The organism is Sandaracinaceae bacterium, assembly GCA_020633055.1.
GTDB lineage: Bacteria > Myxococcota_A > Polyangia > Polyangiales > Houyiibacteriaceae > JADJJE01.
The window spans coordinates 1-115,343 of sequence record JACKEJ010000011.1 but is presented as its reverse complement, the minus strand read 5'-3'; the positions used below and the strand labels follow the sequence as shown (position 1 = coordinate 115,343).

Sequence of the window (115,343 nt, the reverse complement as noted above, 5' to 3'; positions counted from 1 at the left end):
TGCGGTAGCCGTGGTCGAGCAGCGGCGTCAGGCGGAACGTGCTGCAGAGCGGGTGCGCCGCGCCGTCGGGGCCGAGCAGCTGACGCACGGTGTGCCCAGGGTCCGCGCCGCCGTGGAAGTCGCTGTCGTCGCGCGCGAGCTCGGCCTCGTAGAACGCCTGCTGACTCTCCGGGGAGAGCAGCTGCGCGCCCTCGGTGCGCTCGGCGAGTGTGCGGGCTCGCTGGGACTTGCCGGAGCCGTTGGGGCCGGTGATGAGGTACAGACCGGGCTGCATGGGCGCGAGTGTGCGAGCTGCGCCTTCGGCGTCAACCGCGCTCATCCGTGGTCCTTGCGCGCGGCCAGACGCGTGGCCTCGGCGACGTCCATCAGGTTGCCCAGGCGTGCGCCCGCGCGCCCTCGCAGCGTGGTCACGTCGCGCGCCGGTTGTCGATGCGCCGGCGAGGCCACCGCCAGCTCGTCGCGCGCCACCACGGCGAGGGCGTCGAGGGAGCGCAAGGAGCCGTGCTCGTCCAGCGGGCCATGCTCGCGGAGGACGGGCTTCAGCAGCCGCATGCGGTGCGGGAGGCCCGTCGCGTCGTGCAGCACGCTCGGGGTGCTGCGGTTCCATGCGAGGCCTGTGTCCCCTGGCCGCGTGAACGCCCGCAGCGCGTCCGCGAGCTCGCTCGGCGCGATGGCGTCGTCGAAGTCGCGCGCGTGTAGGCCCAGGGTGGCGAGCTCCGACTCGGGGGGGAGGCCTTCGACGGGGAGGATCATCCGCTCGAACGTCTCGCCCGTGGCGAAGCGGAGCGCGACCAGCTGCAGCAGCGGCCCGGGCTTCCCGGGGCCGGGCTCGGTGGGCGGGAGCGCCTCTGCGTAGAAGCCCACCAGCCGCTCGGCGTCCTCGGCCAGCCAGCGGGGGACGCCGCGGTACGCGCGCTCACGGCGCACGCGCTTCTGACGCTTCGGCCGGCCCTCGGCGCGCGCCCGCTGGTGGTGTTCGATCTGGGTGTCCACCAGCGCGTCGAACGCGCGTAGCAGCCCGTCGAAGCCCTGCGTCTCTGGCTCGAGGATGCGCAGCGCCAGCAGCGTGGACTCGAGCGTCGAGACGAACTCCGGCCGTGGCTCGCGGCGGATGCGGTAGCGGCTGGGCGCGTCCGGCGAGAGCTGGACGTGCGGCAGCCGCAGGAGCCAGGGGTTCGCCCGGTACAGCCCGCGGGCCTGGCTCCACGTCCCGTCCAGCACCAGGAGGTGCCGCGGGCGCTCGGCGGGGGGGAGCTGCTCGAGGTCGCGGGCGTGCGGGCCCGGGTAGAGCAGGGCCGTGCCCTCTGGCAGCGGGAGCGGCTTGTGCAGGTCGCGCTCGCCCGAGAACGCCACCACCACCTCCGAGTTCAGCAGCCCCAGCTCGACGAAGCGCGCGGTGCCCAGCGCGTGCCCGTGCTCGCGCGGGTGCTGCAGCACCGAGACGCCCACGCGATTGTGCACGGGGTCGATCAGCGCGCAGACGCACGTGACCCTTGGCTTCCAGCAGCGGAAGCAGGTCTCGCGGTGGGCTCGCTCACGTGGTGTTTCGCTCTGGGCGCGCGCGGCGCTCTCGACCTGGGCGCGCGCGGCGCTCTCGACGTCGTGTTCGGCGGTGGGGGGCATCGGGCGAAAGGTCTGTACCGGATGAGGCGCTCTTTCGCTACGATCGGGGCCATGATCACCCACGTCGTGCTCTTCAAGCTCAAGGACCGCAGCGAGGCCGCCGTCGAGACCACCCGTGAGGTGCTGCTCGCCATGCGCGGGCGCATCCCCGAGCTGCTGGAGATCGAGGTCGGCGCAGACCAGCTCCACAGCGAGCGCTCCTACGACATCGCGCTCATCACCAAGCACGACTCTTGGGACGCCCTCGACGCCTACCAGGTGCACCCCGTGCACCAGGGGGTGGGCGTTCACATGAAGCAGGTCGTCGAGCGCGCGGTGGCGGTCGACTACGAGAGCTGAGCCGCGCGCGCCGCTCGGCGCTGGTCAGCGCAGTCCGGCCAGCTCGGCGCGCGTGCTCACGTCCAGCTTGCGGTACACGGCCACCAGGTGGTTGCGCACCGTGTTCTCGGAGCTGCCCACGAGGCCCGCGATCTCACGGTTCGTGAGGCCACGCGCGACGAGGCGCGCGACCTCGCGCTGGCGGGCGGTGAGCACGTCGAACGCCGCTGGTTCCGGCTCGTGCGCCTCGCGTCGGGCGCGCCAGGCGAGATCGCCCAGGGACAGCACGGGGGCGAGCGCCTCGGCCACCTGACGCTCCTTGCGACCGAAGGCGCGCGCCGTGGGCGTGGCGCGCACCAGCGTGATGACGGACAGCGGCGTGGCCTGCGCGTGCAGCGAGAACGCGAGCACGAAGCGCTCGCCATAGGGCATGCCGTGCTCGGCGAACACGCGCAGCCACGTGTCCTCTCGCGTCAGCTGCAGCACGTCGCGTGAGCGAGCCGCGCGCGTTCGCAGGACGGGGTAGTCCTCGAGGTACTCGCGGGCGGTGAGGCGCGCGTTCTCGAACCGAGTCGGGTCCACGTGGCGCGAGGCGAGGGTGGACAGCGGGCCGGGCTCGACCGTGTCGTCCAGCACCATTGCGGTGTCGAAGCCCAGGGGCGCCAGCGTGTCCAGCCACGCGTCGTGCAGCTCGCGCCGAGAGCGGGCGGTCAGCGCGCCTTCGCACAGGTCGGCGGTCAGACGCGCGAGGTGGAGGGCGGGCCGAGGCATGACCGAGGGTAGTGCACGATCCAGGATCGGTGGAAGCCCGGGCTCGTTCGGAGGCCCCCAGGCGGCGTTGGTCACCTTGCGGCGCGTGGATAGTGCCGCCGCGCGCCTCGGGAGGTCCGGCTTCTCGGCGTGACCACGACGGGTCGCGCGACCGAACACGGTCTGGTGCGCCGTGGCACCCGCTGGCGTCAAGCGGCCAACGTGAGCAGCGGCCCGCCGATGCCTGCGGCGAACGCCAGCGCGGCGGCTCCGAGGCGCTGCACCGGCGTGAACGCCGTCCACAGCGTCTCCTCGTGGTCCGTCCCGATGCGGCGAAAGCGGCCCGGCTTGAACCCCACGAGCGCGCAGAAGAGCGTCATGCCGGCGCAGAGCCCGGCGATAGGCGTGAGGATGTGGAACGCGCCGTCGAACGCCACGTAGAGCGCCGCGGTGGCGGCTGCACTCCACAGCAGACCGAGCCCGACCATGGCGGCCTGCCAGGCGAGGGGACGTTCGACGGGTTCGGGGAGGGCGCTGTGTGTGTCGGACATGGGCGAGACGTAGCCCGTGTGGACGACCCGTAAATGGTACGAACGCACCATGGTGTGATGTCGGCGCAGGTGGGACAATCCGCCCCGTGTCCGGCGAGACCTGTCCAGCCTGCGGGCGAGAGCGCGAACGCGACGACCTCCCCAGCGTGTTTGCGGCCAACCGGACGGTGCGCGTCGAGCTCCGTGAGACCACGGACGCACACGGACACTGGACGACGTACGAGGACCATGTGGAGGTGCTCTCGCCGCTCGGTCGCAAGCTCGAGCCGCCGCACGCGCCCGTGCTGGCTTCCCACCCCGCCCTGCGCTTCCGCTTTGCGTCCGGGGTCGCGCTGCTGGTCGTCACCGTCCTGGTGGCGACCTGTGCGCCGTTCTTGTTCACGGCGACGCTCTTCTGGCCCGAGGCGTGGCTCCCCAGTGCGTGGCTCGGGCTCTCACCGCGCGTCGTGCTCGCGTTGACGCTGTTGCTCCTCGGTGGGACCTCCGTCGCCGGGGTGCTGGCTGCGCTCGCCATGGTGATGCGGCGTCGCTACCACGCGGCGGCCGCGAGGCACGCCGTCGAGAGCGCCACCCACGAGCGGGCCGTGCGTGCCCACGCTGCCGCGCGTGCGTTCTGGGAGGGGCTGCGTTTCTGCGCTTGTGAGGAGGTCGTTTGGGACCCACGTACGCGGGAGCGCTTCGCCGCGGACATGCTGCAGCGGCGTGTGCGAGACGTAGGCGAGCGCGCCGTGAGCGGGCGGGCCTGACACGCGACGCCCAGGCTCAGACGATGGGCACGTCGAAGCGGATGCGCCGCTTCACGTCCCACAGCAGCAGGTTGTATGGGAACAGCCGCGCCTGGCGCGGGAGGCGCTCGTAGAGGGCGGCCACGCGCCGCATGTGCCGGTCGAAGTACCGCTGGTCTTCCGCGCTGAAGGTCACGCCCAGGTGCTCGCGGAACTCTGGCGGCAGGAAGCCGATGTTCATCCGCCGGAAGTGGGCACCGACGGCCTGGGACACGCGCCCGGACGTGAGCCGCCCGGTCCACAGCACCCGTCGCAGGTAGAGCTTGAGGTCCGGGGCCATGGGCTTGCTGCAGATCTCCTGCACCATGTCCTGCCAGTAGGCTTCGAACGCGGCGCGGTCCGCGGGCCACAGCTCGCGGCGCAGCTGCAGGGTGGTCCCGAAGCACGCGCCGTACTGGTAGAACGCCTCGGCGGTGTCCGCGTCCATCGGGCCGTGCAGGGCGATCTGGATGTCCTCGGAGCCCTTGTACAGGCAGGCCGCGACCCACAGCTGCAGCCGCTGATCGAAGGCGTTGTACTTCACGGGGCTGTTCGTGTCCGAGCGCACCTGCCGATGCTGCCCGTCCACGGCCTTCCGGAAGGCCTCGCGCGTGGCTTCGTCGCCCAGCTGCGCGACGGCCAGGTAGCTGAGCGTGGTGCGCCCGCGCTTGACGGGGTGCTTGAGGATGTTGCCGCTGTCCACCTTGCTCTCGAGCACGCCGCGCCCCACCGGGGGGTAGGACAGCTGCATGCACACGTTGGCGAGCGCGGCGTACACGCTGGGCATGCCGTCGAAGTGCGCGGCGGGGTCGAACGCGCGTGCGGTGAGCTCCGCGGGGGGAGTGGCGCGACGGGGGGACGTTCTGCTGCGGGTGGCGTGCATGCTCGGACGTTGACATTGACAATGGTGGTTGTCAATATTCCCGGATGGTCGCCTCGCGGCATGTCACCACACGCTCCTGGCGGGGCATGAGCGCCGACGAGCGCAAGGCCGAGCGCCGCGCGCTGCTGCTCGAGGCGGGGCTCGAGGTGATCGGCACGCGCGGGTGGAGCCAGACCACGGTGCGCGACGTCTGCCAGCAGGCAGGCCTGACCGAGCGCTACTTCTACGAGGCGTTCGACGACCGTGCCGGGCTGCTGCACGAGGTCTACGGGCAGGTGCGCGCGGAGACCGTGGCGGCCGTCTTGTCGGCCTTCGGAGCCACCCCGGGTGGCCCACGCAGGAAGGCGCGGGCCGCCATCGCCGCCGCGTTCACCGTGCTGGCGGACGACCCCCGCAAGGGTCGCGTGCTCATCCTCGAAGGGCAGAACGACGAGCGCCTGCAGCAGCGCCGCCAGGAGGACATGATCGCCAACGCCGACTTGCTCGCGCGTCTCGCGGTCGACTACCTGGGCGAGACTGCCTTCGACGCGGACGACGCGGCCCTGACGTCGCTCGCGCTCGTGGGCGCGGTCAGCGAGGTGGGCACGGCCTTCCTCGCAGGGCGCCTGCCCGTGTCGCGCGAGCGGGTCATCGACCACCTGACGGACCACTTCCTCTCCGTCCTCCCGAGGCCCCACTCATGATCCCAGCTCTCCGCGAGTCCCCTGCGTCGCGACGCGTGCGCGCCTCTCTCCCGGGGGAGCCTGGCCTCCCCGTCGTGGGCATCGCCCCGTCCATGCTGCGCGATCCGATCGGCACGGCCGCGCGCTTGAACGCCAAGCACGGCGCGGTCTGCTGGACGCGCAGCCTGGGCGTCCTGTGCGTCATGGCCATCGGCCCGGAGGCCAACCAGGCCATCTTCCGCAACACCGATCAGGCCTTCGCCAACTCGGCCTGGAACTACTACATCGGGCCCTTCTTCCACCGTGGCCTGATGCTGCTCGACTTCGACGAGCACCGCGCCCACCGCAGCGTCATGCAGGCAGCGTTCAAGCGACCGCTGATGGAGCGCTACTTCGAGAACATGCAGCCCACCATCGCGCGCGGCGTCACCCAGTGGCCCGTTGGGCGCACCGTGCGCCTCGGTCCGCGGCTGAAGCAGCTGACGCTGGACGTCGCCACGGAGGTGTTCATGGGCGAGCGTCTGAGGCGCGAGGCCGAGCGCGTCAACCGCGCCTTCATCGACGCCGTGCGCGGGGGCAGCGCCCTGGTGCGCTACTCGGTGCCGCTCGGGCGCTGGCGTCGCGGCCTCGAGGGGCGCGCGCTGCTGGAGCGCTTCTTCCGCGCGCGCATCGCCGGGAAGCGCGCGAACCCTGGCGAGGACCTCTTCTCGCGCCTGTGCGAGGCGACGGACGACGAGGGCAACCGCTACACGGACGACGACATCGTCAACCACATGATCTTCCTGATGATGGCCGCGCACGACACGTCCACCATCACGCTCACCTCGCTGCTCTACCACCTGGCCAAGTATCCCACGTGGCAGGACCTGATCCGCGCGGAGCTGCTTGGGGCGGGTGCCGGGCCCGTCGCGCTCAACGACTTCAACCAGATGCCCAACCTCGACCGCGCGATGAAGGAAGCGCTGCGGCTCGTCACCCCTGTCCCGGCCCTGGCGCGCGAGACCGTGAAGGACGTCGAGCTGCTGGGGCACACCATCCCCGCCGGCACGTACGTGATCGTCTGCCCCCAGGCGACGCACCGGCTCGACGGGCTGTGGAAGCGCCCGGCCGTGTTCGACCCCGGCCGCTTCGCGCCGGGGCGCGAGGAGCACCGCCAGCACCCGTTCGCGTTCGTCCCCTTCGGAGGCGGCGCGCACAAGTGCATCGGGATGCACTTCGGCGAGATGGAGATCAAGGCCGTCGTGCACCACCTGCTGACGCGCTATCGCCTGCACGTCGAGCCCGGCTACGAGATGCCCATCGACTGGACCTCGCTGCCCGTCGCGAAGGACGGGCTGCGGGTGCGGCTCGAGCGCCTGAGGTAGCGTCGACCGCGGACGGGCGTCACGCGAGGCGGGCGACGGCGGCGCGCATCTGGTCGCGCTTCTCCGCCAACTCGGCCGCGTCGCGCTTGGTCTGCTCCACCACCTCGGGCGGCGCGTTGCTGACGAACTTGTCGTTGGCCAGCTTCTTCTCGAGGGTGCTCAGCTCCTTGTCCAGCTTGGCGAGCTGGCGGTTCAAGCGCTCCTGCTCCTTCACGGGGTCGATCACGCCCGGGACCACGCCGCGCAGGCCAGGCAGCACGAACGCGGCGGCGAGCTTGAAGTGCTCGTGCGGGTTGTCCACCTTGTCGGCCGGCTCCTGGTGCAGCGTGGCGCCCGCCAGGGCCTCGATGAGCGCGCGCGCGCCCTCGATGGTGGCGGCGCGCGCGGCGTCGTCCGAGCACCAGTGGATGGCGATGCCCTGCTTGCGTGGCAGGTCGTACTCGGCGCGGATGGAGCGCGCCGCCACGACGAACTCCTGCACGATGGCGAGCTCGGTCTCGGCGGCCTCGTCGCGCAGCGCGTCCACGTCGGCCTGCGGGAAGCGGGCCAACATGATGGTCTCGCCGGCCGCGGCCCCGGCGCGCGGGATGCGCTGCCAGATCTCTTCCGTGATGAACGGCATCATTGGGTGCAGCGCGCGCAGCGTGGTCTCGAGCACGTGCAGCAGCACGCCCGCCGTCTCCTCGGCCAGCGCGCGGTCGTCACCGTCCAGCAGCGGCTTGCTGAGCTCCAGGTACCAGTCGCACAGCTCGTCCCACACGAAGTGGTAGAGGGCCTGGCTGCCCTCGTCCAAGCGGTACGCGCTGATGCCCGCGTCGGCGGCCGCGAGGGCCACCTGCAGCCGCGAGAGGACCCACCGGTTGGGCAGGGCCGTGATGGTCGGCCGCTCTCCCAGGGCGCGCGCCTCGGGGTGCGGACCGGCTTCACCGTCTTGTCCCACCAGGCGGCCCAGCACGTAGCGCGCCGCGTTCCACAGCTTGTTCGCGAAGTTGCGGTACCCCTCGATGCGCTTGATGGACAGCGCGATGCGCCGCGACTGGGGCGAGTAGCTCAGCAGGGTCATGCGCAGCGCGTCTGCGCCGTAGGCGTCGAAGCCGTCGGGGTAGGTCGTGCGCAGGTACTCGACGCCGTCGGCGGCGGCCCCGGCCTTCTCGGCCTTCTCGAGCAGGTGCGCGCCCGTGGCCCCGTGGATGACGTCCAGCGGGTCGATGACGTTGCCCTTCACCTTGCTCATCTTCTGGCCGCGCTCGTCGGTCACGAGGCCCGCCAGGAGCACGCGCGAGAAGGGCACCTCACCCATGAAGTGCAGGCCCATCATGATCATGCGCGCCACCCAGAAGAACAGGATGTCGTAGCCGGTCTCCATGTCCTGCGTGGGGTAGAAGCGCGCGAGGTCCGGTGTCTGGTGGGGCCAGCCCAGCGTGGAGAAGGGCCACAGGGCCGAGCTGAACCACGTGTCCAGAACGTCCGGGTCCTGCTCGAGGTTCGCGCTGCCACACTTCTCGCAGGCGGTGACGTCGGTGCGGCTGACGCTCATGTGCTCGCAGTCGCCGCAGTACCAAGCAGGGATGCCGTGCCCCCACCACAGCTGGCGCGAGATGCACCAGTCTTGGATGTTGCGCAGCCAGTGGAAGTAGGTCTTGGTCCAGTCCTCGGGCAGGATCTTCACCCGGCCGTCCTCGACCGCGGCGATGGCCGGCCCGGCCAGCGGCTCCATCTTCACGAACCACTGGGTGGAGATCATGGGCTCCACGATGCTGCCACTGCGCTGCGAGCGCGGCAGCGACATGACGTGCTTGCGCTTGCCCCGCACGAGCCCCAGCTCCTCCAGCTTGGCCTTGACGGCCTTGCGCGCCGCGAAGCGCTCCAGCCCCGCGAACGGTCCGCCGTTCTCGTTGAGCGTTCCGTCCTTGTTCAGGATGCTGATCTCTTCGAGCCCGTGGCGCTTGCCCGTGGCGAAGTCGTTCGGGTCGTGCGCGGGGGTGACCTTGACGACGCCCGTGCCGAACTCGGGGTCCACCAGCTCGGCGTCGCACACGATGGGGATGCGCCTGTCCACGAAGGGATGCGTGACGAAGCGCCCGTGCAGCGCCTTGTAGCGCTCGTCCTCCGGGTGCACGGCCAGCGCCGTGTCGCCCAGCATCGTCTCGGGGCGCGTGGTGGAGACGATGATCTCGGCCACGCCCGTGGCCGCGGCGTCCTCCGCGTCCAGGCGATACGCGAAGTCGAACAGCTCGCAGACGCCGAACTCCTCGGTGTACTTCACGTTCTCCTCGGTCTCGACCTCGAGGTCCGAGAGCACGGTCTGCGAGACCACGTCCCAGTTGACCAGGCGCGTGCCGCGGTAGATCAGCCCCTCTTCGTACAGGCGCACGAAGGCCTCGCGCACGGCGTGCGAGAGGTCCGGGTCCATCGTGAACTTGGTGCGCGACCAGTCGCACGAGGCGCCCATCTTGCGCAGCTGGCCGAGGATGGTGTCGCCCGACTCCTTGCGCCACTCCCACACGCGCTCGATGAACTTCTCCCGGCCGAGGTCGTGCCGGGTGAGGCCCTCGGCCTTGAGCTTGCGCTCCACCACCACTTGCGTGGCGATGCCCGCGTGGTCCGTGCCGGGGACCCACAGCGCGTTCTTGCCCTTCATGCGCTCGTAGCGCACCAGCACGTCCTCGAACGTGGTGCGGCAGGCGTGGCCCATGTGCAGCGTGCCCGTGACGTTGGGGGGCGGGATGGCCACCGTGTACGTCTCGCGGGTGTCCTGCTCTGCGTTGCTGGCGCGGAAGAAGCCCTGCTTCTCCCACCAGGCATACCAGCGGTCCTCCGCGCTCGCGGGGACGTACAGCTTGGGCATCTCGGCGTCACTCATGGCGTGTCTTGTGCGATGGATGCCGCCCCTCGTCAACGGGCTCGAAAACGGAAAAGAGGCCGGTGCGCGCGGCGCCGGCCTCTTGCGGTGGGCTGCCCGGGCGAGCGCCCGCGCGCCCGGGGGGCGGGGTCGTTCAGTCGGCGGTGAGCCGCTGGATCTCTTCCTTGATGAGCGCCTCCGCGAGCTCGGGCACCACCTCCCAGACGACCTGCTCGATGACCTCGCGCGAGAGGGCGAGCACCCCGGCGACCTGGTCCGCGCTGAGGCCGAGGCCAGCCAGCTTGGAGGAGAGTTCTCCGTTCGGGGCGGTGACGCGCGCCGCAGGCGGTGCCGGCATGGCCGCGATGGTGGTGGAGGACGGCGAGCGGGCGGGCGCCGCAGCGGCCGGACCATCGAACGCGGCGGTGCTGCGCGGACCGCGCACGGCGGACGCTGCCGGCGCGGCCGCAGCGGGCTTGGCGGCGGGCGTCGCAGGGGTCGCTGGAGCCGTTGGCTTGGCCGGGGCCGCAGGGGCCGCCGCCGGAGCTGCGACTGGGGTCGGCGGAGCGACGCGGGCGGCCGCCGGAGCCACGGGGGCTGATGCGGCGACAGGGGCTGGCGCGGCGACAGGGGCTGGCGCGGCGACAGGGGCGGGGGGCGCGACGGGCGCAGGCGCGGCGACAGGGGCTGGCGCGGAAGCCGCGGACGCGCGGCGACTGGCCGCGACCGTGTTTGCCTTCTCGATGACCACCTTGCTGTCGAACGGCTTCAGGATGTGATCGTCCACGCCGCACGCCTTCGCCTTCGCGTCGTCGTAGGGGTGGTGTTGGCTCGCCATCACGATCACGGCGGTGCCGGCCAGCGACGCCTCCGCGCGAATCGCGCGTGCTACCTCGTAGCCGTCGACGCCGCTCATCGAGGCGTCCGCGAACACGAGGTCGGGGACGGCGGCCTTGGCTTTCGCGATGGCGTCGTCCCCGTTCGTCACGGTGAGCACCTCTGCGTCTTCCCCCGCAAAGGTCATCTTCATGATGGTGCGCATCGTCGCGCTATCGTCGACCGCCAAGATCTTCAGAGCCACTGTTGCTCTCCTAACGCCCCGTATTTCGAGGTGAAATTACGTCCCCCTTGGTATCGCGAGATGCGTGCCGAGGTCAAGAAAGCTGAGGAAACAAATGTCAGCCCCCTCGGAGCCCGGTCTCAGGGCACGGTGATGCCGAGGTCGCGGGCCGCCCGGTCCACCGCACCACGTGCGTCTCGCAAGAGGCGTGTCTCGGCGTGGGCGCGGGCCAGGACGGCTTGGGCGCGGTCCTGCTGGCCGGCCTGGACCAGCAGACGAGCCAGCGACGCCGCGGTCTCCCCGTCGCGGGGGTCGTAGCGCAGCGTGTGCGCGAAGTGGCGCATCGCGAGGCCGAGGTTGAGGCCCTCCTGGGCGTCCCGCGCGAGGCCGCGCTCGTACGCGGCGGCACGCATGCGGCCAGCGACCACGTGCTCCTGCAGCGTGCGGATGCGGGCCTCGGGGACAGCCCCCTGCGCACACAGGAGCGCCCGGAACGCAGCCTCGGGGTCGTCCAGCGCGTGCTCGTCGGCCTCGACCGCCAGCAGGAGGGACGGGCAGCCTCCCTCGACGAATGCGCGGACGGCGGTCTCGAGCGCGTCGTCGTCCACGTCGTCGAGCTGCTCGGCGGCTCGCAGCGGGGCGCGGCACAGCGCGGGGTCGCCCACGGCCAGGCACGCGGACATGGCGTGCGCGGCGTTGTACGGGAGCGCCTGGCGCGTCGCGACGTGTTCCAGCAGGGCGCGGTCGAAGCCCTCCACGTGCCGCAGGTAGTCCAGCCGGTCGGCTGCGTCTCGGCTCTCGCTCGCAGCGTAGGCGCGCAGCGCGTGGCTGAGGTCGCCGCGCAGCTCTGCGAGCGTGCCCTCCAGCATCAAGCGGTCGGAGCGCGGCAGCGCCGTCGCGTCCATGGCCTGCTCGACGCGAGTGAGGGCGCGGCGCCGGTTGCGTACGTGCTCCGCGCGAAAGAGAAACGCGTCGGGTCGCAGGCTGTCGGGGAGGGCGTCCAACGTCGTCCGCGTGAGCCACGGGATGGCCGTCAGCGCCTGGTCCAGCGCCAGCTCGTCCAGGTCGGCGTAGAACTCGAGTTGGGCCAGCGCGAACTCCAGCGTGGGTCGGTCGTCGTGGATGACGGGTGCGTCCCCCGCGAACGCGCGCGCGCCCTCGGTGTCCAGCTCGACCACGCTCACCAGCTCGACCAGCGTGCCCAGCTCCACCGCTTCGAGTGTGCGGCGCAGCGCGTGGTTCGCCTCGAGGCGGTCGATGGTCGCCTCGGAGAACGCGATGGGCGCGTCGCCCGCGACCATGATGAAGCTGGAGTCCTCGGCCACGTAGCACTGCACGTGCGCGAACACGGAGAGCAGCGTCGCCACCACGCTGCGCAGGCTGGGGATGTCCATGCGGAACAGGTTGACCCACTGCACCAGCACGCCGCCGGGGCGCAGGCTGTGCTGCACCTCCCGGAAGAACTCGGCCGTGTAGAGCGCGCTCGATCCCGCGAGCCAGGGGTGGCTGGGCTGTGACACGACCGCGTCGTACGTGGCGGGCGGGGCCAGCAGCAGCTGCGCCCGTGCGTCGTCGAACACCAGGTGCGTGCGCTCGGTGTCGTCGAGCGGGAACGGCTTGTCGAGCGTGTTGTGCATCAGCCGCGCCGCATCGATGACCGCTTCTTCCAGCTCCACCACGTCCACGCGTGTGAACGGCCCCTTCAACAGCATGCTGGTCGTGTGCCCGCCGCCGAAGCCGATGGCCATCGCGCGCTCGGGGGTGGCCGCCAGCAGCGAGGGGAGCGCGCCGAGCAGCGCGAGCTCGCGACCGAAGCCAGGCTCTCCCGGGGAGAAGCCCGACTCGGGGCGTCCGTCGTTGAACAGGCGGTAGCTGGTTCCGTCGCGCGACAGCAGCGTGACGGTGGTGTTGCGTCCTTCGCGGAGGAAGCGGACCGTGTCGTTGCAGCGTCCTTCGATGCATACCGCCGCCCCACCGCAGTCGCCGTCCGACGGGCAGGGGTCGCTGTCCTCGGGGCCACTGATCACCGTGCGGTGCGCGTCGTGCCAAGCGTCCAGCAACCACGCCAAGCGCAGGGATGGGCGCAGCGCCACGATGCACGTGAGCGCAAGGACTGGGAGCAGCACGCCCACCAGCCGACGCGGAGGGCTCGTGCCGGCCAGGGCCCAGGCGAACGCAGCCATGAGCACATGCAGGGTGATTACGCCATACAGAGCCAGCTGGAGGCCCACCGCGGGGACCAGCACGAAGCCCGCGAGGAGGGAGCCGAGCAGCCCGCCGAGCGTGTTGGACGCGAGCACACGTCCGGCCTGTCGCGCGGCGTGCTCGCCGTCGTCGCGCACCATCTGCCATGCGAGCGGGATGCTCGTGCCCAGCACCACCGAGAGCGGCAGCAGGAGCAGCGACGAGACGGCCATGAGCACCCATGGCTCATGCGGGATGGTGGACGCCGTGCCCTGCATCAAGACGATCAGTCGCGGCAGCTGCGGCACGGCGCCGATGGAGAAAGCCGTCATGAGCGCCAAGAGCAACTGGCAGGCGCCGAAGACGCGCAGCGGCGAGCGACCGCGCACGACGCGGTCGGCGAGCAGGGCCCCCAGCCCAATTCCGAGCAGGTAATTCACCAGCATGGCCGCGAAGGCCTGTGTGGTGCCCTGCACGATGGTGCGCAGAACGCGGGTCCACAGCACCTCGCCCGCCAGCGAGGCCGACCCGGCGCCGGCCGCCAGCCCCGCCGCGCACGCGCCCCGCACGCGCAGCGAGAGCGCGAGCGAGCCGTCGGTCACGATCTCTCGCGCCAGCGCCTTTTGGCGTGTGTCGCGTCGCGCGGGGCGCATGGACCACCCCGGCGCAGCGAGTCGTTGGGACACCACGACGATGACGGCGGCCAGCAGGCTGGTCGCCGCAGCCACGATCAGCGAGACGCGCGCGCCCTGCTCTGGGAGCAGGTAGAACCCGCTGACGCCCGCACCGAACACCGCGCCCAGCGTGTTCGTGGCGTAAAGCCACGTAGCCTCCGAGCCCCAGCCGGCGTCGTCGGCGGCGCTCGCCGGCAAAGCGCGACGCCACTCACTGGTGGCCCGCACCAAGACTGGCAACGTCGCGCCCATGGCGATGGTCGGCGGCAGGAGCACCGGGAGGCACAACGCGAAGCGGATGGCGGTCAGCGCGCCGAAGCTGCGCCCCGCGCCGAGTGCCGCGTAGGCACGGTGTAGCTCGGGTAGCGCGACCAGCGATCCCAGCGCCCACAGGGCGATGCCGACCTCCAGCGCGGCGTAGGCCACGGTGGGCGAACGCACGCGCTGGGCCCAGCGCCCGCCGAGCCCGGAGCCGACGCCCAGGCCGAGGAAGAAGCACGCCAATACGGTGGCGACGGCGAGGTCGCCCACCCCGAACACCCGGTGCAGCATGCGGCCCCAGACGGACTCGTACAGGAGCGCGGCGGCGCCGGAGCAGAACAGGGCGGGGTAGAGGGCGAGGCGGACGCTCACGGACCGGGCACGATGGCCGCCGGGCAGCGGCTCTGTCAAACGTCTCGTGTCGGGGTCGCGGCGCCGCGGTGCGCGGGGCGCCGGACTCGTGCCCCGGTTGCTGCTACGACGGCCCGCGATGAGTACCCCGCCCCCTCGCCGCTACGACGACCTCGCGCCGCGCGCCCCCGACGGGGAGTTCGCGCTGGACTCCTTGCTGCCCGGTGCGGGGCCGCTGGAGCTGGACATCGGCTTCGGGCGCGGCGCCAGCGTGTACGAGCGCGCGCAGCTGGCGCCCGGCTCGCGCATCTTGGCCTTCGAGATCAAGTCCAAGTGGTCGTACAAGGTGGCGGAGCGCTGCGCCCAGCGTGGGCACCAGCACGTGCGCGTGCTGTGCGGCGACGTGCGCGCGATCCTTTTGCGCACCACGGACCACGCGGTGGTGCAGCAGGTCTCCGTCCACTTTCCGGATCCGTGGTGGAAGCGTCGCCACACCAAGCGGCGTGTCGTGGGGGACGAGCTGCTGGACGCCCTGGCGCGGCTGATGGTCGACGACGGCGAGTTCTTCGTGCAGACCGACGTGCCCGACCGGGCCGACATCTACACGGACACCCTGCGGGCGCACCCGGCCTTCGCGCTGGTGGGCGAGGACGGGCGCATCGAGCACAACCCGTTCGGCGCGCGCTCGAACCGTGAGCTGCGCGCCGTCGAGGACGGCCTGCCCATCTACCGCGTCATGGCCCGACGCGTGCCGCGCGGCGTCTGAGCGCGGGTCGGCGCCCCACGTGCGCTGGGCGGCGAGGCGCGTGCCGTCCGTCGTACGCGCCCGCGGTCCGTCCTAGAAGGGCGTCGCACCCGCCTGGTCTGTCGTCGAGCGTCACACGGCAGCGCTACGCTCTGGGCATGATCCACACGCTGGCCATCTCCAACTACCGCTCCATCCTCGAGATCGTGGTGGGGCTCGGCCAGCTGAACGTGGTCTCCGGACCAAACGGGGCTGGCAAGTCCAACCTCTATCGCGCGCTGCGGCTCCTCGCGCAGACCGCGCGTGGCGGTGTGGTCGGGGCGCTTGCGCGCGAAGGGGGGCTCGACTCGGCGTTCTGGGCCGGCCCGGAGGTGATCTCGCGCGGGATGACGCGGGGCACCGTCGCCGTGCAGGGCGCGGTCCGTGACGAGCCCCAGCGGCTGCGCCTGGGCTTCGCGTCGGACGACTTCGGCTACAGCATCTCTTTGGGTCAGCCCGTGGCCGGGCTCACGTCGTGGTTCGCGCACGACCCCGAGATCAAGCGTGAGTGCATCTGGGCGGGGCCGTTCTACCGTCGCGCTGCCGCGCTCGTGGATCGGGAGGGGACCGCCGTGCGGCACCGTCGTGGTCGGGCCTGGGAGGCCGCCCCCGTGCCGGTCCCCAGCTCGGAGAGCCTCTTCGCACACCTCGCCGACCCGCGCAGCGCGCCCGAGGTGTTCCACCTGCGGGACCGCATCCAGCGTTTCCGGTTCTACGACCACTTCCGCACGGACCGCGATGCGCCCGCGCGCAGGCCGCAGCTCGGCACCCGCACGCCCGTCATGCACCACGACGGGCGAGACGTGGCCGCCGCCTTGCGTACCATCGAAGAGGTGGGCGACGTCGACGCGTTGCGGGAGACCATCGAGGACGCCTTCCCGGGCGCTTCGTTGCGTGCCGACATGGTCGGGGATGGGTCGTTCGACCTGGCGTTCACGCAGCATGGGCTCCTGCGCCCCTTGGCGGCCGCCGAGCTGAGCGACGGAACGTTGCGCTACATCCTCTGGGTGGTTGCCCTGCTCACCCCGCGCCCGCCCGAGGTGATGGTGCTGAACGAGCCCGAGACCAGCCTGCACCCAGACCTCATCCCGGCCCTGGGGAGGCTCATCCGTCACGCCGCCGAGCACTCCCAGGTGTGGGTCATCACGCACTCCGCGGCCCTCATGCACGCGCTGGACGACGCCGAGGACGTACGCCACATCGGCCTGCAGAAGACGCTGGGGCAGACTGAGGTGCGCGGGCAGGGCTTGCTCGACACCCCGGCTTGGTACTGGCCGGACGCCTAGCCGTCCGTTGAAGAACCCTCCCTTCCTCTCGCTGGCAGCCCGAGGCCCACTTGCCCCCCGCTTCGGTCGCAGAACCATCGAGGTTCTGCTCCCTCAGCGTGCGGCAATTGAGCCTTGGTTGCTGGCGCGATAGAAGGGGCAGTTCTTCAACGGACTGCTAGCTGCGGGCCGACGGGGCGGAGCGCGCGGGAGGCTGCGATCAGCGTCGGCGGTAGGCCCGATTGCGGGCGTCGACCTCCCCCACCAGCTCCCACGCAGGACGCGTGGTGAGCTCTCGGTCCCAGGCGCTCCCCGTCCGAACGACGGCCCAGTCGGCGTGGGCGTCGTCCAGCTGCGGGCCCACGAGCCCGCCAAGCGCGGGGTTCAGGTAGCGCACTCGGTTGCTGAAGGCGTCGTTCCAGAGCGCGGAGGGGAATAGATACGCGCCGTCGTAAGCGAGCACGCTGCCCGCGGTCTGCTCTCGCTCGCGTGCGCGCGCCACGTCGGGCGCCGGCGAGGTCTGATTCATGGGGAACACCGCGCGCTCGTGTGCAGGGAGCGTGGCGAACAGGCGCGCGCGCTCCCACGTGATGTCCCACGCGGGCAGGGACCAGGACAGCGTGATGAGCGAACCGATCAGCAGGGCGCCGAGGACGCCGTCGGCGATGTGACGCCGGCGGACGTCGCCGAGGACCCACCCACCCGCGAGCAGCGCCGCCACCAGCACGTGGAGGTGCAGGCGCGCGCACCACCAGCCCGCTGGGGACAGCGCGAGCGAAGGGACGGCGGCGGCGCACGACACCAGCAGCAGCCCGTGGGCGCTCCCGAGGCGTCGCTGCGCGGCGTCGCGTGCCAGCTCGACGAGGGCCGCGAGCAGGAGCCATGGCCACACGAAGGGGAGCACGTTGCCGTAGCCGTTGTCGCGCGTGTCCCGCAGCTGCGGCGTGCGCGGCGGGCTGAACAGCTCGTCCCACGCCTGGGGGCGCTCGTTGTGGAACTGTTGCGGCCCGTCGAAGTGGAGCCCGAGTTCGGGCACCTCGTGCGCGATGGGCCACACCGGGTTGCCGGTGCGCTGCCAATTGCGTGCGTAGCCCGGGACGCTGAGCCCCACCGCCACCAGCCCGGCCAGCAGCAGCGCGGAGACCACGCGACGCGCGCCCAGCCGACGTCGGCCCCCGAACGCGCGTGCGTACACCACCGCCGCGAGCACGGGCGCCACCACGACGCCCGTGACCTTCATGGACGCCATCAACCCCGTCAGCACGAGGCCGAGCGCCAGGTCCGTCAGGCGTGCCCCAGGCCGCGTGACGAAGTGCGTCGCGAGGACGAACACGGCGGCGAAGCACACGTCGGTCAGGGTGCTGCGCAGCTGCAGCGCGACGGCCGGGGTGAGCACCAGCGCGCACGCCAGGCCCAGCGCGTGGACGCGGCTGGTCATGATGCGGCGTGCGAGCCCGTACATCCCCAGCAGGAGGATCAAGGCCATCCCGCTCTCGACCACCTCGATCAGGCTGCGGCCCGAGAAGATGACGCACCACAAGCTCAGTAGCTCGCTGCTCTTGGGGTAGCCGTTGACGTACTCGAGCCCCCCGGGCACGTCGACCCACGCGAAGCCCCGCTCTTGGATGGCGAACCCGACGATGGACTCGTGGTACCAGACGCCATCCCAGCTGCAGGACGGCGCGAGGTACGCGTACACCGCGGTGAAGGAGCACATCCCGAGCACCGCCACGAGCGCCACGCCGACCAGCGGCGACGCGCGCCACGCGATGACCAGCGCCTGGTGAGGGAAGGTGAGCAGCTCGCGGAAGGCGCGTCGTGCGAACGCCGCCGAGGAGGGCTCGGCGCCTCGCAAGGCGAGCCCGCCCACGAACGACGCGAGCAGTCCGCTGCCGAGCCCGAGGCGCGGCGCGTCGAGCTGCCCCAGCCACCCGAGCGTGTGGATCGGCACGACCACCGACAGCAGCGCGAGCGCCGAGGCCGCCAGCCACGCATCGACGCGGCTCTGCGGGTACATCCGCCGCGCCGCCAGCAGCGAGGCGACGCCGACGAGCCCACTGAGGCAGGCGAGCGTGACGTATCCCATGAACGTTCCCGCCCGCCGCGCCGGCTAGTCGCGGCTGGCCACCGCCTGGCAGCGGCGGCCGGTCTCCTCACGCAAGGCCGCCTGCCGTCGCTCGAGCCACGCGGGGTCGGGCTCGATGGACGGGGTGAACTCCTCCGGGCTCGCGTCGCCGCGGTAGCGGAAGAAGACGCTCGGGTCCGAGACGAAGTCGTAGAGCTCTTCTCCGCTCGCCGCGAGCTCGCAGTTGCGCTGCCGCAGGCCCGCCAGGATGCGCGGCAGCCCGTCCACGCTCCAGCCGTGCGTGTCGTGCATCAGCACGATGCCGCCGTACTCGCCCTTCTCGCGCTCCTGCCGGCGCAGCACGCGCAGGAACGTGCTGGCCACCTCGTCGCCGGTGCGCACCATCGTGTCGCCTGTCGAGAGGTTCCAGAGCATGGGCGTGTAGCCCAGCTGCGCGATGGTGCGCGCCACGCGCGGGGAGAACGCGCCGTAGGGCGGACGCACGAGCACCGGACGCCCACCCGTGATGGCGAAGATGAACTCTTCGTTCTTGTGCAGCTCGTCGCGGATCTGATCGTTGTCGAGGTCCGTCAGCGGCGGGTGGTGGTAGGTGTGGTTGCCCAAGAAGTGTCCGCGCCGGAGGATCTCCTGCAGCAGCTCCCGCTGGGCGCGTTCGCGCGGGTGGTCGCTGTCGAAGCGCGTCGCGTTCACGAAGAAGACGGCCTTGATGCCGTACTCGTCGAGCGTGTCCAGCACCGTCGGGGTGGTGCGGATCTCCGGGCCGTCGTCGAAGGTCAGCAGCAGCAGGCGATGCGGTGTGGCGCCAGTCATCACCATCCCGTCGCGCAGGTGATCGCCGAACGGGTCCGGCCTGGGGGGGAGCACGCCCATGGGGAGCGCGTCCGTGTCCTCGGCGCTGGGGCTCTGGCCGATGGTCGGTCGCGCGGGAGAGGGGGCCCGCGTGCTGCTCAGGAGGGGCGCCACGTGGGTCTGCAGACCACGTCCATGCTGGGCATCGGCATGCGTCAGGTGCGCGAGGCCTGCGCCGCTGCCTACGGCGGTCGCGCAGGCCAGAGCCTGGCCGATTCGACGGACGACGGAACGCTTCGACATGCCGCCCACGCTAGCCCGCGCCGTTTCTCTGTGTAAAGAAAACGACTACATGTAGGACAAGGTGGTCAGTGGGGCGTGATGGCCAGGCGCATCTGGGTCTGCACGGGGAGGCTGCCTCCGGGCCGTGGGAAGACCCAGGCCCGCGCCTTGGCCGTGAGGCACGCGCGCAGCGGCAGGCTCGCGCCCGGACCGCTGAGGACGACGTCGCTGACCGACCCCTCGGGCGTGATGGTGAGCCGCAGGGTGGCCTCGTCAAGGGGGCGACCCGCCATGCGGACGGCTCGCGACACGCAGAAGTCGAGGTCGCCTCGGTGCTGGCGCACGACGGACGACAGCACGCTCGCTGGGAGGTGCCCGCGGACCAGGCGCGAGGGAACCGGGACCTCCACCGTGGACCCCTCGGCTACGGGGCGCGTATGGACCTCGGTCGCGCGGCCTCGGGCGTCGTAGAAGGTCAGGTGCAGCGACGCGCCCTCGCGCACGGTCAGCACGACATCGGCGGTGGCGTCCCAGATGACGCTGTCGGCCTCGAAGCTGACGAACGGAGAGCGCTCTGGCGAGGGGACGTGCAGCGCGACGCCACCTTCGGGGCTCCACACGCGTGGCTCGGGGGCGAACGCCTCGCCGCTGGCGGAGCTCCAGCTGTCGCCCGGGCCGAGGATGACCAGCAGCTCGTCGCCGCGCATGACCGCGACCGAGCCTTCCACCACGCGCGCGGAGACGGCGCCGTCGTCGCGGCGAGCCACCGAGAAGCGCGTGCCGCGGACCTCGAACGCGAAGGGGGGCGCGAGCACGCGATAGGGCGTGCCCGTGGCCACCAACGAGCTGAGCGCGCCTCTCTCTACGGAGAGCACGATGCCGTCCTCTCGGGCGCGCTCCACGGTCGCTCGCCCTTCTTCGCTGAGCGCGAACCCCGAGCCCTCGCCCACGCTGAAGTGGGCGCTGTCGTGAGCGCCGGTCTCGCAGTGCTGCCCCTCCTCGACGCGCGTCCCCAGGCGCAACGGCTCGTCGTCGCTGCGTGGGGTGCCGCTCATCGCGCGGACGTGTACGTCCAAGGCGGCGGCCTCCGGGGCTGGCGGCGGCGGCTCCGCCTGCGCCGCGGGGCTCGGTGCTCGGTGTGCGACCGAGTTCGTGGGGGCGGCGCCACCAAACAGCTGGGTCGCGAGGGCGAAGCAGGCCGCCGCCGCGAGCGCTGACGCGAGCACCCAACCCTGGTCGGCGCGCTCTCGGGCGCGACGGGCGAGCACCCGGTCGGCGAGCTCGAGGGGTATGGGCGGGGCAGGGGTCAGGCGGATCTCGGTGCTGATGCGCTCGTAGGCCGTGGCCACGTCCTCCGCGACCTCGTCACCACGTGAGCCGTCCGCTGCGCCGTGGCCGTGGGCTTCGGCTGCGCCGTGGGCGTCCTGTGCGATGGCCTGTGACAGCCGCGTCCACGCGTCCCCCGCCAGCGCGGGGGCTGGGGCAGCGGCCTCACGCCGCACCCCGTCGTACACCCGCAACGCGGCCTCCGCGCGCCGGCACACGTCGCACGCGAGCAAGTGCGCACGGATGCGTCGCTGTCCGTCGCTCGAGAGCGCGCCCTGCGCCAGCGCGTGCAGCGCGTTCCACTTCGGATGGTGCGCGCTCATGGCTCACCCCCCGCTTCGCCATTGCCTTGTCCACGGAGCGCCCCGCCGAGCTCGCCCAGCAGCACCGCGAGCGTAGGCTCCTCCTCGAACATCGCGTACAGGTCGCGGCGCGCGTAGAAGAGGCGTGTGCGGACGGTCATGATGGGCGCCTCGACCACCTCGGCGATCTCGGCGGCGGCCATGCCCTCCAGGTCGTGCAGCACGAGCACCATGCGCTTCTTTTCGGACAGGCGCTCCAGCAGGCGATACAGGGCGCGGATGCGCAGCTGCCGCGCGAGCGCGTCGTCCGGTGCCTCTGGGGGCTCGGCGTTGCGCGGGAGGTCGGGGACCTCCACGTCCACCACCCTCGGCCGCGACGCCTTGCGGCGCAGGTGCATCTTCGTGATGTTGGCCGTGAGGCGGTAGAGCCAGGTGGTGAAGCGCGCGTCGCCCCGGAAGCGCGGAAGGCTGCGGTGCACGTGCAGGAACACCTCCTGCACCACGTCGTCCACTTCGGAGCTGTGGCCCAGGAAGCGAAACACGATGGAGGCCACGCGGTCCTTGTGCTGCGCGAAGAGCTCACGGAACGCGGCGGCGTCGCCCTCTTGGGCGCGTTGCACCAGCGGGTCCACACCGACCGGTCGTTCGGTGGCGCGGAACTCCACCGAGGGCACGGTGGGCGCGAGCTCCGGGTATGTGGGCGTGATGCGCATGACGTCGCGGCTTCGTTGCATCACAGGGTGCCCCAGTTCAGGGCGCGAGGAAACGGTCGAGGCCGGTCCGGCGCGTACATCACCTCACACATGCACGGTGCGGCGGCGCGTATCCCGCGGACGAGTGCCTGGGTATACGCCTACATGACTCCCAATACCCCGCTCTCTGTCGTCGTCTCCACGCTGTTGTTCGCGGGTATCGTCCTCTCTGGCTGCAAGAGTTCAGGGGAACGAGCATGTGACGTGTCGGACCCGCAGTGCGGGAACGGGCTCGTCTGCCTGGCGCTCGACGGCGCCGATGCCACGTGCACCGAGACCTGCGACCCATCGGACGAGGACGCGTGTGCAGACGGCGCGGTCTGCGACCCGCTGGCGTCGGGCGAGCACGCATGCTTCGCCCCTGTCTTCATCGACGGCACGATCACGCGCGCGGAGGACGGTGCGCCGCTCCCGGGGGCGCGGGTGCTCGCCGCGGACGACGCGGGCTCGGTCGTCACGCAGGTGGCCGTGACCGACGCGGCCGGACGGTATCGGCTGGCCGTCCCCGTGGTGCGTGACGCGATGGGGGTCCCCGTCGCGGGGACCTTCACCCTGCGCGTGTCCGCGCAAGACTACCTGCCGTTCCCGAGCGGGTTCAGGCCCGCGTTGCCCATCGACGCGACCGACGCCGCCGCGGTAGTCGACGTCGGCTACGTGGCCGAGAACGGCAGCACGAGCGTGGTGTTGATCGGCGTGCCCGATGATCAGGTCGGGCTCCCCAGCATCCAGGGTGTCGTGGGAGGCACCGAGCCCGCGGGCACGCTGGTGGTGGCCGAGTGCAGCGCGCCGCCGTGTCCCTTCGGGTACGCCGACGCGGACGGCAGCTACGTGATCTACGGCGTCGCCGATGGGAGCTACAGCGTGCGTGGTTATCGCGCCGACAGCGCGCTCGTCGGCATGGACGTGACCGTCGAGGGCGTCGCGCTGGCTGGGGTGGACCTCGCCGCGAGCACCGACGCGCTGGCGACCATCTCGGGCCAGGTCCAGATCGTCAACGCCCCGGGTGGCAGCAGGACGAGCGTGGTGCTGATCCCCGCGTCGACCTTCCAACAGATCACCGATACGTTCGTACGCGGTGAGGTCGCGCCCGGGCTACGGGCGCCCGAGCCTGGCGCCGCCCCGAGCATCTCGGGCGGGTACACCATCCCTGGTGTCCCGCCTGGGCGCTACGCGGTGCTGGCAGCCTTCGAGAACGACCTCTTGGTGAGGGATCCCGACCCAGGGATCGCGGGGACGCAGATCGTCTTCGTGGACGTCGCTGGGGCCGACCTGACAGTGAGCGAGAGCTTCAAGGTGACCGAGGCGCTTCGCGTCATCGAGCCCGGTGCCGATCGACCCACCGAGGTGGCCAGCGATGCGACCGTGACGCTGGCGTGGGACGACGACTCCGGTGAGCAGTCGTACGACGTGCGGGTCTACGACGTGTTCGGTACCGAGGTGTGGCAGAGCACCGAGCCGGCCTTCATGGGCTCGGGTCACCCGAGCGTCACGTACGGCGGGCCGCTCGAACCGGGGATGTACTACCAGTGGCGCGTCGAGGCGCGCGACGGCTCCGACGATCCGCAGGCCGTGAGCGAGGATCTGCTGGGCGTGTTCTACGTTGCGCCGCTCGTCGTCGCACCCTGACCTCTGCGCGTTGCGCTGGGCCGGCGGAGTCGACGAGCCGGTCGTGCGTCGCGAAGGAGTCTCCGGCGTGCTGTCGCGGTGGAGCGTCGGGGGCGCCGTCTCGGTCCGGGGGCCTTGATGTCGTAGGGCGTCTGGAGTAGACGCCCGTCTGCTGCTGGAATCAGCGCGCGCGAGAGCTGTTCCTGTCGCGGATGGCACTTCGGGGTGCTCACCCGGTGAGCCCCCCAGTGGAGACCTACGACACGTGATCGAAGTCCAAGAACTAACGAAACGGTACGGCTCGACCACCGCGGTCGACGCCATCAGTTTCAACGTGCCGAGCGGCGAGATCGTCGGCTTCCTGGGGCCCAACGGCGCGGGCAAGAGCACCACGCTGCGCATGATCACGGGCTACCTGGCCCCGACCTCCGGGCGCGTGCGCGTCGGAGGCATCGACGTGCACGACAACCCGCGCGAGGCGCGGCGCCTGATCGGGTACATGCCCGAGGGGGTCCCGATGTACCGCGACATGCGCGTGCTCGAGTACCTCCGCTTCCGGGCGGAGCTGAAAGAGATGGGGCGGCGCGAGGTGAGCGGTGCGGTGGAGCGGGCCCTCGCCCAGGCGGACGTCACCGACGCGGCCGACAAGGTCATCGGTCGGCTGTCGAAGGGCTACCGCCAGCGCGTGGGTCTGGCGGACGCGCTGCTGACGGACCCGCCGCTGCTCATCCTGGACGAGCCCAGCAGCGGCCTCGACCCCAACCAGAACCGGCACGTGCGCGAGCTGCTGCGCGGCTTCGAGGGGCACAAGACGGTCTTCCTCTCGACGCACATCCTGCCGCAGGTGGAGAACACCTGCGGGCGCGTCATCATCATCCGCAAGGGCAAGCTCATGGCGCAGGGCAAGGCCAGTGAGCTGCGCGCCAACCCGGCAGGCACGCGCGCGGTCACCCTCGGTGGTCCGGCTTCCGCCGAGGCCTACGAGCGGGCGCTCGCGGGGGTGACGGGCGTGCGCAGCGTCGAGCGTCTTGGCGCGACGGACGGTGGACACGCCGTGCGGCTGACCGCGGTTCCCGGCGACGAGGTGCTCGAGGCGGTCTTCCAGGCGGTCGTGGCCGCGGGTCTCAGCCTGCACCGCTTGGTGCCGGAGTCTGCGTCGCTCGAGTCCGTGTTCGCGGACCTCACGACCACCGACCCGGCGGGACCTACGGACGACGCGACCGGCGAAGCGCCCGCCGACGAAGGTGTCGACGAAGCCGATGGTGCGGGCGGCGCCGACGACGAGCCCACCGACCGCGGTGCGGACGAGGGAGACAGCGCGTCATGAAGAGCATGTGGGCCATCGCGAAGCGCGACGTGCGCTCGTTCTTCGTCTCCCCGCTGGCGTGGGTGGTGCTCACCATCTGGATGCTGGTGTGCGGCGGGCAGTTCTACATCATGTGCGGCTGGTTCGCGCAGAACCCCTCGGGCGGCGGCAGCGACAACCCCGTGGCGTTCTTCTACGGCGGCACTGTGCTGTTCTTCATCGCGCTGCTGGTGTTCGTGCCCGTCCTCACCATGCGCCTCCTGGCGGAAGAGCGGCAGTCCGGCATCGACGAAGCCATGCTCACCACACCGGTCACCCCGCTGGCCATGGTCATGGGCAAGTACCTCGCGGCCATGACCTACTGGGCGGCGATGTGGGTGCCCACGCTCATGTACGTGTGGATCTGCAAGAACTTCGGCTACGCGGACTGGGGGGCCACGGGAGCCATCTTCGTCGGCGTGTTCGGCATCGGCCTGCACTACATGGCCATCGGCCTGCTCTCGAGCGCCATCGCGTCCAGTCAGCTGGTGGCCGCCGTCATCGCGTTCTTCGTGCTCAGCACGCTCTTCGTGCTCGGCATCGCCAGCAGCGTCCTGCCCGACTGGGCCGAGGTCCTCAACTACATCAGCGTCATGGAGCACATGCGGGCCTACTCGCGCGGCATCGTGGACAGCCGCTACCTGGCGTTCGACGTGCTGACCGCGGCGCTCGCCTTGTTCCTCAGCGTGCGCGTCGTGGACGCCCGGAGGTACCAGTGACCGCCCCTTCGAACGAGCCCGCCGCGTCCAGCGTGGCCGAGGCCGTGCCCAGCGAGGACCGCTTCCTCGCACACCGTACACGCGGCGTCGTCGGCAGCATCCTCACCGTGTGGATCCTGCTCATGCTCGCGTACCTCTCGTTCCGCCACTTCGAGCGCTGGGACTGGACCAGCGAGGCGCGCTACACGCTCTCGGGCGAGAGCCTGCGCGTGCTGGCCGAGCTCGATCAAGACGTGGAGATCTACCTGTTCGTGCCCGAGGGGCAGCACGATCTCGAGGACTTCGAGGAGCTGGTCGCGAACTATCAGGCCGCGTCGCCGCGCATCACCGTGCGGCGCATCAGCCCAGACCGTCAGGCAGGCGAGTTCCGGCTGCTGGCGCAGCGCTTCCAGCTCAACCAGGGCAGCGTCAACGGCTCGACCATCGCGGACGTCGCGGCCGTGGTGGTGGCGGGCCAGCGGCACTGGAAGGTGGACTACGAGGACCTGCGCGCCCCCGACATGTCGAGCTTCGACGACGAGGACGGCCCCAAGATCGATGTGCGCGCGGAGGAGAGCTTCACCGGAGCCATCGTGGAGGTCACGTCGGGGACACCGACGCGTGTGTGCGTCCTCTCGGGGCACGGGGAGCTGGGCGTGGCCAACGGGCCGCGCTCCATCTCCGGTCTTCGCGACCGTCTCGACCGCATGAACGTCGATGTGGAGCAGCTGGCCCCGCGGGCCGACATCCCCGACCACTGCGCGGCCCTGTTCGTGCTCGGCCCCGAGACGCCGGTGCCGGCCGAGGACGTGCGGCGCGTCCAGGAGTACCTCGAGCGCGGCGGAAACGTGTTCTTGGCGCTCGACCCGGTCCTCAGCCAGGGCGAGCGGCTGCTGCCGACCGGCTTCGAGGCCTTCGCACGCAGCCACGGCATCCTCATCGGCAACGACCTGGTGCTGGAGCTGGACCCGCAGCGCCTCGGCGCGGGCGACCCGCTCAACGCGTTCTTCGTGTTCGACCAGGCGCAGCACGAGCTGCTCGAGCCCATCATCGGGTTACCCATCGCCATGATGCAGGCCCGCAGCGTGCGCGCCGTGGAGGGTAGCGGGGCGCAAGAGCTGCTCTACACGTCCGACACCAGCTACGCCGAGCAGGACCTGAGCGGCTTGCGCACCCTCGAGCCCAACGGCGACGACCTCCGCGGACCCGTGCCCCTGGCCGCGCTGGTCACGGTCGAGACGACGGCGGCGCCGCGGGCTGCGGGAGAGCCGACCGAGCCCGAGGTCGACGAAGGTGCGCCGAACGGCGGGCGCCTGGTGGTGGTGGGGGACGCGGACTTCATGGTCCCCGAGCTCATGGGGCGGCCCGAGTTCGCCAACGCCACCTTCGCGTCCGCCGTCACCGGCTGGCTCACGCAGCGCAGCGCCCTCATCGCCGTGCCGCCACGGCAGGCCAACGCTCGCCCCATGTCCATCACGGAGGGTGACATGAGCGGCATCGGCTTCCGTGTGTTGTTCTTGCTCCCCGCCGCCATGGGCTTCCTGGGCCTGTCCGTGTGGTGGTCGAGGCGTCCATGAAGACATCCACCGTCTCAGTCCTCGCGGCCATCGCGGTCGCCCTGTTCGCCTACATCATCCTGGTCGAACGACATCAGCTCACCGACATCGAGCTGGCGGGGCGTGGCTCCCGGCTCATCGAGCGGTTCTCGCAGCGGCGCGTCGAGAGCGTCGTCATCGAGCGTGAGGGCGAGCGCATCGAGCTCGTGGCGCGCAACCGTCCGGGTGACGACGACGCCGAAGAGGAGCGCGCTTGGGATCTGCGCTCGCCGCTCGAGGCCCGCGCCGACACCGAGGCCGTCGCGGCGCTGCTGGGGGCGCTCGAGTGGGCCGAGCCTCGGCGCCGGGTCGAGGGCATCGAGCCCGGGGAGCTCGCGGGCTATGGTCTCGTGGACCCGGCGGTGCGCGTGACCCTGCGCATCGCTGGCGAGACCGTGACGCTCTCCATCGGTCAGCCGGACGCCACCGAGGCGGGTCGCTACGCCATGCTGGACGACCAGAGCGTGCTGTACGTGGTGGGCGACGACGTGTTCGAGGCCGCCGACCACGACGCGGTGCACTTCCGCAACAGGGAGCTGTTCCCCGACCTGATGCTGGAGATGAACGAGATCACGCTGCGGGCTGGCGACGCCGTCACGCGTGTCGAGAAGGACGCCGAGGCCTCCGACGAGACCTGGTACCTACGCGAGCCCATCGCCATGATGGCGTCGGCCCAGCGTGTGCGGGACATCAAGCGTGCCATCAGCAGCCTGCGGGCCACGCGCTTCGCGGACGCTGGGGAGCAGTTGGGCGACGCCTACCTGCGCTTCGAGTCCCAGGCCAAGGTGAGCGACGACGCGCCCTACGCGCCCGTGACGTTGGTGGTCGGGGCCGCGTGCGGGGAGCACGAGGGGCAGCGCTATGCCCGCGCCGGGGAGGACGGACCGCTCGTGTGCGTGAACGAGCGCGACCTCGCGCCCTTGTTGCGGTCCGCGTCCGAGCTGCGCGAGCTGCGACCCATCACGCTGCCCGACACCGACATCGAGGCCATCGACCTGGTGGCGGGTGCCGACTCGCTGCACATCGAGGACGAAGACGGAGAGTGGAGCTACCGCCTGGTGCGCGGTGGCGCGGCTCCCGTCACGGGCGAGGTCGACCCCGACGCGTTCAGCGAGTGGCTCAGCGGCATTCGCTCGCTCGAGACCATCGAGGCCGAGAGCGTGGACGAGGCCGAGCTGGGTCGGCGGGGGCTGAGCGCGCCGCGCGTGACGCTCACCATGCACGGTCGCGGTTCGGCGCCGGACCACACGCTCGCCATGGGCGGGAGCGACATGCGCGGCGTGTTCCTGCGCCGCGACGAGGAGCTGGTGGCGCTGGTGGTGCCGACGGACGTCGAGCAGCAGCTCGCCGTCAGCGTGGTGCACTTCTTGCCGCGGCGGCTGCTGCGTGAGCGCGCCGAGGCGCTCGTGCAGGTGGCGACCACGGGCGCCATCGCGCAGACCCTCGAGCGCGACGGAGACGGTGACTTCGAGCTGAGCGCCCCCGTGGTGGCGCCCGCCGACGGTGCCGCCGCCCGAGACCTGGCACGTCGCCTGGCCACCCTGGAGGCCGCGCGCTTCGTGGCCGAGGCGCCCGCGCCCGAGCACGGCCTCGCGACGCCGCGGCTGACGGCACGCTTCCGCTTCGAGGGGGCGCTCGAGGACGACCAAGACGACGCGGACGAAGACGCCCATGGGGAGCACGACGGACACGACCACGGCGAGACGCCGAGCGGTCCGAGCGCGCCCCCGCGCACCCACGTGCTGAAGCTGGGCGCCGACACGGAGGGCGGCGCGTTCGCGCAGCTGGACGAGCGGCGCGAGGTGTTCGTGCTGCCCGGCGCCGTCGTCGAGCTGCTGCTCCGGGCGCTGGTGTCGAACGATCTCCTACGGACCTCGCGCGTCGACCTCGAGGGCGTGCGCCTCGAGCAGGAGGGCGTGACCATCGACGTCACGCACGACGGCGCGTTCTTCGTGGCCCGCGGCCAGCGCATCCCGGAGGAGCGCTTCGAGCCCGTGCTCATGGCGCTGGAGCGGATGCGGGCCGAGAGCGGCCGTTACGGTGTCAGCTTCGACCCCGCGCTCACCGTGGGCGTCACGCGAGACGAAAGGGCCAACGCACCTCAGCGCTACACGCTGCGGGTGGGTCCAGCGGGCGCCACGCACACGGACGTCCAGCGGGCCGACCTGAACGTCACCTTCCGGGTACCCAACGATCAGGTGGCGCCGCTGCGCGACTTCCAGCCCTGAGGTGCCGCGACCCCCGTTGCGCGCGACGCGAGGGCGCGCGCCTGGTGGACTACCGACGACCAGCGCACGTGCGTCTCGCGCGGGGTAGTCTTGCGTTCGTTGCGGCGCTCGCGTAGCACGAAGGAGGGTCTATGGAGAAGCAACACGCGACGTCGCTCACCAGAGAGCAGCGGGGCTGGCTGTGGGGGCTGGTGGTGGGTGCGTTGCTCGTGGTGCTCCCCATCGGGTATCTCGCGGTGCGCGGGCTCCACAACGAGCGGCGTCTCTCCCATGAAGCGGCACGCGCGTGTGCCCAGGTGACCGACCAGCGCATGATGGCCAGCGCGCGCCGACGGGTGTTCGAGCTGCAGTACGTCTTCTCGGTGGCCAACACGCGCTACACGCACTCGGACGAGACGGGGCGCAGCGGGCTGTGGGCGGACGTGCCCCAGCGCGAGTGGGAGCAGGCGCAGGGCGGCGAGTGTATCGAGGTGATCTACCTACCGGACGACCCCGCGGTGAACCGGCCGGCGCGTGCGACGCTCGTGAACGACCCGGTGGGCAACAAGGTGGCTGCGCTGCTGCTCTGCGCGCTGACCCTCGGGCTCTGCGGCGCTGGTGTGGTCGGGACGCTGCGCGTGGCGCGGGCGGAGCTGCACGGCTTCGAGCTCGTGGGCCCCGACGAGTGGATCCTGCGCAGCGTGCGTGGGGAGCGTCGCGTGCCGACCAGCAGCATCAAGCGGGCGGTGCTCATCATGCTGCCGCCTGCACGCGCGCACCCTCCGTGGCGCTTCGACACGGACGTGCTGAAGCTCAAGCTCGATGGGGGCGAAGAGGTGCTCATCGAGGCCCCGCCGGGGCCCATCACGAGCGCGGCGACGAGCGCGCTCGAGGCTACCGGCGACCTCTCGTGGCGCGGGCGGCGCCGCAGACGCCGCTGAGGGCGCGAAAGTTTTTTTGAGCCGCTTTCGCACGCGTCGGCATCAAGAGGGGGTCAGGCCGGTCTCGGGGACCGGCGCCTCTCCGCGCACGTCGCCGTCGTGGCCTGCGTGCGCCTTCCACCCGACGAAAGTAGGCAGAGCATGGATGACGGACGCAGCTTCTTCTATGTGGGACTCATTCGCGTGCTGGCCGCGAAGCGCGGCGGCATCCTGGCGCGGGCGATGACGTACCTCCTAGGTCAGGACACGGACGACCGGAGCGTGTGACGCGCCGACGACGGGGCACCGTCGACGCAGGCGAGGAGCCGTGTGGTGAGCAGGTACGCACGAGCGATCGCGGGTGATGTCCTGGATGCGCTCAGAGGTCGACGTGGAGCGCGAGGTCGGGAGAGCGCAGCAGATCCAGCAGGGGGTGGCTCCCTGCCCAGCGTGCGAGCTGGGTGGGGAGGGCACCCTCGCTCGCCTGCAACGTCACAGTGCCTGCCTCGGGCTGGAAGGCGAGGTCGATGACGTAGCGCTCGTGGATGGGCAGGCCCTCGTGTGGCTCCTCGTCGTCTTCGCCACCGGCCTCCATCACCTCGCGGGTGTAGTCGTGCTCGCGCGGTAGGCGCACGCAGCGCGGCGCGCCGTCCACGGCGCCACACAGCACGGTGGACGTGTCGGACGTGAACTCGGCCTCGTTGATGCCAATGTCCGCGTCGCTGCGGTTGTGGCTGATGTCCACACGCAGGGCCGAGGGGCCGCCCGGGACGAGCGCGGTGAACTCGAGCTCGCCGACCTCCCCCTCTTCGGAGATGCCGAACGCGCCGGGGTTGTAGACGTAGAGGACGGTGCCCGCGGCGTGCCATCCGTCGCGGCCACGCAGCGCGAGCTCGAGGTAGGTCTCGGAGCCCAAGTCTCCCGTGACGACGCGGACGAGCGCCGCTTCGCTGAGCTCGGCGGAGCCCCCAGACACCTGCTGCTCGACCTCGACGTCGCACGTCCCGCCTTCCTCGTCCGCGTCCGAGGCTCCACAGCGGACCTCGCGCAGTCGCGCGACCAGCGCATCCAGGGAGGCCGTCCCCGAGGCGCGTGCGGCGGGAGCAGCGGCGGCCGCGCCGAGGCCCTCGAGACGCTCCCGCACGATCCGGTTCTCGCGCAGCATGAGGGACGTGCGGTAGCGCTCGCGCGCTTCGTCGGCGTGGGCGCGATCCTCGGCCACGCGCCCAGCGTTGTACAGGCACATGGCGAACGGCACGCGCATCGCCTCCGCCACTTGCTGAGGGTTGCCGAAGCGCTCCAGCGCCTTTCCGACCAAGAGCGCGGCCCGGTCCAGGTCGCCAGCGCGATACGCCACGAAGCCCGTCTCGCACAGCAGGCGCTCGTCGGAGGGGGCCAGCGCGAGGGCCTGCTCGAAGTGGGGGAGCGCTGCTTGGTGCTGCCCTGCCTGCGCGGCCGCGCGGCCGGCGCGGAGGGCGGTGCGCACCTGACGGCTGCGTTCGCGAGCCTCCGGGTGCTGGCGCGCCGCGGCCGCTGCGGCGCGGTCGACGGCAGCCCCGACGCGCGTGCTGCTGGGAGCGCCGGAGCTGGGCGGCTGGCCGCTCGGCTCGGCCGGAGCCGTTGGGGCCGTCGCCGTCGGCGCGGCGGGCGCACTCGGCGTCGGTGCTGCGGGGGCAGCAGCGTCACCCGAGCCGCAGGCTGCGAGCAGGGCGAACATGGAAAGGGACCAGGGCTTGGACACGCTTCTCATGGCCGCGATGCTACGCGCGGCGCGGCGGGTGGTCGAGGCCGTGCCGCCACGCGCGCCCGCCCGGTGGTCGACGCCGTGCCGCTACGCGAACGCGGTGGGTGTTCGAGGCCGTGCCGCTACCCCAACGCGTCGGTGGGGGTGCGACGCCGTGCCGCTGCCCCAACGCGTCGGTGGGGGTGCGACGCCGTGCCGCTACCCCAACGCGTCGGTGGGGGTGCGACGCTGGATGGCGGTCCACCAGGCGAACCCGTTGCCGGCCAAGACGAGGGCGGCGCCGGCCCACTGGCCGAGGGCGGGCGGGTTGTTCAGCACGAAGGTGTCCAGCACCATCGTGACGGGGATGGCGAGGTAGTAGAGCACGCCCGAGGTGGCGGGGCGCACGGCGGTGGTGACCTCGATCCACAGGTTGTGCGCGACGAAGGTGCACAGCACGCCCAGCACGGTGAGGGCCACCCACGAGCGGGTATCGAGGGCCCACGGCTGCGCGCTGGCGACGGGCACGAACACGAGCCACGCGAAGAAGAACTGCGCCGTGCTGCGGGTGGGCAGCGAGAGCCCCTGTGCGCGCTGGTGCAGCAAGGGCAGCGCTGCGTAGAACACGGCGCTGAGCATCCCCAGCACGAAGCCCAGGAACGCGTGGCCGCTGGGGTCGTAGGGAGGGGCCGCCACCCAGGCGCCCGCTGCGGAGCACAGCACGGCGACCCAGTCGCGCCCGGTGGTGGGCCGCGACGAGAACACCGCGCCCATCCACGTCACGTGCACGCCGTAGGTGCTGAGCGCGAGGATCCCCAAGCTGGCGCTGCTGAGCTGGATGGACTCGAAGTACAGGAACCAGTGCGCCCCGAAGAACAGCCCGATGATGGGCAGCACGTAGGCGGGCACGTTCGCGTCCTTGCTGCCGCGCACGATGGCGCGGAAGTCGATGCGCCGGCGCATGAAGAGCAGGGTCAGCGCGAGGCCCCACGTCAGGCGCACGGCCCCGATCTCGGCCGGGCTGCCCTGCACCATGCGGATCCACATGGGGATGGAGCCCATGAGCACGATGGTCACCAAGATCTTGGCCGGCAGCATGGGGCGCACTGTGCGGCACCGCCGAGCCGCGGTCGAACGCCGTCGGCGCCGTCGAGTGCGCGTCGCGCCCGCTCGCGAGCGTGTTGCGCGGCTGCTCGGATTGGTTGATGGTCCGCCGATGCCGAACGCTCAGTCACACACCCCCCGCAACGTCCTCGTCACCGGGGGCGCGGGGTTCATCGGGTCGCACGTGGTGCGCGTGGCGCTCTCGGAGGGCGCGAAGGTGCGCGTCCTGATCGAGCCGGGGTCTCCCGTGCAGAACCTCGAGGGGCTGGACGTGGAGCGCGTCTACGGGGACCTGATGGACCCGCCGTCCCTCGCGCGCGCCGTCGCCGGCTGCGACACGGTCTTTCACCTGGCGGCCATCTTCGACTACTGGCTGCCGCGCGCCGAGCGCATGTTCGAGGTGAACGTGGAGGGCACCGTCCACCTCATGGAGGCCGCCAAGGGTGCCGGTGTGCAGCGCGTGATCAAGACCAGCTCCATCGCCGCCGTGGGCGTGCGCCCGGGAGAGGAGCCCGCCGACGAGACCACGCAGTACAACAGCTGGGCCACCGCCGACGACTACATCCACAGCAAGTACATCGCCGAGCTGGAGGCGATGCGCTTCAACATGGAGGGCCTGCCCGTGGTGGCGTGCCTGCCCACGTTCCCCATCGGTGACGCCGACATCCGGCCCACGCCCACGGGCGAGATGGTGCGCGTGTGGGTGGACGAGGAGAACCCGGCGTACTTTGGCGGCGGGGCCAACTTCGTGAACGTGAAGGACCTGGCCCGCGGTCACTGGCTGGCCGCGCTCCACGGGCGCCCCGGTCAGCGCTACATCCTGGGCGGCCCCGAGAACATCACGTTCCAGGACCTGTCCGCGCGCATCGCCCGCGCCACGGGTGGCACCCCGGCCAAGCACGCCATCACCGGCCGCACCAAGGGGGTCATGGCGACGATGGGCCGGCTCAACGAGGCCCTCTCGAGCGTCACCAAGCAGAAGCCCGTCTTCGTCGAGCGGGGCATCAAGTTCATGGTCGACAACTACATCTACTTCGACATCACCAAGGCGCGTGAGGAGCTGGGCTACGCGCCGACCTCCATCGACGATGGCATCGCCGACGCGGTGGCGTGGTTCCAGGCCGGGCGCTCGCTCGCGAAGCGCAAGAAACGCTGACCGGCGCCCTCCGCGGGTCGACCCAGGTCTGCCGCGATGGCTGCCCGTCCGGCCCGCCGAGCACGGGAGACCACGACGAAGGGCGTGACGCCTCGAGGGTCCCGGGTGTAGCGTCGAGCGCATGACGCACAAGAGCTGCTGGGGTTCGTCGAGGTGGGCGTGGGGGTGGCTGCTGCTCGGCGCGGCGGGCGTGGGGTGCGGAGGCTCCGCTGCGTCCGGGTCCACGCCACCCATCGCCGCGGAGGTCAGCGAGGGGGCCGGTGGAGACACTGTGGCGGCCCCGGGGCGCATCGCCTGGGTGCATCAGGCGTCGGCGACGTCCTACCCCGAGAGCCTCGCGGGCTTCCGGCTGGAGCGCACCCACTGCTACGACGGAGAGCAGCTGGACTGCAGCGCGAACTACGTCGACGCGACGGGCTCCAACATCACGATGTACGTGTATCCGGTCGCGGGTCGGCACCCTGGGGCGGTCGACTCGCTACGCGCGGAGTTCGACGACGCGGCGCGCGCCATCGACCTGAGCGCCGCACCCACGACGGGGCAGGGCACGTGGCGAACCACCGCCGGCGAGTTCCCGAGCCTCGTGCTGGAGGGAGAGACGCTGCTCCAGGTGGGCGAGGCGTCCAGCATGACGGAGGCCATGTTCATGCTCAGCAGCGGCCCGGGTGAAGCCGGCGACGCGCGCATCTTGGCGATGGGGCCCGACCGCTTCGTGGTGGCGGTGGCGCGCTCGACGTACCTGGTCGTCACGCAGGTGGGCCCCTGGTACGTGAAGTGGCGCTACACCCGGCGCGGCCAAGTCGGCCCGGACCAGGGCGAGCTGGGCGCGTTCATCCGCGGCGCGCCCGTGCCCGGCGTGCGTTGAGCGCGTGCGGCCGCGCCTCTCGGACGGCGAGGCGCGCACCAGGGCGTCAGTCCGCGCCCGCCGTGGGGGCCGAAGCCAGCGGCACGTCGGGGCGCGGTGCTGGCAAGCTGCGATACGCGAACACGCAGTAGGCCGCGCCGAGCAGGGCGCCTGGCACCCACCAATACAGCGCGGTGACCAGCGCGTCCGCGTGGTTCGCGGCCGCGTGCACGGTCAGCCCCCGCGCCGCCTCGCGGGCCGGGAGCACATACGGGAAGATGGCGTAGGCCGCGCTCGCCAGGAGGGCCGTGATGAACGCCGCCGACGCGCGGAACGCTCGCCGGAAGCGCCCTTTGCGAATCGCCGCGGCGAGCATGCCCAGGGCGCCCAGTCCACCCAGCGGCGCGACGAGCCCGATGGGGCGCGCGCTCAGGTTGTGCAGCAGGTTGGGCTGCACATACAGCGTCGCTCCCGTCAGCAGCGTGACCAGCAGGCCCGCGGCGCGCAGCAGCTTGGGGGCGTCGGCCCGCGCTCGCTCCCCAACGACCCCGTCCACGCGGTGCGCGAGCCACAGCGCCCCGTGCAGCGCGAGCACCGCCACCGCGCTCAGTCCGCACAGCGCCGTGTACGCGTCGACCACGCCCACCTGCCCTTCGGTGCCAGGCGCCGGCCACCACACGCTCGTCCACAACGGGGCGAAGAACTGACCCTCCGAGTCCAGCGAGACCCCTCGCACCACGTTGCCCAGGGCTGCCCCCAGCGCGAAGGTCAGGAGCCCGCTCGCGCCCGCGAACGACGCGTCCCAGAGCGCGCTGAAGAGCGGATGGGGCAGCAAGTGCCGCAGCTCGATGCCGAGGGCGCGGAAGGTGAGCAGCCACAGCACCAAGGTGAGCGGCAGGTAGAAGCCGCTGAAGGCGACGCCGAACACCACGGGGAACGCGAGGTACAGCGTGGCCCCGGCGACCACCAGCCAGACCTCGTTGCCGTCCCACACCGGCCCGATGGAGCGCAGCACGGCGCGTCGCTCGTCGTCCGTGCGTGCGACGCGGTGGTGCAGCATGCCCACGCCCAGGTCGAAGCCATCCAGGACCGTGTAGGCGATCAGCGGGAGCGCAGTCAGCGCGAACCAGGTGAGCTCCAGCATCAGTGCGCCTCCTCCGTGGGCGACGGGCCCTGCTGCACGATGCGCTGCAGCGTGAGGACGAACACCAGCGACAGCAGCGCGTAGAGCCCCATGAAGCCCAGCAGCGTGAAGAGCACGTTGCCCTCCGAGACCGCGAGCGAGGTTCCGTCGCGCGTGTGCATGAGCCCATGCAGCAGCCACGGCTGCCGACCCAGCTCGGCGGTCATCCAGCCCGCGGTGTTCGCGATGAAGGGGAAGGGGGTCGCCAGCATCAGCGCGGTCAGCACGGGCCGCGTCTCGCTCAGCCGGCGGCGCCAGAGGAGGAACGCCGCGCCGCCCATGAGCGCCATGAACAGCGTCCCCAGCCCCACCATCACGTGGTACGCGTAGTAGAGCAGGGGGACGTTGTCGGGCCACTCCTCGCGCGGGTACTCGCGCAGGCCCTCGATGCGCGCGCTCCACCGCTGATGCGTCATGATGGACAGCACGCGGGGCAGCACGATGGGGTTGTCGAGGTGCAGCGTGTCCATGTTGGGCTGCCCGACCAGCACCAGCCCCGCGCCATCCTCGGTCTCGAAGTGCCCCTCCATGGCCGCAAAGCTGATGGGCTTGTGCTCGGCCACCAGCCGCGCCTGCAGGTCGCCCGTCGGCATGGCGCTCGCCACGGAAGCGACGACCCCGGCGATGACGCCCACGCGGAGGAAGAGCGCCGCGTGCTCGCGGTGCTGGTCCATGAGGGTGTAGTAGGCGCCCACGCCGCTCATCACGAAGGCCGCGGTGATGACCGACCCGACCATGGTGTGGGCGTACTGGACGAAGGCCCACGGGTTGGTCAGGTACGCGGTCAGGCTCGCGAGGCGCAGCGACCCGTCGGGGAGCAGCTCGTAGCCCACCGGGTGCTGCATGAACGCGTTGGTCACGACGATGAACCAGCCGCTCAGCCACGTACCCACGCACACCATCAGCGCGGCGACGAAGTGACCGCGCGGGCCCAGGCGCTGCTCCCCGTACACCAGGAGGCCCAGGAAGGCGGACTCCAGCACGAACGCGAAGATGCCCTCCATGGCCAGCGTCTGCGAGATGACCCCGCCGGCCGCCGTGCTGAAGCGCGCCCAGTTGGTGCCGAACTGGAACTCGAGGGGGATGCCCGTGACCACACCCATCACGAAGGTGAGCGCGAAGACCCGGATCCAGAAGCGCGCGGCCTCGTTGGCCAAGGTCGCGCGGGGGCCCGCCCCGCTGCGCAGCCCGATGGCCTTCAGCACCACCACCAGCAGCGCAAGGCCCATGGTGAGCTGCGGGAACAGGTAGTGGTACGTGACGGTGAACGCGAACTGGAAGCGGTGGGCGGCGAGCGCGTCCATGCCGAGAGCTTGGGGGCGGCTGGTCTCGAAAGCCAGCCCGACGATGTCAGTTGCAGGCGTCGTCGTGCGCGGTGGACTCGGCGTCGCAGGCGTCGAGGTCCTCGGGCACGGCGTACGTGGTCCCGTCGAACGTCGTGCACTCGTAGGACTGGTTCTCGACGCATGCCTGCCAGGCGAGGAAGGCCGTCTCACATGCCGTGCCCGCGTCGACCGTGATGCCGTAGGCGCTGCACAGGGTGCGGCAGGTCTCGTCGTCGGCCGCAGGGCAGGCCGCAACGCTCGCGTCGCAGGCCGCCTCGCAGGCGCTCTCGGCGGCCTGGTTCACGCCGCGCAGGTCCTCGTCGCCGCATCCAGGGACAGCGGCCAGGACGGCGAGCGCCGTGAGCGCCGCCGCGGCGGTGGCGAAGGCTCGACGAAGGAGAGAGGGGAGGGTGTCGTTTGTGTTCATGCGGAGCACGCTAGCGGCGGCGCCCCCCCGCGGAAATGGACCTCAACATTTGTTGAGGGGGCGCCGAGGCCCACGATCAGCCGCCGAACAGGAGGCCCGCGTGGCAAGGGCGCTCAGCGGGGCTCGGCCTCGATCAGCCCCGCGCCGTAGGCGTAGCGCACGAGGTCCGCGATGCTCTGCACGCCGAGCTTGCCGCGGATCTTCGCGAAGTGGTTGCTCACCGTGCAGGAGTGCACGTTCAGCTCCGCCGCGATCTCGGCGACGGTCGCCCCGGCCAGCAGCCGCATGAACACCTGGTGCTCGCGCGGGGTCAGCTCGTCGTGTGGCGCGCTCCCGCGTGCCACGTCGCTCGCGGCGTGCTGCATGAGCTCGTAGCGTGGCGTCGACACCGCGCGGCGGATGGCCTCCACCAGCGCCTCGGGCGGCTTCTCCTTGCTGACGTAGGCCACGGCCCCAGCCGCGATGCTTCGCTTCCCGAGCTGCTCCTCGGGGTACATGGAGTGGACCACGATGGGGAGCTGCGGCCGCCGTGCGTGCAGGCGCCGCAGGACCTCCGTGCCCGTCACGCGCGGCAGCGAGAGGTCCAGCACCACCACGTCGCACGTGTCCACGAGCGGGCTGTTGAGCACCTCGCGTCCGTTGCTGGCCTCGCCGACCACCTCGAAGCCGCCCAGCTCGTGCAGCACTTGGCGCATACCCATGCGCACCATGGCGTGATCGTCGGCGATGAAGACACGGATCATGACATAGCCTCGCTCTCGTACGGGACGCGCACCAGCACCTTCAGCCCACCGCCCGGCTCCGCGTCCAGGCGCAGCTCGCCGTTCAGCTCGTGGACCCGCTCCCGCAGACCCTTGATGCCGAACCCGAGCGTGTCCGCCTGCGCGTCGTAGCCGCGCCCGTCGTCCGTGACGGCCAGAGTCACGTCGTCACTCGTGAGCGCGAGCGCGACGTGGATGGACGTGGCGCCGCTGTGCTTGAGCGCGTTGTTGGTGGTCTCCTGGAGCGCGCGGAACATGGTGAGCGCGACCTGCGGGGCCAGGCTCTCGAAGCTGTGCCCCGCCGCGGCGCGCGACTCCAGCACGCAGGGCACCCCCGTGTTCTCCGTGACGCGCTCACACAGCCACTCGGCGGCGGCCTCGAGCCCGTGGTCTTCCAGGATGCGCGGGCTCAGGCTGGCCACCACGGTGCGCAGCGACTGCGTCGACCCGTCCAAGAGCGCTGCCAGGTCCGCCAGCAAGAGGTCGAGGGGCTCGCCGCTGTTGCGCTGCGCACGAGCCGAGAGGCGTGAGAGCGCGTAGCGCATGGCCGTCATGCTCTGCCCCAGGTCGTCGTGCAGGTCGCGCGCGATGCGCCGCAGCGTGGACTCCTGCACGGACGAGAGGTGCTGCGCCAGGGCCTGCAGTTCGCTCGTACGCTCGCGCACCAGGTCGCTCAGGGAGTCCGTCATGGCGGCCAGCTCGGCGTTCGCGCGCTGCGTCGCCAGCTGCTGGAAGAACGCGTGACGCGTGACGCGTAGCCACAGCTCTCCCACGGCGATGGACAGCAGCACGGCGAACACCTGGAAGCTCACCTGGCTCGCGAAACCCGGGGTCGAGAGGGTATCCGCGTTGGACAGGACGTACCCGCCCACGAGCGTGCCGCTGACCAGGCTCGACGCGACGACCCGGGCCCGCAGGCGCAGCGGGATGAACGCGACAGGGATGATCGCGATGGCAGCGTTGGCGAACCACTGGAGCCCCTCGGGCCCGGCCGCTCCGAGGGAGTAGCCGATGGCGCCCGAGAAGGCCGCGTACGTCACGGTCGCCGCCAGCAGCGCGGCGTCTCCGGCGGGCTTCGCGACGCCGAAGACGAGCACCCCGGTGAGGACGACGAAGAGCGCGCGCCAGCGCAGCGCGGCGAACACAGGTACGTGCTCGGCCCTCGGAATGACCACCAGATCCAGCGGCCACCAGGCCAGCGTGAAGAAGACCATCACGGCGCAGGCCATGAGCCCCAGCTGGCGCGCCAGTGTCGCGGCGTAGTCGTCGAAGGTGGCCTCGTCCTGCGCGGACTGCGGCGGGACGGGGCGAAACAGCGGCGGGACGAGGGAATCGAGGCGCGAGCTCACAGTGGCCCGGCGAGCGTACCGCGGATTGCGCGGTTCGTTGATCAGCTGTCGCACCAGAGGTCGTAGACCGTGGCAGCTGAGCCGAAGAGCGAGCGCGGGATGCTGCAGAACAACAGCTTCGCGGTGGCGTACGCGGGGTTCCCACCTGCGCCGCTCTGTTCGACGAGCTCGTTGATGATGATCGACATCTGCTGCACCACCGCGTCGCGGTCGTAGTCGTCGAGGCCGTACTCGTCGAGGGCGTTCTCCGCGCAGTGCGAGTCCTGGAAGTCCTCGTGGTCGCCCTCCCAGCAGATCAGCAGGGCCGCGCCCCCCACCAGCTGGAGCCCGTCCACGTAGTTGCTCTCACACAGGCGCCCCTCGAACGAGCGCAGCGAGAACACGCCGTCCGCCAGATCCCCGCGGCGGCACAGGTACATCTCGAGCGCGGAGGTGTCGGCGCTGATCGCGTCGATCTCCCCCACGAGCTCGTCTTGGATGTGGTGCTGGATGTCGGACGCCTCCTGTTCGGGGTCCTCCTCGGCCTCACAGGCCGCGAGGGGGTAGAGCGCGAAGAGGGCGAGGAGGGGCAGCAGGCGGTGGTCCATGGGGGCAGCCTGACAGGCGCGTCAGGCCTTCCTCAATGGCTCCAAACCAATGTTTGGGTCCGACTCGTGAGGTCAGGGGGAGCGGGTCTGCCCCAGCCAGCGGAGCGCGCTGGACCAGAAGCGTCGCAGGTCGTCCGCCAGCATGTTCCACTGGCTGTCGAACATCACCCACTCGTCGGCGAACAGGTACACGCGCCCAAGGTCGACTTCGTTCACGCCGATCAGCGCGCGGTTGGCGGTGTCACTCCCCACGATCAGCGCCGTCGGGGAGGTCGTGACCACGGGGAAACCCCCGATCACGGGCACGGTGCGCACGCGCTCGACCGCTGGGTGGTCTTCGAAGCGCGTGGCGTCGCTGTTGATGACCGGCAGCTGGAACACGAACGCGAGGCCGAGGTTGGTCAGCAAGGAGTTGGCGCGGTCCACCGTCGGCGGCTGGTTGTAGTGCCCGGTGACGGCCATCAAGCCTCCACCCGCGCGCACCCACGCCTCCAGCACCGCCGCCTCGTCCGCGCCGTAGGTGCGCTGCAGCTGGTCCAGGATGATGATGTCTGCGTCAGCGATCACCTCCGCGGTGAGCACCTGCGCCGCGTCCGTCAGCACGCGACGGCTGCTCGCGCCGTTCGTGCGGATCCACTGCTCGAACGTGCCCGACACCTGCGAGCCCGAGCGCCCCAGCAAGACGATGTTCAGGCAGTCCGGGACGCCGTCTGCGCCCCGGTCGATCACGTCGATGGTTCCGTCGCAGTCGTCGTCGAGCCCATTGCACACCTCCTCCTGGGGGGGCAATGGGGTGCACTCGGCGGGTAGGGCGACGTCGCAGCTCTCGCCCTGGGCGACGCACAGGCCAACGCCGCACGTCACCTGCTCGACCACCTCGTCGATGGTTCCATCGCAGTCTTCGTCGACGCCGGTGCCGCATCGCTCGAGCCCAGCAGGGAGAGGGACGCACTGCGCGGGGGTGCTCTCGTCGCAGCTCTCCGCGCTCCGTACGCACTGGCCGAGCCCGCAGGCGATCCGTTCGACCACCTCGTCGACAGAGCCATCACAGTCCTCGTCGACGAGGGTCCCGCACACCTCGGGAGATGGCATGCACGCGGGGCCGGTGTCGACGTCGGCGCCCATGTCGGTGCCAACGTCTCGCGTGCCCATGTCCTGCGTGCCCACGTCCTGCGCGCCCACGTCCGCCGCGGCAGCGTCCCGGGGGCCAGCGTCTGGCACGTCGGCGTCACGCACCTGGGCGTCCAGGGGTACGTCGGCGTCTTCGGTCGACGCATCTGGCGCGCTCGCGTCGGCGTCGGGCGTGGCCCCGTCGCTGGGGCCCTCCGTCCCGTGGTCGTCGAGGACGGACGCATCGCTCTCGGCCTCGACGACGTGGTGTTGGTAGCAGCCCACCGACAGAGCACCGAGGTGGAACGTCACCCACGTCACGGCGAGGGCATCGAGGACACGGGGGGGACGCGGCATGGCGCGCATTGTACGTGGTGCACGGGTGATTGCCGAATCAGTGACGAGCTCGGCCCGCGGGCGAGCAGCAGAGCGCGCGCGACCGACCCGCTCGAGGGCGCTTGCGCCGTGGGATCACCGGCCAGGTACGGGCACCCGCACCGGCACACGCGGCGGGACCTCGACGCGCGCGGGTGTGGGGGGAGGCGACGGGTCGAGCGTGATCACGGGGAGGTCCACGGACTCCACCCTCACGGGCGGCTCGTCGACGGGCGGCGGTGTGTAGGATCCGATGCCTCCCTGGACGACCTCCATCGGCATGGTCCCCATCACCTCGCACGGCTCACCCATCGTGGCGGTCGAGTAGGCGCCCACACCAGCCGCGGCGCTGACGGTCAGGGTGGCGGCCACCGCGAGCCGCTTCAACCGCCGCTTCCCGCTCCCCGTCGGGCAGTCCGAGGTCATGACCGTTCCGTCGGCGCGCCGGTAGAAGCGGACGCACAGCTCGCCCTCCCGCTCGCGCAAGAGAGCCTCTGCCTGGTGGGGCTCCAGCGCCGAGAGGTTGTACACGTTCTTGTCGCACTTGCCGCAGTGCCGGACGCGGTCGTCCCCCTGCATCCCCTCCCACGACTCGCGGCACGGGCTGGCCACGCGCAGCTGGCTCAGCAGCGGCAACGCACGACGCACGCGCGCGTGATCCAGCTGCGGCCCCAGCGCCTCGAGCTCGCGACGGATGCGGGCGGAGCGCGCGACGTGTGCGTCGTGGGCGGCCAGCTGGGCGTCGAGCGTCTCGAGTTCACGTTGCAGCGCGCGTTCGCGGGCGGCCAGGACGGGGAGGGCGTCGCGGTAGGACATGGCGCACAGACCCGGGTCCTTCCGCGTTCCTTGGCTGGTGGCGCAGCCCCGTGCATTCCACGTGACTTCTTGCGTGAGAGGTGCCTCCTTTGCTGCGCCCGTGTGGTACAGAGGGGCGGCGTCGGGCGGTGGTCCCGCGTCGTGGAGGTGCCCATGGAAGAGCGAATGATCACTGCCCTGCTCGTGGCCAAGGTCCTGGTGGCGGACGGCATCATGGCGGACACCGAGAAGGCGCGACTGCTCCAGATCATGGAGGAGCTGCGGCTCGACGTCGCCGAGAGCGAGCAGGTGCTGCTGCTGGACGGAATGGACGCTGCCGTCGAGGCGGCGCGAGGGCTCCCCGCGGAGACGCGCGCCGCGCTGATGGACAGGCTGGCGGAGGTTGCGCTGGTGGACGGAAGGCTGAGCCCGCACGAGCTGCGTGAGATCCAGGAGCTCGCGGCCGCGCTCGACGTCTGAGGTCCACGACGTCCCGAGCGGCCCGGCGCCGCTCGGGAGGGTGCCCGTGTCGGCCACGTGTAGGGGCTGCGCAGCTCAGCGCAACACGAAGGCCTCGACCGCGTCGACCTCGATCCCCGCCGTGATCCCCGTGCAGCGCATCGTCTCGGCGTCGAGGTGGGTGTCGGCGACGCCCCGTAGGGCCCGCTCCAAGATCGGCAGCAGCGACGCGTCGCCCGTGCCGCCCCCGTCCGCGATGGCCTGCACCACCAGGGCCTGGATGTCCTCCACGGGCACCACGCCGCCCAGCATGCCCGTCGCGCTGCCATCCTCGCGCAGCGTGAAGCGCCCCTGCACTTCGGTGAGTCGCACGTCACCGCGGGTCATCGCGAAGCGCAGCGGGAGGGTCAAGCTGGGCAGCGGACCGAAGCGCAGCACGCCGCGCTCGATGGCTCCCGAACCCACCGACACGTCCGTGTCGCTGCGCACGTCGAACGACTGCCCCGGCTCGGCGAAGCCGTCGGTGCCGATGGCCACGGGGCCGTCGCCCCGGAAGGCGCGCACCGTGACGCGCGGGTCGTCGTCGAGGCTGTGGAGGTCGTCCAGCTCGACCAGGACGCTCAAGCCCCCGTCGTTGATGGTCTGCTGCAGCGTCGCGTTGATGTCTCCGAAGCCGAACAGCTGGATCACGCCGCCGAGCACGACGAGCTGCGCGTCCACACCGGTCTCGCCCATGGTCCCGACGACGTCCGTGTGCGCACACCCCGAGCCATCCGCTGGCGCCGTGCCGTCGGAGTCGATTCCGTCCAGGTCGAGCCCGGCCGTGCCCATGGGACCTGCTTCGAGGGCGATGGTGGCCCGTGTCACCAGCCACGCGCGCGGCGGGAGCGGGGCTTCTGCGGCGTCACATGAGAGCAGCGCACCGCAGAGCGCGCCCCAAGTCAGCGCGCTGCGACGTACGCGCCCTGCGGCGCACGCTCGCGGTGCGCCCGCCGGGGGCGTCACGGGGCCGCCGCCGCTGCGCTGCACGCCTCGGCGATGCTCTCGATGACCTCGCGTCCCCGCGCCGTCTCCGTGCCCGAGAGCAGATTCTCGCGGTAGAAGGCTGCCGCCGTCGCTGGGGTCGGATACGCGGAGGCGCGCCGTGGCGCAGTCGCAGTGCGTCGCACGTACAGGGGACACGCCCGCAGCGTCGGTGCAGCCCTGGATGCAGTGATGCCGAAAGCCCGCGTAGAGCATGGCTCCGCCACCGCAGGCCAGGTCCGCGCGCTCGATCATCCGCTGCAGCTCGGGGGACAGCGCGCAGAGGAGGGCGTGGGGGCGAGCGGTCGAGGTCATGTCGAGGACTCCCTGCCGAGGCGGTGTGCCCGCGGTCCGAGCCACAGCGTATCTCGGATCGTGGCGACGCGGTCCACGGTGAAGACCGACGCTGCGCCGCTTCGCGCTCAGCGGCCGCGGGCGGCGCGTCGAGGCGGAGGTGCGATGGCGCGTTGGATGTCCACGTTCAGGCGGCGCAGCTGCTCGTGCGCCGCCTGCAGGGCGAGCAACGCCGGCTGCAGCGCGGCCTGCGTGGCGGGGTCGCTCGCGTCGCGGGTGGCGGAGAACTCGCCGAGGCGCTGGGCGAACGTATCGAGCGTGGCGGGCAACGCTTCCAAGGCGCCCATCTGCCGGTCCTCGTACTGACCCAGGAGGAAGTAGTAGTCCCGACCCTCCTCTTCGTCCGACAAGCGGCGCAGCTCCCTGCGCCCCTCGCGGATGTCGTCTTCCTGCTGAATGGCCTGCCACAGGTGCTCCGTGGCCCGCGAGCAGGACGCCGCTGCGGCACGACCGGGCGTCCGCACGGCGTCGGGGCACGTGGCCCACGACGTGCGCGCCGCCTCGCACAGGGCGTCGATGCTGACCAGCATGTTCTCGGCGCGCGTCCAAGGGCGCGGGGTGCGCTGGCGCGCGAGCCGCGCGGTGTTCAGGCGCAGGGCCGCGAGGGCGTCCTCGCTCGGGCTGCAGGCGCTCGGGGGCGGCTCGGCCGGCAGCGCGGGGCCCGCGTTACGTCGCTGGGCTCCGTCCGTCCCCGGCTCCATGGGATTCACGGGGCGCTCGCCGAGGGCGTGGGGCACCCCCGTGACGATCGCCAGAGCCAGCGAGAGCGCCATGACGGACAGCACGCGAAAAACTGACCGGGGGGTGCGCAAGCGACGCATGGGTCTGCCGAAGATAGCGGCTCCCGAGGCCCCTTGCCCAACGGAGAACGTCACACCGTGAAACGCCCACAGCGCCACACACCGGCCCTGGCCACCCTGGTTCCGTCACAGGCCCGTGCTACCTCTCCACCCATGCTCACGTGCGTGCGTGTTCGGAACTTCGCCATCATCGACGAGCTCGAGGTCGAGCTCGGGTCCGGCCTGAACGTCTTCACCGGCGAGACGGGGGCCGGCAAGTCCATCCTCGTCAGCGCCTTGCAGCTGGTGCTCGGGGGCAAGGCACGGCCGGACGTGGTGCGCACCGGGGCCGAGCAGGCCGAGGTGGAGGCCCTGTTCGACATCTCGCGTGACCCAGCGGCGCGCGCGCGCATGGTGGAGGCGGGCATCGAGGTGGAGGACGACGAGCCCGAGCTGGTCATCCGTCGCGTCATCCAGGCCAACGGCCGCACGCGCGCGTTCGTCAACGGGCAGATGGCCACCGCCAGCCAGCTCGCCCAGGTCACCAGCGGCCTCGCGGACATCTCCTCGCAGCACCAGTACCACACGCTGGTCGACGCGCGGACCCACCTCGGCTACCTCGACGCGTTCGCGGGGCTCGAGGCGGACCTCGAGTCCATCACGGAGGCCCACCGCGCCTTCGCCGACGCGGACGCCCGCGTGCAGGACCTCGTCGCGCGTCATCGCGACCGTGGGCAGCGGGAGGACTTGCTGCGCTTCCAGCTGAAGGAGATCGACGACCTCGCGCCGCGCGCGGACGAAGAGGAGGAGCTGCTGGCCGAGCGCGGCGTGCTGCGTCACGCCGAGAAGCTGTCGGGCGTCGCCGGCGGCGCGGAGCACGTGCTGTACTCGGCGGACAAGGCCGTGTGCGAGAAGGTGGCCCGTGTCGTCTCGGACCTGCGCGGCGGCGCGGTCTACGACGCGCGGCTGAACGCCATCGCCGATCAGGTGGAGGCCGCTCAGACCCAGCTGGAGGACGCTGCCTCCGAGCTGGGTCGCTACGCGCGGGGCATCAACGTCGACCCCGCGCGTCTCGCGCAGGTGGAAGAGCGGGCGGACCGCCTGGCGCGCCTCAAGCGCAAGTACGGGGGCACGTTGGCGGACGTCATCGCCCTGCGCGCCAAGGTCGCGGTGGAGCTGGCCGACCTGGACGACTTCGAGGCCGCGCTCAGCACGGCCGAGCACGCCCGCGAGGTGGCGCGCGAGGCAGCCGCGAAGATCGCGCTGCGCCTGCGCGAGGGCCGGAAAAAGGCCGCCTCCAAGCTCAGCGCGTCCATCAGCGCGGAGCTGGCCTCGCTCGGCATGGGCGACGCGGCGGTCGAGGTGGACGTGCAGCCCCTCGAGGGCCGCGGCGGCGAGCTCGAGATCGAAGGCGCGCGGCTGTCGCCTACGGGCATCGACCGGGCCGAGTTCCTCATCGCACCCAACCGCGGCGAGGCGGCGCGCCCGCTGGCCAAGGTCGCGAGCGGCGGCGAGCTCTCGCGCGCCATGCTCGCCATCAAGCGCGTGCTGGCGGGCGTGGGCCCGGCGGGCCTCTACGTGTTCGACGAGGTGGACTCGGGCGTGGGCGGCGCGGTGGCCGAGGTCATCGGCCAGAAGTTGGGGGACGTGGCCGCGCACAGCCAGGTGCTGTGCATCACGCACCTCGCGCAGATCGCGGTCTATGGCGACACGCACTTCCGCGTGCACAAGGAGGTGGTCGGCGAGCGCACCCACAGCCGCGTGTCCAAGCTGGCCGAGGGCGAGCGCCTGGAAGAGGTGGCCCGCATGCTCGGCGGGCTCACCGTCACGGCCGCCACGCGCGCGGCGGCCGAGGACATGATGCGTGGCGCGGTCCGGCCGGGCGCAGGTGGCGAAGGCGCGCCCACCGACAAGCCCGAGAAGAGCCCCAAGGCTGGCAAGTCGTCCGCCAAGAGCGGCAAGGGTAAGTCCGCCGCCTGAGGCCGGCGCGCTCCGTGTCGTGACGAGGCGTTCGATGGCTCCGGAGTCGTTCTCGCCGAACGGCGGGTGCGTTCGGCGGGGCCTCCGTCCGTCGTGGGTCCCCGTCGAGCGCCTCGCGGCACGGGGTCAGAAGTCGACGACGTTGGTCGCGTGGTCTGGATCGTTCACCAGCAGGTCCAGCCACTCGTAGCCGTTCATCGTCGCGCCTGCGTCGTTCGGGCCCGACTCGCGCATCCCCCCCAGGATGAAGCGCGAGATGTCGCTCGAGGTGACGTCCGGGCCGGTGAAGATGAGCGGGCCGAACACGTAGAGCACGGGCTCTTGCAGCCAAGCGGGGGCGTAGTCCACGTCAAGCAGGTACGTGTGCTCCGTGCCCGCGGTGATGAAGCGGTAGGCGCGGCCAGGCCACGCGTCGACGAGCTCGCCGGTCTCACGCAGCACGGCGGCTTGGTGCTGGTCTGCGGTGCCGCCCATGAAGAACTCGCCGATGACGAAGTCGCGGCTGTGCCCCATGTAGGCCACGGTGAGGCGTGGGTCGCGCTCGAGGGCCCAGTGCACCACCCCGGTCACGTGGCCGTCGTCGATGCAGCCCGGACATGACGCAGGGATGTACTGGCGCGCGTTCACCTCCCGCAGGATGCGGTCCACGAAGCCGGGGTCGCGGTCCGTCAGCACGGGCGCGCCCGAGTCCACCACCGCCAGCAGGTCCGTGCCTGGGTAGTAGTGACGCGCCAGCGCGATGGCCGCCACGCTGCCGTAGGAGCCGCCGCTCGAGCCAGCCACCACGACGCGGCTGGGGTTGGGGAAGCGCGCCTTGGCGGCCTCGAGCGCTGCGGTCAGGTTCAGCAGGCCGCGCTGGTACGCCATGTCGCGTGGGCCGTTGCGGTCGTCCCCGTCGCTAAGCACGCGGTCGACGTCGCCCATGAAGATGGACCCGTCGCAGTAGGGCACGTGCACCAGGTCCCAGTCCGCCAGCGGGTTGCGACGGTCCGACTTGTCGAGGATGCCGCCGAGGCCGATCAGGTCGCCCGTGGTGAGCAGCCGCAGGTTCAGCGCTGGCGAGACGGTCGCGGCGCACACCTCGGTGGTGCACACGCCGCCCGCCTGCAGGTAGATGACCAGCGCGTCGGAGTCCCCCTCGCGGGTCTCCACGAAGAACTCGTCCCCGCGCATGCACAGCGGACCGCCGACGGCGGGGTCCGTGCTGTAGCGGTTGACCTCGACGCCCGCGTAGAGCCACGCGTTGTCCACCTGCGCGGGCTGCACGGCGCGGGTCCCGACGTACTGGGTGAGGCCTGCGTCGTACACCTCCTGGTAGGGCGAGGGGGTCGTGCTGCCGCCGCCATCGTCGGGGTTCAGGCAGCTCGCCGACTCGAGCAGCGGGCAGCCGCCGAGCAGCAGCGCGAAGGTGCCGAGAGGCGCGAGGAGGCTTCGAAAGGTCATGGTTCGCTCCTGACCGCGTACGCAGACGCGTCGTGTGGTGTGGCGCGAACCTACAGAGGTGTTCCTTGGACTACATTGACCCACGACGGCCATTGATTGACCGTTCGGACCATCACCGACCGGGAGCCCGCTGGGGCGGACTGCCTAACGAGGCCGCTCGTGGGCACCTTCAGCGGGTCACGACGGGCTCACTCGCAGACGAGGATGTCCGGGTTCGCGGCGGCGCCCACGTCGGGGTCGTCGCAGCCGGCTGGCGTGGAGGTGTCGTGCGTGTAGCAGCTGCCGGGGTTCTCGTCGCAGTACGCCTCGCAGCGCTCCGCGTTGCAGCCGCCCCAGTTCAGCGTGTGGAAGCCCGTGTCGAGGTCGCGGCCCCAGCTGAAGCTCTGGCAACCGTGACGCAGGATGGGCCCGCAGTGCCCCTGGCAGCGCATCACGCCGTCTTCCGCGATGGCGCGCTCCGACACGAACGCGTCGATCACGTCGGCGCATGTCTGTCCGCCGCCTTCGCCCTGGGCGTTCTCTCCGCAGCGCTGGAACGAGTCGTGGGCGCCGTGCTCCTGGTCGTGGTCGGCCTCGGAGTTGGCGCACTCGTGGCAGGCGGTGCACTCGACCATGGGCGGCAGGCCAGCGGGCGGGCACTCCACCCAGCCCTCTTCACAGGCGCGCCTGCGCCAGTAGTTGATGCGCGCCAGGCAGCTGGTGCCCTCGGTCTTCCACACGGCGCGGGTGGTGTTGTAGGGCCCGCACTCCCACGTGCACGCTTGGTCGAGGGGTTGCACCACGCATGGACACACGCTGGCGTAGCGCTCCCCGAAGCAGTTCGCGTTGCCCGGGTCGACGTTGCAGCTGACCTGAGTTTCGTCGGGGAAGTAGCACGACCGCGTGCCGTCTTCGTCGGTCGCGATGGACACCAGGTACATCCCCTCGCCGGGCGCGACGCTGTCCCAGCAGCCCCCCGGACGACACGCGAAGCCGAGTGACTCGGCCACGGGGGCAAAGGCCTGTTGGTCCGGGAACTCGACTGTGCGCCCCTCGTCGCAGGTGTTGTAGGCGCAGTTGGACCCCAGCGCGTCGCGGCAGACCGCGGTGCAGGAGGGGCCGTTGACGTTGCCGGCCTCACGCATGACCCACACCACGTCTGGATCTTCGCCGCGCGCGCAGCGGTAGCCGGGGGCGCACTCCCACCCGCCTTCGATGGTGGTGGGCTGGCCTATGTCCACGCTACCCGTTCCAGCGTCACCTCCCGGCGATCCGCCGTGGCTGCAGGCCGCGAGGAGGACGCTGAGTCCCAGAGGGAGGGGCGTGAGCGCGACACGAGTCATGATGTCATCCAGGGTCGCACGTCCTGTACGTGCGCGTCGACGACCCCAGACGGTGATGTCGCGTCGTGCAAGTTGGGGACAGTTATTGGTTGACGGGTGGTGTCTTTGCGAATATACACCGAAACTGTGTCTGGAGGGGCCCTATGAGGTTCGTCCATGCCATATCTCCCCCGCCTGTCTTCTTGGGCCATCGCCATCTCGCTCGGCCTGCTCCACACCCTCGCGCCAGCTGGCGTCCACGCCCAGTGCGGCGACACGGTGGTGTCGGGGATGGAGACCTGCGACGACGGCAACATGATGTCGGGCGACGGGTGTGACGCGTCCTGCGACCTCGAGGCTGGCTACGCGTGCTTCACCAGCACCACGCCGTACCTGGACGTGAACATGTCGGGCATGTTCGACGCGGGCGACACGGACCTGACGGGGGTATCCACGACGCTTCGCAATCGGACCGTGTTCTTCGACGGTCCCGGGCCGCTCGCCATCTTCATGGACAGCATCGACGACGGCTTGGACCTGACAGTCAACGGGGTGCTCGTGGCGGACACCAGCACGGTGCACGCGGCGCCAGGCAACCCGGCGTTCCTCGAGGGCGACCTCGTGCAGTCCTGGCTGCCCAACACCAACGGGCTGCCGCGCCTGGTGGTCGTCGTCTCCGCGACGGGGCTGCGCTTCTACGGCACGCCGGGCCTGAACGACACCGTGGTCATCGAGCTCACCCCGGACCCGGCCATGGTGGCGCTGATGCCCTTCACGCTGGGGGCCGGGCAGAACAGCGTGCTCTACCAGATCGACAACGACGCGGGCGGACCCACCAGCGTGAACCTCTCGCACGCGAACGCGGGCCAGACCTGCCTTCCGTCGTGCGGCAGCGGGACGCTGGACTCCGGTGAGACCTGCGACGATGGAAACACCATGAGCGGCGACGGCTGCACGGCCAGCTGCGACGTCGAGCCGGGCTACACGTGCCCGACGCCCAACGTGAGCTGCGACGACATCGACGAGTGCATGACCGGCGCCGACAACTGCGACGCGAACGCCACCTGCATGAACACGCCCGGGAGCTTCACCTGCACCTGCAACATGGGCTTCGTGGGCGACGGCGTGACCTGTGTCGAGTGCATGGGGGACGGCGACTGTGGCGGCGGGACGGTCTGCGACACCGTGACCAACACCTGCGTGCTGTGCTTGGACACCGCCATGGGGGCGGGGCAGGACAACGGCTGTCCGGGCGCGGCGCCCATCTGTGATGGCGCGGGCACGTCGTCCGCTGTGTGCACCGCGTGCGTGGACGACACGTCCGGGATGCAGGACACGGGCTGCGGTGTGGCCACGCCAGCGTGTGTCGGCAGCGGCGCGATGCGCATGTGCGTGGAGTGCGCGAGCACGAGCGAGTGCAGCGGTGGCGAGGTGTGCGACACCGGCAGCAACACGTGTGTGCTCTGCTTGGACACGGCGGCGGGCGCGGGGCAGGACAGCGGCTGCGGCGCGGCGACGCCCATCTGCCAGGGCGCGGGCACGGCGGGGGCGACCTGCGTCGCTTGCGTGGACGACACGTCGGGCATGCAGGACACGGGCTGCAACGGGGCCGCGCCGGTGTGTGACCCGTCGCTCGGCGCCGGGACGTGCGTGACCTGCGAGGACAGCGCCATGAGCGGCACGGACAACGGCTGCAGCGCGGCCACTCCGGCTTGCTCGGGCAGCGGCGTCGGCAGCATGTGCGTCGAGTGCGAGGGCACGGGCGACTGCGGCGGCGGCGAGGTGTGCGACACGGGCAGCAACACGTGCGTGGCCTGCTTGGACACGGCGGCGGGCGCGGGCCAAGACAGCGGCTGCGGCGCGGCGACGCCCATCTGCCAGGGCGCCGGGACGGCCGGGGCCTCGTGTGTGGCGTGCGTGGACGACACCGTGGGCATGCAGGACACGGGCTGCAGCGGAGCGGTCCCCGTGTGCGACCCGTCGGTCGGGGCGGGCGTGTGCGTGGTCTGTGAAGACACCACGATGAGCGGCACCGACAACGGCTGCAGCGCCGCGGCACCCGCGTGTGTGGGCAGCGGCGTGGGCAGGATGTGCCTCGAGTGTGCGACCGACACGGACTGCAGCGGCGGCGAGGTCTGCAACACCAGCACGAACCTGTGCGGGACGTGCACGGACACCGCGCCCGGTGCGGGGCAGGACAGCGGCTGCGGCGTGGCCACGCCCATCTGCCTGGGCGCCGGGACCGGCAGCGCGGCGTGCGTCGCGTGCGTGGACGACACCTCGGGCATGTTGGACACGGGCTGCAGCGCGTCGGCGCCAGCGTGTGACCCGTCGGTCGGCGGGGGCACGTGCGTGAGCTGCGAGGACACCGTCGTGACCGGCACCGACAACGGCTGCAGCGCGGGCAGCCCGGCGTGTGTGGGCAGCGGCGTGGGCAGCATGTGCGTCGAGTGCGAGAGCACGAACGACTGCGCCGGCGGGGCTGTGTGCGACACGGGCAGCAACGCGTGCGTCGTGTGCTTGGACACGGCGACGGGCGCGGGGCAGGACAGCGGCTGTGGGAACACCACGCCCATCTGTGAGGGCGCGGGCACCGCGGGCGCGACCTGTGTGGCCTGCGTGGACGACACCACGGGCATGCAGGACACGGGCTGCGCCTCGGCCGCGCCCGTCTGCGACGCGTCGAGCGGCGCGCCGGTGTGCGTGAGCTGTGAGGACAGCGTCATGACCGGGACGGACAATGGCTGCAGCGCGGGTGTGCCCGCGTGCGTGGGCACGGGCGCCGGGAGCATGTGCGTCGAGTGCACGGCGGACACCGACTGCAGCGGCGGCGAGGTCTGCAACACCAGCACGAACCTGTGCGGGACCTGCACCGACACCGAGCCCGGCGTCGGTCAGGACAGTGGCTGCGGGGCCGCGACCCCGATGTGTGTGACGGCCATGGGCGGCGGGCAGCAGTGTGTCGCCTGCATCGACGACACGATGGGCATGCAGGACCTGGGCTGCGGTGCGGCGGCACCCGCGTGTGACGTCAGCGGCGCCGTGCCGGTGTGCGTGCAGTGCGAGCAGGACAGCGAGTGCCCGGGTGGCCTGTGCAACATGACCACCAACACCTGCGTCGAGTGTCAGAGCGACAGCGACTGCTCGGGGGCGACCCCGGGCTGCAACCTGCTGACCGAGACGTGCGTGGAGTGCACCGCGACGAACGTCACGCAGTGTTCCTCGTTCGAGGTGTGCGACACGATCAGCAGCACGTGCACGCTCACCCCGCGTGACAGCGACGGCGACGGCGTGCCGGACAGCGAGGATCCGGACGACGACGACGACGGCGTGCTCGACGTCGACGAGAACGGCGGGGTGGACTACTCCGGCGACAGCAACGGCAACGGCATCCCCGACTACATCGACCCGAGCCTCCCCGGCTACGTGGACGCAGACGCGAACGATGTGCGGGACGACATCGACCCGGACGGCGACGGCGTCCCGAACAGCCTCGACCTGGACAGCGACGCGGACGGCATCACCGACCTGGGCGAGTCGAGCGCGCCCGAGCTGGACGTGGACGGCGATGGACGAGTCGACGGAGCGGACAGCGACATGGACGGTGTGCGCGACGAGGCGGACTCCGCCCCGAGCGACCCTGGCGTGAGCGGCTCCCTGGTGAGCGGCCTCGACACGGACCGCGACCTGCGCCCGGACGCCTACGACGAAGACGCCGACGGCGACGGGGTGCTCGACGCGACGGAAGGTCACGACGCGAACATGGACGGCGTCGCGGATCGCGACCCGCTGGGCGTGGACGCCGACGGTGACGGCCTGGACGACGCGTTCGACCCCGATCAGGGTGGCGTGCGCGCGCCGGTGCAGGACACCGACATGGACACGAAGCCGGACTTCCAGGACGTGGACGACGACGAGGACGGCATCGACACCATCGACGAGGAGCCCAACCCGGACATGGACCCGGACACGGACGACGCCGTGGACAGCGACATGGATGGGACGCCCGACTACCTGGACCCCGACCCCCGACCCTGCACGCAGGACGCGGACTGCGGCGTGCTGGCGTGCGACACGACGGCTGGCGTGTGCGTCGAGTGCACTGCGACCAACGACAGCCTGTGCGACGGCGACGAGGTGTGCGACGTGGTGGCCCACAGCTGCGACCCGACGGACGCCGACGGCGACGGCAGCCCGGACCGCGAGGATCCGGACGACGACAACGACGGCATCCCCGACGTGGACGAGGGCGGCGGCGTGGACTACTCGGCGGACAGCAACGGGAACGGCATCCGCGATCACCTGGACCCGAGCCTGCCCGGCTACACCGACGCGAACATGGACGGCGTGCGCGACGACCTCGACCCGGATGGGGACGGCATCCCGTCGTTCCTGGACCTGGACAGCGACGGCGACGGAATCACGGACATCGCGGAGTCGAGCGATCCGACGCTGGACACCGACGGAGACGGCCGCGTGGACGGCGCCGACAGCGACGGCGACGGCCTACGCGACGCAGCGGACACCGCGCCGAACGACGCGAACGTGTTCAGCTCGACGGTGACGCAGCGCGACACGGACGACGACCAGACCCCCGACGCGCTCGACCTGGACGCGGATGGCGACGGACGCCCCGACGCGACCGAGGGTCACGACGCGAACCACGACGGACGGCCGGACACCGTGCCGAGCGGCGCGGACAGCAACGGCGACGGACTGGACGACGCGTTCGACCCGAGCCTCGGCGGCACCCGCGCGCCGGTGCAGGACACGGACACGGACGGCGAGCCCGACTTCCAGGACGTGGACGACGACGGGGACTTGATCCCCACGCTGCAAGAGGGCGACGAGACGGTGGACGGCGATGGCGACGGAACGCCCGACTACCTGGACCCCGACCAGGGCACGAGCACGTTCGGCACGGGCGGTGTCTCGGGCGGCGCGCTGTGCGCGACGCGGCCCGGGAGCGGCAGCGGTGCCTGGCTGTGGGTCGGCCTCGGGTTGGTGCTGCTCGGCCGGCGTCGGCGCCGCTGAGGGCGATGGGGAGTCGCCGCTGCTGTGTGCCGACGCAGTGGCGGTGATCTCTCTGGGTGGGAGGGCGGGGACGCGTGCTGTCGCGAGGACGTGCACACTCACGAGGACGCGGACGAGGACGTGCACACTCACGATGACGCGCACGCGCACGCGCACGACCACGAGAACGAGAACGAGAACGAGAACGAGAACGAGTGCGGGTGCGGGTGGGACGACGGGTGCGAGTTGGGCCTCTCGTGGGCGCTGATGGGTGTATCATCGGCTGATGATCCCGTGGCTGGACACCACCTACGAACCGCTGTTGGTCCAGCTCTTCCCGGCGTCCTACACGTACGAAGAGATCGACGCCGGGTTCACGCGCTTCGAGCAGTACTGCCTCGAGCGGCGGCGCACGGAGCCGAACCTACGCATCGCGGTCATCTCGGACCTGAGCTTGCTGAAGAAGAGCAACGCGCGGAACCGGAGCCGGCTCACCCAGGCGTACCAGACCCTCGGCGAACCGATGGAGGCGGCCACCATCTGCCAGGCCCTGATCCTGCCGCGTGCCGTGTTGCGCCACGCAGCCACCGCCGTGTTCTGGGTGCGCCGGCCGCGCTGGCCCATCAAGGCGTTTGCGAAACAGGAGGACGCGCTCGCGTGGATCGCGAGTCTGTTCGAGGCCGAGGGCACGACGATGCCCATGCCTGCGCCGTGGTGGCTCGGTCATGACCGCTCCGACTACGAGGAGCCTGGCGAGCTGTGAGCTCCGTGTCCTTCGGGCTCCGGCTGGGCGGCTGCGGCGCTGAGCCAGTGGCTATGCGGCCAGCACCGCGCTGACGCGCGCGATCCACGGGGCCTGCGACTCGACCACCTCGAGGTCCTTCCCGGTGGCCTTGCGCGCGGCGCGAACGGCGAGGACGACGCTCGGGGCGGTGGCGGCGACCATGACCTGCGCCATCTGGTTGCGGACCTCCACCGACCACCGTGTGAGTCGCAGCTGCGCGCCCATGGCGTAGCCTGTGGCAGCGGTCCAGTCGTGGTACGCGCGGGCCTCACCCGGGCGCTGCGCGATGGCCACGTCGACGCCAGCTGCGAGCGCGTCCGCGAGCGTGGCGCTCATGCGTCCGTGCAGGCGGCTGATGGCGAGTCCCTCGCCAGGGAGCCACAGCTCGAGCACCGCGCCTGCGTCTTCGTGGCGCCGGTCCGAGGGGCCGAGCCGGGCGGCGAGCACGTCGAGGACGTCGAGCGCGGGCGTCACGCGGCGGCCTCCTCGGGTGCCCACCCGAGGCGCGCGCGCTGGGTGTGGTCGTCCAGCCGGGCGAGCAGCTCCTCGCGACTGGGGACCACGAGCTCGCTCATCAGCCCCACGCGCTCCAGCCCTCGCGCGATCAGGTAGAGCACGTCGATCTGTCCGGGCAGCAGCCCCGACCGCACGGAGCTCGGGAACGCGTGGTGCCCGTTGTGCCACCCCTCGCCGAACGTCAGGAGCGCCAGCACCGGGTTGTCGCGGCTGGAGTCCCCACTCTTCCAGGTCTGTCGACCGACCAGGTGCAGCAGCGAGTTCACAGCGTCGCCGAGCACGAAGTACGTGAGCTGCTGCAGGTAGAGCAGCGGCAGGGCCCACACGCCGAAGCAGGCGTAGGCGACCAGCCAGCTGAGGAAGACGTGACCGAGCACCAGCACAGCGTATGGGGTCGGTCGGCTCACCGCGGCGTAGAACGGGACGCGCGCGATGTCGCGGGCGAAGCGCACGTGTTCTTGGTTGGAGCGTGGCCGCCAGAACGCGTCGAACACCATGCGCAGCGGGCCCCCGAGACTGTAGAGCGCGCACAGCCACGGCTCGGTTCGGCCGATGTACCAGCCTGCGTGCGCCACCCAGAAGCCGTGCCGCACGGGCGAGTGTGCGTCTGCGTCGGTGTCGGTCGCGGCGTGATGGTGGCGGTGGTTTCCGACCCACTGCACCGGGGTGCCGGCCGGCAGCACGAACGCGACCAGTGGGTAGGCCAGGGCAGGGTGCATCTTGGCGGCGCGGTGTACCAGGACGCGGTGGTAGACGAGCCCCACGCCGACACCGATGCCGAGGTACTGCACCAGCGCCAGCAGCGCGAACCAGCCGCGCGCGACGCCGAAGCCCGCTGCGCTCGAGAAGCCCGGCGCCGCGTGCAACCACCTGAGCGCGAGGAAAGTGGCAACGAGGTAGAGCCCGAACACGAGGAGCGGGCCGCGGAGGGAGGGGCGTGGGTCGCGGGGTGTCATGGTGGTCCTCAAGAGCGCTGCGCGGCGAAGTCCCACCGCAGGTCGAATTGCACGCGGTCGCTGTGTCCGAAGCCGCGCAGCGGGCCGGGCTCGCGGCCCTCGTGGTACAGGAGGTACCCGAGGCGCAGGCGCAGCGCGTCGGTGGGGCGATAGCTCACGAAGGCGCGCCCCAAGAGGCCGCCCTCGCCGCGGTCGCCGAACACCACCAGCGCGAGCTCCAGCTCGACGCGGTCGCGCGCGAGCCGGTGCTGGTAGCGCAGGGCCGTGGCGGAGAGCGTGAAAGGCAAGAGCGGGCGCAGTGCGTCGCCGTTGCTCTCGGCGCGGTCGTTCGGGGCGTAGGTAGCCCGCCGGTGCTCGGCGCTCAGCACCACCCCCGGGAGGCCTTCGTAGCGCAGCCCGAGCACGGCGCCGAACAGGTCACGCCGCTCGGCGAGCACGACCGGGGCGGGGACGCTCGGGTCCGCGACCGCGATGGGCTTGCCGACCTCGGCCAGCGCCTCGAAGGACAGCACCCACGCACCCACCGCGCCCTGCGCCGCCACGCCGAGCTGGTCGTAGAAAGGGTGCGCGAGCGGCAGGTCCACGCGGGGGTTCGCGAGCGCTTCCATCTCGGGGAAGCGCAGGAGGCCCAGGCGGTCGCGCAGCCGCGCGTAGATCACCTCGGCGCTGACGGGGCCGAGCTCGAAGCGCGCGCGGGCGAACGGCTGCTGGGCGCGCCGGCTCACGCCGCGCACGTCGTCCTGGTAGCGGAGGTCGCGCGTGGCGAGCAGGACGTGGAGCTCGGTGCCGGCCACGCCAGGGGCGTTCAGCAGCAGGTCGCGCACGGGGCTGAACTCGCCCAACGGAGCAGGCCGGAGGCCGTAGTGCGCCTCGTGAAGGACGCCCACCTCGAGGCGGTGTGGACCGAAGAACAAGCTGAGTCGCGAGGAGAACGTCGGTAGTCGCGTCGCGGCGGGGTCCGTCAGGCCCGGCTCGCGCAGGTCCCGAGGGGCGACCACGTCGACCACGCCCAGGAGGTCGGCGGTGCCCATGGCGTGCACCAGCGCGCCCGTGGCCAGCTCCGCGTGGGCGCCGCTCAGCGCGAGGTAGCTCTCGTCGATGCGCACGAGCCGCTCGTAGGCGTCGCGGTCTACCGCGGGCTCGTTGTCCAGGTACGCGAGGTCATAGGCTGCGTGTCCCCCAACCTGCGCACGGAACAGCCCGCGCCGATAGCGCAGCGTGAGCGTCGTCCAGGCGCGCGCCTTCGCGAGCACCCCACGGCCCGCGGGGGGGGGACGCAGCGCCAGCTCCGTCGCCAGCGTGCCGCGCAGGGAGAGCGCGTGCCTGTTCGATCCGACACCCTCGGCGTCGTCTCCGCCTGTCGCGGTGACCTCGCCGTGCGCGTCGACGGCACCAAAGCCCACGGCGTCGCCGAACCCCACGACGTCCGCCCCGTCGGTGCCGCTCACGTCGGCGTCGCCCACCTCGGCGTCGCCCGCGTCACCCGACCCACCTCGACCCGATGGGGTCGCGTCCGTGGCGCTCGGGGCCGTCACCGGACCGAAGCCGACGGCGTCCGCCGCGGCCGAGCCCTGTGCCCGCGCTACGCCAGACAGCCCGCCCAGCTGCGCGACCGTCACGCACACGAGGGCCGCCGCGGCGCGCGTGACGGGCCCGTGGCCGGCGCGGAGTCGAAGGACCCTCACGGACGTGCTCCTCAGAGGCCCCGCTCGAGGCGCGCGGGCGTGAACAGTCTCTCGTTCACCGAGCTGTCGCCCACGTTGACGCTGACCTGCTCCAGCACGGTCTCGGACAGCAGTGTCTCACCACGCAGCGTGCGCGCGACCACCTGCTGCGGCATCCACACACCGCTCACCTGGCGGACCCCCGCGACCTGCACGTACTTCACCACGCCGCTGCGGGACGTGTAGGCCTTCGTCCGCAGCGCCAAGAGGCTGCGCTGTCCGATCCACAGCTCCATGCGGGTGTAGCCCGTTTCGCGCTGCGTGCGCGCCTCGCGCGGCGTGAGCTCGATGTGCCACGTTCGCTCGTCGCCCACCTGCTCGCCACTTCGCACGAGGCGCGCGTCGTAGCGTTCCGGGTCAGGCAGGGTGAAGTCCGCGAAGCTGAAGTCGGAGCCCGCGAACGCGCCGGACCGCGAGGCCGTGGAGATGCGCGTCGTGCGGCGCATGGCTGGCATGTAGAGCCACTGCTCGTCGTCGCGGGTGGCGTCGAAGTGGTCCACCGTCAGCAGGCCCATCTCACGAATGTCGGCCGGCGACTCGAACACCGCGAGGGTGCGCACGCCGCCTTCGAAGCGCAGCGCCCATGTCCGCATCGTCCGCACGCGCTCGGCCGCGCCCGCCTCACGGATGGTCATCCGCATCTGCGCCGAGACGCGCTGCCCACTGTCGCGGTCCCGAGCGGCGCGCAGGATGCGCTGAGGGTCCGTAGTGTCGGCTGGGAGCTGGGCGACCGCTGGCGTCAGCGCGATCAAGAGACCGCAGAAGGCGAGGGCGCCGACGAACGGCGTGCGACGTGAGGGCCGCAGCACCGTGGCATGCGCGTGGCGCGAGGTGCGTCGCGCGGCAGGGGACACGGGGCGCGGGCTCGGGGGCGTGTGGGTGGGATGCATGATTCGCTTCAGTCGAGGACGGGGGCCAGGGGTTCAGGCGCGCGTCGCGCCAAGCGGAAAGGAGTCGGACGGGGGGAGCGCGTCGTCCGCGGGCTCGCCGTCGGCCGGCGTAGCCACGGACACGTCTGTCGGGTCGTGGCTCGCGAACTGCGCGTCGGCGTCGAGCGGGACCGGCAGCGGCATGACCGCCAGGAGCGCGGGCGTGAACACCAGGTCGCAGAGCAGCGCCAGCGCGATCAGCGTACCTCCCAGCAAGCCCATCATCTGGTTCATGTTGAAGTCGGAGAGCATCAAGATGAAGAAGCCGCACGCCAGCACCACGCTCGAGCTGACGAGCGCAGAGCGCAGCTCGAGCACCGCCTGGACCACCGCCTCCTGCGCCAAGAGCCCGCGCGCGCGCAGCGTGCGGTAGCCCGCCAAGAGGTGCACCGTGTCGTCCACCGACATGCCGATGCCGATGCAGAACGCGATGCCTGGGAGGGGATCGATGACCGCGCCGCTGAGCGAGTACAGCGCCAGCGTGACGGCGACGGGCAGCGCGTTGGGCAGGATGGACGCGAGCGCGACCCGACCGCTGCGGAACACCACGCCGATGGCCAGGACCACGAAGAACAGCGCCACGGCCACCGACTGCACCAGCTCTTGGCTGAGGCGGTTCATGCCCTGGTATGCGACCGGCGCTTCCCCGGTCATGCGGATCTGCACGCCCGTCCCTTCGAACAGGCGCGCCGCTTCAGCTTCCACGGCGGTCTGCATGGCGACGATGTAGCGGGCGCCGCCGTCGCGTGTGGAGCTGCGCAGGCGCGTGTGGCTCCGGTCGGCGTTCACCAGCTGGTCCACGATGCGGTCTGGGCTCGCCTCGGCCATGAACAGCAGCTGCGACACGGTGGTCTCGTCGTCGGCCACCTCGTCCTCGCCGCCCAGCTCGGTCGAGAGCTGCCGCACGACGGAAGCGAGCGAGATGGGGCGCGCGACCTCGTAGTGCGACTCGATGTAGCGCCCGAGGGCGTCGACGCGTCGCAAGATGGCAGGGTCGTCCATCTGCCCGGGGGCGCCCAGCAGCGACACCTCCACGGGGACGATGCCGGCCATGTGCTCGTCGAGCATGCGGTTGCCCACCGAGATGGGGTGATCCGCGTAGACGTTGTCCGAGATGCGGTAGTCGTAGACGATGCCAGACGCCGCGGCGAGGAGGCCCACGAGCAGCAGCGACCCGAGGACGCTGGTCGCGATGGCCACGGGCCGACGGGTGATCACGCGCAGGAAGCGCTCCAGCGCGCGGCCCGCCGCACCCATCGGAGCCGTCCCCGGGGCGCTCGCGTCGTTCTCCACCACGCGCACCATGCGGTCACCGAGCAGGCTCAGGCACGCAGGGAGCACGCTCGACACGACGACGAAGCTCATCATGACGCCAGCCGCCAGGTAGAGACCGAAGCCGCGCAGCACGTGCATCTCGGCCGCGTACAGGCTCGCGAACCCGATGGCGGTGGTGAGGCTGGTGAGGAACGAGGCGCGCGTGACGTGCAGCGTGGTCTCGTGCACGGCCTCAGCCTGTGCGAGCCCGCCCTCGCGCTCCACGCGGTAGCGCTGCAGGAAGTGCACGGCGTTCGCGACCACCACGACCATGAGGAGGATCGGGTAGATGAACGTGATCTGGTTCAGGTCGTCGCCAGCCAGGCCGATCACGCCGGCGGTCAGCACCGTGCTCACGGTGATGCACAGCAGCGACACCAGCATCCCCAGGAAGCGCCGCAGGAAGACCAGCAACAACACGGCCAGGACGGCGGTGCACAGCGGCGCCAGGAAGAGTAGGTCTCCCTGCATGGTGGAGATGGCCCCGAGGCGCGTGAAGGGGATGCCCGCCCACGACACCGAGACGGGCAGGTCGGCCGCGTCCAGCTCGCGTTGCACCAGCGCCTGGAACTCCTCCGCCGGTCCGACGAGGGTCTCGTACGTGTCGATCTCGGGCCGCAGCTCGGCGGCGACGAGGAACACGCGCCCGTCGGAGCTCACCAGGCGGTTCCCGCCGAGCAGGCTGCGGTCGACGGTGCGCAGGCGCTCTTCGAACGTGCCCTCGAAGGGCGAGCCCTCGCCGAAGGCGGGCGCGATCACGAGCGCGTCGTCGGCGTCGCGCCACTGCACCGAGGTCTCGGTGACGGAGTACACGCGGGTGACGTTCTCGTCCGCCAAGAGCGCCTGGCCGATGCGCTCGACCACGGGCACCAGCCGCGCGTCCATCGCCTGCTCGGACTCGAGCACCGCCACGAGCACTCCGTCGTCGGCGCCGAACTGCTGCCGGTACGTCTCTCGGAAGTCGCTGGCCGCGCCGTCGGTGGCGAAGAGCTGCGCGAAGTTGTTGTCCACGCGCACGTTCCGCGCGAGGAAGCCGGCGAGCAGCATGCTGCCCACGACGAGCAGCAAGGTGGCCCGCGGGCGCAGGGTGACGAACTGAGTGAAGCGCTTGATCATGGCTGGGACTCGGACAGGGCCGCCTGCGCGGCTCGGTGACGGAGGAGCTGGTGATACGCGTACTCGTGCACGAGCATGTGCCAGTGCAGGTCCCGCGCGGGGTCGAAGGTGGGGCTTCCGAGCCAGGTGGGGAACTTCACCGGCGTCCAGCTGCGGAAGGTGTCGTCGCCCGTCAGGTTGGCGAGCGTGGTGAGCAGGGACTCGTCGAACTGGAAGCTGTTGATGGCCCGCTCCAGCACGGGCTCGTCGGCGCAGAAGGCGATCCAGAAGCACGAGACGTAGAGCGTCGTGTACGTGTCCAGCGACAGCAGGCGGCGCGCGTCGGGCAGCGTGTCGATGGGAGGCATGGCGAGCATGCCGAAGTCCAGCTGCGCGAGCGGGACGCGCGCGTGCACGTCCGCCACCTCGGACTCGCCCAAGTCGATGACCAAGTTGAAGACGTTCACGTCGTGGCGGATGGTCGCGTTCATGCCGTCCCAGTGCCCGAGGTGCTCGGGGCGCGTGGGCAGCAGGTCCACCTCCGCGACGTCACCGCGACCCGCGTTGCGCGCGATGAAGTTCACGATCTGCGTCTCGATCACGAAGTGGCGCAGGATGAACTCGGCCGCCTCGGGCGACGCGAACCAGCGCCCGAAGAAGACGCTGCCCCAGCTGAGCAGGCGCTGTGACGACAGCTGCACGGGCAGCACGCGCTTGACGATCAGCACCAGCCGCAGCGCGACCAGCACCAGGACCTTCACCGTGGGGAAGAGGTAGCGGCGCGTCCAGCGCTGGGCATCACGCACTTGAGACGCCACGCTCGCCGGGTCCATCGGCAGGGTGGGGTCGACGGAGAGGGCATGAAAGAGCCCCGGGTTGTCCCGGTCACGAGGCTGCGCCTTGCGCGCGACGGGTGCGAGGTCGGTCGCGGGCAGGGACAGCCCCGGGTAGGATGCGCCGCCACTCGGCATCAGACGTTCCCGAGCTCTTCGAGCTGCAGGCAGTAGAGGCGCCCGACGGTGCGGGCCGTCTTGACGATGCGCTCGGCGACGGGCCCCGTGATGAACGGCGCGCTCAGGATGGTGCGCAGCTTCTCGTAGTGGTCGTCGTCGTTCTCGCCGTGGTAGGCGAGGAAGCTCACCGCGTCGTCGCCGAGCCCGGTGTGCTCCTTGATCTGCTCGGCCCAGCGACCGGCCTTGGCCTGGCCCAGCCCCTCGATGATGAACATCGCGCCGAACATGTTGAGTGGGTTGGGCTGCAGCGCGTTGTGGAACATGTAGGCGGAGAAGGCCTCGGAGCCCACGTTCTTTGGCGCGCTGACGATCTCTTCGAGCTTGCCGCCGGCCGCGACGTAGTTGCGCTCCAGCATCTGGTAGTCGCGGTGCTCCTCCGCCGCGTGGCGGATCATGGTCGAGCGCACCAGGAACAGCTCCTGGCCCATGGAGGCCGCGATGTGCGCGATCCAGCGACCGCCCTCGATGACCTGCTGGCGCAGGTTGAGCAGCAGCTGCCGGTAGTCTTCGACGGTGACCTCGCCGCTCTCGATCGCACGCACGACGGGCACCTGGGCGAGGCGCTCGCAGAACTGCTGCCACACGAAGGCGAGCTCGGTCGCGAGGTAGCGCTGCACCTCGCCCGGATGGTTGGCGAAGGACAGACCGAGCGGCGAGCGCTCGAGCGCGTTCTGCAGGTCGAGCTCGGTGCGGGGGAGGCGAGAGGCGTATGGGGCGACGGTGGTCATCTTCGGTTCCGGGGCTGTGGGTGACTTGGGAGCGGGCGTTGCGAGGACGGACTGCGTGGAAGCGCCAGGCAGCGGTTGGGCGTGGGCGGCGATGGGTGTGCTCGGGGGACGCCACGCGGCGGCCGCGGTCGTCACGCTGCCCGTGGTCCGCGCCGACGCGAGCGAGGCTTCGTTGCCGTCGGCGTCGAGGTCCTCCGGGCCGACCACCGTCAGGTGGCCGTAGCAGGCGGTCATGCGACCCGACTCGGGCACCATGATCAGGATGCGCTGACCGCGCTTCAGCATCCCGGAGCGGACCGCCTCCTCCAGCATGATGAAGATGCTGGCGGAGCCCGTGTTGCCCTTCGTGCGCAGGTTCGTCCACACGGACTCGGGGTTCAGGCCGCTGTCCTTCAGCCAGCCGCGCAGCTTCTCCACCATGAAGTAGGAGCTGACGTGCGGCATGAACCAGTCGATGTGCGCGGGGTCGATGCGGCCCTCGAGGGCCAGGCGCTTGAACTCGCGCGGGACGATGTCGAGGATGCCTTGCTCCAGCAGCTTGGTGTCCTGGCGGATCAAGAACATGCCCTCGCGGTCCGCCGCGGTCGCCGTCTTCTGGCTCAGCCAGGTGCTGCCGACGCGAGGGTTCGACGGGTCGTTCTGTCCCATGTACATGCACGTCGCGTACTCGTTCGCGAACGAGCGCAGCGTCAGCCAGTCGACGCGCAGCGACAGGCCGTCCGGGCGCGGCTTGCCCTCCACCACCACCGCGCCCGCACCGTCGGAGAGCATCCAGCGCAGGAAGTCGGCGTTGAAGTACTGGTAGGAGCCCGCGGGGTCTTCACGCTCGGGCGCCAGCTGGCTCTCTTCGGCGAAGCGGTCCCCACGCAACACAGGCGAGGGGAGCTCGCTGCCGCCCGCGACGGCCACGGCGTGCTCGCCGAGGCGCACGGCGTTCACCGCGTGCCGCAGCGCGGCCAGGCTCGAGGCGCACACGCCGGAGGACGACAGCGTCTCGAGCGGGGCGCCGCCGAGACGACCGTGCACCATCGACGCGAAGCCGGGCATGAGCACGTCCGGGATCGTGGTGCCGAGGCTGAGCATGCCCACGCGCTCGAGCGCGTAGCTGCGGTCTCGGAGGGCATCGCGCACGGCGTGCGCGGCCAGCTCCTCGTTGAGGTGCGTCTGGCGGCCCTCGGGGTCGATGGCGTAGTGTCGCGACGCGATGCCGTTGTTGCGCAGGATGCGCTTGCGGTAGCGGCTGGGCGCGCCAGCCACGAGGCCCAGGCGCTCTTCCATCGTGTCGTTGTCGACTGGCGCACCGGGGAGGTAGGCGCCGACGGCGGTGATATAGGCAGGTGCTGTCATGGTGGAGTCGAGGAGTGGACGCAGCCGTGCCTTCGTCGGCCAGGTGGACTCCGGCCGGACCGGCACGGGGCCGGAGCTGCGGGTGGTAGCGGGGACGTGGGCGCCAAAATGACGCGCCGCGTCGTACACACGCATACCTGGACTCACACCGCGTCGTGGACAAGCGGGGGATCCGCGAATATTCGGAACGTGTGTTCCGAGAATGATCGAACGTGCGGTGAAATGTCTATGAAAGACAAGGGGTTGCCGGCGATGACCTGCTCGGTGATTTTCTGACGCATCGCGTCATTGGTGATTTACATCACACGGGAGATCGCAGAAGCAGACGCGCTCGAGCTTGGAGTACGACGCAACAGGGCTGCTCGCGAAGTCCCGTCCGAGCGACACCGCGCCTGTGAACGAGCGCCCACCCACCGCTGCGGCCACGCCTATCGACAACGGTCCTGCCGCCACCAAGGCTCGCCATGGGAGCGCCAGTCAGCTCGAAGGGCACAGCCGTCGTGCGGAGGGCGGAGCGTGATGCCACGGCGTCGGCGCCGCACATGTCCAGGGGGCTGCGGGCGCGTCTGCGGAGGCCAGGCTCCGCGTCAGGCCGAGAGGGCCGTGCGGACGTCTGAGTCGTGCTCGCGGCTGAGCAATGCTTCGCGCTCGGCATCGTCGAGGCCGACGCTCGCCAGCACGCGCGCCGCAGCGAGACGTACGGGGCGGATGAAGAAGCCGCTGTCGTCGCGGAGCAGCTTGAGCAGACGCGGCGTCGAGATGCGACGCGGCAGCAGCGCGAGGGCCGCGATGGTCGCCAGGCTGACCTCGGCGTCGATGTCACGCAGCGCGTCGTCGACGGGGCCCAGGGTCTCGTCGTCGTCGACCCCGCCGCTCGCCATGCAGCGGATCAGCGCGGCGACCGAGGCTGCGCGCGTGACTGGGCTCCAGTAGCCCTCCGGGTCGGCCAAGACGAACCGCAGGGACTGCTCGATGTCGCCCTTCAGGGCACCTTCGGCGACCTCGCCGAGCGCGCCCAGGCAGTCCGCGGCGGATGCGGCCACCTCGGCGCTGCCATCGCTCAACGCGGCCACCAGGGCAGGGACGGCTGGCGCGCCAGCGTCTTCGCCGAAGCGTTGGATCGCCTCGGCGCGTGCGCTCCACGAGATCGCGGCGAGGCCTTTGCGGAGCGCCAGAAGGCTCGCCGCGGCCTGCTCACCGCGCTTGGCCGGTGGCTCCTCCTGGGCGGTGCTCGCGGACTCCACAGTTGCGGTCCCCGACGCTCGAGCTCCCGCTGACTCGTCCAGTGCGGGCGGCGTGTGCACATCCGGCGTGACATCGTTCCGCACGGGCCCGGACGCCGCCGCAGCTGCAGTGGCCGGGTTCGTCCGCGGCCCCTCAGCAGTGTTGGCCGCTCCCGGCCATGAGAGCCCGAAGCGCTCCAGCAGCGCGGCGGCTGTGCCTTCGCGCAGGGACTTCTCGCCCCGGCTCACCAAGCGCGCCACCGCTGGGTATCGCTGGCTCACGCGCTTCAGCGTCTGGTCGCCGATGCGCTGGACGCGCGCAGGCAGTGGAGACTCGAGCAGGCGGGCGATGAGCTCCGGCAACTTTTGCGAGCGGAGCGAACGAAGGCTGATGGAGCGCGCGGACATGTGCGTCGCTTAGCACGCGAGCGCCCCCGGAGCGCCCCTCGGGCGGGGACCTCGTGGGAGGTTCGGTACGGATTTTTCGCGTTGGAAACGCCTGTGTCGCTGAATCGACATCCACGGGCGCCTCCTCGAGCGGACACGTCGTGTCAGTCGCGGCGGTACATGGTCACCACGCACGCGCCACCCAGCCCCAGGTTGTGCTGGAGCGCCACACGCGCACCCTCCACCTGGCGCTGCTCCGCCTGGCCACGCAGCTGCCACACCAGCTCGGTGCACTGCGCGAGCCCCGTGGCGCCCAGGGGGTGCCCCTTGGACAAGAGGCCCCCCGAGGGGTTCGTCACCACCTTGCCCCCGTAGGTGTTGTCCGCGTCCCAGATGAACTGCTCCGCGCCGCCCTCGGGGCACAGACCGAGCCCCTCGTACGTGAGCAGCTCGTTGGCCGTGAAGCAGTCGTGCAGCTCGACCACGTCCACGTCCTCCGGGCCGACCCCTGCCGCTTCGTAGACCTTCTGCGCCGCCGTCTTGGTCATGTCGTAGCCCACCATCTTGACCATCGAGCGCTCCTCGAAGCTGCTGGCGTAGTCGGTGGTCATGGCCTGGGCCGCGATGTACACGGCGTTGGTGATGCCGTGCTTGGCGGCGAACTCGTCCGAGCACAGGATGGCCGCGCCCGCGCCGCAGGTGGGTGGGCAGCATTGGTAGCGCGTGAGCGGGTCGAACACGTCGGGCGAGGCCATGACCTCTTCGAGCGTGAGCGTGTTGTTGAACAGCGCGTAGGGGTTGCGGCTGGCGTGCTGGCGCGCCTTTACGGCGATCTGCCCGAACGTCTCGCGCTTGGTGCCATGCTGGAAGCGGTACTCGCGCCCCGCGCCGCCGAACATCTGCGCAGCCGGCGGGGCCTGTGTGACGCCCTGCATGCTGACCATGACCTCGGCGTGCAGCCCGAGCGGGTTCTCGCGGTCGTTGAACTTGTTGCCCAGCGCGCCGCGCTCCATCTTCTCGAAGCCCAGCGCCAGCACACACTCGGCCAGGCCGCCCTCGATGGCCTGACGCGCGAGGTAGAGCGCGCTCGAGCCCGTGGAGCAGTTGTTGTTGACGTTGACGACGGGGACGCCGGTGAGCCCCAGCTCGTAGACCGCGCGCTGCCCGCAGGTGGAGTCCCCGAAGACGTAGCCGCAGTAGGCTTGCTCCACCTCCGTGTAGGCGATGCCGGCATCCGCGAGGGCGAGCGCACCCGCCTCCTTGGCCATCTCGTGGTAGTCGGGGCTCGCGCCGGGCTTGGCGAACTTCGTCATCCCGACACCGATTACGTTGATGCGACGCTTCATGTGCTTGCTCCCGTTACTTGGCCTGCTCGAGCTGCCGCGCGAGCATGAGGTCCCCGTCGATGGTGAGGGCGCCCTTCTGGAAGAGCTCCTGCATGTTGGCTTCGCCACGGACCAGCGCGCCCAGCTGCGCGTCGCCCACGGTGATGGTCGCGGCCGCGTCGTCGCGGCTCCCCTCGGACACGCTCGGCGGGTTGGCGCCGAGGTCGATGGACCACGCACCGTCGGGGTCCTTCACGCGTAGCTGCACCACGCCGGTGCGCGCCGGCTGCGTCGTGAGCCGCGCGCCGAGGGCCGCGATGGCGTCGGCCGCTTCGGCCTTGCGGGCTGCGGCCTTGGCGCTGGTCGCGGCCGGTGCCGTCGCCCCGCCACCCGCCAGCCGAGCCTTGCGGGCGTCCTCCACGCGCTGCTTGTCCATGCCTTGCAGCACCGACAGCTTGTTGGACGCCATCACGTTGCCGCTGATCTTCAGCTGACCGCCGAAGAAGAGCTTCTGCACCGCGGCCATGTCGCCCCCGAAGAGGGTGGGGAGGTACTTGGTGTCGAGCGCGATGGTCACGTCGGGACCGCTCAGCTCGCCGGGCCCCGCGCCGCCCGGCGCGCTCTTCAGGTCGATGAAGAAGCTGCACGTCGGGTTCTCGAAGTGGAACTGGAAGCCCGTCTTGGCCTTGTCCACCAGCTCGGGCTTCTGCGCGATCTCGGCCGCCACCGCGCTGAAGAGGTCACCCACGGTCACCTCCTGCGACTCCCCGCCCGCCCCACCAGCGCTGCCCGTGGACACCGCGCCCGAAGCGGCGCTCGCGCCACCACCAGCGGCCACGCGACGCGCGCGGGCCTCCTCCACCAGCTTCTGATCCATGGCCTGCAGCGCCGCGAGCTTGTTGGACGCCATCACGTTGCCGCTGATCTTCAGCGTGCCGCCGAAGTACAGCTTCTGGACGGCCGCCAGGTCTCCGCCGAAGAGCTTCTCGCCGTGCTCCGTGTCGATCTCGAGCGTGACGTCGGGTGCGTCCAGCACACCCGCGCCCGCCGCGCCCGGCGCGTTCTTCAGGTCGATGAAGTAGCTCTGGTCCGGCGCGTGGAAGTGGAACTGGAACGACGTCTTGGTCTGGTTCGCCAGCTGCGGGTTCTGCCCCACGTACGTGGCGACCCCCGCGAAGATGTCCGCCAGGGTGACGCCTTGTTCGACTGCAGGTGCGCCGGCGCCCGAGGCCGCCGACGTGGCCGCGGCTGGCGCTGCCTTCGCCACGGGCTTGGGTAGCTCGGCGAACAGCTCGACCGCGGCGTTCTTGATGACCACCTCGTCGCGCTCCTTCACGCGTGTCTCGAACACCACGCGCGTGTCGCTCTCCTTCCACATGCGCGTCACCAGGGTCTCGCCGGGGAACACGTTCTTCGCGAAGCGCACCTTGATGCTCTTCATGAAGCGCCCGTCGTTCTTGGCGAACGCCTTGATCACGTGGCGCCCGGCGTATCCGTAGGTGCACAGCCCGTGCAGGATGGGGCGCTCGTAGCCAAAGGCCTTGGCGAAGTCCGGGTCCGCGTGCAGCGGGTTCCAGTCGCCCGAGAGGCGGAACAGGAGCGCGTTCTGCGCGTCGGTCTTCTCCTCGATGACGGCGTCCGGCTCACGCGCGGGGGGCACGTTGACGTCCGCGCTCGGCCCGCGCTGCCCGCCCCAGCCGCCGGCTCCCTTCACGAACGAGGTCATCTCGTTGTAGGCCACCTCGTTGCCGTCCTCGTCCAGCGAGGAGATGGCGAACGTGACGACGGCGTTGGGGTCCTTGTCGAAGGCCTCCTTGAACTTGAAGACGTGCTTCAGCTTGGCCTTCTTGGGCATGGGGCCGCGCAGCTCGGTGTACTGCTCGCCGTGCAGCAGCCGGTCGAAGCCGAAGCTCATGCCGGGCAGCGTCAGCGTGCCCTCCTTGGCGGCCTTCAGCATGGCGCTGATCTGCGGCATCACGCCGAACGTGGGCAGCGCCTGGAACTCGCTCCCCAGCTCGTACACGAACTTGAGCTCGCTCTTGTCCAGCGCGTCGCGCGCGGCGCCCACGCCCAGCGCGTACAGCGCCAGGTCGTTCTCGTCGTAGCTGGACTCGAGCTCGACCGTGGTCTTGGTGGCCACGTCCAGGTCGATGAACTCGTTGCCGCCCAGGCTGGGCTGCGTGACGTTGCGCAGCACGGGCGCCATCGACTCGTTGATCGTCGTGGGGTGCTCGCTGTCCTCGAAGTCGGTGATCTTCGACCAGCGCGCGGCCACGTCGTCCACCGTGAAGGCGCGCGAGATGGGGAACAGCGTCCCTGCGGTGCGCTCCCAGCGCAGCTTGGCCACGTACCCCGCGCCCACCTCGAACAGGCCCTTGGTCTCTTCGCAGTCCTCGTGGCACAGCCACGCCACCAGCGGGCTCACCGCTTCGGGCTTGAGGGACTTCAGGATCTCGGCCGGCAGCACCGTCTCCGTCAGGCGCGACGCAGCGATGGGCGCGATGGTGTTCACGTGGACTTTCTTGTTGCGCCCCTCTTCCGCCAGCGTGTTCGCGAGGCCCATCAGGCCCAGCTTGGCGGCGCTGTAGTTGGCCTGACCGAAGTTGCCGTAGATGCCCGCCGCCGAGGTGGTCATCACGATGCGCCCGTAGCCCTGCTCGCGCAGGATGGGCCACGCTGCGTGGCTGACGCTCATCGAGCCCGTCAGGTGCACGGCCAGCACGATGTCCCAGTCCGCCTGGGTCATCTTCGCGAAGCTCACGTCGCGCAGGATGCCGGCGTTGTTGATGACGATGTCCACGCGCCCGAACGCGTCCACGGCCGTCTTCACGATGGCCGCGCCGTCCACGACCGAGTCGTAGTTGGCCACCGCTTGGCCGCCCGCCGTGCGGATCTCGTCCACGACCTTGTCCGCCGCCGACGACGACTTGCCTTCGCCGGTGGCCGCGCCGCCCAGGTCGTTGACCACCACCTTCGCGCCCAGGCTGCCCAGCAGCAGCGCGTGGGAGCGGCCGAGGCCTGCGCCCGCGCCTGTGACAATCGCGACTCGGTCATCGAAACGTAGCTTGCTCATTGGCTTCTTTCCCTGGGCGCGTGCGCCTTGTGTGATGGTCCGGTGAGGGCGAGGTGGAGCGCGCGGCGGTCGCCTAGATGCTGCGCGAGATGAGCTCCTTCATGATCTCGTTGGTGCCGCCGTAGATGCGGTTGGCGCGCGTATCGATGTAGGCCTTCGCGATGGGGTACTCGAGCATGTAGCCGTAGCCGCCGTGCAGCTGGACGCACTCGTCCACCACGCGGCTGAGCAGGTCGCTGACCCAGTACTTGGCCGCGCACGCCGCCTCTGGGCTGAGCTTGCGCTCCAGCACCAGCTCCATGCACTTGTCCACGTAGACGCGCGCGATCTGGATCTCGCTGCGCATCTCGGCCAGCTTGAAGCGCGTGTTCTGGAACGCCGCGACGGGCTTGCCGAAGGCCTTGCGCTGCTTGACGTACTCGACCGTGGTCGCCAGCGCGAACTCGGCGCCCGCCGCGCACATGATGGCGATCATCATGCGCTCCCATGCCAGCTCCTTCATGAGCATGATGAACCCCATGCCCTCCGTGCCCAGCAGGTTGGCCTTGGGCACGCGCACGTTGTCGAAGAAGAGCTCGCAGGTGTCCTGCCCCTTCATGCCCACCTTGTTGAGCGGCTTGCCCTTCGTGAAGCCCGCGCGGTCCGCCTCGACGATCATCAGCGACACGTTGGCCGAGCCCTTCGCGCCCTCGCCGGTCTTCACCGCGACGATGGCCATGTCGCAGAGGAAGCCGTTGGTGATGAAGATCTTGGCGCCGTTGATGACGTACTCGTCTCCCTCGAGCTTGCCCGTGGCCTGAATGCCCTGCAGGTCGGACCCGGTGCCGGGCTCGGTCATGGCGATGGCCGTGACCACCTCGCCGCTCGCCATCTTCGGCAGCCAGTGCTCCTTTTGCGTGGGCGTACCGAAGTTCAGCACGTAGTTCGCGACGATGTCGGAGTGCAGCGAGAAGCCACTGGCCGAGTCGCCCACGCGCGCCTGCTCCTCCATCAGGATCATGGAGTAGAGGCGGTCCACGCCCGCACCGCCGTACTCGGCGGGCAAGGTGCAGCACAGGAGGCCGAGCTCACCCGCGCGGTTCCACAGCGCGCGGTCGATGTGCTGCTGCGCCTCCCACTTGGCCTGGAAGGGGGCCACCTCGGTCTCGAAGAAGCGCCGGGCGGTGCCGCGGAAGGTCTCGTGGTCGGCGTCGAAGAGGGTGCGCGGCATCATCGGCGCGACGGGCTTTGGGACGTGCAGGCTGCTCATGCCGGGCACGCTAACAGTTCCAATACGTACGTACAACTTGTAAAATCGCCCAGGGTCGTTACCCTTGCTTCGGGCTTGAATTCAGGCCATTCCCCTCCGCCGCGTGCCTCCGCAGCCCAGCTGTCGGGACCCGCAGCTCCCCCGCGAGACCCATGAGCGACGCCCCCACCGCCCCCAAGCCCGACCGCCCGAAGAGCGAGCGCCGTCCGCCCCGTCGCCGTCAGGAAGACCGCAGCGAGGCCACCCGCCAGCGCCTGATCGACGCCACGCTCAGCTGCCTGGCTACCGAGGGTTATGCGGGCACGACGGTGAGCAAGATCGTCGAGCGTGGGGCGGTGTCACGCGGCTCGCACGTCTACCACTTCCCGTCCAAGGCCGCGCTGATCGAGGCTGCGGCGCGCCAGCAGGTGAAGCGCTTCTATATCCAGTTGGGTAAGTCCTTCGCGAACCTGGACGAGTCCGAAGACCGGCTGCGCGCCATGGCCCGCAGCGGCTGGCGCACCGTGTTCCAGGCGCCCGAGCACGCGGTGATGCTCGAGCTGCTGGTCGCGAGCCTGCACGACGAGGAGCTGGCCGTGGTGATGCGCCGCCTGTGGGCGTCGGGGTACACGCTGGTGAAGGGCGCGGCCGAGCACTACTTCGAGCCCATCGACCCCTCCGTGAGCGTGTCCTCGTTCATCACGCTGCTGCAGTGGGTGCTGCGCGGCATGGCGCTCGACCGTCATCTGCTGCGCGACGACGCGCTCCTGGAGCAGCACCTCGAGCTGTGGTGCGACCTGCTCAGCACACGCATCCGGGCGCGCCCGGGGGTGACGGGTGGCCCACCGAGGCCGCAGGGCGTGTTCTCGTAGGCGCGTCAATCGGCCGCACGGTCGCCACGCGGCAGAGGGGCGGTCCGGGGGGAGGGGGCTGTCTCGAGGGGCGGGAGTCGTCCGAGAATCGGTGTGCGTCCCTAAGTCGGCTCGTCGGGCAACACGTACGCCTCGGGGTGCTTGCGCGCGTCCTCGATCGCGCGCCACGCCACGCGCAGGTAGCGCCGGTGCTCGGGCACGTGGGGCCACGCTTCGCGCACCGCGGCCCGGAACACCGAGAAGAGCGCCTTGTCCGCCGGCGTCACGCGCAGCCCGAGCTTGGCCTGGGCGCGCTCCGGCAGGGTCATCACCGTGAGCCAGTACGCGAAGAGGCTCACGGGCAGCATCATGGCGCGCCACACGGGGCGTGGGAGCTTGCCTTCGAGCGCGTGGGGCACCGGGTAGGTCGTGTAGTAGGTGGGGTAGAACGTGTCGTCCAGCACCTCGGTCCACTCGAGGCGCTCGTCGATCATGCGGTTGAACTCGGACCAGAACTCCGCCTCGGTGGTGGGCAGGAAGCGCTCGGCGATGCCCAGCATGGACGCTATCTGGCGCCACTCGTCGAAGAGCTCGGCGCGCTGCACGGGCGTGAGCGGGGTCCCGAACAGCTCGTGCATCCGCACGGCCGAGTCGAAGCCCGTCATGTGCACCCAGCCATAGGCCTCCGGGTCCAGCGCGTAGTAGCGCTTGCCCGCCTTGTCCACGCCGCGGATGGTGCGGTGCAGGTCGCGCAGCTTGCGTCCCATCGCGATGGCGTCCGCCGGGCGCGAATAGACCACCGGCCACAGGAGCCGCCGCGAGTCGCGGGCGCGCCCGTAGGGGTCGTGCAGGTACTTCTTGTCCTTGGTGACCGCGGCGGCGATGACCGGGTGCGCGGACTGCAGCAGGAACGCCTCGGGCAGTGTCAGGTGGTACAGCCACGAGCCGAAGTCGCGCCACATGTGCGACCCGGGCAGGAGAGGCTTGGGGGACAGAACGGGCTCTGGTTCGGAGGGCTGCTCCGGGGGCGGCTCGTGCGTGTCGCTCATGGGCGTGGGGCTGGCGCTCATCGGCTGGTGCGTCGCTCTCGTTGGAAACAATGGAACAGGTTTAAGACTAATGTACCACGGGGTGTGACGGCTCACAAGAGCAGGCATACTGGACCGATGGCGAATACACGTGGCGCGGTGGACCACGAGGTGCTGATCGTCGGCGCGGGCTTCTCTGGGCTCGGCGCGGGCATCGCCTTGCGCGACGCCGGCATCACGGACTTTGCGATCCTCGACGCAGCGGACGGGGTGGGCGGGGTCTGGCGCCACAACACCTATCCAGGCGTGGCCGTGGACATTCCGTCGGCCACCTACAGCTACTCGTTCGCGCCCAACCCGCGCTGGTCGCGGGCCTTCGCGCCCGGGCACGAGCTCCTGGCCTACGCCGAGCGCGCCGCGGATGCGTACGCCCTGCGCCCCCACCTTCGCCTGCGGACCTTCGTGGAGCGGGCCGTGTTCGACGAAGCCCGCGACCTGTGGCGCGTGTACACGGACCAAGGCGTGCTCAGCGCGCGCTTCCTGGTGGGCGCGGTCGGGCCGCTGGACCAGCCGCGCCGGCCCGACATCCCGGGCCTCGAGCAGTTCGCGGGCAAGGTCATCCACACAGCCCGGTGGGACCACGCACATGACCTCGCAGGGGAGCGCGTCGCGGTCATCGGCACCGGCGCGTCGGCCCTGCAGCTCATCCCCGAGATCGTGGACCGCGTGCGGCACCTCGACGTCTACCAGCGCACCGCCATCTGGGTGCTGCCCAAGGTGGACTTCGCCATCGCGCGCGAGGTGCAGGCGTTGTTCGAGGCCGTGCCCCCCACGCAGCAGGGCATGCGCCTGGTCACCACGGCCATCACGGAGCTGATCATGGTGCTGGGGGTCATCCAGCACACGCGCCTGCCGTTCCTCGTGCGCGCCATCGAGCAGGTCTGCTTGGCGCACCTGCGGGCTCAGGTGCCGGACCCAGCGCTACGCGCGAAGCTCACCCCGCGCTACTCGTTCGGGTGCAAGCGGCCTTCGTTCTCCAACCGCTACCTGCGCACCTTCACGCGCCCCGACACGGAGCTCGTGACGGCCCCCATCGCGCGCATCGAGCCGCGCAGCATCGTGACCGAGGATGGCCGCGAGCGGCCCATCGACACGCTGATCCTCGCCACGGGCTTCAACGTGCTGCAGCTGGGCGCCATGCCGGCGTTTCCGGTGGTGGGACTCGGTGGGGTCGAGCTGGGCGCGTTCTGGGACGAGCACCGCTACCAGAACTACGAGGGGCTGTCGGTGCCGCTGGCGCCCAACTTCTGGCTGATGAACGGGCCCTACTCGGTCACGGGCGCGTCGTGGTTCAGCATCATCGAGGCCAACGTGCGGCACATCGTGCGCGCCATCGGGGAGACGCAGCGGCGTGGGGCCACGCGTGTGGTCGTGCGCCGCGCGGCCCAGGACGCGTACACGGACGAGATGCGTGACCGCATGCGGCACACCATCTTCACGCAGCCGGGCTGCGCGGGCTCCAACAGCTACTACTTCGACCGCCACGGGGACGCGCCGTTCGTGCGCCCGCACAGCGGGCTCCGCGCGTGGTGGCAGAGCGGCCACTTCGACCTCGACGACTACGCGTACTCGAGCGGGTAGTGGCGCGACGGAAAAGGAAACGCGGGTGCCCGAGGGACCCGCGTCTCGTTGTGGCTCCGCCGCGTGGCGCGCCGTGCCGCGCTCAGCGCGTGATGGTGACCGAGATCATCTGCAGCGGCTTCTGCGTGGCGCCCGAGCGCGAGCCGAAGCCCTCGATGGACTTCACGATGTCCATGCCCTCGGTGACCTTGCCGAACACCGGGTGCTTGGAGTCCGTGCGGCGGTTGAACCAGTCGAGGAAGTCGTTGTGCACGGTGTTGACGAAGAACTGCGACCCGCCGCTGTTGGGGCGGCCCGTGTTCGCCATGGAGAGCGTGCCGGGCTCGTTCGAGAACTTCGCGCTTTCGAGGAACTCGTCCTGGATGGTGCCGTGCGGGGGACCGCCGGTGCCGGCGCGCGGGCTGTTGGGGTCCTTCGAGTGCGGGCAGCCGAACTGCAGCATGAAGCCGGGGATCACGCGGTGGAAGTGCAGACCGTTGTAGAAGCCGCTCTCGGCCAGGCTGATGAAGTTCTGTGCCGTGATGGGCATCTCGGCGAGGAAGATCTCCGCCTTGAAGGTGCCCTCGCTGGTCTCGAAGACTGCGACCGGATTTCCCATGTGATGTACTCCTGAAGGGGTGCCCAGCGAACGTGCTGGGGAAGGGTGTGGCGCGCCGAGCGGCGGGCTGGGCGCAGCATGCGTCAATCCACTCATTGGGGTCAACGCGAGCGGGTCGTGTACGCTCGCGGTCGATGCCTCGTCTCTCGTCGTTGCTGGCTGCGCTGCTTCTGCTGGGCGCGCTCGGCGTGAGCGAGAGGGCCCACGGTGAGGCGGCTGGCGCGCTCCTGGCGGACGCGGCCGACACGAGCGCGCGGGTCGGGCGCACCCAGTTCGTCCTACTCGGTTTCGATGCCACCCCGCCCGAGCAGCGCCCCCTCGACCGGACCGGGTTTCACTACATTTACGAGGCGCTCAACCGAGCGCGGCCCGCCGGCGGGCGCCCCAACGCGTTTACGCTGTTCATCTCCACCGGCAACTTTCAGTTCGCGCCCGGGCAGCGCAACCTGCGCCCCGACGAGCGGCCCTTCGAGGGGCTGCTGCCACGCAACCAGCCCGTCATCCGCTACGCGCGCAACCTGGCCTACATTCGGGCGCGCGCCGCGAACGTGCGCGAGACGGCGCGCCTCGGCGTGGAGATCGGCTCACATGCCGTGCGCCACGCCCACGGGCTGCGCTGGAGCGAGGCCGACTGGGAGACCGAGCTGGCCGACCACGAGCGCATCTCCGACCTGCTCGGCTTTCCGCGTCCGGTCGGCTTCCGGGCCCCCTTCCTCGAGTACAACGACGGCATGTACGCGGCGCTCGCGCGACGCGGGACGCGCTACGACGCCTCGCGTCCAGGCGGACGCGCCTGGCCCACGCGGCACCCGAGCGGGATCTGGCTGTTCAACATCCCCACCGTGCCGGTGCCCGGCGGCGGGCGCGCGCTGTTCTTCGACGACAACCTGCGCACCGTGTTCGGGTCGCTGGCGCGGGCGCGAGGGCTGCAAGGGCGCGCCGCCGAGGACTACATGCACGGGGTCTACGCCGACGCGGCCATGGCCGAGTTCAACGTGCGCTACCACGGTGAGCGCGCGCCGTTCCTGGTGAGCGGGCATGGCAACTTCCGCACGGGCATCCTGCGCTTCATGCGGCGCGTGTGCGAGCTACCCGACGTGCGCTGCGCGACGTTCAGCGAGGCGGTCGAGTACCTGGACGCGCACCCCGAGCTCGCGGGCCTCTGACGCGCGCGCAGGCTGCGCTATGCTCGGGCGGCCCATGGTGCAGCGCTACAAGAACATCCCCGTGACCGACGCCCTCGCGGCCGAGCGCACCCAGCTCGCGGCCGAGCGCACCTTCCTGGCGTACGTGCGCTCGTCGTTCGCGTTCTTCGTGGCGGGCGTGTCGGGCGCGCAGCTGCTCGAGTCGCCGCTGCTCCTCGGCGTCGCACACACGCTCTCGGGTACCAGCATCCTCGTGCTCGCGTTCGGCTTCTACAGGCTGCAGGTGTCACGCACCGTGGTGCGTGACCTCGTCCACCGCATCGAGGCAGAGCGGAACCGCGCCGCCCCGCCGACCTGACGTCTCGCGTCGCAATTGACGTGGTACGTCACTCATCGTCGACGTATCACGTCGAAGGGCGGCGCTCGCGGCACGAAATCCCCGCGAGTTCGGGTTGGCACACCACGTGCTCAGTGTTCGAACCGCGATGGGGACGACCCATCCACCTCAGACACCACACAAGGAAGCGGCATACATGGCACAGAGCGTTCACCTGGAACTCAACGCGGCGGGACAGAAGATCGACGGCGACAGCACCATTCTCAGCCTCGGGCGTGAGAACACCATCGAGTGCATCTACTTCTCCGACGCCGTGCGCACAGCGCGCGAGAAGTCCAGCGGCATGGCCACGGGTGACCGCACGTACGAGCCGCTCAAGATCCTGAAGCGCATCGACAAGAGCAGCCCGCTGCTGGCCAAGGCGCTCTGCAACAACGAGGTCATCGAGGGCGTCTTCCGGTTCTACCGACCCTCTCCCGCCGGCGACGGAACCACCCAGCAGTTCTTCACGGTGGAGATCTCCGAGGGCCGCATCGCAGGCATCGTGCGCGAGTCGCCCAACGTCATCGACCCGGCGTCGGCCACCGCGCCTCCCACCGAAGAGGTGACGTTCGTGTTCGGTCGCATCCGCTGGGTGTACGAGGACGGCGGCATCGAGCACGTCGACCACTGGAGCCAGCGCACCTGATTCGCGGCGCGCGTTAGACGACGGGCTCGGCAGCCAGACGGCGCGCCGGGCCCGTCGCGCTATTGGCGAGCGTGCGGTGCGTACATCACCATGCACGCGTGCGCGTTAGGCAATTCCAAACATATCTCGGACCTTCTCATCCGCCCGTGGCCGCAGCACGGCTCGCGTCCATCTCACCACGGCTTCGTTCAGTAGCGCCGTGGTCCCGGCGATACACGCTGCGGCCAAGGTTGCCTCGAAGCGCATCAGCGTGGCGAACGCTACCAGCGCGATCCCGAACATCTCGGCAAGCATCATGACGACCGCGCCGGCCATCGTGGTGCCGCGCAAGAGCGGATTCCCGAACACCTGACCGAGAGGCAGACCAAGTTCGTTGGCGAAGACCGTGGCCACTGCCGCAGCGACGTCAGCTTTTTGCGTCTGTTCGAGCTCGAAGACGACATCACGACAGACAGCGTACACGGGGTAGGCCGTGACCGTGCCGTAGCTGGTCTCGGATGTGATGGTGCCGAGGAGGACCCTCTGCACGTCACTCGCCGGCATCGCCACCTCGTCGAAGACGACCTCGGCGATGCGTGTGGGCTCGCGATACCCACGAGTCACGTCATCGCGCCATCGGAGCGCCACGCGTTCTCGTACGCGGCGCAGCTTGCCCCCGTACGCTGCAGCGCATGCGCGTACGTAGCCCATGCCCCACGCTATCGCGAGCGTGACGAACGCCGTGGCCGGGATGAAGTCCAGTCTGTGAGCCTCGTAGAGCGCTCCCTGCAGGCACAACAATGCAAGCGTCCCCGCATAGAGGAACTGCTTCGTTTCACGCCTCCAAACGACCCGGTTCACGAGGAAGTGCACCTCGTCACCGGTGTGCTCGACGTCATACGGCCCCACGCGTGAGGCACGCGTGGAAGATTCCTCGCTACGCATCCCGCGAGCTTAGTCCATGCCGCATTCGCAGTGGGACGAACCGTGGCTCGGCGAGCGGCTTCGAGGTCGGTGGGGCGGTGTCCGCTAGCGCGCCGGACATGCGTGCTCGATGCGAAGTCACCGGACGGGTCTAGGGCGATACGCCCGCGGGGAGGGGTCGTTCGATGTTCGCCTCGGTGGGGTCGCCTAGGCGGCGGATCGTCTCACCCGTGTCGGCGTCGAACACCCACAAGACGTGAGGATGCCTATCGTGAATGCCCGGGATGGCAACCGTGAGCTCGGCGACGTACACCGTGAACGACGAAGACTCCGCGAGCTCCTCTTCCAGGTCGAGGCGGTCGATCGAGACACGTGGGTAGCGCTGGTGGATCAGTGCACGTGCCGCTGCGTCGTCGAGCTGAGGGGGAACCGTGCGAGCGAAGTCGCGCCTGCCACTTTGGAAGAACGATACGCAGCGGCAATCGGTCCGAACTCTCACAGAGACCTCCAATGGGAATACCGACACTTCACCGGTCCCACGAACTCGTCTGTACCGAAACGCGACTCGTGTCGGCGATTCTTCGACGACCAGCTCGGTCAACCCACGGTCGATGAGCGTAACGAGATCGGGTCGGTGACGTTCCAGCCAGCGGCGCACTACTTCGTTCGGATGCTGGTTGGGTTCGCCAGGGCGGGGTTCCGGCGCACCGTAGTATCCAGTCGAAAAGCCCAAGAGAACGCGATCGTCGGACAATCGGAACTCCCCCCACGGGCTCCGTACCGTGTTGTCGTAGGCCCATAGACCGGGCAAGAATCTCCGGCTAATCGCGAGGGACGGCTCGATGTCTTCGGGCTCGTAGGGGATGCCCTCGGCCGTCAGGAACTCGGCGATGCGGCCAGGGATCGGTGGGAGCGCCGATGCAGGGGCCACGGTGGTCCCCAGTGACGCGGACGCTCCGGGTGCTGGGGCGGAACTCGGTGACGGAGGCTCGGAGGGAATCGTCCGGGCGCACGACGCTGCAGCGACGCCAAGCGCCAAGAACGTCCGCCGGACGACGCGGTCAGTCCGCGCAGGGCGTGCGGGCGGGCCCCGCTGCGGGACGCGCTCGCCGAATACCGGGCGGCTGCCTGCGGCTACCAGCCGCACCTTCGTGCCATCGGTGACATCTCTCGGTAGGAGCATTGGTGACCGTCTACGACTACTCGGACACACCATCGGGGAGCGGTGGGCGAATGTCGGGTTCGGTGGGGTCGCCCAAGCGCTTGATGGTTTCGCCGGTGTCGGCGTCGAAGACCCACAAGATGTGAGGGTGGGTGTCATGGATGCCTGGCAACGCCACGGTGATTCGGGCCACGTAGGTGGTTCGAGAGCCGGTGGCGGTGAGCGCTTCCTGGAGCTCGAGGTGGTCGATGGCGACACGCCTGTAGCGCTGCTGAATGAGGGCCCGCGCCGCGGCTTCGTCGAGTTGCGGCAACGTCGTTCGAGAAAAGTCGCGCCGACCTGCCTGAAACGTCCGTACGCAGTTGCAGGAACTCAGGATCGTGACGTGTGCTTCCAGCGGATAGACCGACACCTCTCCGTCAACCCGAATCCGGGTGTAGTCGAAATATGTCGCTGCTGGCGATGCGCGAGTGGAGACCTCGACCCGGTGGCTGTCGATGAGCGCAACTAAGTCCGGGCGGTGGCGTTGCAGCCATTCGCGGGCGACTTCTTCGGGTCGCTTGCTTGGGTCGCCAGCCCGAGGCTCCGGAGCGTTGTAGTAGCCGATGGAGAACCCCAACAGCACGAGGTCATCGGAAAAGCGGAACTCGCCCCACGGGGTCCGGGCCTCGTTGTCGTAGCCCGCGAGCCCGCGCATGTACGTCCGTCTGAGGGTCATCGATGGCTCGATGGTGTTGCGCTCGAAGGGGATGCCCTCCGCGGTCAAGAACTCCGCGATGCGGCCAGGGATCGGTGGTAGCAGAGGAGGGGGCGGCGTTGCAGACACGGTGGTTTCGGATCGGGGGGATGGAGGACTGGTGGACGCAGGGGTCGTCGGAGACGGGCGGGAGCATGCCGTCGCGAGGGCGAGCAGAGCGAGCGTGGTGCGTGTCATCGATCCGGAGCACCGTACTGTGGGTGGCGTCGGCGAGGTACGTCTGGAGGGCGGTCCTATGGTGATACACCCGCGGGAAGCGGCCGTTCGATGTTTGCCTCGGTTGGGTCGCCGAACCGTTCAATGGTCTCGCCTGTGTCCGCGTCGAACACCCACAAGACGTGCGGGTGGGTGTCATGGATCCCACGGATGGCGACCGTGAGCCGTGCCACATAGACCGTGCGGGAGCCGGACTCGGTAAGTTGCTCCACGAGATCCAGCCGGTCTATCGAAACCCGTGCGTAGCGTTGCTGGATGAGGTCACGGGCGGCCGCTTCATCCAGCTGAGGTGCAACCGTGCGTGCGAAATCCCGCTCTCCCCCCCAGAAGGACTCGACGCAATGGCACGAGGAGAGGACGGTCACTGAGAACTCCAACGGAAACACGGAGACCTCTGCCGCCGACCGGCGCCGCGTGTAGCGAAGCTCCGCTGCGGAAGGCGTTGTCTCCATTGAGAACTCGGTTAGGCCGCGGTCGATGATCGCCACGAGGTCCGGCCGGTGGCGGTTCAGCCACGTTCGCGCGACATCCGTGGGGCCCAGGGCTGGGTCCCCTGGGCGAGGCTGCGGGCCGCCGTGGTATCCGATTGAGAAGTGCGTGATGACCAGCTCGTCCGACATTCGAAAGCGACCCCAAGGGCTCGCGACGATGTTGGAGTACGCCCACGGACCGCGCATGAACTCGCGAGTGACGGTGATGGAGGTGTCGATGGTGTCGCGCTCGAAGGGTATACCCTCGGCGGTCAAGAACGCGGCGATGCGTCCCGGGATCGGGCGGAGTGTCGATGCAGAGTCAGGAGGTGGGGCCACGGGAGTCTCGAGCGACGGGGAATGGATGGCGGCTGGGGCAGAGTGCGGTGCTGGTGACGGGGTGGGTCGGGTGCACGACGCGGCGACGATGCCCAGCGCCAAGATTGTTCGTGTCATGACTGGGGCGCTCCGTACCGGGCGGGCACCACGCGCATTCGGCTCCAGTCGGGGTCATGGCTGTAGGCGCGGAAGCGCAGCGTCGCTTGCAGCTCGCCGCTTACGGACTGCGTGGCTTCTGCGCGTGCGTCTCCAATAGTGGCCCCCCCGGCGAGGGCGCGCGCGAACGCCGTAAGCCAGGTCTCGGCGGAGCCGAAGAATGTGTATTCAGGGAACCCGAGTGCGAGGTGGCACCCGCGTCGCATGAACTCCTCGGCGATGTTCTCACCGATGACCGGCCGCTCACCCGCCATCCGCAGACGCTCCTTGGTAGCGGCGTCGGCGAGGCCCGTCTGGGGCAGCCACGCCAGCTCCTGGAATCGACGAAACTCCTCGGTGTACGCCTCGGTCCGGTCTGCCTCGGACTCGGTGTGGTCGGTTTCCCAGTTGAACGTGATGTACCGGGACCATTGACGGAGCGCGCGCTGCATGTCGCGCAGCTCGGCGGCGGTTGGCTCGTCGCCCGAGAGCGGCACGCCCAGCCCGTCCGCCGTCGCGGCATCGGGCAGGGCCGTCATAGGAAGCCCGCGTGCGATCTGGAACGCCCGCAGTCCCGTGGTCGTACGCTCGTCGAGCCGACCGTGCTCGGGGACGTTCATCATCTGCCGCAGAGATTGAATGAGACGGTGGACCATCACGACGTTGTCACCGGTGCGACACCCGAAGAGCACAGCGACGAGCATGTCCTTGAAGACATCGCTGGGCCAGTTCGAGAGTGCGTCGGTCCCGGGGGCGAGCGAACCGCTCGAGTGAAGCGCGAGGTAGCTGACGTTGCGCTCGAGTCGGAGCTGTCCTTCCCTTGCGTGGAACTGCATGCCTGCAGGACCACCGTGCCCATCGAAGACAGCGACCGAGCTGTCGGCCCACCGGGCGAGGGCGGATGCGCCCGTGTTCGCGCTGCTCGCATTCCCCGAGTAGCCGCTGCCGTCGACCAGCGAACGGAGGGTTTCTCCCGTCTCACGCATCGCGTCGGCGGTCCGTTGCCACTCGCCCTCGTCAGTGAGCACGTCCATCCCGAATGACCACGAATGTGGTGGCGCGATCTCGAGGGTGGAGCTCGCCCTTCGCACCACGCGGCCAGCTCGCGCCACGAGGCGCAGCGTGTACCGTCCCGCGAGCAGGATCCGGCGCTCGGCGGTGCTGTCCCGGCCGCTCCAATAGAGGCGGTTCAGGCCCATTCGCGCCGGGAGTTCGGTAGCCAGTGTGGCGATCCGCGGGCTCTCTTGCGACTCGTCGTGGCGGGACTCGTAGAAGTCTCGGTGAATCGTGGAGCCGGGGTCGTACTCGATGAAGACGTCGACGAGGGCATCCGACCCGACGAGGCAGAAGTCGATGCGGAGCGCTGCTTCCTCGGGGCGCGGAGACCGTTCATCGAGCTTGTCGGGTTCGTCGTCGCTCCACGACCGATGCGCCACCTTGACGTCCAGTGGGGTCGCCGCATCGGCGTAGTCGGTCCCCGCCCCGTCCACGATATCCGTGAACTGTGCGCCAAGCCCCATCACGAGGGTGTTCGTGATCCCGTACGCAACGGGTCGCTCTGTGGCCGCCATTACTCGTGTCGCTCCTGAACCGCGTGGCGCGCGTCGTCCGACACAGACTCGCCTGTCTGGGGCTGCCCCGCAACGAGCGTGAGCGCCGCGTGGTTGTGTGGGGTACGACAGGGCGATGAGACGGCGACCGGTTGGACGGGACGCGAGCGTGTGGCTGGCGATGCTGCAGATGGCCACCACGCTGTTGATGGGGTGCGGCGGCGCGACACGGGGGTGTGCGGGCGGGAGTGGCTGTCCAGAGGGAATGGTGCCGATTCCCGGCGGGACGTTCTCGATGGGGGAGGGGGACCCGACGCAGCAGTACGGCGGACCGGCGGCGCACGAGGAGACGGCGGCGGCGTTCTGCATCGACCGGACAGAGGTGACGGCGGGGGCGTACCACGGTTGCACAGACGCTGCGTGTGGCGCAGTCGAGATCGGGACGTGTGCCGATGGCGAGGAGCATGCACAGTATCCGCGCAACTGCGTGACGTGGGCGCAGGCGGACGCGTATTGTCGGTGGCGAGGTGGGCGGCTTCCGACAGAGGCGGAGTGGGAGTTCGCGGCGCACGGGGCTGACGGCAGGCTGTACCCATGGGGCAGTGAGCCGCCGGATGACACGCGCGCGCGGTGGGGCGGCGCACTCGGATTGCGGCGTCTGTACACGGCCCCAGTGGGCTCGTACCCAGCGGGTGCGAGCCCGTTTGGGGTGCTGGATATGTCGGGCAACGTGTCGGAGTGGGTGGGCGACACTGTCGGGAGTGGGCACGTGGTTCGCGGGGGGGCTACGACGCGACGCTGCCGCACTACCTGCAGGTGACGGTGCGCCACACCGTCGGCGGCGAGAGCAGTCACGTGCGAGGATTCCGCTGCGCAGCGGACCGCTAGGCGCGGCCCATGCGGTCGTGGAGGGTGGCGAGCTGGACCTTGGTGAGGCACCGCTGGCCAGCGGCGGGTCGGTCTTCGCCAGGGGCCCAGGACTCGAGGCCGACGTCTTGGCGGAACTCGCGGCTGATGGCGGCGTTGACGTCTCGTTCCAGCGTGTGAATGGGCCCTTCCTGCGACTCTACGTAGAGGATGGCGCCGTCGAGGACGAGCACGGTGACGCCGAGCACGATGAGGCCCCAGCCAACAGGACCGCTGACGAACGCCGCGGCGCCGGTGGAGCTGACGAGGCCGAGCTCTGCGGCTGCGGTGGCCGCGAGTCCGGCCGTGGCTGCGGCTGCCGAGCCGAGCTTCAGCACGCCCTTCACCTCGTAGAGCAACCAGTGACCGGCCTGGCCGGCGCGGAGGGCGCTCATGGCGTCCTCGTCGTCGCCGATGAGGACCTTGAACCCTGCGTGCGCGTCGAAGCCGATTCCGAGGATGGTGTTCACCGTCGCCGCGTGTCGCACGAACGTGCCCAGCATCTCTACCCTGCCGGTGACACGCGCTTCGGCGGCGATGCCCTGGCTCATGCGCACGGCTTGGTAGAGGAGCACGAAGCGGCCGCACGCCAGCACACCGACGGCGGGTGCCTGCGTGTGGTGCTGGCGTGGATGTGCGGGCCGCTGTATCAGGAGCGGATGGTACGACGAGTGCACGGGGTGCTGGTGTGCGTGGTGATGGGGATGCTGGGGGCGGGGTGTGGCGCGAACGCGCGCGGGTGCGCGGGGTGTGGACCATGCCCGAGCGGGATGGTGGCGATTCCGGCGGGGCGTTTTCTGATGGGGGCGGGTGCTCCGGAGTACGCGGGGCAGACGGCGCACGAGGAGAGCGTGGGGGCGTTCTGTCTGGACCGTACGGAGGTGACGGCGGGGGCGTACGGAGGGTGCACGAGCGAGGGGTGTGAGGGGGTGGACCAGCAGGGGTGGTGCGCGGACGCGACGGAGCACGCGGAGCACCCACGCAATTGCGTCTCGTGGGAGCAGGCGAACGCGTACTGCACGTGGCGCGGCGCGCGGCTGCCGACGGACGCGGAGTGGGAGTACGCGGCGCGGGGCAGCGATGGGCGGCTGTTCCCGTGGGGCAACGAGCCGCCGGACGAGACGCGCGCGAGGTGGGGCGGCATGCACGGCCTGCAGTTGATGCACTCGAGCCCGGTGGGCTCGTATCCCGCGGGGGCGAGCCCGTTCGGGGTGCTGGACATGGCGGGGAATGTCTCGGAGTGGGTCGGTACGTTCGTCGAGATCCCAGAAGGCACGCGGTACTTCGTGCGTGGGGGAGACTACATGGGGACCACGCCGGAGTCGCTCTACGTGACCGATCGAATTCGGCTTCAGGGACACCCGAGCCACACCGCCGGGTTTCGCTGCGCTCTGACACCCTGAGCGGCGCTCAGCGCTCAGCCGTCGAGCGCGTCGCGCAGGCGCGCGTTGAGCGTCCGTCGCAGAGGAACACAAAGAGGCCGCACGCCAGCACGCCGACGGCGGGTGCCTGCGTGTGGTGCTGGCGTGGATGTGCGGGCCGCTGTATCAGGAGCGGATGGTACGACGAGTGCACGGTGTGCTGGTGTGCGTGGTGATGGGGATGCTGGGGGCGGGGTGTGGCGCGAACGCGCGCGGGTGCGCGGGGTGTGGACCGTGCCCGAGCGGGATGGTGGCGATTCCGGCGGGGCGTTTTCTGATGGGGGCGGGTGCTCCGGAGTACGCGGGGCAGACGGCGCACGAGGAGAGCGTGGGGGCGTTCTGTCTGGACCGTACGGAGGTTACGGCGGGGGCGTACGGAGGGTGCACGAGCGCGGGGTGTGAGGGGGTGGACCAGCAGGGGTGGTGCGCGGACGCGACGGAGCACGCGGAGCACCCACGCAATTGCGTCTCGTGGGAGCAGGCGAACGCGTACTGCGCGTGGCGCGGCGCGCGGCTGCCGACCGACGCGGAGTGGGAGTACGCGGCGCGGGGCACCGATGGGCGGCTGTTCCCGTGGGGCAACGAGCCACCGGACGAGACGCGCGCGAGGTGGGGCGGCATGCACGGCCTGCAGTTGATGCACTCGAGCCCGGTGGGCTCGTATCCCGCGGGGGCGAGCCCGTTCGGGGTGCTGGACATGGCGGGGAACGTGTTCGAGTGGGTGGCACCACCAGTTGGAGATCCCTCGGAGGCGACCTACCACGCACGTGGAGGTTCATACATGGCGTCTCTGCCCGAACTGGTGTCTGTCGTGCGTCGGACCACGGGCCCACCCGATCCGGATCACACTGTGGGTTTCCGCTGCGCTCTGACACCCTGAGCGGCGCTCAGCGCTCAGCGCTCAGGCGTCGAGCGCGTCGCGCAGGCGCGCGTTGAGCGTGGCGATCCGTTGGGCGGTACGGCTCACGCCGGTCTCACCGTCGGCGTTGCCGCCGCGCTCGATGTGCTGCAGCTCGCGCTCGCGAGCGCGGTAGACGCGGTCGACGAACGCGGTGACGGCGGGCTGGTTGGCGTGGTGCACCGCGATCGCACCGTCGCACACGAGCACCAGGACGCCGCACGTCAGCACACCCACGGCGAGCAGGCCCGTGGTGACCCCCGTCGCGAGCATCAGAGCGCCCCCCGTGCCGGACAGCAGCTTGAGGGTGCCTTGGGCTACGTAGAGGCTGTAGAGGACGTCATCCCCGCGCCGGGCGGCGTCGGCGACGTCGCCTTCGGCTTCCCCACGTAGGATGCGATCACGAGAGCTGGTGGTCGCCTCGAACACACGCAGGCCCCCAAGGAGGTCGGCCAAGACCGACACCACGCCTGCGGCACGGCCGGCCTGGGCGGCCCAGCGGTAGAGCTGGTTGGCACGTTCCACGCGCAGGACGCCTCCCTCGAGCGCGGCGAGCGGCGTCAACGTACCGGGCGGCCGGTTCCACGCGTACAGCACGGACCCGATGTGGTCCACCGTGGCCAGGACGCCTTGGCTGAGATCGACGCAGGTGTACACGTCCAGCCGCCGTGTCTCCGCATGCAGCGCTGTCAGGATGAGCCCCATGTTCAGGGTGTTCGCAAACGCTTTCAGGTACGTGGGGGCGTTGTGGTGCCAGCGCGTGGTGTCGGCGGGGACCTCGACCGTGAAGTCGACTACGGCAGGTGCGATAATGGCTGGCTGAAGCCGCCTACCTAGCGGGGTGCTCACGTGTCGCGTGGTGTCCCGTACCACGGCCGCCCGCGTCACGCGTTGCACGAAGCGTACGGCCGGCGCGGTGGCGCCGTGCTCGGTGAGGACGTGTACCCTGCCAGCATCGAAGTCGATTTGGAAGTCTCGCCGGTGCTGGACGATGCGCTTCCACACGGTGTGCGTGGCCTCTGCGGTGCCACGAATGGGCTCTCCCATGCGAGCCCGGTGGTGGCGATAGAGAAAGTTGAGCATCTGGTTTGCGGCGTCCGCGTCCTGGAGGAGCTTCGCATACGCGTGCACCTCCTCTGCGATGAACGCGCTCCACACCGACCCAGCGCGGCTGATGGCGCTGCGCATCCATGCGAGCGCGGGGCGCAGCGCGTCCCAGCGCTCCAGCGAGACGGAGGCTTTCCAGAACGGCACCTCAAGGCCGAGGTGCACCAGCTCGAAGCGGCGGTGGAGTGCTTTGCGTGCGGCGTCATCCGGTACCCGAGTCCAGAGCGCAAGTGCGAACTCGTCGTAGGGCAGGTGGTCGCGCAAGAGGCGCTCGGCTTTGGCGGAGACCCAGCGCACCGCCTCGTCGATGCCCTCGGCGTAGGCGTCGCACTCGGCTCTGAGCCCTGCCTCTTGGAGCGTCTTGCCATACGCGTAGACATCGAAGTAGTCGAGGGTCGCGTCACGGGTGGCTGCAGACAGCTGGGCGTGAGTAGCGAGGCGGGGGCCGAGCGTGACCGCAAGTTGGCGGAGAGCGCCTCGCGTGTTCGGGGGCGACACCAAGGACCCATCGACGCTTGCCGCAATGCTGCCGAGCAGGCTGTTGAAGTCGCGGCGCTCGACTTGAGATTGCGCGCACGTGTGCGCGAACTCCCGCAGCGCCTCGACCCACACGTGAATCTCGTCGGGGTTGTTCACGACCGGCAAGGAACCTCCCCCACCCCCCGGAGCGTGAGCGCTGGGCACGCCACCGTGCTTGGGGACACCGAAGCTCCCAAAGAGCGCCAGCTCCTGTTCGCGGACGGGCTGACAATCCGAGTACGCGCGCGCCACTTCTCCAGCGCGGTGCAGCGTGGCCCAGTCTTCGGCGCTCTGCTTGCGGAGGTGCACCACACACCGCGCCACCCACTCCGCCGCGTAGAGCGCGCGCAGCGCAGGTGGTGTCGCGTCGTAGATGACGCCCGCGTGCGGGTATCCCATCCGATCTCGGACCGTGAACCGGTCGTCGTCGAGGTGACCGAACGCGAGGTGATGCTGCGTGCGCGCGGGTCGCACCAGCAGCAGCTCCTGCACCCGCAGGCGCTCGTCCGCGCCGAGGGTGGGCAGGTCCAGCAAGGGGAGGGGCGGCCGTGGGGTGTGTCCGAACTCGAACAGCCAGTGCAGCGCCACGGCGGCATCGAAGCTCGCGCGCCGCTCGGCGTCGCTGGGCTCGCTCCCGTCCGGATTGGTGGGCAACCACAGCGCCTCCAGAAACGCACGGAACGTCTCCGTGTCGTAGGTCCAGAAGAGGCGCGAGGGCGCGGCGCCCCGAACGCGCGCCTGGTCTGCTGGGTCCGCCCAACTGCTCCCTACCTTCACCACGTTGAGCGCGGTCGGAGGCTCGCAGGCCCAGGAGCACAGCGGGTGTTCGAGCTCCCGAATGGCGACGTTCTCCGGTTCGGCTTCCCAGTCGGGCGAAATGAGGACATGTCCCGCCGCGTTGGCGCGACCGGCCAAGACCGACGTAGTGAGGCCGATCGTCGCAAGAAACTCGGCCGATCCCCTCATCTCGTCGAAGCTGGCGGGGACAAAGCAAACGTAGGCCCCGCTGAGGGGCCGCAGACGAACGCGATAACCGTCCGTCTCGCCTTCCGTGGCGTTGCCGGTGTGGGGCCCCGCCTCGAGCACGCCGAGACGCAGCGGAGTGACGATGTGCAAGAACGGCGCGACTGGAATGGGAAAGCTCACGCGCCACACTCCTCGACGAGCTTGTCCAGCGTTGCTTGGCTCAGCGCGCCGCTGGGTTCGTCCTCACCCATGGCGAGGTGCTGGAAACTGCAGATGGCGTCCAACGTCGTATCGTCGACGGAGCCGTGCGCCGGGCATCCATACCCCAGCGCCCGAAGCCGCTGCTGCACGCCAGCGATTTCGGGTGTGCCCTCCTGCCCTACGGGGTCCAGCTGCCTCAGGTGAAAGGTGCGGATGAGGAACGCCTCGGGAAACACCGCGTGCACCACGGAAACCGAGACCGGTAGCTCGTGGCGGACCCAGCCGTCGCCATCTGTCCGAAGGTCCGGCACGGTGACCTGCTCCTCGCCCAGTTCGTATCGCAGCACGTAGCCCAGGTCGGCTAGGGGATCTCCGTGCGCCCAGCGCAGCTGCACCTCCAGCTTGGAAAGCGGCGGGTCGATGACGACCTCGTGCCGTTGGCTCATCGCGTACGACGACGTGGGTTGGTCGGGCTCGGGGATGAACAGCCGCGTGCCGGGGAGCAGCACCATGGGCGACTTGTGGGCGTCGCGAGCGCTTTTGTTCTGCGCGTCGTCCCAGACGGTGTTCCAGTCGGCGTGCCCGTAGGCCCAAGCGATGCTGACGATGTCTTGGCCCTGGCGCACGGTGTGGAACCCCGGAGGGGCGAGCTGCTTGAGCGCGGGGAGGCCGTTGGGGAGGTACGTGAGGCGCGCTGTGCCGGGAGGGCCGTCGCCGACGCGAAACAGGCCGTTGCGCCCGGTGATGCCGTTCATGACGCGCCCGTCGGCGAGCTCGACCGTCCAGCCGACGTTGGCGACCGGGTCTCCCGCGGGGTCGACGAAGGCGATCTCGAGCCACTCGGTGGGCGTCGGCGCGCTGGTCACCACCGGGGCCACGACGGGGACGTTGACGGCCACTGCGGTGGGGGGCTGCTCGAACAGCACGTGCGTCGGGTTCCACTCGTGGACCAGACAGTCGTCCAGGTAGGCCTCCCATGCGTGCTCGGGGCTGCTGTGGTCCAGCCCCGTGTGGAGGCACAGTGTGCGCATCACGAAGGCCTTGAACCCGACGGGATCGTCGCGGAGCGCTTCGTGCACGATGAAGCGCGTGAGGAACGGAGTCACGCGGCGCCACCCCTCTAGCGCTTCGCGCTGCCGCGGCGTCTCGGCCATGGGCAGCAGGGTGTGTCGGCGGCCCGAGTGGTAGAACGTATACGTGAACATGCAGCCCTTGGCGCGAGACCCTACCGACCGCCCGTGGTCGTCGCAAGGGTCTCTGTGCTCCTCGTCACGGCCTCACGCGCGCTGTGCCCAAGGGTTGACGACGCGGTGAGCGCATGCTCTGGTCCGAACACAAGGAGGACGCGGACATGACGTTTCACCCACGACATTGGTGCCAGCTCGGCGGGGAGCAGGCGAAGCTCATTCACATCGACGACCAGGGGCTGGCCTACGTCGTTCAGTCGCGCCCCATCGTGGCGGACTTGGACGCCAAGCTCACCGCCGGTGGCGACGCCAGCGAGCTGCTCGCCGCGTGGGGGCGCATCCCTTGGTCCAACCTGCAGTGGTTCGAGTGGTCCTCGTCGCTGGCGGTGCGTTTTCGGTACGAAGTGCCTGGGCACGGCAGCCACGAGGCGTCGTTCCTGGTCCGTTCCAGCGCCGAGCGCGAGATCATCGCGTCCGCCATCACCGAGGCGTCGGGGCTCTCACCGTCCGAGCGGGCGCGCTCTGCCTCGGAGCTGGCGAAGGGGCCCTTGGCGGCAGCGGGCATCGCGCTGGGGTTGGGGGCCGTTCTCTTCACTCAGCTCGGCGCCACGGCGGAGGGCAGTGGGCGCACCGCCGCGCGGGCCGCGCTGGTCACGTCGCTTGCGAACCTGCTCGGGCTGGGGGGGATCGCCGCGCTCACCAGCCTGGGGGTGGGCGCCGCTACGCTTGTGCTGCTGCGGCGGCTCCGAACTCCGCCGCGGGTGTGGCGCCTGTCGCAGGGCTCGGTGGCGTAGCCGGCTCCGAATACGGAATCCGGGGCGCCGCGTGTCGGCGCAGGGCGGGCGCGCGCCGTACCCCCCAGCACCGGCGCAGGCGCCCGCGGAGCGCTCGAAAATCATAGTTGTCCCTCGGCTTCCGGGTTTGGTATGGGTACTCACAATCGAACTCGGTCGCTGGGTGAGGCCGTAGTGTCCAGTTGGCGCCGTCCCGCGCCGCCATGGAGGGTCGAATGAGCCAAGAAGACGACAGCGACATCGGGGAAGCGAGCAGAGACGCGGCTGTCGGAGCGGCGACCGAGACCGCCGCCGCGGCCGCTCAGGACCCCAGCGCTATCGGAGACGCGGCGCAAGGCGCAGGGGCGGGTGCCGCTGCGGACATCGGCGCCGCCGGCTTGGCAGAGGCAGGCGTGCCGGGCGAGGTCGCGGGCGCGGCCACGTCGGTGGCGGCCGGCGCTGTGACCGGCGGCGGCGCGGGGGCCGCGAGCGCAGCGACAGGCGCCGCGGGTGGGCTCGCTGGCTCGGCCCTCGGCGCGGCAGGGGCGCCACCCATGGTCGCCGGGGTGGCCGGGGCCGCTGTCAGCGCGGGAGCGAGCGCCGCGGCCGGCGGGATGCAGAGCGCGGGCCCCGGCGTGCAGAGCGGCGGGGGTAGCGGTGGCGGGGGTGGCGGCAGCAGCGCGGGCTCCCGGCCCGGCGACATCGCGGCCGCCGCCGCGGCTCTGTCCGCCAGCGTCCTGAGCAACGTCGACGAGACGGCGCAGGCCGAGTTCCTGTTCGAGTGCGAAGGCAGCGACGTCCCCTGGGTGGTCGCCAGCGCCACGCTCAACGAAGCCATCAACGCCCCCTACAGCCTGCGGCTCGACCTCCGCACCGGCGACATGTCCGCCGAGGGTGGGCAGCTGCTCGGCCAGTCGTGCTCCCTGCTGATGGAGCGCGGCGTCGTCCAGCACCGCGTGTCGGGCATCATCTCCATGGTGACGGCGGGGAGCACCGCGCGCGACCAGGTGGCCGTCGTGGTCGAGGTGGTGCCCGCGCTGTGGGCGCTCACGCAGCGCACGAACAGCCGCATCTTCCAGAACAAGACCGTGCCGGACATCCTCCGTGAGGTCATCGAAGCGGCCCTCGGGCCCTATCAGCGCGAGGTCGCCTTCGAGTTGGAGCGCACCTACGAGCCCTGCGAGTACCGTGTGCAGTACGACGAGACCGACCTGGCCTTCGTCTCCAGGCTCGCGCAGGAGGAGGGCCTCGCCTTCTGGTTCGATCAAGAGGGCGAGACCGAGACGCTGGTGTTCGCCGACGTGCCGGCCAAGTACCGCGAGCTGACCACGCTGCACGACCGCGAGCTGGACTTCGTCACGCGCGACAACGCTGTCGAGGGCAAGGAGAACATCCGCGAGTTCCACATGGTGTCGCGCGTCATGCCGACCGCCATCGCGACGCGGCACTTCGACTGGACGCACCCCACCACGCCCATCGTGGCCACGGTGACGACGGAAGCGCCAGCGGCCGACGAGCCCGTGCACGGCGCCGCCGTGGGGCCCGTGCGAGAGGTCTACGAGCACGACACCAAGCCGCTCACGCTCAGCGACTTCAACCCGACGCAGGGCTTCCAGAAGCAGGACTCCGAGACCCAAGCAGGCCTGCGTCACGAGGTGCGCCGGAACGACGCTCACATCGCGACGGGCAAGTCCACCGCCGTGGGCATGATGCCGGGCACCGTGTTCGAGCTCCTGGGCCACCCGCAGCCGGAACTGGACGGGCGCTACGTGGTCCTGACGGTGACGCACCACGCGCTCGAGCGCTCCACGGAGGAATCCAACGAGGCCTACTACAACACCTTCACGTGCATGCGCGCGGAGCAGATGTACCGTCCCGGCCGCTCCACCGCGCGGCCGCGCATCCCTGGCATCCAGACGGCCACCGTCGTCGGCCCCGCGGACAAGGAGATCTACACGGACGAGCACGGGCGCGTGCTGGTGCAGTTCCACTGGGACAGGCTCGGGGAGCGCAACGAGCACAGCTCCTGCTTCATCCGCGTGATGCAGCCGTGGGCGGGCGCCGGGTGGGGCTTCGTGTTTCTGCCGCGCATCGGCATGGAGGTCACCGTCGCGTTCGTCAACGGCGACCCGGACCAGCCCCTCATCACCGGCACGGTATTCAACACGGAGAACCTCACGCCGTACACGATGCCGGACGAGATGACCAAGAGCACGATCAAGACGCGCTCGAGTCCCGGCGGCGAGGGCTACAACGAGCTCACCTTCGAGGACAAGGCGGGCGAAGAGCAGATCATCGTCCACGCGCAGAAGGACTACGTCGAGACCATCCAAAACGACCACACCACGTCGGTGAAGGGCAACAGCGCCAACAGCGTGGATGGCGGGCACTCGGAGAGCGTGGGCGGCGACGCGTCGCTCAGCGTCAAGGGCGAGCGCACCGTGGCCGTGACGGGGAACCAGACGGTCACCGTGGACGCGGACCACACGCTGGACGTGAAGCACAACATCCTCGTGAAGGCCCCCGACTCCATCAAGCTCGAGTGTGGCGACAGCATCATCGAGATGGTGCCCGGCAAGATCACCATCACGACGGCGGGGTCCAAGGTGGAGCTCACCGCGGACATCATCTCCACCGCGGCCAACGGCGCGTACCAACAGCTCAAGGACTTCGCCAAGATGCAGTCGGCGCAAGGGTCCGAGGTGTACCTGGACGCAAACGGGCTGTACCAGTCGAGCGGCGGCTCCAAGGTGCACCTGACGGGCAACGCCGAGATGGGCGCGTCCGGGGGCGGCACGGTGCTGTTGGACGCCAACGCGGCGATGTCGGGCGCCACGGCATCCGTGGCGGGCGAAAGCGAGGCCACGCTCGGCGCTGGTGGAGCCGTCAGGGCCGACGCCTCGGGCGTCACCGTCAGCGGTGGTACGGTCGACGTCGGTGGAGGCAGCGCGGTGCTGGTTCACGCGATGGCCGTGAAGATCAACTAACCGGACGCGCCGTGGACTCGATCCTAAAGCCGATAGAGCGCCTCGCGGAAGACCTGAAGTGGTTCGTGGCGAACACGGACCTGAAGGCTATTCACGTGGCGGCGAGCGCCGACCTGCGCGCGGTGGTGCTCAATCAAATCGAACAGGCGGAGATGTTCCCGCGGAACAACGCGCTGTTCCTTTCGAGCGACGCTCCGGGTGGTGACGACGCGTCTTGGGACGCTCGACGACAGGCGCTCATGGAGGCGTTCGAAGAGGTGCGCAACGTCGCGGTGGGGCCCGCTGGAGAGCAGCCGGTTCCGTTCGGGTCGCTGCCCGAGCTCGATCCACGCACGGCGCCCCTGACGCGCTTCGGCGTCCAGGTCCGCGACGTGGCACGGGCTGCGGTGGTCCCAGGATCGCCGATGACAGGGGTGGTCATCGTGCTGTGCCCCACTGACTGGGGCGCCGCACCCAAGTGGAGCGAGGGCGTGTCGGCGCTGGCACGTCAGGAGATTGCGCACGTGCGTTGGGTCGTGCTCGAGGGCCCTACGGCGCCGTCCCGCGCTGCGCTGAGCACTGCGCTGGGTGCGGCGCTCCTGACCTCGGATGCCGTGCTCGACCCCGCGGGTCAGCGCGAGGACCTGCGCGCCATGATCGGCGCCCTCGCGGCGGCACCTCCCGGAGTGGTGGGCCCGCAAGCCGTGGGCATGCCGGGGCCACGGTGCGCACCGCCGCGCAGGAAGCGCGAGCCGGCTCCTCCGCAGCCCGGCGAGCTCGAGAAGGTCCTGCGCGACGCAGGCGTGCCCGAGGGCTACGCGGACGACGCGGGGCTGCGCCAGCTCAGGCTCCACATGATGTCGGCGGGGCTCGCGTTTGGAGAGGGAGACCACCTTACGGGCATCCGAGAGCAGCGCGCCGCGCGAGACCAAGCCATCGCGTTGGGTCTGCTCACCGAGAGCGTCGTCCTCGAGCAGATGCTGGGCGCGTTCACGCTGCAAGCGGGTTTCTCGGAGCAGGCCCGCGAGGTGTTCGAGAACGCCTATGGGCGTGCGGAGGAACTCGGCCTCGCTCGTCAGATGGTGCTCGCGCGCATCTCGGTCGCGAGCACCTGGATGCTCCAACGCAAGCCTTCGGTCGCAATCGTGCAGTACACCGAGGCGGGTCGTCTGGCGGCGGAGCACGGCGAGACCATCATGGCCATCGAGGGGTACCGCATCGCGGGCGAGCTGCTGGCGATGGAGCGGCGCGATCACGAGGCCGCCCAGCTCTGGCAACTCGCGCTCCAGGTGGCGGAGGCGGGCGAAGCCCTGCCGGTCTCCATGTCGAGCGCTCCCCATGCCGCGCGGGCGCTGGCGGCGTTGTGCCGCTCGAAGGGGTTGGTGGTTCAGGCCGAGTCGCTCGAAGCTCAGGCCGCGCGGCTCGAGACCCCGCCAGAGCCTCCTGGTGCGGTCGAGCCCGGTCCGGACGATGTCCAAGCGGAGGGGGTCTAGATGGTTTTGGCGTCCAGCTGGCTCGACCCCGTGGTGGGTGTCGACATCCACATCGTCAAGGTTCCGGCGCCACCGACCCCCTTCATCTTGGTGCCCATCCCGCTACCGTTCAGTGGCGCCGTCTACGACCCGCTGGGTGCCGTCATTGGCGCGGGTCTGAGCACGGTACTCACTGGCAGCCCGGGGCTGACGTTCGTCAACTGCATGCCTGCGACGAACTGCGGCACGAACGTGACGAGCTTGACTGCGGGCGGCGTGCCTCACCCACCCATCGTACCGGGCACGGTTGGCTACGGATTGAGCCTCCCCGGAAACGACGCGGAGCTGTTCTTCGGCAGCGACGAGGTGAGCCTTTCGGGGTCGCTCGGGGTGCGGCTCCTGGACGCGGCGCTCAGCTGCTCGGACCCGGTGCGGCTGCCGACATCGTTGGTGATGGCCGTTCCGAAGGGGATGCCGGTGCTGAACATGCCGGCGATGGTGCCAGACTGGACAGTCATTCTGTTCTCGGCGGCGTTCAAGCTCTTGGGACGGTACCTGCGCTGGCGCGGAGGGGCCGCCGCTGCCCGGCGCGCTCAACGACTGCGCGACGCCGCAGGAGATCTAAAGCCCGGGCGTCTACGGAGCATGTGGAACCGGCTGGTGTGCGCGGTCACGGGTCACCCCGTGGATGTGGCGACGGGTCGCATGTTCACCGAGTCCGTCGACTTCGTGCTGCCGGGCCCTCTGCCGCTGCGCTTCGAGCGCGTGTACGACACGTCACTGAGCTGGCGCGAGACCTCGCTGGGCTGGGGGTGGTCGCATTCGCTGGACGAGGCGGTGTGGTACGAGCGCGGCCGCGTCGTGTATCGGGCGGCCGATGGTCGAGAGGTCGAGTTCTCGACGCTGGACCTGCCCCAGCGGGTGATTCGGCCGGGGCAGTCGCTCGAGCACGTGATGCAGGAGTTCACGCTGCGGTGCGTGGAGCCCTACCGCTTCGAGGTGGAGACGCACGCGGGGGTGGTGCACGAGTTCGCGCGCGTCCCGGGGGACCCGAGCGAGCGGATGCGGCTCATGAAGCGCCGGACGCGCGACGGGCACACCAACGAGTTCCATTACGACCGGCACGGGCGCCTCGAGTACGCGGTGGACAGCGGCGGGCGCATCGTGCGCTTCGAGCACAACGACCGCGGTCAGCTCACGGCGGTGAAGCTGCCGCTCAGCAAGGACCACGGCTGGTACCCGTTCCGGCGCTTCGAGTACGACGCGCGCGGCGACCTCACGGCGGTGCTGGACTCGCACAACAAGGCGTGGCGCTTCGAGTACGTGTCGCACCTGATGGTGCAGGAGACCGACCGGGCCGGGCTGTCGTTCTACTTCCAGTACGACGGGCACAGCGCGTACAGCAAGTGCGTGCGGACGTGGGGCGACGGCGGCATCTACGACCACGCGATCATGTACGACGCGGCGAACCGGAAGACCATCGTGGAGGACAGTGTCGGCGCGGTGACCGTGTACGAGATGGACGAGGTCAACGCGGTCATCGCCATCACGGACGCGCACGGTGGGCGCGAGAGCTACGAGCGGTGTCCGGACACGGGCAAGGTGCTGAAGGAGACCAACGCGCTGGGCGAGGTGGTCGAGAAGGCCTACGACGCGCGCGGGAACCTGGTGCGGCTGACGGGGCCGGACGGCGCGACGACGGAGATCGAGTACCACGAGCGCATGAACCTGCCGACGGAGGCGCGGGACGCGCTGGGGCGGCGCTGGCGTTGGCTGTACGATGGCTTCGGGCACCTGACGGCGCGGCAGAACGCGGCGCAGGAGACCACCATGTACGAGTGGTCCGAGGCGGGCTTGCTCGAGAGCATGCAGATGCCCGGCGAACGCGTCACGCGGCTGGCGTACGACGAGCGCAAGAACGTTATCGCGACCACGCTGCCGAACGGTGCGCGCATCGAGCACGAGCACGACGGGCAGGGGCGGGTGGTGCGTGTGCGCGACGCGCTGGGCGCCATCACGCGCGTGGAGCGTTGCTCGGAAGGGTGGACACGCGCCGTGCACTTGCCGATGGGCGCGGAGCAGCAGATGGCGTACGACGACGAAGGGAACCTGCTGGAGGCGCGGGACCCGAACCGGCACGTGCGCTTCGCCTACGGGCACTACCATCGGCTGGTGAGCCGCGAGGAAGCGGGGACCCGCCTGCGCTTCGAGTACGACACCGAGGATCAGCTGACGGCGGTGGTGAACGAAGCCGGCGAGCGCTACGCGTTCGAGCTGGACGCGTGTGGCCGGGTCAAGGCCGAGACCGGGTTCGACGGTTTCACGCGACGGTACCTTCGGGATGCGGCAGGGCGCGTGACGAAGACGCTGCTGCCGAGCGGGCGGCAGACGACGCTGAGCTACGACGCGGCGGGGCGGATAGCCGCGGTGGCGCACTCGGACGGGACACGGACGGAGTTCGGGTACGACGCGGCGGGGCAGCTGCTGCGTGCGGTGAACGAGAGCGCGGACGTGCGCTTCGAGCGCGACGGGATGGGGCGCATCGTCTCGGAGAGCCAAGACGGCGGGCAGACGTGGGTGAGGTCGGGGTACGAAGCGGGCCAGCGGATGCACGTGGAGAGCGACTTCGGTGCGCTGCAGCGGATAGCGCACGACGCGCTGGGGGAGGTGGCGGCGCTCTCGAACGGGGCTGGCGCCGGGGCTTTGCGCTTGGCGTTTGCGCGGAACGCGCTGGGGCTGGAGGTGGAGCGCGAGCTGCCGGGCGGGGTACACGTGGGGTGGACGCGGGACGTGGCGGGGCGGCCGCTGGAGCGGCACACGTGGCGCGCGGACCGCTTCGCCGGAGGGCCCGAAGGCGGGCTGACGGAGGCGCTGGACGCGCGGAGCTACCAGTGGCGTGGCGCGGACCAGATAGCGGCCATCATCAACCCGAGCAGCGGGCCGACGTTCTACGACCACGACGACCGCGGCCGGCTGGTGCGGGAGCGCCGGCCCGGGCAGGGTGCGGTGGTGGAGCGGGCGATGGACGCTGTGGGCAACGTGTACCGCACGGGCGACGGGCGTGACCGGCGCTACGGGCCGGGCGGGCGGCTGCTGGAGGCGGACGGGGTGCGGTACGAGCACGACGAGGACGGCAACCAGACGCGGCGCGAGCTTCCGGACGGGAGCGCGTGGGCGTACGCGTGGAACGGTTCGGGTATGCTGCGCGAGGTGACGCGACCGGACGGCGAGCGCGTGAGGTTCGAGTACGACGCGTTCGCGCGGCGGACGGCGAAGCGCGTGGTGCGCGTGGACGAAGACGGCACGGAGACGGTGCAGGCGGAGCACCGGTTCGTGTGGGACGGGCACACGGTGCTGCACGAGCTGGACTCGGAGGCAGGGCTGACGACGTGGTACTGGGAGCCGCAGACGTTCACGCCGGTGGCGAAGGAGCAGAACGGGCGCAAGTGGAGCGTGGCGAGCGACCACCTGGGGACGCCCACGGAGATGTACGACGAGCTCGGCCAGCTCGCGTGGAAGATGCAGCTGGACGTGTTCGGGGTGCCCAGCGTGGAGGAGGGGGCCGCGCAAGACTGTCCGTGGCGCTGGCCCGGGCAGTACGAGGATGCCGAGACCGGGGACTACTACAACCGGTGGCGGTACTACTCCTCGACGGGCGGCGGCTACACTTCCGTGGATCCACTCGGCCTCGAAGCAGGAACCTCATTTCACTCGTATCCTGCGAACCCCTCCCTATGGACCGACCCGCTTGGGCTCGCTACCTGTGGTCATCGAGGCCAGGGCGCCGACCAAATGGTATCTCGGCTGGTCGACGAACTCGAGTCCGCAGTAATTCACGCGGACAGAATGCTAGCGTCGGGTTTGACCGGAGGCACCGTATGGGGGCGATTGTATCAAAATGTCTTCCGTGGAACGCCGCTGGAGGCAATGGCACGCGGCAACGCCATCCAGCAGATCAGCGAAGGAATTGTTCAGCGTGGATCGGCGGTTCGAGACTTGGTAGACTCCGGTGCGGACGTCATTTTCAATCAGGGTTCACGGAGAGGTGTTCGTTCTTCTTCAGGGCACCTGCTTCGACCCGACGTGCAGGTCATTACCCCCCGCGGTCAGCACCATATCATCGACATCACGACGCCGGGGCAAGCCGCTGCAGGAAAGATCGGAAAGTATGACGACGGTTCAGGTGCAGTGCGTTCCCTGATCGACATACTGACATAGTGCCCAGAGAATTCAGATGAATAGACGAGAGCTCGAGTATGATCTAAATTTGGCTCTACGCCCTTCAAAGAATCCGCTTTCAGGTCCGAGTCGTGACTGGATCGCTGAGCGATTCGGAACTACAGCAGACGGTCTCGTCGACCTAACAAGGCTCACGCTTTGGGATGTGTTTGGCGTGGAGTGGAGTCGGGTGGACCTCAGTCACTCGACACTCGTGTTTGGTGTCGTTGATGGTCAGAAGCGTACCGCATCCGGTCGTCTCGGGAGCCCAAGTGCGAGATTTGAAGACTGCAACATGTCGCGGATATCTGTTCGCGACAGCAATGTCATGGGGATGTACATTCGGTGCAACTTTAGTGCTGCGATTCTAGCGCGGGCCCATTTCTGGGGACGATTCGAGTCTTGTTGCTTCAGAAAGGCGAATATGTCTTCCTGTCGAATGAATGGAACGCCCTCGGATCAGTGGAAGTTTCTTGATTGCGATTTTACGGAGGCAAACTTCAAGCGCTGTAACGTCACTGGCGTGGTGTTCGAACGATGTGACTTTACCGGAGTGAAGTGGCAAAAAGGTGCGTTCACGAGTTGCAGGTTACGTGATTGTAATATCGATCTCGATGCGATGGCGTCTGCGGACGTGTTCCTAGAGTACACGCGCCGAGAGTGAGCGCGGGCCCTAGCGTCCACTGGCCCATGACCTGACATCGTACCTCCAGGACGACAGTGAGCGCCGTCATCACCTGCGCGGAGGTCAGGAGCTTGGGGACCGGCTACGGTGTGCCCGCGTTGACGCGGTCGCGAGGGCGGTGGGGACCGAACACGGGGCGCCCGCGTTGAGGTCGCGTTCGAGACACCGTCATGACGGCCCGGAGGATCAGATGAACAGACAAGAACTCGAGCATGAGCTAAACTTGGCCCTTCGCCCCTCAAAGGACCCGCTATCTGGTCCTAGTCGCGAGTGGATCGCGGAGCGGTTCGGGCTAACGAATGAGGGGTTCGTTGATCTCAGAAAGCTCACGCTATGGGATGTTTTCGGCGTGGAATGGAGTCGAGTTGATTTGAGCGGGGTGACTTTGATCTTCGGAAAGATCGAAGGTCAGATGCGCACGGCGTCAGGCTGCTTGGGAAGCATTCGTTCTAGGTTCTGTGATTGTATAATGTCTCGCATTCGTGTGCGCGATCGCAATGTGGAAGGGAAGTACGAACGGTGTCGTTTCGATCGTGCCATCCTGACCAGTGCTGATTTTTGGGGTCAGTTCGATTCTTGTGTGTTCGAGAATGCAAACATGTCTTCCTGTCGAATGAATGGCACGCCGTCAGACCAGTGGAAGTTTTTGGATTGCGACTTTACGGGAGCGAACTTCAAGCGTTGTAACGTGACTGGGGTGGTGTTCGGGCGATGTGACTTCACTGACGTAAAGTGGCAAAAAGGCGCTTTTGCGGGCTGTAGGTTGCGCGATTGTAAGATCGATTTTGATGCAATGGTAGCCGCGGACGTGTTCCTGGAGCACACGCGCCGAGAGTGAGCGCGGGCCCTTCGCGTCCGGCGGTCAAGTTGGTACCCGGTCATCGGCGTGGACACGCACATCGTGTTGGTGCCCACGCCTGCAGGTCCGGTTCCGACGCCCATGCCCATGCCGTTCGTGGGCATGGTGTTCGACCCAGTCGGAGCCGTGGTGGGCGCGGGGCTGAGCATGGCGCTCAGCGGCAGCCCGGGGCTGGCGATGGTCAACTGCATGCTGGCCACCAACTGCGGGACCGAGGTGACCAACCTCATGACCTGCCCGCACATCCCGGCGCCGGGGCCCTTCGCGGTGCCTCCGGGGAACGACGCGGAGCTCTACTTCGGCAGCCTGAAGGTGAGCATGGCGGGCACGCTCGGGGTGCGCTTGGGGGACACCGCGCTCAGCTGCAGCGACCGGTGCGCCTGCCCACGTCGCTGGTGCTGGCCATCCCGAAGGGCATGCCAGTGCTCAACATGCCGGCGATGGTGCCGGACCTGCTGGCCATCTGCATGGCGGCGTTCTTCAAGTTCCTGGGCGCCGGCTTTCGTCGCTTTCGCGCGTTCCAAGAGACCAGCGAGTTCTGGCAGGCGGCCAGCGCGTGGCTGCGCCGGCACACCAGCGACCTCCTGCCGGAGGGCGTGGCCTCGCGCATCAACCGCCTGGTGTGTGCCGTCACGGGTCACCCGGTGGATGTCGCCACGGGTCGCATGTTCACCGAGGCCACCGACTTCGAGCTGCCCGGTCCGCTGCCGCTGCGCTTCGAGCGCGTGTACGACACCTCGCTGAGCTGGCGCGAGACGTCGCTTGGTTGGGGGTGGTCGCACTCGCTGGACGAGGCGGTGTGGTATGGGCGCGGGCGCGTGTTCTACAAGTCTGCGGACGGTCGGCAGATCGAGTTCCACACGCTGGACCTGCCGGAGCGGGCCATCCGTCCGGGGCAGACGCTGAGCGAGCCCTATCAGGAGTTCACGCTGCGGTGCCTGGAGCCCTACCGCTTCGAGGTGGAGACGCACGCGGGGGTGGTGCACGAGTTCGCGCGCGTCCCGGGGGACCCGAGCGAGCGCATGCGGCTCATGAAGCGCCGCACGCGCGACGGGCACACCAACGAGTTCCACTACGACCGGCTCGGGCGGCTCGAGTACGCGGTGGACAGCGGCGGGCGCATCGTGCGCTTCGAGCACAACGACCGCGGCCAGCTCACGGCGGTGAAGCTGCCGCTCAGCAAGGACCACGGTTGGTACCCGTTCAGGCGCTTCGAGTACGACGCGCGGGGCGACCTCACGGCGGTGCTGGACTCGCACAACAAGGCGTGGCGCTTCGAGTACGTGTCGCACCTGATGGTGCAGGAGACCGACCGGGCCGGGCTGTCGTTCTACTTCCAGTACGACGGGCACAGCGCGTACAGCAAGTGCGTGCGGACGTGGGGCGATGGCGGCATCTACGACCACGAGATCATGTACGACCCCGCGAACCGCAAGACCATCGTGCAGAACAGCACGGGTGCGGTGACGGTGTACGAGATGGACGAGACGAACGCCGTCATCGGCATCACGGACGCGCACGGGGGGCGCGAGAGCTACGAGCGGTGTCCGAGCACGGGCAAGGTGCTGAAGGAGACCAACGCGCTGGGCGAGGTGGTCGAGAAGGCCTACGACGCGCGCGGGAACCTGGTGCGGCTGACGGGGCCGGACGGCGCGACGACGGAGATCGAGTACCACGAGCGGATGAACCTGCCGACGGAGGCGCGCGACGCGCTGGGGCGGCGCTGGAGGTGGGTCTACGACTGGGTGGGGCACCTGACGGCGCGGCAAAACGCGGCGCAGGAGACCACGATGTACGAGTGGTCCGAGGCGGGCCTGCTCGAGAGCATGCAGATGCCCGGCGAGCGGGTGACGCGGCTGACGTACGACGAGCGCAAGAACGTGGTCGCCGTGACCCTGCCGAACGGTGCGCGCATCGAGCACGAGCACGACGGGCAGGGGCGGGTGGTGCGTGTGCGCGACGCGCTGGGCGCCATCACGCGCGTGGAGCGTTGCTCGGAAGGGTGGACGCGCGCCGTACACTTGCCGATGGGCGCGGAGCAGCAGATGGCGTACGACGACGAAGGGAACTTGCTGGAGGCGCGGGACCCGAACCGGCACGTGCGCTTCGCCTACGGGCACAAGCACCGGATGGTGGCGCGCGAGGAGGGGGGCACGCGGCTGCAGTTCGAGTACGACACGGAGGACCGGCTGACCGGGGTGGTGAACGAGGCGGGCGAGCGCTACGCGTTCGAGCTGGACGCGTGTGGCCGGGTGAAGGCCGAGACCGGGTTCGACGGGTACGTGAGGACGTACCAGCGCGATGCGGAGGGGCGCGTGACGAAGACGCTGCTGCCGAGCGGGCGGCAGACGACGCTGAGCTACGACGCGGCAGGGCGCGTGGCCGCGGTAGCGCACTCGGACGGGACGCGGACGGAGTTTGGGTACGACGTGGCGGGGCAGCTGCTGCGTGCGGTGAACGAGAGCGCGGACGTGCGCTTCGAGCGCGACGGGATGGGGCGCATCGTCTCGGAGAGCCAAGACGGCGGGCAGACGTGGGTGAGGTCGGGGTACGAAGCGGGCCAGCGGATGCACGTGGAGAGCGACTTCGGTGCGCTGCAGCGGATAGCGCACGACGCGCTGGGGGAGGTGGCGGCGCTCTCGAACGGGGCTGGCGCCGGGGCTTTGCGCTTGGCGTTTGCGCGGAACGCGCTGGGGCTGGAGGTGGAGCGCGAGCTGCCGGGCGGGGTACACGTGGGGTGGACGCGGGACGTGGCGGGGCGGCCGCTGGAGCGGCACACGTGGCGCGCGGACCGGTTTGCGGGTGGGCCGGAAGGCGGGCTGACGGAAGCGCTGGACGCGCGGAGCTACCAGTGGCGTGGGGCGGACCAGATAGCGGCCATCATCAACCCGAGCAGCGGGCCGACGTTCTACGACCACGACGACCGCGGCCGGCTGGTGCGGGAGCGCCGGCCCGGGCAGGGTGCGGTGGTGGAGCGGGCGATGGACGCTGTGGGCAACGTGTACCGCACGGGCGACGGGCGTGACCGGCGCTACGGGCCGGGCGGGCGGCTGCTGGAGGCGGACGGGGTGCGGTACGAGCACGACGAGGACGGCAACCAGACGCGGCGCGAGCTGCCGGACGGGAGCGCGTGGGCGTACGCGTGGAACGGTTCGGGTATGCTGCGCGAGGTGACCCGACCGGACGGCGAGCGCGTGAGGTTCGAGTACGACGCGTTCGCGCGGCGGACGGCGAAGCGCGTGGTGCGGGTGGGCGAAGACGGCACGGAGACGGTGCAGGCGGAGCACCGGTTCGTGTGGGACGGGCACACGGTGCTGCACGAGCTGGACTCGGAGGCGGGGCTGACGACGTGGTACTGGGAGCCGCAGACGTTCACGCCGGTGGCGAAGGAGCAGAACGGGCGCAAGTGGAGCGTGGCGAGCGACCACCTGGGGACGCCGACGGAGATGTACGACGAGCTCGGCCAGCTCGCGTGGAAGATGCAGCTGGACGTGTTCGGCGTCGCCGAGTTCGATGCCGGTGCCGCACAGGACTGTCCGTGGCGCTGGCCCGGGCAGTACGAGGATGCCGAGATCGGGGACTACTTGCGGTTGTCAACCACCTACCAGGCTGAAACACCGGACGGTTTCCGTGGGGTGTGAGGTGTGAGGCAAGCGCGGGTTGAACGGGCTCGCGCATTCGCCCGCGGCCGCGACCGGCGTGCGCTCAGGACGTGCAGGACGTCGCGGTCCTGATGGGCGAGCCGCGCAGGTGGGTTGCGCCGTGCGTGGTTTTCGGTGCTGACCCCGGCCCTGGGCTTCAGTCGATGGGGACGACCCTTCGGACGAGGATGCGGGTGAGGCGCTCGCGTTCGCGTGGAGGGATGCCGAAGGCGCGGTGGATGCGGCGCGCGACGCGGCGAGTGAGGGGGTTGCGCTGGCCTGCGTCGAGTGGTTCGAGGAGTGCGGCGGCGGTGCGGATCCAGAAGCGGCGGTCGAGCTCGCGGACGGCCGCCGTCATGGCGTCGGCGATGGCGTCGAGCGCGCTCGCGAGGTCAGGGCTGGCAGCGAGGATGTGCTGCTTCCGCTGGATGAGCGGCTCGAGGAAGCGGTCGCGCGCTTCGATGCGCTCGCGCAAGAGCGCGTCGAGGATGGCGTCTGCTTCGTGGGTGTGGTGGAGGTTCCGGACGATGCCGAGGAGGTAGCGGGCATCGGCGCCCTCGGGGAGAGAGCCGCGCTGCCGCTTGGTGTCGTAGGTGGCGATGCCGTCGACGATGGCGTCACGGGGATACCCCGCGATGACATCTCGGACGTAGCGCTTGGGGTCGATGAGCTCGAGGCGCGCGAAGACCTCGTCGAGGTATGCGCAGACGGTCGGGTCGAGCCGTTCGGCGCGCGTGCGTCGCGCGCGCTCGAGCTTCTGGATGCGCTCGTCGAGGGCGCGGCGCGCGTCGGCGACCTGCTCTGCAGTGGCCCCCTGCGCGTAGAGGTCCACGCGACTCATCCCATGACGGTCACGCCGCGGCGCGCGGTTCAAGACGCGGAAGAAGACCTGGGCAACGACGGTCGCGACGCCACGCGCGAGCGCGCCTGGCTCGCGCGTGCTGAGGACGATGGGCGGGACCTGTTGGGCGAAGAGTCCGAAGGCGCCTTCGACGTGGGCCTTGTTCTGGGCACGCCCCGGGGTGGAGCGCATGAGGCGCGTGTCGCCGAGAGCGTTCTCCACGGCATCCGTGTGGTTGGACGGGCGGTTGTCGAGGAGCAGGGCGATGGGTCTCTCCCCGGTGGTCTGTACGCCGTCCTCGAAGGCCGCGCAGACGGCGGCGCTGTCCTCCTCGGGCGTGACCGCCATGCCCACGGAGGCAGCGCTCGCGGCGTCGACGATGAGCTCGAGGTTCATGCGGTAGCGCTGGTCGTCGATCGTCACTTCGAGCGCCTTGCCGTCGCCGACCCACTGCGCGCCGGGGAAGAAGGTCTCGAAGGCGTCGCGGAGCGCGTGCTCGTCGCGTGAGCGCCCACCTCGGCGCAGGGGTATCCGCTCGCGGTGCGCAAAGAGGATGTTCGAGATCACGGTACGACCCAGGTCGAGCCGCAGGTCATGACGTACGTGCCGGCAGAACGAGGTGAAGTCGCCATCCCAACTTCGGTACGCGGCGAGCACGCTCTCGATCTGCGCGAGCGTCCCGTCGTCCTGTCTCTCCTCGGGGGGATCCTCACCGCCCGCGAGCGCGCCGACGTCGGGGCACCGCAGCCAGTCCTCGAGCGTGCCCTCGGGCAACGTGGTCGCCGTGGCGAAGGCGGCGAGAGACAGCCCGGCGTGGCGCTCACGGAGCCCGACGATGAAGCGCCGGAACGTGTCGCTGTAGCGCGCTCGCTGCGGGCCTATATGGGCGCACCCAGGATGGGTCAGCACGAAGCGCAGGACCTCTTCGCGCACGCGTGCGACGACGTCGGGGGGCGCCTCGACCGGGTCAGCCGGTGGTCGTCCCACGGGCCGCGTGAGGCCCACGAGGTGTTCACGGATGCGCTGCGCGAGTTCGTAGGCCTGACTGCGCGTGCCCCCCGTCGCGTCGAGGATCGCGTCGACGGAGGGCATCGTGAGCGGCAGCGGCTTGGCGAGTACGCGAGCAGCGAGGAATAGACCCGCCATCACGTTCGACGGGACGGCGGGCTCGGAAGCAGGTACAACCACGGGGCGGTTTCGCGGTCTTTCGAAGCTGGTTTTTGTGGAAAATCACCTTGGCCTCGGAGTCACGAAACCGCACCTGTTTTCACGTGCCGAGCGGCATGTTCAGGCGCTGCCCGAGGAGCCACACCTCGGGGGTGCCCCCCTTGCTCACCACCTTGAACAGCTCGAGGCAGCGCTCGCGTAGGTCGAGGTCATGGGCGTCACGCGCGGGCACCCCCGCCTCGATACGCGCCAGCACCTCGGCGGTGCGACCGTAGTAGCGGTCCGCCGGGACCAGCAGCCCCCCGAGCGCGTGATGCGTCCGCCCGTGGTTGTGCCACTCGAGATGCGCCGCGAGTCGACGCTTCATCTCCGCGAGGTCGTAGAAGCGCTGAGCGTCGAAGAGCTCCTTGTGCAGGTTGGCGTTGAAGACCTCGACCTTCCCGTTGTGCTCCTTGTGCTGCGCGACGAGGTGGTCGATGCCCATCTCGGTGAGCAGGTCCGTGAAGCGCGAGATGCCCCGCCAGGACCAGAACGCCGAGCCCCGGTCGCTCATCACGGCCTCCGGCTTGCCGTGACGCTCGACCGCATCCTCGAAGGTCCTGATCACCATGTCCGCGCGCTCGGCGTCGTCCACGCCGTGGCCCGGAACGTAGCGCGAGTAGTCGTCGAGCAGGATCAGTGTGAACGTCGACGCCCGGTTGATGTGCCGGTGCACGAAGTCGAGGTGCCACAGGTGGTTCGGGCGCACCGCCTCGTAGCGCTTGTCGTGCGGCTCGCGCTTCACCTTCGGCGGGCGGTACCCCGCGTCCTCCATCACGCGCCGCACCGTGTTGACCGACACCTTGATGCCCGCGCGCCCCAGCTGGTTGCGGATCTGGCTCGGCCCGAGCCCGCGGTGCTTGGACCACTCGTCGAGGATCTCGCGGTCGCGCTGCGCCTCCACGTCCTTCGGCGCTGGCCCACTCGTCGGCGAGTCCCCTTCACCTGCTGCGGCCTTCTCCACCTGGCGCAGCCACGCGTAGAGCGAGAAGCGGCTGACGCCCAACTGCTTCGACGCCGCGCTCACCCCGTGCTCGCGCGCGTACTCCACCGCCTCGGCCTTCTGGCTCGGCGTGTAGCTCTTCGCCACGACCTTGCGCCGGCTCGCTGGCGGTCGTGGTGCTAGCGGAGCTGCCGGGGCTGCCGGTGTCGAGGTGGTCGCCGTCTGCGTCGTCGCGTCACGCTTGCCTCGCCCCGCTCCACCCTTCGCACGGGTCGTGGTCGTCTTGGTCTTGGTGGCCGCGCTGACCGCGGCGCCAACGTCGCCACGGCCTGCCCGCCAGTGGCTCAACGTCGGCTGCGGAACCTTCAGCCGGCGCGCCGCTTCGTTCACGCCCACCTTCGCCGCCAGCTTCACCGCTGCCTCACGCTCGACTGCCGTGTACCTCCGCCTCGTCCCCGTCTTCGATGTGCTCGTCATCCTCGGCCTCCAGGAGTCGAGCACCCATCCTCAGGTCGTCCGGGATTTCAGGCCTCGATCTCCGGGGCCGATGATTGGCAAGCGCAACTACTACAACCGGTGGCGGTACTACGGCGACGGCGGGTATCGGAGCCGCGACCCACTGGGCATGGATGGCGGGCCTCGGCCGCTTGGATACGTTCTCGATCCGACGAACAGCTTAGATCCCCTCGGTCTGACGGCACGACAACTCGGCGCAGCAATGGCGGCCGAGGGGCGTCCTCTGGTCGCGGGCCAGACGCCTCATCACATCGTTCAGGAGAGCGGCGGCGGTCGATTCGCGCAGATGTCTCGAGACCTTCTCGCCCGGCATGGTATCGACGTCAATGGCGGCGCAAACGGAGCCGCGTTGTGGGGTACGGGGAACTCACAGGTCGCCCAGCCAACCCACCCGGGCCGGACCTCCGCCCGCGCAGCCGGAACCTATCATGCAGGAACTCACATCCACACCCACGGTGGGGTCGATGATGCGCAGAGAATGATCTTCCGTGCGCTTCAGGCGGCGGAACGTCGCGGCCAAGATGTGGAGGCGCTCCTACGCGAGATCGGAGCGCGCCAAGAGGCAGGTACCTGGAGAGAGTCATTCCGCTCCGCTGGAGGAAGGTGTTCATGAGGCTCGAAGAGAAGAAGCTGTACTTGGTGGAGCGGGCGAAGTGCCTCTTCGCGCAACCTCACGAGGTCCGCGAGTGGTTGTGGGCAGCTCGCGAGCGGGCGAAGCGGTTCGAGTGTGCAACCGGGCAGTTGTACTCGTTCGATCCCCTCTCCGTGGAACTACAGGCTCATGTGGGGGCAACGCGGGGCCGCCCGGTCAAGTGCGCGACACCGCGCGCGAAGTGGAGGTTCGGGTTCGATGCGGCGGACGAACTCGTGATTGCCGAAGGGGCTCCTACGTCCAACACTTCATTCGTTCACGTTCTCAACGTGAACGATGAGTCGCGCGATTCAGCCGTCATATCTGAAGATGTCCGTGGCCCAGATCATGCCAGAGTGCGCTCCGTGGTGGCTCGCGACCGCGATGACGATCCATGGCTATCGGTAACATTCGGTGAGGGTTCTCGGTGGTATGTGGAGGAGTACATTGGGGGCTTTCGGCCGACAAGGATTAACTCCACATGGTCGAACGGAAACTCGCAATCTGTCTCCGTCGAGTGGTTCGAAGATGGCTTTCCTAAGCGCATGTTTCACTTCCCAAGCGGTCCGAATCTGTGGGTGTCCAAGGATGTTGCGCGCGCGTTGACTGTCGATTCATACGCGCATCGTCTGGTCGATGAACTGCTTCGTTTGCTGTCCGCGGCTAGGCATGCAATTGAATTTAACTGCGTGGCGTTGTGCGTGGACGACGTCGCGCCTCTGCCACCGACGGTCGGCGTAGCTCACGTTGAGGACTTCTCCGGGTTCGCATGGGCGGACCCCTACACGATGGCTGGTGCCGTATCTGGTCGCGACGAGCCGTGCCTCGTCGCATACGACGGAAAAACCGTATCCGACGGGAACGACCTCAACCTAAAACTGTCTGACCGCCGAGCGCGTGTGGTGAACATTCTGGTCGAAGTAGCGCGCGAACTCACCGTGAGGCTCTGGGAAAGCGACAGGACGATTGTATATGCCGCGGACATGACGAAGAGCGAGTGGGCCCACGACGTCGAGAGGTCGGTTCCAAGCCGAATCCTCCAAGCGGCCAACATCCGCGCGTAGTGATAACCAATACTCTAGAGTTCACGGGGCCCACGAAGTCCCATCCGTGACTGCACTACGGGATGCGGCGAAGGCGGCCAGAACTAGGACGAGGAGGTGCGGGACCCGAACCAGCACATGCGCTTCGCCTACGGGCACAAGCACCGGATGGTGGCGCGCGAGGAAGGGGGGGCACGCGGCTGCAGTTCGTGTGCGACACGGAGGACCGGCTGACCGAGGTGGTGAACGAGGCGGGCGAGCGCTACGCGTTCGAGCTGGACGCGTGCGGCCGGGTGAGGGCGGAGACGGGGTTCGACGGTCTCCCGCTCGCGCCTGGGCAACGAGGAGTGTCGCCAACTACTGCCCCCGCGGGGTCTCACCTGGCACCACCACCCAGAAGTGCCCGGGTTGATGCAACTTGTAGACACCGCAGACCACAGAACGCGGTTCCCAGACTATCACCCCGATGGCGAAGGCGGGCGTGCGCGCTGGGGAGGCGGCAGCGGCTGTCGGTAGTCAGTGTCTTGGAGCGAAGGAAGTCATGAAGCATACCTTTACCAACGTGCAAGAACTCTTTGAGGCGATGGAAGGCGGGTTGGACATATACGACCTCGTCGGGGCGTTCGTTGATCGTGATAAATGGACAGAGCAGCCGTCGGATGCCGAGCTCGTTTTCTGGGACGAGGACGACCTTTATGTAAATGACGATGCTGGTCTTCCTCCGGAGGAAGAAGTTGACGGTGTGCCCTCCATTGCGGCCAACGAGGGTCTTCGTTACCTGCTGTTGAGTCCCCAGTTGATTGATGTTTTTGAGGTTTTGAAGGGGCAGTCAAAATCGACGGATGTCGCGGGCCTTGTTCGAGTTATTAACCACTATCGAACGCGCGACTCTTTTGAGCCATAGAAGCTCGGAGCGTGACGAAGACGCTGCTGCCGAGCGGGCGGCAGACGACGCTGAACTACGACGCGGCTGGGCGGATCGCCGCAGTGGCGCACTCGGACGGGACACGGACGGAGTTCGGGTACGACGCGGCGGGGCAGCTGCTGCGTGCGGTGAACGAGAGCGCGGACGTGCGCTTCGAGCGCGATGGGATGGGGCGCATCGTCTCGGAGAGCCAAGACGGCGGGCAGACGTGGGTGAGGTCGGGGTACGAAGCGGGCCAGCGGATGCACGTGGAGAGCGACTTCGGTGCGCTGCAGCGGATAGCGCACGACGCGCTGGGGGAGGTGGCGGCGCTCTCGAACGGGGCTGGCGCCGGGGCTTTGCGCTTGGCGTTTGCGCGGAACGCGCTGGGGCTGGAGGTGGAGCGCGAGCTGCCGGGCGGGGTACACGTGGGGTGGACGCGGGACGTGGCGGGGCGGCCGCTGGAGCGGCACACGTGGCGCGCGGACCGGTTTGCGGGTGGGCCGGAAGGCGGGCTGACGGAAGCGCTGGACGCGCGGAGCTACCAGTGGCGTGGGGCGGACCAGATAGCGGCCATCATCAACCCGAGCAGCGGGCCGACGTTCTACGACCACGACGACCGCGGCCGGCTGGTGCGGGAGCGCCGGCCCGGGCAGGGTGCGGTGGTGGAGCGGGCGATGGACGCTGTGGGCAACGTGTACCGCACGGGCGACGGGCGTGACCGGCGCTACGGGCCGGGCGGGCGGCTGCTGGAGGCGGACGGGGTGCGGTACGAGCACGACGAGGACGGCAACCAGACGCGGCGCGAGCTGCCGGACGGGAGCGCGTGGGCGTACGCGTGGAACGGTTCGGGTATGCTGCGCGAGGTGACCCGACCGGACGGCGAGCGCGTGAGGTTCGAGTACGACGCGTTCGCGCGGCGGACGGCGAAGCGCGTGGTGCGGGTGGGCGAAGACGGCACGGAGACGGTGCAGGCGGAGCACCGGTTCGTGTGGGACGGGCACACGGTGCTGCACGAGCTGGACTCGGAGGCGGGGCTGACGACGTGGTACTGGGAGCCGCAGACGTTCACGCCGGTGGCGAAGGAGCAGAACGGGCGCAAGTGGAGCGTGGCGAGCGACCACCTGGGGACGCCCACGGAGATGTACGACGAGCTCGGCCAGCTCGCGTGGAAGATGCAGCTGGACGTGTTCGGGGTGCCCAGCGTGGAGGAAGGGGCCGCGCAAGATTGTCCGTGGCGCTGGCCCGGTCAGTACGAGGATGCCGAGACCGGGGACTACTACAACCGGTGGCGGTACTATTCGACCCACGAGGCGCGGTACGGGCAAACTGACCCAATTCGACTGACCGGCGGGCTGAACCTGACCGCCTACGTTGACGATCCGGCCGTTCTAAGTGACCCATTGGGCCTCGAGGACCGCATGCCGACCTGGATGCCAACCCGGCAAGGATACCAAAGGCAGCACCTCATTCCGTACTCGTTGAGAAATCATCCAGTATTCGCAGCCTCGGGACGGGACATCAACTCGGCAACAAACATGATGTATCTCCCCGTTGCTCCTGGGATTCATCCGAATCCAAATATCGGTCTTCACAGAGGGTGGACGGTCCAGCATGCGGCGTACAACGCAGATGTGGGAACTATGCTCGACAACCTGAAGGTGGCACTCGATGCGGGGCACATATCCCCATCGCAACTCGACGAAGCGATACGAGATTTGCAGCACGAGTTGCGGAGCGATCTCAACGCTGGCCGTAGAACATGTGCCTAGTATATCGTTGTTAGACTGAGAGGTGTGGAGTGACGTGTTATCAGCTTGTGTGTACCTACTCGCATCCTGAAGGTTACGTGGATATCGTCAATTACGATTCGGTGTTTGGTGGAATGAAGTCGACGGCTCGCTCGTCTGGCAAGCCTGCTCGCCCCATCGGAGTCGCCCAGCGCGGATATGCGTTGGATGTTCTTCGTGGCCTGGACTATGTGCAGACAGTTCCAGGGATACATCCGATGTTTTCGAGCAGGGCGGTTGAGTGTCTCGGGGAGGAGTTGTTGCGCGATGTTGATGTGGTCCCCGTAGAACTGGAGGTTTCCGGTGTGTCACTCGACTTTGCTCTGGCGATTGTCAAATCGAGGCGGGCGTTAGTTGACGATTATTCGTCAGAATTCATGACTCTCGCGGGTGTTCGGATCATCAAGAATGCGAAGTTCAATGTCGCTATTGATGAAGACTTCATGATCGCCAGGGATGTCACGCATGTCCATGTCTTGGTCTCCGATGTGTTTCGTGAGGTCTCCGTGAGATGCGGACTTAGCATCGGATTCTCGCCAATTTGAACGATGAATGATCGAGTGGCTCAAGGGAAGCAGTGGTCGTAGTGGCACTTGGTGCGGAGGACGTCTCCTTGGGCGTGTGGTGTCGCGCGTTGCAGCCAGGACGGCGGACAGACGTGGGTGCGGTCGGGGTACGAAGCGGGGCAGCGGATGCACGTGGAGAGCGACTTCGGCGCGCTGCAGCGGATTGCGCACGACGCGCTGGGGGAGGTGTCGCGGCTCGCGAACGGTGCAGGCGCGGGGGCAGCGCCCATGGCGTTCGCGCGGAACGCGCTGGGGCTGGAGGTGGAGCGCGAGCTGCCGGGCGGGGTG

General features: G+C 69.8%; 89 protein-coding genes (1 of these 89 running past the window's edge). 40 read left to right on the top strand and 49 right to left on the bottom strand.

Features of this window, described 5'->3' with window-relative positions; all coding sequences use genetic code 11:
• Both H6726_24995 and H6726_24990 read right to left on the bottom strand, forming a co-directional pair.
• On the bottom strand, nt 1-274 hold the start of the coding sequence (locus tag H6726_24995; protein MCB9660928.1) for an ATP-binding cassette domain-containing protein. The gene continues 1,079 nt to the left of window position 1, outside the view; the window shows 274 of its 1,353 coding nt (coding positions 1-274); it begins with the start codon at nt 272-274; its stop codon lies off the left edge, out of view.
• A gap of 41 nt (nt 275-315) precedes the next feature.
• The gene (locus tag H6726_24990) at nt 316-1,623 is read right to left on the bottom strand and encodes a DTW domain-containing protein (protein ID MCB9660927.1); all 1,308 of its coding nucleotides are present in this window, start codon (nt 1,621-1,623) and stop codon (nt 316-318) included.
• A 51-nt stretch (nt 1,624-1,674) separates the two neighbouring features.
• Between H6726_24990 and H6726_24985 the strand changes: the two genes are divergently transcribed.
• On the top strand, nt 1,675-1,962 hold the full coding sequence (locus H6726_24985; protein MCB9660926.1) for a Dabb family protein: 288 nt from the start codon (nt 1,675-1,677) through the stop codon (nt 1,960-1,962).
• Nucleotides 1,963-1,986: 24 nt separating this feature from the next.
• Here H6726_24985 and H6726_24980 read toward each other — a convergent pair whose 3' ends face one another.
• Both H6726_24980 and H6726_24975 read right to left on the bottom strand, forming a co-directional pair.
• Complete coding sequence (locus H6726_24980; GenBank protein ID MCB9660925.1) at nt 1,987-2,712, bottom strand: helix-turn-helix transcriptional regulator; 726 nt, start codon at nt 2,710-2,712, stop codon at nt 1,987-1,989.
• Nucleotides 2,713-2,900: 188 nt separating this feature from the next.
• Entirely contained in the window at nt 2,901-3,242 is a 342-nt protein-coding gene (locus tag H6726_24975) for a hypothetical protein (GenBank protein MCB9660924.1), read from the bottom strand.
• A gap of 86 nt (nt 3,243-3,328) precedes the next feature.
• Here H6726_24975 and H6726_24970 point away from each other — a divergent pair, with 86 nt between their 5' ends.
• Entirely contained in the window at nt 3,329-3,988 is a 660-nt protein-coding gene (locus H6726_24970; GenBank protein MCB9660923.1) for a hypothetical protein, read from the top strand.
• 16 nt (nt 3,989-4,004) lie between these two features.
• Here H6726_24970 and H6726_24965 read toward each other — a convergent pair whose 3' ends face one another.
• Nucleotides 4,005-4,889 (bottom strand): DUF2236 domain-containing protein, encoded by an 885-nt coding sequence (locus H6726_24965; protein ID MCB9660922.1) that lies wholly within the window; start codon nt 4,887-4,889, stop codon nt 4,005-4,007.
• An 86-nt stretch (nt 4,890-4,975) separates the two neighbouring features.
• Here H6726_24965 and H6726_24960 point away from each other — a divergent pair, with 86 nt between their 5' ends.
• Nucleotides 4,976-5,572 (top strand): TetR/AcrR family transcriptional regulator, encoded by a 597-nt coding sequence (locus H6726_24960; protein ID MCB9660921.1) that lies wholly within the window; start codon nt 4,976-4,978, stop codon nt 5,570-5,572.
• Nucleotides 5,569-6,915 carry a cytochrome P450 gene (locus H6726_24955; protein MCB9660920.1) on the top strand — a complete coding sequence of 449 codons (1,347 nt, stop codon included), beginning with the start codon at nt 5,569-5,571 and terminating at the stop codon, nt 6,913-6,915. Before H6726_24960 ends, H6726_24955 begins: the two co-directional genes overlap by 4 nt.
• Nucleotides 6,916-6,934: 19 nt before the next feature.
• Here the strand turns inward: H6726_24955 and H6726_24950 are convergent, their stop codons facing one another.
• The 3 genes from H6726_24950 to H6726_24940 all read right to left on the bottom strand — a co-directional run bounded on the left by H6726_24950 (nt 6,935) and on the right by H6726_24940 (nt 14,308).
• Complete coding sequence (locus tag H6726_24950) at nt 6,935-9,778, bottom strand: valine--tRNA ligase (GenBank protein MCB9660919.1); 2,844 nt, start codon at nt 9,776-9,778, stop codon at nt 6,935-6,937.
• 133 nt (nt 9,779-9,911) lie between these two features.
• Nucleotides 9,912-10,838, bottom strand: a complete 927-nt coding sequence (locus H6726_24945) for a response regulator (protein ID MCB9660918.1) — start codon at nt 10,836-10,838, stop codon at nt 9,912-9,914.
• A gap of 119 nt (nt 10,839-10,957) precedes the next feature.
• On the bottom strand, nt 10,958-14,308 hold the full coding sequence (locus H6726_24940; protein ID MCB9660917.1) for a fused MFS/spermidine synthase: 3,351 nt from the start codon (nt 14,306-14,308) through the stop codon (nt 10,958-10,960).
• 118 nt (nt 14,309-14,426) lie between these two features.
• Here H6726_24940 and H6726_24935 point away from each other — a divergent pair, with 118 nt between their 5' ends.
• Together H6726_24935 and H6726_24930 are read left to right on the top strand one after the other, a co-directional pair.
• On the top strand, nt 14,427-15,053 hold the full coding sequence (locus tag H6726_24935) for a tRNA (guanine-N7)-methyltransferase (GenBank protein MCB9660916.1): 627 nt from the start codon (nt 14,427-14,429) through the stop codon (nt 15,051-15,053).
• Between the two features lie 137 nt (nt 15,054-15,190).
• Nucleotides 15,191-16,357, top strand: a complete 1,167-nt coding sequence (locus H6726_24930; protein ID MCB9660915.1) for an AAA family ATPase — start codon at nt 15,191-15,193, stop codon at nt 16,355-16,357.
• Nucleotides 16,358-16,556: 199 nt separating this feature from the next.
• Here H6726_24930 and H6726_24925 read toward each other — a convergent pair whose 3' ends face one another.
• From H6726_24925 to H6726_24910, 4 genes are all read right to left on the bottom strand, one after another.
• Nucleotides 16,557-18,422, bottom strand: a complete 1,866-nt coding sequence (locus H6726_24925; GenBank protein MCB9660914.1) for a hypothetical protein — start codon at nt 18,420-18,422, stop codon at nt 16,557-16,559.
• Nucleotides 18,423-18,446: 24 nt separating this feature from the next.
• On the bottom strand, nt 18,447-19,514 hold the full coding sequence (locus H6726_24920) for a polysaccharide deacetylase family protein (GenBank protein MCB9660913.1): 1,068 nt from the start codon (nt 19,512-19,514) through the stop codon (nt 18,447-18,449).
• Between the two features lie 65 nt (nt 19,515-19,579).
• On the bottom strand, nt 19,580-21,142 hold the full coding sequence (locus tag H6726_24915; GenBank protein MCB9660912.1) for a FecR domain-containing protein: 1,563 nt from the start codon (nt 21,140-21,142) through the stop codon (nt 19,580-19,582).
• Entirely contained in the window at nt 21,139-21,834 is a 696-nt protein-coding gene (locus H6726_24910; GenBank protein MCB9660911.1) for a sigma-70 family RNA polymerase sigma factor, read from the bottom strand. The genes H6726_24915 and H6726_24910 overlap by 4 nt, the downstream gene beginning before the upstream one ends.
• A 144-nt stretch (nt 21,835-21,978) precedes the next feature.
• Between H6726_24910 and H6726_24905 the strand changes: the two genes are divergently transcribed.
• The 6 genes from H6726_24905 to H6726_24880 all read left to right on the top strand — a co-directional run bounded on the left by H6726_24905 (nt 21,979) and on the right by H6726_24880 (nt 30,264).
• The gene (locus tag H6726_24905; protein ID MCB9660910.1) at nt 21,979-23,499 is read left to right on the top strand and encodes a hypothetical protein; all 1,521 of its coding nucleotides are present in this window, start codon (nt 21,979-21,981) and stop codon (nt 23,497-23,499) included.
• A gap of 244 nt (nt 23,500-23,743) precedes the next feature.
• Nucleotides 23,744-24,805 (top strand): ABC transporter ATP-binding protein, encoded by a 1,062-nt coding sequence (locus H6726_24900; GenBank protein MCB9660909.1) that lies wholly within the window; start codon nt 23,744-23,746, stop codon nt 24,803-24,805.
• Complete coding sequence (locus tag H6726_24895; GenBank protein ID MCB9660908.1) at nt 24,802-25,542, top strand: ABC transporter permease; 741 nt, start codon at nt 24,802-24,804, stop codon at nt 25,540-25,542. Before H6726_24900 ends, H6726_24895 begins: the two co-directional genes overlap by 4 nt.
• Nucleotides 25,539-27,098, top strand: coding sequence for a GldG family protein (locus H6726_24890; GenBank protein ID MCB9660907.1), 1,560 nt, complete (start codon nt 25,539-25,541; stop codon nt 27,096-27,098). The genes H6726_24895 and H6726_24890 overlap by 4 nt, the downstream gene beginning before the upstream one ends.
• Nucleotides 27,095-29,344: a DUF4340 domain-containing protein gene (locus H6726_24885; protein ID MCB9660906.1), complete on the top strand. Its 2,250-nt coding sequence runs from the start codon at nt 27,095-27,097 to the stop codon at nt 29,342-29,344. Before H6726_24890 ends, H6726_24885 begins: the two co-directional genes overlap by 4 nt.
• Nucleotides 29,345-29,475: 131 nt before the next feature.
• Nucleotides 29,476-30,264 carry a DUF3592 domain-containing protein gene (locus H6726_24880; GenBank protein ID MCB9660905.1) on the top strand — a complete coding sequence of 263 codons (789 nt, stop codon included), beginning with the start codon at nt 29,476-29,478 and terminating at the stop codon, nt 30,262-30,264.
• A 358-nt stretch (nt 30,265-30,622) separates the two neighbouring features.
• Here the strand turns inward: H6726_24880 and H6726_24875 are convergent, their stop codons facing one another.
• Together H6726_24875 and H6726_24870 are read right to left on the bottom strand one after the other, a co-directional pair.
• On the bottom strand, nt 30,623-31,993 hold the full coding sequence (locus H6726_24875; protein ID MCB9660904.1) for a tetratricopeptide repeat protein: 1,371 nt from the start codon (nt 31,991-31,993) through the stop codon (nt 30,623-30,625).
• A 192-nt stretch (nt 31,994-32,185) separates the two neighbouring features.
• Nucleotides 32,186-33,064, bottom strand: coding sequence for an EamA family transporter (locus tag H6726_24870; protein ID MCB9660903.1), 879 nt, complete (start codon nt 33,062-33,064; stop codon nt 32,186-32,188).
• Nucleotides 33,065-33,182: 118 nt separating this feature from the next.
• On the opposite strand from H6726_24870, the gene H6726_24865 reads away from it, so the two are divergent.
• Nucleotides 33,183-34,226, top strand: a complete 1,044-nt coding sequence (locus H6726_24865; GenBank protein ID MCB9660902.1) for an NAD-dependent epimerase/dehydratase family protein — start codon at nt 33,183-33,185, stop codon at nt 34,224-34,226.
• Between the two features lie 121 nt (nt 34,227-34,347).
• Nucleotides 34,348-35,091: a hypothetical protein gene (locus H6726_24860; protein MCB9660901.1), complete on the top strand. Its 744-nt coding sequence runs from the start codon at nt 34,348-34,350 to the stop codon at nt 35,089-35,091.
• A 46-nt stretch (nt 35,092-35,137) separates the two neighbouring features.
• Here H6726_24860 and cydB read toward each other — a convergent pair whose 3' ends face one another.
• The 8 genes from cydB to H6726_24820 all read right to left on the bottom strand — a co-directional run bounded on the left by cydB (nt 35,138) and on the right by H6726_24820 (nt 43,003).
• Nucleotides 35,138-36,214, bottom strand: coding sequence for a cytochrome d ubiquinol oxidase subunit II (gene cydB, locus H6726_24855; protein ID MCB9660900.1), 1,077 nt, complete (start codon nt 36,212-36,214; stop codon nt 35,138-35,140).
• Nucleotides 36,214-37,557, bottom strand: a complete 1,344-nt coding sequence (locus H6726_24850) for a cytochrome ubiquinol oxidase subunit I (protein ID MCB9660899.1) — start codon at nt 37,555-37,557, stop codon at nt 36,214-36,216. The genes cydB and H6726_24850 overlap by 1 nt, the downstream gene beginning before the upstream one ends.
• Before the next feature lie 46 nt (nt 37,558-37,603).
• Nucleotides 37,604-38,005, bottom strand: a complete 402-nt coding sequence (locus H6726_24845; protein MCB9660898.1) for a hypothetical protein — start codon at nt 38,003-38,005, stop codon at nt 37,604-37,606.
• Nucleotides 38,006-38,118: 113 nt separating this feature from the next.
• Nucleotides 38,119-38,748: a response regulator transcription factor gene (locus tag H6726_24840; protein MCB9660897.1), complete on the bottom strand. Its 630-nt coding sequence runs from the start codon at nt 38,746-38,748 to the stop codon at nt 38,119-38,121.
• Nucleotides 38,745-40,115: a sensor histidine kinase gene (locus H6726_24835; protein MCB9660896.1), complete on the bottom strand. Its 1,371-nt coding sequence runs from the start codon at nt 40,113-40,115 to the stop codon at nt 38,745-38,747. Before H6726_24835 ends, H6726_24840 begins: the two co-directional genes overlap by 4 nt.
• A gap of 41 nt (nt 40,116-40,156) precedes the next feature.
• Entirely contained in the window at nt 40,157-40,702 is a 546-nt protein-coding gene (locus H6726_24830; GenBank protein ID MCB9660895.1) for a hypothetical protein, read from the bottom strand.
• A 72-nt stretch (nt 40,703-40,774) separates the two neighbouring features.
• Nucleotides 40,775-42,169, bottom strand: a complete 1,395-nt coding sequence (locus H6726_24825; GenBank protein ID MCB9660894.1) for a hypothetical protein — start codon at nt 42,167-42,169, stop codon at nt 40,775-40,777.
• Nucleotides 42,170-42,283: 114 nt separating this feature from the next.
• Nucleotides 42,284-43,003, bottom strand: a complete 720-nt coding sequence (locus tag H6726_24820) for a hypothetical protein (protein MCB9660893.1) — start codon at nt 43,001-43,003, stop codon at nt 42,284-42,286.
• A gap of 153 nt (nt 43,004-43,156) precedes the next feature.
• On the opposite strand from H6726_24820, the gene H6726_24815 reads away from it, so the two are divergent.
• Nucleotides 43,157-43,462: a TerB family tellurite resistance protein gene (locus H6726_24815; GenBank protein MCB9660892.1), complete on the top strand. Its 306-nt coding sequence runs from the start codon at nt 43,157-43,159 to the stop codon at nt 43,460-43,462.
• Between the two features lie 75 nt (nt 43,463-43,537).
• Here the strand turns inward: H6726_24815 and H6726_24810 are convergent, their stop codons facing one another.
• Nucleotides 43,538-44,779 (bottom strand): hypothetical protein, encoded by a 1,242-nt coding sequence (locus tag H6726_24810; GenBank protein ID MCB9660891.1) that lies wholly within the window; start codon nt 44,777-44,779, stop codon nt 43,538-43,540.
• Nucleotides 44,780-44,886: 107 nt separating this feature from the next.
• The gene (locus tag H6726_24805; protein MCB9660890.1) at nt 44,887-45,591 is read right to left on the bottom strand and encodes a hypothetical protein; all 705 of its coding nucleotides are present in this window, start codon (nt 45,589-45,591) and stop codon (nt 44,887-44,889) included.
• Nucleotides 45,592-45,771: 180 nt separating this feature from the next.
• Here H6726_24805 and recN point away from each other — a divergent pair, with 180 nt between their 5' ends.
• Nucleotides 45,772-47,577, top strand: a complete 1,806-nt coding sequence (gene recN / locus H6726_24800; protein MCB9660889.1) for a DNA repair protein RecN — start codon at nt 45,772-45,774, stop codon at nt 47,575-47,577.
• 126 nt (nt 47,578-47,703) lie between these two features.
• On the opposite strand, the gene H6726_24795 is transcribed toward recN, so the two are convergent.
• The gene (locus H6726_24795) at nt 47,704-49,020 is read right to left on the bottom strand and encodes a hypothetical protein (protein ID MCB9660888.1); all 1,317 of its coding nucleotides are present in this window, start codon (nt 49,018-49,020) and stop codon (nt 47,704-47,706) included.
• A 188-nt stretch (nt 49,021-49,208) separates the two neighbouring features.
• Nucleotides 49,209-50,342 carry a hypothetical protein gene (locus tag H6726_24790; GenBank protein ID MCB9660887.1) on the bottom strand — a complete coding sequence of 378 codons (1,134 nt, stop codon included), beginning with the start codon at nt 50,340-50,342 and terminating at the stop codon, nt 49,209-49,211.
• Nucleotides 50,343-50,498: 156 nt separating this feature from the next.
• Between H6726_24790 and H6726_24785 the strand changes: the two genes are divergently transcribed.
• Nucleotides 50,499-55,355 (top strand): DUF4215 domain-containing protein, encoded by a 4,857-nt coding sequence (locus H6726_24785; GenBank protein MCB9660886.1) that lies wholly within the window; start codon nt 50,499-50,501, stop codon nt 55,353-55,355.
• 265 nt (nt 55,356-55,620) lie between these two features.
• Entirely contained in the window at nt 55,621-56,097 is a 477-nt protein-coding gene (locus H6726_24780; protein MCB9660885.1) for a hypothetical protein, read from the top strand.
• Nucleotides 56,098-56,148: 51 nt separating this feature from the next.
• Here H6726_24780 and H6726_24775 read toward each other — a convergent pair whose 3' ends face one another.
• From H6726_24775 to H6726_24725, 11 genes are all read right to left on the bottom strand, one after another.
• Nucleotides 56,149-56,592 (bottom strand): hypothetical protein, encoded by a 444-nt coding sequence (locus H6726_24775; GenBank protein MCB9660884.1) that lies wholly within the window; start codon nt 56,590-56,592, stop codon nt 56,149-56,151.
• Nucleotides 56,589-57,590 (bottom strand): fatty acid desaturase, encoded by a 1,002-nt coding sequence (locus H6726_24770; protein MCB9660883.1) that lies wholly within the window; start codon nt 57,588-57,590, stop codon nt 56,589-56,591. The genes H6726_24775 and H6726_24770 overlap by 4 nt, the downstream gene beginning before the upstream one ends.
• A gap of 8 nt (nt 57,591-57,598) precedes the next feature.
• Nucleotides 57,599-59,275 carry a hypothetical protein gene (locus H6726_24765; protein MCB9660882.1) on the bottom strand — a complete coding sequence of 559 codons (1,677 nt, stop codon included), beginning with the start codon at nt 59,273-59,275 and terminating at the stop codon, nt 57,599-57,601.
• Nucleotides 59,276-59,286: 11 nt separating this feature from the next.
• Nucleotides 59,287-60,204 (bottom strand): outer membrane lipoprotein-sorting protein, encoded by a 918-nt coding sequence (locus H6726_24760; GenBank protein ID MCB9660881.1) that lies wholly within the window; start codon nt 60,202-60,204, stop codon nt 59,287-59,289.
• A 33-nt stretch (nt 60,205-60,237) separates the two neighbouring features.
• Nucleotides 60,238-62,673 (bottom strand): MMPL family transporter, encoded by a 2,436-nt coding sequence (locus H6726_24755; protein ID MCB9660880.1) that lies wholly within the window; start codon nt 62,671-62,673, stop codon nt 60,238-60,240.
• Nucleotides 62,670-63,623: a hypothetical protein gene (locus H6726_24750; GenBank protein MCB9660879.1), complete on the bottom strand. Its 954-nt coding sequence runs from the start codon at nt 63,621-63,623 to the stop codon at nt 62,670-62,672. Before H6726_24750 ends, H6726_24755 begins: the two co-directional genes overlap by 4 nt.
• Nucleotides 63,623-65,740 carry a 3-oxoacyl-ACP synthase gene (locus tag H6726_24745; protein MCB9660878.1) on the bottom strand — a complete coding sequence of 706 codons (2,118 nt, stop codon included), beginning with the start codon at nt 65,738-65,740 and terminating at the stop codon, nt 63,623-63,625. The genes H6726_24750 and H6726_24745 overlap by 1 nt, the downstream gene beginning before the upstream one ends.
• A gap of 587 nt (nt 65,741-66,327) precedes the next feature.
• Nucleotides 66,328-67,326, bottom strand: a complete 999-nt coding sequence (locus H6726_24740) for a hypothetical protein (protein MCB9660877.1) — start codon at nt 67,324-67,326, stop codon at nt 66,328-66,330.
• Between the two features lie 188 nt (nt 67,327-67,514).
• Nucleotides 67,515-68,696: a lipid-transfer protein gene (locus H6726_24735; GenBank protein ID MCB9660876.1), complete on the bottom strand. Its 1,182-nt coding sequence runs from the start codon at nt 68,694-68,696 to the stop codon at nt 67,515-67,517.
• A gap of 13 nt (nt 68,697-68,709) precedes the next feature.
• Nucleotides 68,710-71,748, bottom strand: a complete 3,039-nt coding sequence (locus tag H6726_24730) for an SDR family NAD(P)-dependent oxidoreductase (GenBank protein ID MCB9660875.1) — start codon at nt 71,746-71,748, stop codon at nt 68,710-68,712.
• A 73-nt stretch (nt 71,749-71,821) separates the two neighbouring features.
• Nucleotides 71,822-72,997, bottom strand: coding sequence for an acyl-CoA dehydrogenase family protein (locus tag H6726_24725; protein MCB9660874.1), 1,176 nt, complete (start codon nt 72,995-72,997; stop codon nt 71,822-71,824).
• Between the two features lie 152 nt (nt 72,998-73,149).
• On the opposite strand from H6726_24725, the gene H6726_24720 reads away from it, so the two are divergent.
• A complete protein-coding gene (locus H6726_24720; GenBank protein ID MCB9660873.1) occupies nt 73,150-73,848 on the top strand; it encodes a TetR/AcrR family transcriptional regulator in 699 nt (232 codons plus the stop codon).
• Nucleotides 73,849-73,949: 101 nt separating this feature from the next.
• On the opposite strand, the gene H6726_24715 is transcribed toward H6726_24720, so the two are convergent.
• Nucleotides 73,950-74,897 (bottom strand): DUF2236 domain-containing protein, encoded by a 948-nt coding sequence (locus H6726_24715; protein MCB9660872.1) that lies wholly within the window; start codon nt 74,895-74,897, stop codon nt 73,950-73,952.
• Nucleotides 74,898-74,993: 96 nt separating this feature from the next.
• On the opposite strand from H6726_24715, the gene H6726_24710 reads away from it, so the two are divergent.
• Nucleotides 74,994-76,496: an NAD(P)/FAD-dependent oxidoreductase gene (locus H6726_24710; GenBank protein MCB9660871.1), complete on the top strand. Its 1,503-nt coding sequence runs from the start codon at nt 74,994-74,996 to the stop codon at nt 76,494-76,496.
• A gap of 82 nt (nt 76,497-76,578) precedes the next feature.
• Here H6726_24710 and H6726_24705 read toward each other — a convergent pair whose 3' ends face one another.
• Nucleotides 76,579-77,094 carry a peptidylprolyl isomerase gene (locus H6726_24705; GenBank protein ID MCB9660870.1) on the bottom strand — a complete coding sequence of 172 codons (516 nt, stop codon included), beginning with the start codon at nt 77,092-77,094 and terminating at the stop codon, nt 76,579-76,581.
• A 134-nt stretch (nt 77,095-77,228) separates the two neighbouring features.
• Between H6726_24705 and H6726_24700 the strand changes: the two genes are divergently transcribed.
• From H6726_24700 to hcp, 3 genes are all read left to right on the top strand, one after another.
• Nucleotides 77,229-78,260 carry a polysaccharide deacetylase family protein gene (locus H6726_24700; protein MCB9660869.1) on the top strand — a complete coding sequence of 344 codons (1,032 nt, stop codon included), beginning with the start codon at nt 77,229-77,231 and terminating at the stop codon, nt 78,258-78,260.
• Between the two features lie 34 nt (nt 78,261-78,294).
• The gene (locus tag H6726_24695) at nt 78,295-78,597 is read left to right on the top strand and encodes a DUF202 domain-containing protein (GenBank protein MCB9660868.1); all 303 of its coding nucleotides are present in this window, start codon (nt 78,295-78,297) and stop codon (nt 78,595-78,597) included.
• 175 nt (nt 78,598-78,772) lie between these two features.
• A complete protein-coding gene (hcp, locus tag H6726_24690) occupies nt 78,773-79,264 on the top strand; it encodes a type VI secretion system tube protein Hcp (GenBank protein MCB9660867.1) in 492 nt (163 codons plus the stop codon).
• A 105-nt stretch (nt 79,265-79,369) separates the two neighbouring features.
• On the opposite strand, the gene H6726_24685 is transcribed toward hcp, so the two are convergent.
• From H6726_24685 to H6726_24665, 5 genes are all read right to left on the bottom strand, one after another.
• A complete protein-coding gene (locus H6726_24685) occupies nt 79,370-80,116 on the bottom strand; it encodes a hypothetical protein (protein ID MCB9660866.1) in 747 nt (248 codons plus the stop codon).
• A 202-nt stretch (nt 80,117-80,318) separates the two neighbouring features.
• The gene (locus H6726_24680) at nt 80,319-80,768 is read right to left on the bottom strand and encodes a hypothetical protein (protein ID MCB9660865.1); all 450 of its coding nucleotides are present in this window, start codon (nt 80,766-80,768) and stop codon (nt 80,319-80,321) included.
• A 598-nt stretch (nt 80,769-81,366) separates the two neighbouring features.
• Nucleotides 81,367-82,095, bottom strand: coding sequence for a hypothetical protein (locus tag H6726_24675; GenBank protein MCB9660864.1), 729 nt, complete (start codon nt 82,093-82,095; stop codon nt 81,367-81,369).
• A 224-nt stretch (nt 82,096-82,319) separates the two neighbouring features.
• Complete coding sequence (locus tag H6726_24670) at nt 82,320-83,048, bottom strand: hypothetical protein (protein ID MCB9660863.1); 729 nt, start codon at nt 83,046-83,048, stop codon at nt 82,320-82,322.
• 176 nt (nt 83,049-83,224) lie between these two features.
• Nucleotides 83,225-84,817, bottom strand: a complete 1,593-nt coding sequence (locus tag H6726_24665) for a hypothetical protein (protein MCB9660862.1) — start codon at nt 84,815-84,817, stop codon at nt 83,225-83,227.
• 115 nt (nt 84,818-84,932) lie between these two features.
• Here H6726_24665 and H6726_24660 point away from each other — a divergent pair, with 115 nt between their 5' ends.
• Entirely contained in the window at nt 84,933-85,616 is a 684-nt protein-coding gene (locus H6726_24660) for an SUMF1/EgtB/PvdO family nonheme iron enzyme (protein MCB9660861.1), read from the top strand.
• Nucleotides 85,617-85,680: 64 nt separating this feature from the next.
• Here the strand turns inward: H6726_24660 and H6726_24655 are convergent, their stop codons facing one another.
• Nucleotides 85,681-86,253 (bottom strand): hypothetical protein, encoded by a 573-nt coding sequence (locus tag H6726_24655; GenBank protein MCB9660860.1) that lies wholly within the window; start codon nt 86,251-86,253, stop codon nt 85,681-85,683.
• Between the two features lie 81 nt (nt 86,254-86,334).
• Between H6726_24655 and H6726_24650 the strand changes: the two genes are divergently transcribed.
• Both H6726_24650 and H6726_24645 read left to right on the top strand, forming a co-directional pair.
• Nucleotides 86,335-87,105: an SUMF1/EgtB/PvdO family nonheme iron enzyme gene (locus H6726_24650; GenBank protein MCB9660859.1), complete on the top strand. Its 771-nt coding sequence runs from the start codon at nt 86,335-86,337 to the stop codon at nt 87,103-87,105.
• Between the two features lie 154 nt (nt 87,106-87,259).
• The gene (locus H6726_24645) at nt 87,260-88,003 is read left to right on the top strand and encodes an SUMF1/EgtB/PvdO family nonheme iron enzyme (GenBank protein MCB9660858.1); all 744 of its coding nucleotides are present in this window, start codon (nt 87,260-87,262) and stop codon (nt 88,001-88,003) included.
• A gap of 21 nt (nt 88,004-88,024) precedes the next feature.
• Here the strand turns inward: H6726_24645 and H6726_24640 are convergent, their stop codons facing one another.
• Complete coding sequence (locus H6726_24640; GenBank protein ID MCB9660857.1) at nt 88,025-90,793, bottom strand: hypothetical protein; 2,769 nt, start codon at nt 90,791-90,793, stop codon at nt 88,025-88,027.
• The gene (locus tag H6726_24635; protein ID MCB9660856.1) at nt 90,790-92,019 is read right to left on the bottom strand and encodes a carboxypeptidase regulatory-like domain-containing protein; all 1,230 of its coding nucleotides are present in this window, start codon (nt 92,017-92,019) and stop codon (nt 90,790-90,792) included. The genes H6726_24640 and H6726_24635 overlap by 4 nt, the downstream gene beginning before the upstream one ends.
• A gap of 113 nt (nt 92,020-92,132) precedes the next feature.
• On the opposite strand from H6726_24635, the gene H6726_24630 reads away from it, so the two are divergent.
• The 7 genes from H6726_24630 (at nt 92,133) to H6726_24600 (ending at nt 106,615) form a co-directional block, all read left to right on the top strand.
• Complete coding sequence (locus H6726_24630; protein ID MCB9660855.1) at nt 92,133-92,795, top strand: hypothetical protein; 663 nt, start codon at nt 92,133-92,135, stop codon at nt 92,793-92,795.
• Between the two features lie 215 nt (nt 92,796-93,010).
• A complete protein-coding gene (tssI, locus tag H6726_24625) occupies nt 93,011-95,761 on the top strand; it encodes a type VI secretion system tip protein VgrG (GenBank protein ID MCB9660854.1) in 2,751 nt (916 codons plus the stop codon).
• Between the two features lie 11 nt (nt 95,762-95,772).
• Nucleotides 95,773-97,233 (top strand): hypothetical protein, encoded by a 1,461-nt coding sequence (locus tag H6726_24620; protein MCB9660853.1) that lies wholly within the window; start codon nt 95,773-95,775, stop codon nt 97,231-97,233.
• A complete protein-coding gene (locus H6726_24615) occupies nt 97,234-101,430 on the top strand; it encodes a hypothetical protein (GenBank protein ID MCB9660852.1) in 4,197 nt (1,398 codons plus the stop codon).
• 190 nt (nt 101,431-101,620) lie between these two features.
• Nucleotides 101,621-102,094 (top strand): pentapeptide repeat-containing protein, encoded by a 474-nt coding sequence (locus H6726_24610; GenBank protein MCB9660851.1) that lies wholly within the window; start codon nt 101,621-101,623, stop codon nt 102,092-102,094.
• A gap of 211 nt (nt 102,095-102,305) precedes the next feature.
• Nucleotides 102,306-102,953, top strand: coding sequence for a pentapeptide repeat-containing protein (locus H6726_24605; GenBank protein MCB9660850.1), 648 nt, complete (start codon nt 102,306-102,308; stop codon nt 102,951-102,953).
• A gap of 395 nt (nt 102,954-103,348) precedes the next feature.
• Nucleotides 103,349-106,615, top strand: coding sequence for an RHS repeat protein (locus H6726_24600; protein ID MCB9660849.1), 3,267 nt, complete (start codon nt 103,349-103,351; stop codon nt 106,613-106,615).
• A 157-nt stretch (nt 106,616-106,772) separates the two neighbouring features.
• Here the strand turns inward: H6726_24600 and H6726_24595 are convergent, their stop codons facing one another.
• Nucleotides 106,773-108,602: a DDE-type integrase/transposase/recombinase gene (locus H6726_24595; GenBank protein MCB9660848.1), complete on the bottom strand. Its 1,830-nt coding sequence runs from the start codon at nt 108,600-108,602 to the stop codon at nt 106,773-106,775.
• Between the two features lie 121 nt (nt 108,603-108,723).
• Complete coding sequence (locus tag H6726_24590; protein ID MCB9660847.1) at nt 108,724-110,019, bottom strand: DDE-type integrase/transposase/recombinase; 1,296 nt, start codon at nt 110,017-110,019, stop codon at nt 108,724-108,726.
• A gap of 22 nt (nt 110,020-110,041) precedes the next feature.
• Between H6726_24590 and H6726_24585 the strand changes: the two genes are divergently transcribed.
• The 7 genes from H6726_24585 to H6726_24555 form a co-directional block, all read left to right on the top strand.
• Nucleotides 110,042-110,734: an AHH domain-containing protein gene (locus H6726_24585; GenBank protein MCB9660846.1), complete on the top strand. Its 693-nt coding sequence runs from the start codon at nt 110,042-110,044 to the stop codon at nt 110,732-110,734.
• Nucleotides 110,731-111,816 (top strand): hypothetical protein, encoded by a 1,086-nt coding sequence (locus H6726_24580; protein ID MCB9660845.1) that lies wholly within the window; start codon nt 110,731-110,733, stop codon nt 111,814-111,816. The genes H6726_24585 and H6726_24580 overlap by 4 nt, the downstream gene beginning before the upstream one ends.
• Before the next feature lie 312 nt (nt 111,817-112,128).
• Nucleotides 112,129-112,311 carry an HNH endonuclease gene (locus H6726_24575; GenBank protein ID MCB9660844.1) on the top strand — a complete coding sequence of 61 codons (183 nt, stop codon included), beginning with the start codon at nt 112,129-112,131 and terminating at the stop codon, nt 112,309-112,311.
• 25 nt (nt 112,312-112,336) lie between these two features.
• On the top strand, nt 112,337-112,699 hold the full coding sequence (locus H6726_24570; GenBank protein ID MCB9660843.1) for a hypothetical protein: 363 nt from the start codon (nt 112,337-112,339) through the stop codon (nt 112,697-112,699).
• Nucleotides 112,700-112,710: 11 nt separating this feature from the next.
• Nucleotides 112,711-114,471: an AHH domain-containing protein gene (locus H6726_24565; protein ID MCB9660842.1), complete on the top strand. Its 1,761-nt coding sequence runs from the start codon at nt 112,711-112,713 to the stop codon at nt 114,469-114,471.
• 77 nt (nt 114,472-114,548) lie between these two features.
• A complete protein-coding gene (locus tag H6726_24560; protein ID MCB9660841.1) occupies nt 114,549-115,034 on the top strand; it encodes a hypothetical protein in 486 nt (161 codons plus the stop codon).
• Between the two features lie 147 nt (nt 115,035-115,181).
• The coding region (locus tag H6726_24555) for a hypothetical protein (GenBank protein MCB9660840.1) at nt 115,182-115,343 on the top strand (162 nt) is incomplete at its 3' end.

What these genes read in the sequence shown, in the direction of transcription:
- H6726_24990 (MCB9660927.1), bottom strand. Translation starts at nt 1,623, where the DNA reads ATGCCCCCCACCGCCGAACACGACGTCGAGAGCGCCGCGCGCGCCCAG.
- H6726_24985 (MCB9660926.1), top strand. Translation starts at nt 1,675, where the DNA reads ATGATCACCCACGTCGTGCTCTTCAAGCTCAAGGACCGCAGCGAGGCC.
- H6726_24980 (MCB9660925.1), bottom strand. Translation starts at nt 2,712, where the DNA reads ATGCCTCGGCCCGCCCTCCACCTCGCGCGTCTGACCGCCGACCTGTGC.
- H6726_24975 (MCB9660924.1), bottom strand. Translation starts at nt 3,242, where the DNA reads ATGTCCGACACACACAGCGCCCTCCCCGAACCCGTCGAACGTCCCCTC.
- H6726_24965 (MCB9660922.1), bottom strand. Translation starts at nt 4,889, where the DNA reads ATGCACGCCACCCGCAGCAGAACGTCCCCCCGTCGCGCCACTCCCCCC.
- H6726_24960 (MCB9660921.1), top strand. Translation starts at nt 4,976, where the DNA reads ATGAGCGCCGACGAGCGCAAGGCCGAGCGCCGCGCGCTGCTGCTCGAG.
- H6726_24955 (MCB9660920.1), top strand. Translation starts at nt 5,569, where the DNA reads ATGATCCCAGCTCTCCGCGAGTCCCCTGCGTCGCGACGCGTGCGCGCC.
- H6726_24950 (MCB9660919.1), bottom strand. Translation starts at nt 9,778, where the DNA reads ATGAGTGACGCCGAGATGCCCAAGCTGTACGTCCCCGCGAGCGCGGAG.
- H6726_24935 (MCB9660916.1), top strand. Translation starts at nt 14,427, where the DNA reads ATGAGTACCCCGCCCCCTCGCCGCTACGACGACCTCGCGCCGCGCGCC.
- H6726_24930 (MCB9660915.1), top strand. Translation starts at nt 15,191, where the DNA reads ATGATCCACACGCTGGCCATCTCCAACTACCGCTCCATCCTCGAGATC.
- H6726_24925 (MCB9660914.1), bottom strand. Translation starts at nt 18,422, where the DNA reads ATGGGATACGTCACGCTCGCCTGCCTCAGTGGGCTCGTCGGCGTCGCC.
- H6726_24920 (MCB9660913.1), bottom strand. Translation starts at nt 19,514, where the DNA reads ATGTCGAAGCGTTCCGTCGTCCGTCGAATCGGCCAGGCTCTGGCCTGC.
- H6726_24915 (MCB9660912.1), bottom strand. Translation starts at nt 21,142, where the DNA reads ATGAGCGCGCACCATCCGAAGTGGAACGCGCTGCACGCGCTGGCGCAG.
- H6726_24910 (MCB9660911.1), bottom strand. Translation starts at nt 21,834, where the DNA reads ATGCGCATCACGCCCACATACCCGGAGCTCGCGCCCACCGTGCCCTCG.
- H6726_24905 (MCB9660910.1), top strand. Translation starts at nt 21,979, where the DNA reads ATGACTCCCAATACCCCGCTCTCTGTCGTCGTCTCCACGCTGTTGTTC.
- H6726_24895 (MCB9660908.1), top strand. Translation starts at nt 24,802, where the DNA reads ATGAAGAGCATGTGGGCCATCGCGAAGCGCGACGTGCGCTCGTTCTTC.
- H6726_24885 (MCB9660906.1), top strand. Translation starts at nt 27,095, where the DNA reads ATGAAGACATCCACCGTCTCAGTCCTCGCGGCCATCGCGGTCGCCCTG.
- H6726_24880 (MCB9660905.1), top strand. Translation starts at nt 29,476, where the DNA reads ATGGAGAAGCAACACGCGACGTCGCTCACCAGAGAGCAGCGGGGCTGG.
- H6726_24875 (MCB9660904.1), bottom strand. Translation starts at nt 31,993, where the DNA reads ATGAGAAGCGTGTCCAAGCCCTGGTCCCTTTCCATGTTCGCCCTGCTC.
- H6726_24870 (MCB9660903.1), bottom strand. Translation starts at nt 33,064, where the DNA reads ATGCTGCCGGCCAAGATCTTGGTGACCATCGTGCTCATGGGCTCCATC.
- H6726_24865 (MCB9660902.1), top strand. Translation starts at nt 33,183, where the DNA reads ATGCCGAACGCTCAGTCACACACCCCCCGCAACGTCCTCGTCACCGGG.
- H6726_24860 (MCB9660901.1), top strand. Translation starts at nt 34,348, where the DNA reads ATGACGCACAAGAGCTGCTGGGGTTCGTCGAGGTGGGCGTGGGGGTGG.
- cydB (MCB9660900.1), bottom strand. Translation starts at nt 36,214, where the DNA reads ATGCTGGAGCTCACCTGGTTCGCGCTGACTGCGCTCCCGCTGATCGCC.
- H6726_24850 (MCB9660899.1), bottom strand. Translation starts at nt 37,557, where the DNA reads ATGGACGCGCTCGCCGCCCACCGCTTCCAGTTCGCGTTCACCGTCACG.
- H6726_24845 (MCB9660898.1), bottom strand. Translation starts at nt 38,005, where the DNA reads ATGAACACAAACGACACCCTCCCCTCTCTCCTTCGTCGAGCCTTCGCC.
- H6726_24840 (MCB9660897.1), bottom strand. Translation starts at nt 38,748, where the DNA reads ATGATCCGTGTCTTCATCGCCGACGATCACGCCATGGTGCGCATGGGT.
- H6726_24830 (MCB9660895.1), bottom strand. Translation starts at nt 40,702, where the DNA reads ATGGACCACCGCCTGCTGCCCCTCCTCGCCCTCTTCGCGCTCTACCCC.
- H6726_24825 (MCB9660894.1), bottom strand. Translation starts at nt 42,169, where the DNA reads ATGCCGCGTCCCCCCCGTGTCCTCGATGCCCTCGCCGTGACGTGGGTG.
- H6726_24820 (MCB9660893.1), bottom strand. Translation starts at nt 43,003, where the DNA reads ATGTCCTACCGCGACGCCCTCCCCGTCCTGGCCGCCCGCGAACGCGCG.
- H6726_24815 (MCB9660892.1), top strand. Translation starts at nt 43,157, where the DNA reads ATGGAAGAGCGAATGATCACTGCCCTGCTCGTGGCCAAGGTCCTGGTG.
- H6726_24810 (MCB9660891.1), bottom strand. Translation starts at nt 44,779, where the DNA reads ATGACCTCGACCGCTCGCCCCCACGCCCTCCTCTGCGCGCTGTCCCCC.
- H6726_24805 (MCB9660890.1), bottom strand. Translation starts at nt 45,591, where the DNA reads ATGGCGCTCTCGCTGGCTCTGGCGATCGTCACGGGGGTGCCCCACGCC.
- recN (MCB9660889.1), top strand. Translation starts at nt 45,772, where the DNA reads ATGCTCACGTGCGTGCGTGTTCGGAACTTCGCCATCATCGACGAGCTC.
- H6726_24795 (MCB9660888.1), bottom strand. Translation starts at nt 49,020, where the DNA reads ATGACCTTTCGAAGCCTCCTCGCGCCTCTCGGCACCTTCGCGCTGCTG.
- H6726_24790 (MCB9660887.1), bottom strand. Translation starts at nt 50,342, where the DNA reads ATGACTCGTGTCGCGCTCACGCCCCTCCCTCTGGGACTCAGCGTCCTC.
- H6726_24785 (MCB9660886.1), top strand. Translation starts at nt 50,499, where the DNA reads ATGCCATATCTCCCCCGCCTGTCTTCTTGGGCCATCGCCATCTCGCTC.
- H6726_24780 (MCB9660885.1), top strand. Translation starts at nt 55,621, where the DNA reads ATGATCCCGTGGCTGGACACCACCTACGAACCGCTGTTGGTCCAGCTC.
- H6726_24770 (MCB9660883.1), bottom strand. Translation starts at nt 57,590, where the DNA reads ATGACACCCCGCGACCCACGCCCCTCCCTCCGCGGCCCGCTCCTCGTG.
- H6726_24760 (MCB9660881.1), bottom strand. Translation starts at nt 60,204, where the DNA reads ATGCATCCCACCCACACGCCCCCGAGCCCGCGCCCCGTGTCCCCTGCC.
- H6726_24755 (MCB9660880.1), bottom strand. Translation starts at nt 62,673, where the DNA reads ATGATCAAGCGCTTCACTCAGTTCGTCACCCTGCGCCCGCGGGCCACC.
- H6726_24750 (MCB9660879.1), bottom strand. Translation starts at nt 63,623, where the DNA reads ATGCCGAGTGGCGGCGCATCCTACCCGGGGCTGTCCCTGCCCGCGACC.
- H6726_24745 (MCB9660878.1), bottom strand. Translation starts at nt 65,740, where the DNA reads ATGACAGCACCTGCCTATATCACCGCCGTCGGCGCCTACCTCCCCGGT.
- H6726_24735 (MCB9660876.1), bottom strand. Translation starts at nt 68,696, where the DNA reads ATGAAGCGTCGCATCAACGTAATCGGTGTCGGGATGACGAAGTTCGCC.
- H6726_24730 (MCB9660875.1), bottom strand. Translation starts at nt 71,748, where the DNA reads ATGAGCAAGCTACGTTTCGATGACCGAGTCGCGATTGTCACAGGCGCG.
- H6726_24725 (MCB9660874.1), bottom strand. Translation starts at nt 72,997, where the DNA reads ATGAGCAGCCTGCACGTCCCAAAGCCCGTCGCGCCGATGATGCCGCGC.
- H6726_24720 (MCB9660873.1), top strand. Translation starts at nt 73,150, where the DNA reads ATGAGCGACGCCCCCACCGCCCCCAAGCCCGACCGCCCGAAGAGCGAG.
- H6726_24715 (MCB9660872.1), bottom strand. Translation starts at nt 74,897, where the DNA reads ATGAGCGCCAGCCCCACGCCCATGAGCGACACGCACGAGCCGCCCCCG.
- H6726_24710 (MCB9660871.1), top strand. Translation starts at nt 74,994, where the DNA reads ATGGCGAATACACGTGGCGCGGTGGACCACGAGGTGCTGATCGTCGGC.
- H6726_24705 (MCB9660870.1), bottom strand. Translation starts at nt 77,094, where the DNA reads ATGGGAAATCCGGTCGCAGTCTTCGAGACCAGCGAGGGCACCTTCAAG.
- H6726_24700 (MCB9660869.1), top strand. Translation starts at nt 77,229, where the DNA reads ATGCCTCGTCTCTCGTCGTTGCTGGCTGCGCTGCTTCTGCTGGGCGCG.
- H6726_24695 (MCB9660868.1), top strand. Translation starts at nt 78,295, where the DNA reads ATGGTGCAGCGCTACAAGAACATCCCCGTGACCGACGCCCTCGCGGCC.
- hcp (MCB9660867.1), top strand. Translation starts at nt 78,773, where the DNA reads ATGGCACAGAGCGTTCACCTGGAACTCAACGCGGCGGGACAGAAGATC.
- H6726_24665 (MCB9660862.1), bottom strand. Translation starts at nt 84,817, where the DNA reads ATGGCGGCCACAGAGCGACCCGTTGCGTACGGGATCACGAACACCCTC.
- H6726_24660 (MCB9660861.1), top strand. Translation starts at nt 84,933, where the DNA reads ATGAGACGGCGACCGGTTGGACGGGACGCGAGCGTGTGGCTGGCGATG.
- H6726_24655 (MCB9660860.1), bottom strand. Translation starts at nt 86,253, where the DNA reads ATGAGCCAGGGCATCGCCGCCGAAGCGCGTGTCACCGGCAGGGTAGAG.
- H6726_24650 (MCB9660859.1), top strand. Translation starts at nt 86,335, where the DNA reads ATGTGCGGGCCGCTGTATCAGGAGCGGATGGTACGACGAGTGCACGGG.
- H6726_24645 (MCB9660858.1), top strand. Translation starts at nt 87,260, where the DNA reads ATGGTACGACGAGTGCACGGTGTGCTGGTGTGCGTGGTGATGGGGATG.
- H6726_24635 (MCB9660856.1), bottom strand. Translation starts at nt 92,019, where the DNA reads ATGTTCACGTATACGTTCTACCACTCGGGCCGCCGACACACCCTGCTG.
- H6726_24630 (MCB9660855.1), top strand. Translation starts at nt 92,133, where the DNA reads ATGCTCTGGTCCGAACACAAGGAGGACGCGGACATGACGTTTCACCCA.
- tssI (MCB9660854.1), top strand. Translation starts at nt 93,011, where the DNA reads ATGAGCCAAGAAGACGACAGCGACATCGGGGAAGCGAGCAGAGACGCG.
- H6726_24615 (MCB9660852.1), top strand. Translation starts at nt 97,234, where the DNA reads ATGGTTTTGGCGTCCAGCTGGCTCGACCCCGTGGTGGGTGTCGACATC.
- H6726_24605 (MCB9660850.1), top strand. Translation starts at nt 102,306, where the DNA reads ATGAACAGACAAGAACTCGAGCATGAGCTAAACTTGGCCCTTCGCCCC.
- H6726_24595 (MCB9660848.1), bottom strand. Translation starts at nt 108,602, where the DNA reads ATGGCGGGTCTATTCCTCGCTGCTCGCGTACTCGCCAAGCCGCTGCCG.
- H6726_24580 (MCB9660845.1), top strand. Translation starts at nt 110,731, where the DNA reads ATGAGGCTCGAAGAGAAGAAGCTGTACTTGGTGGAGCGGGCGAAGTGC.
- H6726_24570 (MCB9660843.1), top strand. Translation starts at nt 112,337, where the DNA reads ATGAAGCATACCTTTACCAACGTGCAAGAACTCTTTGAGGCGATGGAA.